100 protein-coding genes and 3 pseudogenes (2 of these 103 running past the window's edge) are annotated in these 115,343 nt (G+C 70.2%); 58 read left to right on the forward strand and 45 right to left on the reverse strand.

What is annotated here, in order from left to right; translation table 11 throughout:
• Both OG538_RS33035 and OG538_RS33040 read right to left on the reverse strand, forming a co-directional pair.
• Positions 1 to 184, reverse strand: partial view of a M56 family metallopeptidase gene (locus tag OG538_RS33035; protein ID WP_406099190.1) — the start only. Its footprint begins 752 nt before the window's first position; 184 of the gene's 936 nt are visible here — the first part of the coding sequence; the start codon lies at positions 182 to 184; its stop codon lies off the left edge, out of view.
• A gap of 86 nt (positions 185 to 270) precedes the next feature.
• Positions 271 to 891, reverse strand: coding sequence for a DUF5134 domain-containing protein (locus OG538_RS33040; RefSeq protein ID WP_406099191.1), 621 nt, complete (start codon positions 889 to 891; stop codon positions 271 to 273).
• 240 nt (positions 892 to 1,131) lie between these two features.
• Here OG538_RS33040 and OG538_RS33045 point away from each other — a divergent pair, with 240 nt between their 5' ends.
• Positions 1,132 to 1,689, forward strand: coding sequence for a GNAT family N-acetyltransferase (locus tag OG538_RS33045; RefSeq protein WP_406099192.1), 558 nt, complete (start codon positions 1,132 to 1,134; stop codon positions 1,687 to 1,689).
• A gap of 17 nt (positions 1,690 to 1,706) precedes the next feature.
• Here OG538_RS33045 and OG538_RS33050 read toward each other — a convergent pair whose 3' ends face one another.
• A complete protein-coding gene (locus tag OG538_RS33050) occupies positions 1,707 to 2,390 on the reverse strand; it encodes a glycerophosphodiester phosphodiesterase (RefSeq protein ID WP_406099193.1) in 684 nt (227 codons plus the stop codon).
• 52 nt (positions 2,391 to 2,442) lie between these two features.
• Complete coding sequence (locus OG538_RS33055; protein ID WP_406099194.1) at positions 2,443 to 2,592, reverse strand: hypothetical protein; 150 nt, start codon at positions 2,590 to 2,592, stop codon at positions 2,443 to 2,445.
• Positions 2,593 to 2,933: 341 nt separating this feature from the next.
• Here OG538_RS33055 and OG538_RS33060 point away from each other — a divergent pair, with 341 nt between their 5' ends.
• The 4 genes from OG538_RS33060 (at position 2,934) to OG538_RS33075 (ending at position 6,857) form a co-directional block, all read left to right on the forward strand.
• Positions 2,934 to 4,331: a DUF6421 family protein gene (locus OG538_RS33060; RefSeq protein WP_406099195.1), complete on the forward strand. Its 1,398-nt coding sequence runs from the start codon at positions 2,934 to 2,936 to the stop codon at positions 4,329 to 4,331.
• 26 nt (positions 4,332 to 4,357) lie between these two features.
• Positions 4,358 to 5,125: an SDR family NAD(P)-dependent oxidoreductase gene (locus tag OG538_RS33065; RefSeq protein WP_406100403.1), complete on the forward strand. Its 768-nt coding sequence runs from the start codon at positions 4,358 to 4,360 to the stop codon at positions 5,123 to 5,125.
• A complete protein-coding gene (locus OG538_RS33070; protein WP_406099196.1) occupies positions 5,104 to 6,186 on the forward strand; it encodes a threonine aldolase family protein in 1,083 nt (360 codons plus the stop codon). The genes OG538_RS33065 and OG538_RS33070 overlap by 22 nt, the downstream gene beginning before the upstream one ends.
• 71 nt (positions 6,187 to 6,257) lie before the next feature.
• Positions 6,258 to 6,857: a transglutaminase domain-containing protein gene (locus OG538_RS33075; protein WP_406099197.1), complete on the forward strand. Its 600-nt coding sequence runs from the start codon at positions 6,258 to 6,260 to the stop codon at positions 6,855 to 6,857.
• Positions 6,858 to 6,928: 71 nt separating this feature from the next.
• On the opposite strand, the gene OG538_RS33080 is transcribed toward OG538_RS33075, so the two are convergent.
• Positions 6,929 to 7,651 (reverse strand): lysophospholipid acyltransferase family protein, encoded by a 723-nt coding sequence (locus tag OG538_RS33080; protein ID WP_406099199.1) that lies wholly within the window; start codon positions 7,649 to 7,651, stop codon positions 6,929 to 6,931.
• Positions 7,652 to 7,869: 218 nt separating this feature from the next.
• Between OG538_RS33080 and OG538_RS33085 the strand changes: the two genes are divergently transcribed.
• From OG538_RS33085 to OG538_RS33105, 5 genes are all read left to right on the forward strand, one after another.
• The gene (locus OG538_RS33085; RefSeq protein WP_406099201.1) at positions 7,870 to 8,196 is read left to right on the forward strand and encodes a TlpA family protein disulfide reductase; all 327 of its coding nucleotides are present in this window, start codon (positions 7,870 to 7,872) and stop codon (positions 8,194 to 8,196) included.
• A 196-nt stretch (positions 8,197 to 8,392) separates the two neighbouring features.
• Positions 8,393 to 8,899 carry a flavin reductase family protein gene (locus tag OG538_RS33090; RefSeq protein ID WP_406099203.1) on the forward strand — a complete coding sequence of 169 codons (507 nt, stop codon included), beginning with the start codon at positions 8,393 to 8,395 and terminating at the stop codon, positions 8,897 to 8,899.
• Positions 8,900 to 9,100: 201 nt separating this feature from the next.
• Positions 9,101 to 9,886: an electron transfer flavoprotein subunit beta/FixA family protein gene (locus OG538_RS33095; protein ID WP_406091517.1), complete on the forward strand. Its 786-nt coding sequence runs from the start codon at positions 9,101 to 9,103 to the stop codon at positions 9,884 to 9,886.
• A 56-nt stretch (positions 9,887 to 9,942) separates the two neighbouring features.
• Positions 9,943 to 10,905, forward strand: coding sequence for an electron transfer flavoprotein subunit alpha/FixB family protein (locus OG538_RS33100; RefSeq protein WP_406091519.1), 963 nt, complete (start codon positions 9,943 to 9,945; stop codon positions 10,903 to 10,905).
• Positions 10,906 to 11,085: 180 nt separating this feature from the next.
• Complete coding sequence (locus OG538_RS33105; protein WP_406099204.1) at positions 11,086 to 12,384, forward strand: DUF6986 family protein; 1,299 nt, start codon at positions 11,086 to 11,088, stop codon at positions 12,382 to 12,384.
• A 31-nt stretch (positions 12,385 to 12,415) separates the two neighbouring features.
• On the opposite strand, the gene OG538_RS33110 is transcribed toward OG538_RS33105, so the two are convergent.
• Entirely contained in the window at positions 12,416 to 13,444 is a 1,029-nt protein-coding gene (locus OG538_RS33110; protein ID WP_406099205.1) for a LacI family DNA-binding transcriptional regulator, read from the reverse strand.
• 181 nt (positions 13,445 to 13,625) lie between these two features.
• On the opposite strand from OG538_RS33110, the gene OG538_RS33115 reads away from it, so the two are divergent.
• Positions 13,626 to 14,582, forward strand: a complete 957-nt coding sequence (locus OG538_RS33115; protein WP_406099207.1) for an ROK family protein — start codon at positions 13,626 to 13,628, stop codon at positions 14,580 to 14,582.
• Between the two features lie 323 nt (positions 14,583 to 14,905).
• On the opposite strand, the gene OG538_RS33120 is transcribed toward OG538_RS33115, so the two are convergent.
• Positions 14,906 to 16,948, reverse strand: a complete 2,043-nt coding sequence (locus OG538_RS33120; protein WP_406099208.1) for an NPCBM/NEW2 domain-containing protein — start codon at positions 16,946 to 16,948, stop codon at positions 14,906 to 14,908.
• Positions 16,949 to 17,212: 264 nt separating this feature from the next.
• Here OG538_RS33120 and OG538_RS33125 point away from each other — a divergent pair, with 264 nt between their 5' ends.
• From OG538_RS33125 to OG538_RS33140, 4 genes are all read left to right on the forward strand, one after another.
• Positions 17,213 to 18,502: an ABC transporter substrate-binding protein gene (locus tag OG538_RS33125; protein WP_406100405.1), complete on the forward strand. Its 1,290-nt coding sequence runs from the start codon at positions 17,213 to 17,215 to the stop codon at positions 18,500 to 18,502.
• A 16-nt stretch (positions 18,503 to 18,518) separates the two neighbouring features.
• Positions 18,519 to 19,433 (forward strand): carbohydrate ABC transporter permease, encoded by a 915-nt coding sequence (locus OG538_RS33130; protein WP_406099210.1) that lies wholly within the window; start codon positions 18,519 to 18,521, stop codon positions 19,431 to 19,433.
• Positions 19,430 to 20,350 carry a carbohydrate ABC transporter permease gene (locus OG538_RS33135; protein WP_406099211.1) on the forward strand — a complete coding sequence of 307 codons (921 nt, stop codon included), beginning with the start codon at positions 19,430 to 19,432 and terminating at the stop codon, positions 20,348 to 20,350. Before OG538_RS33130 ends, OG538_RS33135 begins: the two co-directional genes overlap by 4 nt.
• A gap of 477 nt (positions 20,351 to 20,827) precedes the next feature.
• On the forward strand, positions 20,828 to 21,895 hold the full coding sequence (locus tag OG538_RS33140; RefSeq protein ID WP_406099212.1) for a beta-propeller fold lactonase family protein: 1,068 nt from the start codon (positions 20,828 to 20,830) through the stop codon (positions 21,893 to 21,895).
• Positions 21,896 to 22,091: 196 nt separating this feature from the next.
• Here the strand turns inward: OG538_RS33140 and OG538_RS33145 are convergent, their stop codons facing one another.
• A complete protein-coding gene (locus OG538_RS33145; RefSeq protein ID WP_406099213.1) occupies positions 22,092 to 22,562 on the reverse strand; it encodes a hypothetical protein in 471 nt (156 codons plus the stop codon).
• Positions 22,563 to 22,990: 428 nt separating this feature from the next.
• Between OG538_RS33145 and OG538_RS33150 the strand changes: the two genes are divergently transcribed.
• From OG538_RS33150 to OG538_RS33165, 4 genes and pseudogenes are all read left to right on the forward strand, one after another.
• On the forward strand, positions 22,991 to 23,170 hold the full coding sequence (locus OG538_RS33150) for a hypothetical protein (RefSeq protein WP_406099214.1): 180 nt from the start codon (positions 22,991 to 22,993) through the stop codon (positions 23,168 to 23,170).
• Positions 23,171 to 23,561: 391 nt separating this feature from the next.
• A pseudogene (locus OG538_RS33155) lies at positions 23,562 to 23,720 on the forward strand (transposase); the annotation flags it as partial.
• Between the two features lie 200 nt (positions 23,721 to 23,920).
• Positions 23,921 to 24,187 (forward strand): hypothetical protein, encoded by a 267-nt coding sequence (locus tag OG538_RS33160; protein WP_406099216.1) that lies wholly within the window; start codon positions 23,921 to 23,923, stop codon positions 24,185 to 24,187.
• A gap of 186 nt (positions 24,188 to 24,373) precedes the next feature.
• The gene (locus OG538_RS33165) at positions 24,374 to 25,690 is read left to right on the forward strand and encodes an IS4 family transposase (protein WP_406089271.1); all 1,317 of its coding nucleotides are present in this window, start codon (positions 24,374 to 24,376) and stop codon (positions 25,688 to 25,690) included.
• A 477-nt stretch (positions 25,691 to 26,167) separates the two neighbouring features.
• Here OG538_RS33165 and OG538_RS33170 read toward each other — a convergent pair whose 3' ends face one another.
• The gene (locus OG538_RS33170) at positions 26,168 to 26,344 is read right to left on the reverse strand and encodes a hypothetical protein (protein ID WP_393054614.1); all 177 of its coding nucleotides are present in this window, start codon (positions 26,342 to 26,344) and stop codon (positions 26,168 to 26,170) included.
• Between the two features lie 223 nt (positions 26,345 to 26,567).
• Here OG538_RS33170 and OG538_RS33175 point away from each other — a divergent pair, with 223 nt between their 5' ends.
• Complete coding sequence (locus OG538_RS33175; protein WP_406099217.1) at positions 26,568 to 27,605, forward strand: NUDIX hydrolase; 1,038 nt, start codon at positions 26,568 to 26,570, stop codon at positions 27,603 to 27,605.
• Here OG538_RS33175 and OG538_RS33180 read toward each other — a convergent pair.
• Both OG538_RS33180 and OG538_RS33185 read right to left on the reverse strand, forming a co-directional pair.
• Complete coding sequence (locus OG538_RS33180; protein WP_406099218.1) at positions 27,564 to 28,274, reverse strand: MBL fold metallo-hydrolase; 711 nt, start codon at positions 28,272 to 28,274, stop codon at positions 27,564 to 27,566. The two genes, OG538_RS33175 and OG538_RS33180, sit on opposite strands and share 42 nt — an antisense overlap.
• 131 nt (positions 28,275 to 28,405) lie before the next feature.
• A complete protein-coding gene (locus OG538_RS33185) occupies positions 28,406 to 29,770 on the reverse strand; it encodes a dipeptidase (protein WP_406099220.1) in 1,365 nt (454 codons plus the stop codon).
• Positions 29,771 to 29,953: 183 nt separating this feature from the next.
• Between OG538_RS33185 and OG538_RS33190 the strand changes: the two genes are divergently transcribed.
• Positions 29,954 to 31,168 carry a geranylgeranyl reductase family protein gene (locus OG538_RS33190; RefSeq protein ID WP_406099222.1) on the forward strand — a complete coding sequence of 405 codons (1,215 nt, stop codon included), beginning with the start codon at positions 29,954 to 29,956 and terminating at the stop codon, positions 31,166 to 31,168.
• A 291-nt stretch (positions 31,169 to 31,459) separates the two neighbouring features.
• Here OG538_RS33190 and OG538_RS33195 read toward each other — a convergent pair whose 3' ends face one another.
• Positions 31,460 to 31,912 (reverse strand): nitroreductase family deazaflavin-dependent oxidoreductase, encoded by a 453-nt coding sequence (locus OG538_RS33195; protein ID WP_406099224.1) that lies wholly within the window; start codon positions 31,910 to 31,912, stop codon positions 31,460 to 31,462.
• A gap of 128 nt (positions 31,913 to 32,040) precedes the next feature.
• Between OG538_RS33195 and OG538_RS33200 the strand changes: the two genes are divergently transcribed.
• The 3 genes from OG538_RS33200 to OG538_RS33210 all read left to right on the forward strand — a co-directional run bounded on the left by OG538_RS33200 (position 32,041) and on the right by OG538_RS33210 (position 34,952).
• Positions 32,041 to 32,823: a TetR/AcrR family transcriptional regulator gene (locus OG538_RS33200; RefSeq protein ID WP_406099225.1), complete on the forward strand. Its 783-nt coding sequence runs from the start codon at positions 32,041 to 32,043 to the stop codon at positions 32,821 to 32,823.
• A 117-nt stretch (positions 32,824 to 32,940) separates the two neighbouring features.
• Positions 32,941 to 34,290, forward strand: a complete 1,350-nt coding sequence (locus tag OG538_RS33205; protein WP_406099226.1) for a sensor histidine kinase — start codon at positions 32,941 to 32,943, stop codon at positions 34,288 to 34,290.
• Positions 34,287 to 34,952 (forward strand): response regulator, encoded by a 666-nt coding sequence (locus OG538_RS33210; RefSeq protein WP_406099227.1) that lies wholly within the window; start codon positions 34,287 to 34,289, stop codon positions 34,950 to 34,952. The genes OG538_RS33205 and OG538_RS33210 overlap by 4 nt, the downstream gene beginning before the upstream one ends.
• Here the strand turns inward: OG538_RS33210 and OG538_RS33215 are convergent.
• The 4 genes from OG538_RS33215 to OG538_RS33230 all read right to left on the reverse strand — a co-directional run bounded on the left by OG538_RS33215 (position 34,913) and on the right by OG538_RS33230 (position 37,797).
• Entirely contained in the window at positions 34,913 to 35,227 is a 315-nt protein-coding gene (locus OG538_RS33215) for a DUF6332 family protein (RefSeq protein WP_406099228.1), read from the reverse strand. The two genes, OG538_RS33210 and OG538_RS33215, sit on opposite strands and share 40 nt — an antisense overlap.
• 79 nt (positions 35,228 to 35,306) lie before the next feature.
• Positions 35,307 to 36,059, reverse strand: a complete 753-nt coding sequence (locus OG538_RS33220) for a maleylpyruvate isomerase family mycothiol-dependent enzyme (protein WP_406099229.1) — start codon at positions 36,057 to 36,059, stop codon at positions 35,307 to 35,309.
• A 31-nt stretch (positions 36,060 to 36,090) separates the two neighbouring features.
• Entirely contained in the window at positions 36,091 to 36,462 is a 372-nt protein-coding gene (locus OG538_RS33225) for an SCO4225 family membrane protein (RefSeq protein ID WP_406099230.1), read from the reverse strand.
• 117 nt (positions 36,463 to 36,579) lie between these two features.
• The gene (locus OG538_RS33230) at positions 36,580 to 37,797 is read right to left on the reverse strand and encodes an MFS transporter (RefSeq protein WP_406099231.1); all 1,218 of its coding nucleotides are present in this window, start codon (positions 37,795 to 37,797) and stop codon (positions 36,580 to 36,582) included.
• Between the two features lie 166 nt (positions 37,798 to 37,963).
• On the opposite strand from OG538_RS33230, the gene OG538_RS33235 reads away from it, so the two are divergent.
• Positions 37,964 to 39,178, forward strand: coding sequence for an ROK family protein (locus OG538_RS33235; protein WP_406099233.1), 1,215 nt, complete (start codon positions 37,964 to 37,966; stop codon positions 39,176 to 39,178).
• A 40-nt stretch (positions 39,179 to 39,218) separates the two neighbouring features.
• Here the strand turns inward: OG538_RS33235 and OG538_RS33240 are convergent, their stop codons facing one another.
• The 4 genes from OG538_RS33240 to OG538_RS33255 all read right to left on the reverse strand — a co-directional run bounded on the left by OG538_RS33240 (position 39,219) and on the right by OG538_RS33255 (position 41,775).
• Positions 39,219 to 40,124, reverse strand: a complete 906-nt coding sequence (locus OG538_RS33240; protein WP_406099234.1) for a phosphotriesterase — start codon at positions 40,122 to 40,124, stop codon at positions 39,219 to 39,221.
• Positions 40,118 to 40,699 carry a DUF4865 family protein gene (locus OG538_RS33245; protein WP_406099235.1) on the reverse strand — a complete coding sequence of 194 codons (582 nt, stop codon included), beginning with the start codon at positions 40,697 to 40,699 and terminating at the stop codon, positions 40,118 to 40,120. Before OG538_RS33245 ends, OG538_RS33240 begins: the two co-directional genes overlap by 7 nt.
• The gene (locus tag OG538_RS33250) at positions 40,680 to 41,108 is read right to left on the reverse strand and encodes a cupin domain-containing protein (protein ID WP_406099237.1); all 429 of its coding nucleotides are present in this window, start codon (positions 41,106 to 41,108) and stop codon (positions 40,680 to 40,682) included. The genes OG538_RS33245 and OG538_RS33250 overlap by 20 nt, the downstream gene beginning before the upstream one ends.
• Before the next feature lie 97 nt (positions 41,109 to 41,205).
• Positions 41,206 to 41,775: a TetR/AcrR family transcriptional regulator gene (locus tag OG538_RS33255; RefSeq protein ID WP_406099238.1), complete on the reverse strand. Its 570-nt coding sequence runs from the start codon at positions 41,773 to 41,775 to the stop codon at positions 41,206 to 41,208.
• A gap of 203 nt (positions 41,776 to 41,978) precedes the next feature.
• Between OG538_RS33255 and OG538_RS33260 the strand changes: the two genes are divergently transcribed.
• From OG538_RS33260 to OG538_RS33270, 3 genes are read left to right on the forward strand one after another with little or no spacing between them, the layout of a single operon-like run.
• Complete coding sequence (locus OG538_RS33260; protein WP_406099239.1) at positions 41,979 to 42,269, forward strand: SHOCT domain-containing protein; 291 nt, start codon at positions 41,979 to 41,981, stop codon at positions 42,267 to 42,269.
• On the forward strand, positions 42,266 to 43,042 hold the full coding sequence (locus OG538_RS33265) for an ABC transporter ATP-binding protein (protein ID WP_406099241.1): 777 nt from the start codon (positions 42,266 to 42,268) through the stop codon (positions 43,040 to 43,042). Before OG538_RS33260 ends, OG538_RS33265 begins: the two co-directional genes overlap by 4 nt.
• Positions 43,039 to 45,609, forward strand: coding sequence for an ABC transporter permease (locus tag OG538_RS33270; RefSeq protein WP_406099243.1), 2,571 nt, complete (start codon positions 43,039 to 43,041; stop codon positions 45,607 to 45,609). The genes OG538_RS33265 and OG538_RS33270 overlap by 4 nt, the downstream gene beginning before the upstream one ends.
• Positions 45,610 to 45,667: 58 nt before the next feature.
• Here OG538_RS33270 and OG538_RS33275 read toward each other — a convergent pair whose 3' ends face one another.
• Complete coding sequence (locus OG538_RS33275; protein WP_406099245.1) at positions 45,668 to 46,189, reverse strand: ATP-binding protein; 522 nt, start codon at positions 46,187 to 46,189, stop codon at positions 45,668 to 45,670.
• Positions 46,190 to 46,376: 187 nt separating this feature from the next.
• Positions 46,377 to 46,694 carry a hypothetical protein gene (locus OG538_RS33280; protein WP_406099247.1) on the reverse strand — a complete coding sequence of 106 codons (318 nt, stop codon included), beginning with the start codon at positions 46,692 to 46,694 and terminating at the stop codon, positions 46,377 to 46,379.
• Between the two features lie 227 nt (positions 46,695 to 46,921).
• Here OG538_RS33280 and OG538_RS33285 point away from each other — a divergent pair, with 227 nt between their 5' ends.
• Entirely contained in the window at positions 46,922 to 48,073 is a 1,152-nt protein-coding gene (locus OG538_RS33285) for a PLP-dependent cysteine synthase family protein (protein WP_406099248.1), read from the forward strand.
• Positions 48,074 to 48,182: 109 nt separating this feature from the next.
• On the opposite strand, the gene OG538_RS33290 is transcribed toward OG538_RS33285, so the two are convergent.
• The 3 genes from OG538_RS33290 to OG538_RS33300 form a co-directional block, all read right to left on the reverse strand.
• A complete protein-coding gene (locus OG538_RS33290; protein WP_406099249.1) occupies positions 48,183 to 48,662 on the reverse strand; it encodes an SRPBCC family protein in 480 nt (159 codons plus the stop codon).
• A 143-nt stretch (positions 48,663 to 48,805) separates the two neighbouring features.
• Positions 48,806 to 49,258: an SRPBCC family protein gene (locus OG538_RS33295; RefSeq protein WP_406099250.1), complete on the reverse strand. Its 453-nt coding sequence runs from the start codon at positions 49,256 to 49,258 to the stop codon at positions 48,806 to 48,808.
• Positions 49,259 to 49,311: 53 nt separating this feature from the next.
• Entirely contained in the window at positions 49,312 to 50,154 is an 843-nt protein-coding gene (locus tag OG538_RS33300; protein ID WP_406099251.1) for a DeoR/GlpR family DNA-binding transcription regulator, read from the reverse strand.
• 185 nt (positions 50,155 to 50,339) lie between these two features.
• On the opposite strand from OG538_RS33300, the pseudogene OG538_RS33305 reads away from it, so the two are divergent.
• Positions 50,340 to 52,711 (forward strand): annotated as a pseudogene (locus OG538_RS33305) (hypothetical protein); the annotation flags it as partial.
• On the opposite strand, the gene OG538_RS33310 reads toward OG538_RS33305, so the two are convergent.
• The 4 genes from OG538_RS33310 to OG538_RS33325 all read right to left on the reverse strand — a co-directional run bounded on the left by OG538_RS33310 (position 52,684) and on the right by OG538_RS33325 (position 57,369).
• Complete coding sequence (locus tag OG538_RS33310; protein ID WP_406099252.1) at positions 52,684 to 55,116, reverse strand: right-handed parallel beta-helix repeat-containing protein; 2,433 nt, start codon at positions 55,114 to 55,116, stop codon at positions 52,684 to 52,686. The pseudogene OG538_RS33305 and the gene OG538_RS33310 sit on opposite strands and share 28 nt — an antisense overlap.
• A 152-nt stretch (positions 55,117 to 55,268) precedes the next feature.
• Positions 55,269 to 55,874 carry a hypothetical protein gene (locus tag OG538_RS33315; protein ID WP_406099253.1) on the reverse strand — a complete coding sequence of 202 codons (606 nt, stop codon included), beginning with the start codon at positions 55,872 to 55,874 and terminating at the stop codon, positions 55,269 to 55,271.
• Positions 55,875 to 56,005: 131 nt separating this feature from the next.
• Positions 56,006 to 56,830: an MOSC domain-containing protein gene (locus tag OG538_RS33320; protein ID WP_406099254.1), complete on the reverse strand. Its 825-nt coding sequence runs from the start codon at positions 56,828 to 56,830 to the stop codon at positions 56,006 to 56,008.
• 56 nt (positions 56,831 to 56,886) lie between these two features.
• A complete protein-coding gene (locus OG538_RS33325; protein WP_406099255.1) occupies positions 56,887 to 57,369 on the reverse strand; it encodes a DUF6643 family protein in 483 nt (160 codons plus the stop codon).
• 256 nt (positions 57,370 to 57,625) lie between these two features.
• On the opposite strand from OG538_RS33325, the gene OG538_RS33330 reads away from it, so the two are divergent.
• Positions 57,626 to 58,978: a TerD family protein gene (locus OG538_RS33330; RefSeq protein WP_406099257.1), complete on the forward strand. Its 1,353-nt coding sequence runs from the start codon at positions 57,626 to 57,628 to the stop codon at positions 58,976 to 58,978.
• 13 nt (positions 58,979 to 58,991) lie between these two features.
• On the opposite strand, the gene OG538_RS33335 is transcribed toward OG538_RS33330, so the two are convergent.
• A complete protein-coding gene (locus OG538_RS33335) occupies positions 58,992 to 60,164 on the reverse strand; it encodes a glycosyltransferase (protein WP_406099258.1) in 1,173 nt (390 codons plus the stop codon).
• 58 nt (positions 60,165 to 60,222) lie between these two features.
• Here OG538_RS33335 and OG538_RS33340 point away from each other — a divergent pair, with 58 nt between their 5' ends.
• Positions 60,223 to 61,008, forward strand: a complete 786-nt coding sequence (locus OG538_RS33340; protein ID WP_406099260.1) for a glutamate racemase — start codon at positions 60,223 to 60,225, stop codon at positions 61,006 to 61,008.
• 69 nt (positions 61,009 to 61,077) lie between these two features.
• Positions 61,078 to 61,641, forward strand: a complete 564-nt coding sequence (locus tag OG538_RS33345; protein WP_406099261.1) for a hypothetical protein — start codon at positions 61,078 to 61,080, stop codon at positions 61,639 to 61,641.
• 18 nt (positions 61,642 to 61,659) lie between these two features.
• On the opposite strand, the gene OG538_RS33350 is transcribed toward OG538_RS33345, so the two are convergent.
• Positions 61,660 to 62,769, reverse strand: a complete 1,110-nt coding sequence (locus tag OG538_RS33350) for an O-antigen ligase family protein (protein ID WP_406099262.1) — start codon at positions 62,767 to 62,769, stop codon at positions 61,660 to 61,662.
• A gap of 193 nt (positions 62,770 to 62,962) precedes the next feature.
• Between OG538_RS33350 and lnt the strand changes: the two genes are divergently transcribed.
• Both lnt and OG538_RS33360 read left to right on the forward strand, forming a co-directional pair.
• On the forward strand, positions 62,963 to 64,558 hold the full coding sequence (lnt, locus tag OG538_RS33355; RefSeq protein WP_406099264.1) for an apolipoprotein N-acyltransferase: 1,596 nt from the start codon (positions 62,963 to 62,965) through the stop codon (positions 64,556 to 64,558).
• A gap of 30 nt (positions 64,559 to 64,588) precedes the next feature.
• A complete protein-coding gene (locus OG538_RS33360; RefSeq protein WP_406099265.1) occupies positions 64,589 to 65,071 on the forward strand; it encodes an NUDIX hydrolase in 483 nt (160 codons plus the stop codon).
• Between the two features lie 64 nt (positions 65,072 to 65,135).
• Here OG538_RS33360 and OG538_RS33365 read toward each other — a convergent pair whose 3' ends face one another.
• Both OG538_RS33365 and OG538_RS33370 read right to left on the reverse strand, forming a co-directional pair.
• Entirely contained in the window at positions 65,136 to 66,521 is a 1,386-nt protein-coding gene (locus tag OG538_RS33365) for an MFS transporter (RefSeq protein WP_406099266.1), read from the reverse strand.
• A 403-nt stretch (positions 66,522 to 66,924) separates the two neighbouring features.
• Entirely contained in the window at positions 66,925 to 67,935 is a 1,011-nt protein-coding gene (locus OG538_RS33370; RefSeq protein WP_406099267.1) for a hydroxyacid dehydrogenase, read from the reverse strand.
• A gap of 390 nt (positions 67,936 to 68,325) precedes the next feature.
• Between OG538_RS33370 and OG538_RS33375 the strand changes: the two genes are divergently transcribed.
• The 8 genes from OG538_RS33375 (at position 68,326) to OG538_RS33410 (ending at position 77,601) form a co-directional block, all read left to right on the forward strand.
• Positions 68,326 to 69,654 (forward strand): extracellular solute-binding protein, encoded by a 1,329-nt coding sequence (locus OG538_RS33375; RefSeq protein WP_406099268.1) that lies wholly within the window; start codon positions 68,326 to 68,328, stop codon positions 69,652 to 69,654.
• Entirely contained in the window at positions 69,651 to 70,622 is a 972-nt protein-coding gene (locus OG538_RS33380; RefSeq protein ID WP_406099270.1) for a carbohydrate ABC transporter permease, read from the forward strand. The genes OG538_RS33375 and OG538_RS33380 overlap by 4 nt, the downstream gene beginning before the upstream one ends.
• Positions 70,619 to 71,485, forward strand: a complete 867-nt coding sequence (locus OG538_RS33385; RefSeq protein ID WP_306081104.1) for a carbohydrate ABC transporter permease — start codon at positions 70,619 to 70,621, stop codon at positions 71,483 to 71,485. The genes OG538_RS33380 and OG538_RS33385 overlap by 4 nt, the downstream gene beginning before the upstream one ends.
• 64 nt (positions 71,486 to 71,549) lie before the next feature.
• Positions 71,550 to 72,896 carry an alpha-L-fucosidase gene (locus OG538_RS33390; protein ID WP_406099271.1) on the forward strand — a complete coding sequence of 449 codons (1,347 nt, stop codon included), beginning with the start codon at positions 71,550 to 71,552 and terminating at the stop codon, positions 72,894 to 72,896.
• A 48-nt stretch (positions 72,897 to 72,944) separates the two neighbouring features.
• On the forward strand, positions 72,945 to 74,384 hold the full coding sequence (locus tag OG538_RS33395) for a polysaccharide lyase 6 family protein (RefSeq protein WP_406099273.1): 1,440 nt from the start codon (positions 72,945 to 72,947) through the stop codon (positions 74,382 to 74,384).
• 36 nt (positions 74,385 to 74,420) lie between these two features.
• Positions 74,421 to 75,848: a polysaccharide lyase 6 family protein gene (locus OG538_RS33400; RefSeq protein ID WP_406099274.1), complete on the forward strand. Its 1,428-nt coding sequence runs from the start codon at positions 74,421 to 74,423 to the stop codon at positions 75,846 to 75,848.
• A gap of 101 nt (positions 75,849 to 75,949) precedes the next feature.
• Positions 75,950 to 76,825, forward strand: a complete 876-nt coding sequence (locus OG538_RS33405; RefSeq protein WP_406099275.1) for a sugar phosphate isomerase/epimerase family protein — start codon at positions 75,950 to 75,952, stop codon at positions 76,823 to 76,825.
• 68 nt (positions 76,826 to 76,893) lie between these two features.
• Positions 76,894 to 77,601, forward strand: coding sequence for an SGNH/GDSL hydrolase family protein (locus OG538_RS33410; protein ID WP_406099277.1), 708 nt, complete (start codon positions 76,894 to 76,896; stop codon positions 77,599 to 77,601).
• Between the two features lie 27 nt (positions 77,602 to 77,628).
• Here the strand turns inward: OG538_RS33410 and OG538_RS33415 are convergent.
• Positions 77,629 to 77,959 (reverse strand): annotated as a pseudogene (locus tag OG538_RS33415) (transposase); the annotation flags it as partial.
• Positions 77,960 to 78,283: 324 nt separating this feature from the next.
• Here OG538_RS33415 and OG538_RS33420 point away from each other — a divergent pair.
• Positions 78,284 to 78,673: a hypothetical protein gene (locus tag OG538_RS33420; protein WP_406099278.1), complete on the forward strand. Its 390-nt coding sequence runs from the start codon at positions 78,284 to 78,286 to the stop codon at positions 78,671 to 78,673.
• 375 nt (positions 78,674 to 79,048) lie between these two features.
• On the opposite strand, the gene OG538_RS33425 is transcribed toward OG538_RS33420, so the two are convergent.
• Positions 79,049 to 80,551 (reverse strand): FAD-dependent monooxygenase, encoded by a 1,503-nt coding sequence (locus tag OG538_RS33425; RefSeq protein WP_406100407.1) that lies wholly within the window; start codon positions 80,549 to 80,551, stop codon positions 79,049 to 79,051.
• 283 nt (positions 80,552 to 80,834) lie between these two features.
• Positions 80,835 to 82,289, reverse strand: a complete 1,455-nt coding sequence (locus OG538_RS33430) for a glycoside hydrolase family 76 protein (RefSeq protein WP_406099280.1) — start codon at positions 82,287 to 82,289, stop codon at positions 80,835 to 80,837.
• 507 nt (positions 82,290 to 82,796) lie between these two features.
• Here OG538_RS33430 and OG538_RS33435 point away from each other — a divergent pair.
• The 6 genes from OG538_RS33435 (at position 82,797) to OG538_RS33460 (ending at position 91,370) form a co-directional block, all read left to right on the forward strand.
• Entirely contained in the window at positions 82,797 to 85,622 is a 2,826-nt protein-coding gene (locus OG538_RS33435) for a PQQ-dependent sugar dehydrogenase (protein WP_406099281.1), read from the forward strand.
• A gap of 705 nt (positions 85,623 to 86,327) precedes the next feature.
• A complete protein-coding gene (locus OG538_RS33440; RefSeq protein ID WP_406099282.1) occupies positions 86,328 to 86,747 on the forward strand; it encodes an SsgA family sporulation/cell division regulator in 420 nt (139 codons plus the stop codon).
• A 656-nt stretch (positions 86,748 to 87,403) separates the two neighbouring features.
• Positions 87,404 to 89,284, forward strand: coding sequence for an amidohydrolase (locus OG538_RS33445; protein WP_406100409.1), 1,881 nt, complete (start codon positions 87,404 to 87,406; stop codon positions 89,282 to 89,284).
• A 131-nt stretch (positions 89,285 to 89,415) separates the two neighbouring features.
• Positions 89,416 to 90,078: a hydrolase gene (locus OG538_RS33450; protein WP_406099283.1), complete on the forward strand. Its 663-nt coding sequence runs from the start codon at positions 89,416 to 89,418 to the stop codon at positions 90,076 to 90,078.
• Between the two features lie 49 nt (positions 90,079 to 90,127).
• Positions 90,128 to 90,652 (forward strand): DoxX family protein, encoded by a 525-nt coding sequence (locus OG538_RS33455; protein ID WP_406099284.1) that lies wholly within the window; start codon positions 90,128 to 90,130, stop codon positions 90,650 to 90,652.
• The gene (locus tag OG538_RS33460) at positions 90,633 to 91,370 is read left to right on the forward strand and encodes a YoaK family protein (RefSeq protein WP_406099285.1); all 738 of its coding nucleotides are present in this window, start codon (positions 90,633 to 90,635) and stop codon (positions 91,368 to 91,370) included. The genes OG538_RS33455 and OG538_RS33460 overlap by 20 nt, the downstream gene beginning before the upstream one ends.
• 251 nt (positions 91,371 to 91,621) lie before the next feature.
• Here the strand turns inward: OG538_RS33460 and OG538_RS33465 are convergent, their stop codons facing one another.
• The 7 genes from OG538_RS33465 to OG538_RS33495 all read right to left on the reverse strand — a co-directional run bounded on the left by OG538_RS33465 (position 91,622) and on the right by OG538_RS33495 (position 101,430).
• On the reverse strand, positions 91,622 to 92,482 hold the full coding sequence (locus OG538_RS33465; RefSeq protein WP_406099286.1) for an NAD-dependent epimerase/dehydratase family protein: 861 nt from the start codon (positions 92,480 to 92,482) through the stop codon (positions 91,622 to 91,624).
• 27 nt (positions 92,483 to 92,509) lie between these two features.
• Positions 92,510 to 94,732: an FAD-dependent oxidoreductase gene (locus OG538_RS33470; protein ID WP_406099287.1), complete on the reverse strand. Its 2,223-nt coding sequence runs from the start codon at positions 94,730 to 94,732 to the stop codon at positions 92,510 to 92,512.
• Between the two features lie 12 nt (positions 94,733 to 94,744).
• The gene (locus OG538_RS33475; RefSeq protein ID WP_406099288.1) at positions 94,745 to 97,036 is read right to left on the reverse strand and encodes a hypothetical protein; all 2,292 of its coding nucleotides are present in this window, start codon (positions 97,034 to 97,036) and stop codon (positions 94,745 to 94,747) included.
• Positions 97,037 to 97,138: 102 nt separating this feature from the next.
• On the reverse strand, positions 97,139 to 98,017 hold the full coding sequence (locus OG538_RS33480) for a carbohydrate ABC transporter permease (RefSeq protein WP_406099289.1): 879 nt from the start codon (positions 98,015 to 98,017) through the stop codon (positions 97,139 to 97,141).
• On the reverse strand, positions 98,014 to 98,961 hold the full coding sequence (locus OG538_RS33485) for a carbohydrate ABC transporter permease (RefSeq protein ID WP_406099290.1): 948 nt from the start codon (positions 98,959 to 98,961) through the stop codon (positions 98,014 to 98,016). The genes OG538_RS33480 and OG538_RS33485 overlap by 4 nt, the downstream gene beginning before the upstream one ends.
• Before the next feature lie 7 nt (positions 98,962 to 98,968).
• Positions 98,969 to 100,309, reverse strand: a complete 1,341-nt coding sequence (locus OG538_RS33490) for an ABC transporter substrate-binding protein (protein ID WP_406099292.1) — start codon at positions 100,307 to 100,309, stop codon at positions 98,969 to 98,971.
• Between the two features lie 119 nt (positions 100,310 to 100,428).
• On the reverse strand, positions 100,429 to 101,430 hold the full coding sequence (locus OG538_RS33495; RefSeq protein ID WP_406099294.1) for a LacI family DNA-binding transcriptional regulator: 1,002 nt from the start codon (positions 101,428 to 101,430) through the stop codon (positions 100,429 to 100,431).
• A gap of 234 nt (positions 101,431 to 101,664) precedes the next feature.
• On the opposite strand from OG538_RS33495, the gene OG538_RS33500 reads away from it, so the two are divergent.
• Positions 101,665 to 102,807 carry a mandelate racemase/muconate lactonizing enzyme family protein gene (locus tag OG538_RS33500; RefSeq protein WP_406099295.1) on the forward strand — a complete coding sequence of 381 codons (1,143 nt, stop codon included), beginning with the start codon at positions 101,665 to 101,667 and terminating at the stop codon, positions 102,805 to 102,807.
• A gap of 348 nt (positions 102,808 to 103,155) precedes the next feature.
• Positions 103,156 to 105,177, forward strand: a complete 2,022-nt coding sequence (locus OG538_RS33505) for a DUF6351 family protein (protein WP_406099296.1) — start codon at positions 103,156 to 103,158, stop codon at positions 105,175 to 105,177.
• A 202-nt stretch (positions 105,178 to 105,379) separates the two neighbouring features.
• On the opposite strand, the gene OG538_RS33510 is transcribed toward OG538_RS33505, so the two are convergent.
• Complete coding sequence (locus tag OG538_RS33510; protein WP_406099298.1) at positions 105,380 to 106,384, reverse strand: YdcF family protein; 1,005 nt, start codon at positions 106,382 to 106,384, stop codon at positions 105,380 to 105,382.
• A gap of 694 nt (positions 106,385 to 107,078) precedes the next feature.
• Between OG538_RS33510 and OG538_RS33515 the strand changes: the two genes are divergently transcribed.
• From OG538_RS33515 to OG538_RS33540, 6 genes are all read left to right on the forward strand, one after another.
• Complete coding sequence (locus OG538_RS33515) at positions 107,079 to 107,687, forward strand: DUF6328 family protein (protein ID WP_406099299.1); 609 nt, start codon at positions 107,079 to 107,081, stop codon at positions 107,685 to 107,687.
• Between the two features lie 205 nt (positions 107,688 to 107,892).
• Entirely contained in the window at positions 107,893 to 108,732 is an 840-nt protein-coding gene (locus tag OG538_RS33520) for an SDR family oxidoreductase (RefSeq protein ID WP_406099300.1), read from the forward strand.
• Between the two features lie 33 nt (positions 108,733 to 108,765).
• Entirely contained in the window at positions 108,766 to 110,232 is a 1,467-nt protein-coding gene (locus OG538_RS33525; RefSeq protein ID WP_406099302.1) for a cytochrome ubiquinol oxidase subunit I, read from the forward strand.
• Entirely contained in the window at positions 110,229 to 111,287 is a 1,059-nt protein-coding gene (locus OG538_RS33530) for a cytochrome d ubiquinol oxidase subunit II (protein ID WP_406099304.1), read from the forward strand. Before OG538_RS33525 ends, OG538_RS33530 begins: the two co-directional genes overlap by 4 nt.
• A 54-nt stretch (positions 111,288 to 111,341) precedes the next feature.
• On the forward strand, positions 111,342 to 113,108 hold the full coding sequence (locus OG538_RS33535) for a cation:proton antiporter (protein WP_406099305.1): 1,767 nt from the start codon (positions 111,342 to 111,344) through the stop codon (positions 113,106 to 113,108).
• A 374-nt stretch (positions 113,109 to 113,482) separates the two neighbouring features.
• Positions 113,483 to 114,775, forward strand: a complete 1,293-nt coding sequence (locus OG538_RS33540; protein ID WP_406099306.1) for a DUF2254 domain-containing protein — start codon at positions 113,483 to 113,485, stop codon at positions 114,773 to 114,775.
• Between the two features lie 246 nt (positions 114,776 to 115,021).
• Here OG538_RS33540 and OG538_RS33545 read toward each other — a convergent pair whose 3' ends face one another.
• Positions 115,022 to 115,343: the end of a phytanoyl-CoA dioxygenase family protein gene (locus OG538_RS33545; RefSeq protein ID WP_406099307.1), read on the reverse strand. Its footprint extends 530 nt past the window's final position; 322 of the gene's 852 nt are visible here — the last part of the coding sequence; its start codon lies off the right edge, out of view; it ends in the stop codon at positions 115,022 to 115,024.

A 115,343-nucleotide genomic window follows, 5' to 3' on the forward strand; every position in this document is an offset into this window, starting at 1 on the left:
AGGCCGCGGCAGCGCTGAACGTCATGGACAGCCCGAACGACAGCAGTACCCCGGCCACCACGCACTGCCACACCCACAGTGCCACCACCGGCTCGCGCTCCGGCCACTCGGCCCGCGCCATCAGCCGCGGGGTCACGACAGCGGCCAGTGCACCGAGCAGCAGCAGCGCGAGGGAGACCAACATGGCGTCAGCCTATGAGCGGTGCGGCACGCACGGGTATGGCTGCGCCGGGCAAGTGACGTACGACACGGCATGCGGGACCCCCTGTCTCACAGGGTGAGCAGCATGGCGAACATGGCTATCCCCATGGTCAGCCGGCAGGCCATGGCCAGCTCGGGTCGCGCCCCCCAGTCACCCCCCACCGCCCCGCCGGTCGCCGCCCCGCCGGTCACCGTCGCGACGGCCGCCGCCCCGCCGCCGTCCCCGGCCGTCGCCGCCGGTATCAGGCGGGCGCCGGAGCGCAGCACATACGCGGCGTAATAGGCGAGGAGCAGTCCGGTCAGCAGCGGCACGCCTCCTGCGACGGTCATGGCGTGGGGCGCGTGAGCGCCGTGCCCCGCTCCACCGGACCGCGCCATCACGACGGACATGTAGACCATGGCCGACGAGCCGACCAGGTGGTGCAGATGGTGACTACCGCGACGCGAGAACCAGAGAGCGCGCAACGCGGCGACACCGAAGAGCACGGTGTACGACGCCCACCCCCACGCCGGCGGTGCCACAGCGGCAGCAGGCACCGCCATCGCGGCCATCGCGAAACCCATCAGCGCCTCCGCGTGCGCCGTCCTGCGTTCCTCACCGCTCCCGCAGCGTGCCCGCAGTAGGCAGTACGCGCCCGTCACCGCGCACAGTGCCATGAGCAGCCAGCCGGACATCGCAGGTCCGTGCACAGCGGAACCTCCCCCTGAGCGAACGACTTCGCCTCGTCCAGTCGATGCCCGCCGCCGGATGCCCGTACGCGGCGCACTGGGGTAAAGGGGGAGCGCGCGACGGGGGTGAATCACGGCGGCGCGTCGCCCGCTCCCACGGTTCCGGCTGCTCAGCCGGGGTGCCGGGTCCCGCGCCCGGAGCGGCACCCGGGAGTTACGCTGCTGCGGCACGGCTACAGCAGAGAACCGGAGAGCCTCACCATGAACACCGCACCGCCCCGCACCCCGGGTCAGCTGACCTTCCGCGACGCGACCGAGGCAGACGTGCCCGTGCTCGTGGAGCTGATCCAGTCCGCGTACCGCGGTGACACCAGCCGCGCGGGGTGGACCACGGAGGCGGACATCCTGCAGGGGCAGCGCACCGACCGGAAGGGCGTGCGCGCTGTGGTGGAGGATCCCGGAAGCCGGCTGCTGGTGGTGGAACGCGACGGTGAGCCGGTCGCCTGCTGCCAGCTCGAACACCGGGGCGAGGCGGCCTACTTCGGAATGTTCGCTGTCCGTCCCTCGCTCCAGGGTGCCGGGCTCGGCAAGGTGATCATCGCCGAGGCCGAGCGCTCCGTGCGGGAGAGCTGGGGCGCGCGAGAGATGCACATGACCGTGATCTCGGTACGTGACGAGCTGATCGCCTGGTACGAGCGTCGCGGCTATCGCCGTACGGGGCAGCTGAGCCCGTTCCCGTACGGCGATGAGCGCTTCGGCATTCCGCAGCGCGACGACCTCGCCTTCGAGCTGCTGGTCAAGGACCTGCCCGAGGGCTGACCGGAACTTGCGTGGCGCTACGCGGTGAAACGGCCCGCCCGGCGGATCTCCGGAAAGTCGGTGGTCGCACCGTCGAGCCCGAGTCCACGGGCCAGCCGTAGGTGGTCCTGGGTGTTGACCACCCAGCCGACCACCGTCAGCCCCTCGGCGTGGGCCTTCTCGACCAGTTCCAGCGTGATGCGCCGGATGTTGAGCACCAGCCGGGTGGCGCCCACCGCCTTCGCGCGGTCCACCACGTCGTCGCCCCAGCGGCTGGCCACCAGAGCCGTCCGTACGCCCGGCACCAGCTGCGCGATCTCGGCGATCGCCTCGTCGTGGAACGAGATCACCTCGACCCGGTCGACGAGATCGCGTCGCCGCATCACCTCCGCCAGCGTGCGGGCCGCCGCCACGTCCTTGATCTCCGCCTGCATCGGGGACCGCACGGCGTCGAGGACCTCCTCGAAGACCGGCACCCGTTCACCCTGACCGGCGTCGAGTCCGCGCAGTTCTGCCAGGGTCTTCTCGGCGATGGGGCCCTTGCCGTCGGTCGTCCGGTCCACCTCGGCATCGTGCATGACGGCGAGGGCGCCGTCCTTGCTCAGATGAAGGTCCAACTCGATGAGGTCCATCCCGGCCTGCTCGGCGTGGACGAACGACCGCAGCGTGTTCTCCGGCTCGACACCCATCACCCCGCGATGGCCGATGGTGAGAAAAGACAAGGGACTCTCGCTTCCGTCGACGGTTTCTCCCCGAGTGCCTACCCAGGCGGCGCTACGGCATCACCGAAAATCCGGCCGACCGGTCCCGCGGGGTGTGGGGGCCGGCCGTGTGCGGGGGAGTGACTCCATGGCCCTGTACGCCGGCGGTGCCGAGCAGGAATCCGGTGATGACGGCGGCGACCAGGACGGCACGGATGCTCACGCGCGGTTTCTCCCGAGTGCGTTGAGGGGGCGGATGCGGTCCGTCCTACCGGCAGCGGCCTGCCACGCCGCGAGCCGTGTCGCTCATGCGTGGGCGTGTCCCGTCGCAGGCTTGCCGTGCGCGCGTGCGAAAGGAAGCCGGGGCGCTTGCGCTGGTCCCTGCCCGCGGCTCTGCTGCCGGAGCTCACCGTTCCACGGAAGAACTCGTCGAAACGCTGGAGCGCAGGAAAAATCGCGGTGACCATGGGGGTGGGCAGGATAATTTCCAGGCCCCCACTTGTCTCGGGGAACCGCACACGGATACGGTTGCTTGACGCGAGGTTCTCCTGTGGAGGAAGTGTTATGACGGAAATTCTTGTGCACGACGTCGCCGCCGGCGACATAGCTTCCGCCCAGCGGGTGGTGGAGCACCCGGCCTGGCCCGCGCTCAAGAATGCCGTGGAGGAGATCCGCCCCTGGCAGTCGAAGGACGGTTCCATCGACTTCGACGCCGAGCAGGCGCCCACCCCGGCGGTCGCCGAGGCGGCCCTGGAGCGGGTGGCCACCGCGGTCGAGCAGCTCTCGCCGCTCCTCCCGCACGACGCCGCGTACCACCGCGCACTGGTGAGGGACCTGCGTCGCTGGGCGGCCGGCGGATTCGGCGTCCCCGACTTCCTCGACTCGCTGATGGCGTTCCACCCCGCCAAGGACCGCGCCGACGGGCTCCAGCACCTCGTGGTCTTCGCGATGTACACGCAGAACGGCAACCCCGACCGCAATCTCGAAGCAGTGGTGCTCCGGATGGTGTGGCCCGAGTGGCTCGCCGATCTGGAGGCGACCCGCTACGACAACCCGTTGTTCTGCGGCATCACCTTCGAGGACTTCACCTCCGGGTACGACACCAACTCCGCCGTGCTCTTCCCGGAGACCATCGCCGTGCGCGAGGCCCCCGAGCGCTTCAGCTGGGGCGGCATCTTCTGCGACCGCGAGGCCGCGCGTTTCCGCCGCGTCACCGAGGCGTCCGTCGACCTCCTGGGCGTCGAGCTGCCCGAGGACATCCGCGAGATGATCGGCGACCAGCAGCGCTGCGAGCAGGCCTTCGTGCTCTGGGACATGGTCCACGACCGCACCCACAGCCACGGCGACCTGCCGTTCGACCCGTTCATGATCAAGCAGCGTCAGCCGTTCTGGATGTACGGGCTCGAGGAGCTGCGCTGTGACCTCACCGCCTTCAAGGAGGCCGTGAAGCTGGAGGCCGACGGCTTCGGGCAGGGCCGCGACGTGCAGTACGCCGTCCTGTTCGACCGGATGTTCCGCTTCCCCGTCACCGGCGAGCGCGTCCGCAACTACGACGGCCTCGGCGGTCAGCTGCTCTTCGCCTACCTCCACAAGCACGACGTCGTGCGCTGGACGGACAACACCCTGAAGATCGACTGGCAGCGGGCCCCGCAGGTCACCAACCAGCTCTGCGCCGAGATCGAGAAGCTGTACCGGGACGGTATCGACCGCCCCAAGCTCGTCCACTGGTTCGCCGCGTACGACCTGGTCTCCACGTATCTCGCCCCGCACCCGGGATCCCGCTGGGCCAAGGGTCCGGACGCGCTGGACCTCTCCCTGCCTCCCCGCAAACTCGTCGACGAGGTGCTTCCGGACGAGTTTCCCCTGAGCATGTTCTATGAGGCGCTCTCCAAGAAGCTGAAGAACGTGATCGCCTCCACCAAGGGGATCACCGCCGCGGACGCCGGGCAGGCAGCCGCGTGAGCGCACGTCGTGAGGAGGCGGTGGCCATGAACGAGAACGGCAAGGGCAGCGGGAGCGGTGCGCTCGAAGGCGCTGTTGTCGCGGTCGCGGGGGCGGCCGGTCCGGCCGGCCGTGCGACCCTGCTCCGGCTCGCCGAGGCGGGCGCGGTCGTCGTCGCCTCGGACGCGAACGCCACCCGGCTCGCCGAGGCGGTGGACGCGGCGCGGTACGCCCACGGCGGCGCCACCGTCACCGGTGACACCGTGGATCTGCTCGATCTCGGCGCCGCCCGTGAATGGGCCGACAAGACGGAGAAGGAATTCGGCAGGATCGACGGCCTGGTCCACCTCGTGGGCGGCTGGCGCGGCAGCTCGTCGTTCGCCGAGACCGACCTCGCGGACTGGACGCTGCTGGAGAAACTGCTGATCCGCACCGTCCAGAGCACCTCCCTCGCGTTCCACGACGGTCTGCAGCGCAGCGACCGCGGGCGCTACCTGCTGATCAGCGCGGCCGGCGCGAGCAACCCCACCGCGGGCAACGCCGCCTACGCGGCGTCCAAGGCGGCGGCCGAGGCCTGGACCCTCGCCCTCGCGGACGCCTTCCGCAAGGCGGGGGGCGACGAGGGCCCGCAGAGCGCTGCTGCGATCCTGGTCGTGAAGGCACTGGTGCACGACGCGATGCGCGCCGAGCGCCCGAATGCGAAGTTCGCGGGCTTCACCGACGTCAAGGACCTGGCCGATGCCATCGTCGGCGTCTGGGACCGGCCCGCCCCGGAAGTGAACGGAAAGCGCCTGTGGCTGACCCCGCAACCGTAAGGACCGACGCGCGTCGTCATCACGACCCGCAGGTTCGCGGATTCGCCAGTGACAACTACGCGGGGACCCACCCGGAGATCCTCGCGGCCCTCGCCCTCGCCAACGGCGGCCATCAGATCGCCTACGGCGAGGACGAGTACACCGGTCATCTCCAGCGCGTGATGCACAGCCACTTCGGCCCCACCGCCGAGGCCTTCCCGGTCTTCAACGGCACCGGCGCCAACGTGGTCTCGCTCCAGGCGATGACCGACCGCTGGGGCGCGGTCATCTGCGCCGAGTCCGCCCACATCAACGTGGACGAGGGCGGCGCACCGGAACGGGTCGGCGGCCTCAAGCTGCTCACCGTGCCCACCGAGGACGGCAAGCTCACGCCGGAGCTCATCGACCGGCAGGCGTACGGCTGGGACGACGAGCACCGCGCCATGCCGCAGGTCGTCTCGATCACCCAGAACACCGAGCTCGGCACGGTCTACACACCCGACGAGATCCGGGCCATCTGCGAGCACGCCCACGGGCACGGCATGAAGGTCCACCTCGACGGGGCCCGCATAGCCAATGCCGCAGCCTCGCTGGACGTTCCGATGCGTACGTTCACCAACACCGTCGGCGTGGACGTGCTCTCCTTCGGCGGGACGAAGAACGGGGCCATCTTCGGCGAGGCCGTCGTGGTGCTGAACCCGGATGCCGTACGGGCGATGAAGCACCTGCGCAAGCTGTCGATGCAGCTCGCCTCGAAGATGCGCTTCGTCTCCGTCCAGCTGGAGGCGCTGCTCGCGGGCGACCTGTGGCTGCGCAACGCCAGGCACGCCAACAACATGGCCCAGCGGCTCGCCGAGGGCGTCCGGGCGGTGGGCGGCGTGGAGATCCTCTACCCCGTCCAGGCCAATGCCGTCTTCGCGCGGCTGCCGCACGAGGTGAGTGAGCGGCTGCAGAAGCGCTTCCGGTTCTACTTCTGGGACGAGAAGGCCGGCGATGTGCGTTGGATGTGCGCCTTCGACACCACAGAGGACGATGTCGACGCGTTCGTCCTCGCCCTCAAGGAAGAGATGGCTGAACAGTAGAAACTGCATGCCTATGCGGTCGATCGGAAATGTATTGACTCCGATCGACCGCTTTCCTACGCTCGGCGGCCATGGAACTGATTCAGCAGGTCCCCGCGCTCTCCGACTACCTGGCCGCCGACGACGCCATCGACCATGAGCATCCGCTGGTCCGCTCCACCGCCGCGCGGCTGCGTTCCGAGGCGGCCGGTGCATACGCGTACGCCGAAGCGGCGTACTGCTTCGTACGCGACACCGTCGTGCACTCCGTTGATTCGGGGGATATGCGGGTCTCCTGGCGCGCCTCGGACGTCCTCGCCACCCGCAACGGCATCTGTCACGCGAAGGCGCACGCCCTGGCCGCCCTGCTGCGCGCGGAAGGGATCCCCGCGGCCCTCTGCTACCAGGGGCTCGCGGACGACGACGGGGACCCCGGGGTCCTGCACGGCCTGATCGCGCTGCGGCTTCCCGGCCGGGACCGCTGGGACCGGCAGGATCCGCGGGGTAACCGGCCCGGCGTGGACGCACAGTTCTCGCTGGATGAGGAGAAGCTGGCCTGGCCCGTCCGTCCCGGGCTCGGCGAAGTGGACTATCCGGTGCTCTACGCGGCGCCGCATCCGGCGGTCCTGAGCGCCCTGCGCGCGTCCGCGGACCGTACGGAGCTCTGGCGCATGCTGCCCTCGGCGCTCTGACAACGGAGTCCGGGGCGCGGATCGCCGTCCGCGCCCCGGAGTGACGTTTCAGCCGTCGGTCCGCGGGTCCGTCAGCCGCGCTCGCGGACCTCGGCGGCCGTGGGGGCGGTGCCCCCGAGGTGCGAGGGCACCCACCAGGTGTCGCTCGCGTCCTTCGGGCGTACCGGATAGGCGCGCTGGGCGGCTTCGAGCAGCTCCTGCACGCGCTCCCGCAGTCGTCGGGTGATCGCACCCGCGTACTGGTCGGTGGGGGCCTCCACCGGCTCGCCGACCCGGATCGTCACCGGGATGTGGCTGCGCCGGAAGTTGCGCGGGCGCCCCTTCGTCCACAGGCGCTGGGTGCCCCACAGTGCCATCGGGATCAGCGGCACGCCGGCCTCCTGGGCGAGACGTGCCGCACCCGACTTGAAGCTCTTGAGGGTGAAGGACTCGGAGATGGTCGCCTCGGGGAACACCCCGACGATCTCTCCCGAACGCAGCGAGGCCAGCGCGTGCTCGTACGCGTCCTCGCCCTGCTTGCGGTCGACGGGGATGTGCTTCATGCCGCGCATCAAGGGGCCCGAGACCTTGTGCCGGAACACGGATTCCTTGGCCATGAACCGCACCAGCCGCTTCTGCGGCAGCGCCGCGAGCCCGGTGAAGATGAAGTCCAGATAGCTGATGTGGTTGCTCACCAGGACTGCGCCACCGGTCTTCGGGATGTGCTCCGAACCCTGAGTGTCGATCTTCAGGTCGAGCGCCTTGAAAAACGTACGAGCGGCGCCGATGACCGGCCGATAGACGAGTTCTGCCATCTGGAGAAGACCCTTCTTCAGCGCCTGGGGAGGGTTCTCCCGGCGGAAGTTACGCAGCCGTAGGTTTTCGGCATTGGGCCGATCGTGCCCCATACGAGTCGTGGTGGCCAGTCTCGGCGGACGCGGGGCGCGAGATTCTCGTCACGTGGAACGGCGGGGAATGTCCTGACGGCCGTGGGTGCTGATCCTTTGCGTAGAGCTCTGGCAGGAGGCGGCAGGTGGACGGGCGGACCCGTACGGACAGGCTTGATGCGGCCCAACTCGGCGTGGAATTGGGGGAGAGGGCCACGCTCGTCCAGTTCTCCAGTGCGTTCTGCCAGCCCTGCCGGGCGACCCGGCGCACCCTCGCGGAGGTGGCGGACATGGTCGAGGGTGTCGCCCATGTCGAGATCGACGCCGAGGCGCATCTCACTCTCGTACGCGCCCTCGGCATCAGCCGCACCCCGACCGTCCTCGTTCTCGACGCCGCGGGACTGGTCGTCCGCCGGGCCGTCGGACAGCCGCGCACCGTCGATGTCGTCGCCGCCCTCGGACAGGCGATGTGACGGACCGTGATGCTTCTCCCACCTTGTGGGACGCTCTTGACTGCACCCGCCACGCATCGTCACTCTGACGCTATGCCGCCAGAACTCCTTCTCTACGGCCGGGTCCACATCGACCTCGCCCGTCACGCGAGTGCGCGCTGTCCGGATGCCTGAGTACCCAAGGCCCCGCACATCCGACGCGCAGAAGGACATCTCCATGACGGCTTCACCCGAGACCGGCGATCCCCGGACGGCATCTCCGGACCTCCTGCGTTCCGTGTTCCGGCAGCACGCCGCCGGTGTCGCCGTGATCACCGCCGCGGGCGACCGGCCGGTGGGATTCACCGCCACCTCCCTCAACTCCGTCGCCGCCGACCCGCCGCTCATCTCCTTCGGCGTGGGGACGTCCTCCTCCAGCTGGCCGGTCGTGGCGGAGGCCGACCACATCGGCGTCCACATACTCGGAGAGCACCAGCGGGAACTGGCCGCCACCTTCGCGCGCAGCGGCGCCGACAGGTTCGGCCCGTCCACCGGTTGGCGCAGTGGGCCCGAAGGTGTCCCGGTACTGGACGGCGTGCTCGCCTGGCTGGTCTGCCGGGTCGTGGCGCGGATCCCTGCGGGGGACCACCGGATCGTGATCGCGCAGGCGGTCGTCGGTGATCCGGCCGGCGGCGGCAGGCCGCTCGTCTATCACCAGGGCAGGTTCACGGCTCTGCGAGACTGAGACGCGCGCGTTGGTGCCGGGCTGACGGGCGTAGGCCAGATCACAGCGCAAAGCGCTTGCTTAATCGGCATCCCATGGGTGTACTGGCGAGTAATATTACGGTCGGAGCGTCGGTCGCCCCGACCGGAAATCGCCCCATCAGGCGCCTATGCTGCGTGCAACAAGGCAGCCCGGAAATGACGATGCAGTAGGAGAGCCGGCGTGAGCTTGAGGATCGTTGTCTGTGTGAAGTACGTGCCCGACGCGACCGGTGACCGGCATTTCGCCGATGACCTGACGTTGGATCGTGAGGATGTCGACGGTCTGCTGTCGGAGCTGGATGAGTACGCGGTCGAGCAGGCGTTGCAGATCGCGGACGCGGCGGACGATGCGGAGGTCACCGTGTTGACGGTGGGTCCGGAGGACGCCAAGGACGCGTTGCGCAAGGCGTTGTCGATGGGTGCGGACAAGGCTGTTCACGTCGAGGACGACGATCTGCACGGTACGGACGCGATCGGTACGTCGTTGGTACTGGCGAAGGCGCTCGAGAAGACGGGTTACGACCTGGTGATCTCGGGGATGGCGTCGACGGACGGCACGATGGGTGTGGTTCCGGCGCTGGTCGCGGAGCGTCTGGGTGTGCCGCAGGTGACGCTGCTGTCGGAGGTGTCGGTGGCGGGCGGTGTCGTACGGGGCCGTCGTGACGGCGACTCGGCGTCGGAGCAGCTGGAGGCGTCGTTGCCGGCGGTGGTGTCGGTGACCGACCAGTCGGGCGAGGCGCGCTACCCGTCGTTCAAGGGGATCATGGCGGCGAAGAAGAAGCCGGTCGAGTCGCTGGATCTGGATGATCTGGGGATCGACGCGGACGAGGTGGGCCTGGCCGGCGCGTGGAGCGCGGTCGAGTCCGCGGCACAGCGTCCGGCCCGCACCGCGGGCACGATCGTCAAGGACGAGGGCGAGGGCGGCAAGCAGCTGGCCGAGTTCCTGGCCGGCCAGAAGTTCATCTGAGCCCCGGCTGTTCCCTCACCCCCGCCTACCTCGCACACGCAGGAGATTGAAGTCCCATGGCTGAAGTTCTCGTCTATGTCGATCACGTGGACGGTGCCGTCCGCAAGCCCACCCTGGAGCTGCTGACGCTCGCCCGCCGCCTCGGCGAGCCCGTCGCCGTCGCTCTGGGCGCCGGTGCGGCGGACACCGCCGCGGTGCTCGCCGAGCACGGCGCGGTCAGGGTGCTGACCGCCGAGGCCTCCGAGTTCGCCGACTACCTCGTCGTGCCGAAGGTCGACGCGCTCCAGGCCGCCTATGACGCGGTGTCCCCGGCTGCCGTGCTGCTGCCCTCCTCCGCGGAGGCCAAGGAGATCGCGGCCCGTCTCGCGGTACGCATCGGCTCCGGGATCATCACCGACGCCGTCGACCTGGAGGCCGGTGATCAGGGTCCGGTCGCCACGCAGTCCGCTTTCGCCGCCTCGTACACCACCAAGTCCCGTGTCTCCAGGGGTGCCCCGGTCGTCACGGTCAAGCCGAACTCGGCCCCGGTCGAGCCGGCACCGGCCGCCGGCGCGGTCGAGGCCCTCACGGTCTCGTTCTCCGAGCAGGCCACCGGCACCAAGGTCCTCTCCCGCACTCCGCGTGAGTCGACGGGGCGTCCGGAGCTGACCGAGGCCGCGATCGTCGTGTCCGGCGGCCGTGGCGTCAACGGCGCGGAGAACTTCCACGTCATCGAGGCGCTCGCGGACTCGCTGGGTGCCGCGGTCGGCGCCTCGCGTGCGGCGGTCGACGCGGGCTGGTACCCGCACACCAACCAGGTCGGCCAGACGGGCAAGTCCGTCTCGCCGCAGCTGTACATCGCCTCGGGCATCTCGGGCGCCATCCAGCACCGGGCGGGCATGCAGACCTCGAAGACGATCGTCGCGATCAACAAGGACGCCGAGGCCCCCATCTTCGACCTCGTCGACTACGGCGTCGTCGGCGACCTCTTCAACGTCGTCCCGCAGCTCACCGGCGAGATCACCGCCCGCAAGGGCTGACCCGCCAGCCACACACGCACACGGCACGGCCAACGGCCCGGGGCCGCACGGTGGAACCCACCGCGCGGCCCCGGGCCATTTCCGGTCACCATTGACGCACGTACGGCGGCCCTTATAACTTCACTATACGGATTGCTGATTCCGGGAAGCGGAAACAGTGAGAGTGTGGAGGGTGCGGAAATGGGTCAGCAGGAGAAGGTGGCGACGAGCCTCGCCGGTGCGGTCAGCGACGGGATCAGCGCCTCCCTCAAGGCGGTGGACGCCGAACTCGCCCGCCGCTACCCGGGCGACCCCGGTACGCGCCAGCCCGTCCACACCGTCTACGTACCCGGGGACACCTTCACCGCGGGCACCATCCGCTCCTGGGGCGACCAGGCGCTCCAGGCGCTCGACGAGCACGCTCCGGACGCCGCCTCCCTCGCAGCGGTGCTGGGCATTCCGGACGAGCTCGCCGGCCCCGTCCACGACCGCGTACGGGCCAAGCTGAGCCGCGAGCCCGTCGAGGACCTGCGGATCGACTTCGAGGACGGCTACGGTCCCCGGTCCGGCGCCGAGGAGGACGAGGCCGCGGCCCGTGCGGCCCGGCTGATCTCGGAGGCGTACGCGAACGGCACGGCGGCTCCGTACATGGGCATCCGGATGAAGTGCATGGAAGCCGCGGTACGCGATCGGGGCATCCGCACCACGGACGTCTTCCTCACGGGCCTGATGGAAGCGGGCGGACTTCCCGACGGGCTCGTGCTCACCCTGCCGAAGGTCACGTACCCCGAACAGGTCACCGCCTTCGTCCAGCTCCTCGAAGCCTTCGAGAAGGCGCATGCCCTGCCCTCGGGGCGGCTCGGCTTCGAGATCCAGATCGAGACCAGCCAGTCGATCCTCGCCGCCGACGGCACCGCCGCCGTCGCCCGGATGATCGACGCCGCCCAGGGCCGGGCGACGGGTCTGCACTACGGCACGTTCGACTACAGCGCCTGCGTCGGGGTCAGCGCCGCGTACCAGGCGAGCGACCACCCGGCGGCCGACCATGCCAAGGCCGTGATGCAGGTGGCCGCCGCGGGCACCGGCGTACGCGTCTGCGACGGCTCCACCAACGTCCTGCCCGTGGGGCCCACCCGCCAGGTCCACGAAGCCTGGCGGCTCCACTACGGCCTCACCCGGCGCGCCCTGGCCCGCGCCTACTACCAGGGCTGGGACATGCACCCGGGCCATCTCCCGACCCGCTACGCGGCCGTCTACGCCTTCTACCGCGAGGGCCTGGAGCAGGCGGCGGCCCGGCTCGCCGCCTACGTGGCGAAGGCGGGCGGCGCCGTGATGGACGAACCCGCCACGGCCAAGGCGCTCAGCGGCTACCTGCTGCGGGGCATCGACTGCGGGGCCCTGGACACGGCGGAGGTGGCCCGGCTGACCGGACTGACCCGCGCGGACCTGGACGCCTTCGCCTCACCGCGGCGCGGCGGGCTGACCGTGACCACGCCGTAGGCCCAGCCCGTCCGTACGCCCCGCGCCCGGCTCAGGCCGGGCGCAGCTCGCCCGAACCACGCGGGATCAGCTTCGTCGGGAGCTCGACGCGTGCGGGGGTGTGGTCGGCACCGTCCAGCCGTCGGAAGAGGTGCTCGGCGGCGGTGCGGCCGACGGCCGCCGCGTCCTGGGAGATGACGGTGATGCCGAGCAGATCCGCGAGCTCGATGTCGTCGAAGCCGACCAGGGCGACCGGGCGTTCCCGGCCGGCCAGTACGCGTACCGCGGTCACCGTCACACGGTTGTTGCCCGCGAAGAGCGCGGTGACGGGTTCGGAGCCGGAGAGCATGGTCTCGGCGGCCACGCGGACCCGCTCGGGCTCCGTCGACCCGAGCGAGACCCAGGAGTCCTCGACCGTGATCCCGGCGTCGGTCATGGCGGTGTGGTAGCCACGCAAGCGCTCGGTGGCCGTGTGGATCCGCGGCTGGTCGCCGATGAACCCGATCCTGCGGTGGCCGTGCGCGATCAGATGGGCGACGCCCTCACGGGCACCCCCGAAGCTGTCCGAGAGCACCATGTCGGCCTCGATCCGGCCCGCCGGGCGGTCCACGAAGACCGTCGCTATGCCGGCCTTGATCTCCGGCTCCAGATAGCGGTGGTCGTCCCCGGCCGGGATCACGATGAGCCCGTCGACCCGCCGTGCGCAGAGCGCGAGCACGAGTTCCTGCTCGCGCTCCGGATCCTCGGCGCTGGAACCGTTGATGAGCAGGGCGCCGTGGGCGCGGGCCACCTCTTCCACGGCGCGGCTCAACGGGCCGTAGAAGGGGTCCGCGAGGTCCTCCAGGACCAGTCCGATCGACGCGGTACGGCCCTTGCGCAGCACGCGCGCGCTGTCGTTGCGGCGGAAGCCCAGGGCGTCGATGGCCTCCTGGACCCGGCGCTCGGTGTCGGGTGTGACACCTGGCTCGCTGTTCACCACGCGCGAGACCGTCTTGAGGCCTACTCCGGCACGGGCGGCCACGTCCTTCATGGTCGGCCGGTTGCCGTAACGGGGCTCGGGGTGACGGGCGGTCTCGGCCACGATGCGCTGTCCTGTCGTCGGGTACGGGCTGTCCGGACGCGCCGCGGAGGGTGCCGCGGAGGAGACCGGAGGCTGTGGCGTCGAGCATAGGCCCTGGACAACGTTGTCAGCGGAATGGAGACTAGGCAGACTATCTACTGAAGCCGCAGGTCCCACCCCCTCACCCACGGAGCCCACACCGATGCATACCGACCTCGTCGCCGCGCTGGACATCGGCGGCACCAAGATCGCCGGCGCGTTGGTGGACGGCGACGGCACGCTCCGCGTGCGGGTGCAGCGTCCGACGCCCGCTCGCGAGGACGGCGAGACGGTGATGAGGGCGGCGGCCGACGTGCTGGCGGAGCTGTCCGCGTCGCCGCTGTGGGGCCGGGCCAGGGCCGTCGGGATCGGCAGCGCGGGCCCGGTGGACGCCGCCGCAGGGACGGTCAGTCCCGTGAACGTGCCTGGCTGGCGGGGCTTCCCCCTCGTGGAGAGGGTGAGCTCGGCCACCGGAGGGCTCCCCGTCGAACTGGTGGGTGACGGGGTCGCGATCACGGCTGCCGAGCACTGGCTGGGCGCTGCCCGCGGCCACGACAACGCGTTGTGCATGGTCGTGTCCACCGGGGTCGGCGGTGGCCTCGTCCTGGGCGGCGCGCTCCACCCCGGCCCCAGCGGCAACGCCGGCCACATCGGGCACATCAGCGTCGACCTCGACGGCGACCTGTGCCCGTGCGGGGCGCGCGGCTGCGTCGAGCGCATCGCGAGCGGCCCCAACATCGCCCGCCGCGCACTGGAGAACGGCTGGCGGCCCGGCCCGGACGGGGACGCGACGGCGGCGGCGGTCGCGGCCGCCGCCCGGGCCGGTGACCCGGCCGCCGTGGCCTCGTTCGAACGGGCCGCACAGGCGCTCGCCGCGGGCATCGCCGCCACGGCCACCCTGGTCGAGATCGACATCGCGGTGATCGGCGGCGGTGTGGCCGGTGCGGGTGAGGTGCTGTTCGCCCCGCTGCGCAGCGCCTTGCGGCGGTACGCGACGCTGTCGTTCGTCCAGAAGCTGACCGTCGCGCCGGCGGTCATGGGCAACGACGCGGGGCTGGTCGGCGCGGCGGCAGCGGCCTTCGCCGCGCGTGTGGGCGCGGACGGGGCGGTCTCCGTCTGAGGGCTGTCCCGCAATTCCTGGCGGGCGCACGGCGACAGCTGCGGCGCCTCGCCGCGTGGTCGAAGCGCCCGAATACATCCAGGATGCGGGCGCCTCTCCGCCTTGCGATGCACCGCAGCCGACGCCGCGCGCTGATCCACCAGGAATTGCGGGACAGCCCTTCAGGGGCTTGCAGGGAAGCGACACCTTGATTCTCCGCAAGCCCGTGGAGCGGTCCGCGTCCGGACGGCACGGCGGGTCCGGTCCCGGCGGTCCCTCCGGTGGGCGGCGACGGCGTCGAACGCCGCCGCCACCCGGTCCCGCGGGCGGACGGCCTCAGCGCCTCAGCAGGTGATGCGCAGGTCCGCCCAGTCTCCGTGGTCGGAGTCGACGCCGTCGCCCCCGTCGGTGACCACCAGACGTACGACCTGCGCACCGCTGACATCCGCCGAGACGGACTGCGCCGGCATGGCGTTGGTCAGGACCCCGGTCGACGCCGCCTTCGTGCCGTCCGACCAGATCTCGAACGCCACGCTTCCCTTGGCACCCTTCTCGTCGTCGAGCCCGACGCGCGCCGTCACCGTGCTGCACGCGCCGCCGGCGTAGTACTCGACGGCACTGGCCGCATGCACGCCCAGCCCCTTCGCGTACACCTCGCCGCCGATGGTCAGCGGATGGCCGTCACCGGCAGCGCTCTCACCGTTGCTGGTGTCCTTCTCGACCGGCCCGTAGCCGTTGGACGCGGTGAGCTGGGGCAGATCGCTCAGGTAGCCGCCGCCGGCCGGCGGGGCCACCACCACATGGGCCTGGAACGGCACCGAGGACCGCACCTGCTGCCCGGTGGGTGAGCGGTACTGCGTCGTGAGCGTCAGGTCGTACGTGCCGGTGGCCGTGCCGGCCGGAGCGGTCACATTCCAGCGGGTCGTCAGCGCGCCCCCCGTGGAAAGGGCCGGCGCCGTTGTGGCGGAGTCGGATCCGATCCGCCAGCCGGACGGCCCGCTGAGCGCGGCCGACACCTTCAGGGCGGGCGTCCGGCCCAGATCGGTGACGGTCGTCGTCAGGCGTGCCGTGCGTCCCGCTTCCACCAGCGGGCTGCCGTCCAGGGCCAGTTCCACCGCGGGCGGATACCCCGCCCACTTCTGGTCGGCGGTGACGCGCAGCATCACGGTGCCATGGGCCGGGACTGTCGCGGAGAGGCCGCCCGCGGTGTTGCGTGTGGTCTGCGCCCACAGGTCGCGCACGGTGTACGCGGCGGCCTCCGGGAGACCCGCCGCCACGGCTGTCGTCGAGATCCGCTGCGCGTTCCCGGTCTCGTTGAACAGTGCCACCACCCGGCTGCCGTCCTGCATCTCCTTGGCGACGACCCAGCGCCCGCCCTCGGAGGACAGCACGACGCCCTGCTTGCCCAGCGGGTCCTGGTCGACGGCGATGACCTCGTGGTTCGAGAGGATCCGGTACGTCTCCGGCGTCGCCGTGCGCAGATCGGAGCCGATGAGCAGCGGGGCGGCCATCACCGACCACATGGAGAAGTGGGTGCGGTACTCCGTGTCCGTCATCCCGCCGTTCCCGACCTCCAGCATGTCGGGGTCGTTCCAGTGCCCGGGGCCCGCGGCCGCGGCGAGCGGCAGGTTCTGCTTCATGATCGACAGCATGCTGCTCCAGCTGTCGTTGATGTCGCCCGTGGTCCGCCAGAGGTTGCCCAGTCCGGCGGCCCATTCCCAGGGTTTGTTCTGGCCCCATTCACAAATGCTGTAGACGATCGGGCGGCCGGTGGCGGCCAGTGCGTCCCGCATGGTCGTATAGCGCTCTTTCGCATCGACGCCCTGGTTGTTGCAGTTGTCGTACTTGAGGTAGTCGACCCCCCAGTCGGCGAACTGCTGCGCGTCGCTGTACTCGTGCCCGAGCGCGCCGGGAAGTCCGACACTGTCGCAGGTCTTGGTGCCCGCGCTGGTGTAGATACCGAGCTTCAGCCCTTTCGAGTGGACGTAGTCCGCAACGGCCTTGATGCCGTTGGGGAATCGCACCGGATCGGCTTCCAGCTTGCCGTCCGCATTACGCTGCGGCTTCGCCCAGCAGTCGTCCAGATTGACGAACTCGTAGCCGGCCTCCTTGAGTCCCTTCTCGACGAAGATATCGGCGATCCCCTTGACCATCGCCTCGTCGAACTCGGCCCGGCAGTGGGTCGAGTTCCAGTTGTTGAACCCCATGGGCGGAGTGAGCGCAAGACCGTTGCCGGTTCGTGCGGCCGCGGTCGGCGAAAGGGCGGGGCCCGGGGACTGGGCCGCGGCGGGAACGATGGCTCCCGCCGCGCAGAGGAGGCCTGCGGTCAGCGCTCCGATGACTCTGGGGCGGCTGGTGCGGGTCGTACGGCCTGGAAGATGACGCATCGTTACGTTCCTCCGTACTCGTGCCGAATCCGGTGGCGCCATGTGCACGCCAAGACGAGCGATTACGTTAGAGCGTGTTGAAGTCTGTTGGAAGAGGGGCGGTACCGGTTGTTCGGCATCTCGTCAAAACCCTTGACGTGACTGCTCGTTGGAGGTGAGATCCAAGCGCACGTTCGGTTGTGTTGGGTTGCCTTCCCGGAGGAGGGGGTCATGGCGCACTCGTACGACAGGTCAGATCTGCCCGGCAGTGTCGCGGGACATCGGATGTCCCGGCGAAGCCTGCTGCGTGGCGCGGCAGTCGGAGCCGGCGCGGTCGCGCTTCCCGCGCTGCTCACCGCGTGCGGAGGGGGCCCCGGTGGTGACGGCAAGACGATCACCCTCGGTTCGAACTCGTCCGACCCCATTCCGAAGAAGGCGTTCGCCGACGCCTTCAAGGCTTACGCCGATCAGTCCGACGGCCGAAAGGTGAAGGTCAACACTGTTGACCACAACACCTTTCAGGAGAACATCAACCGCTATCTGCAGGGCAAGCCCGACGACGTCTTCATGTGGTTCGCCGGATACCGCATGCAGTTCTTCGCCAAGAAGGGGCTGCTGTACGACATCAGTGACAACTGGGAGGGCTACGAGGGATTCTCGGACGCCCTGAAGGCGCAGTCCACCGGCGAGGACGGCAAGCAGTACCTCACGCCGTACTACTACTATCCGTGGGCTGTCTTCCACCGGAAGAGCCTCTTCACCGAACGGGGTTACCAGGCGCCCAAAACGCTGGACGAGTACGTAGCCCTCGCCAAGCAGATGAAGAAGGACAAGCTGGACCCCATCGCGTTCTGCGACAAGGACGGCTGGCCCGCAATGGGCACCTTCGACTACATCAACATGCGGACCAACGGATACGAATTCCACAAGAGCCTGATGGCCGGCGAGGAAGCCTGGACGGACAAGCGGGTCAGGGAGGTCTTCGACACCTGGCGGCGCCTGCTCCCGTACTGCCAGCAGGGCGCCAACGGCCGTACCTGGCAGGAGGCGGCGACCAGCCTCCAGAAGCGCGACGCCGGTATGGCGGTCTTCGGTCTGCCGCACCCGGGGGCCCAGTTCCCCAAGGCCGAACAGGACGACCTCGACTTCTTCCCCTTCCCCGTCATCAATCCGGAGCACGGCCAGGACGCAGTCGAGGCGCCCATCGACGGGTTCCTGCTGGCGAAGAAGTCGAAGAGTCTCAAGAACAAGAAGAGCCTGGAGAGCGCCAAGGACCTGCTGAAGTGGCTCGCCACCGGCAAGGCCGAGGACATCTACCTCAAGAGCGACCCGAACAACATCGCGGTCAGCGACCAGGCGGACACCTCCCAGTACTCCACCATCCAGAAGAAGGCCGTCGAGCTGGTGTCGGGGGCGAAGCAGATCTCCCAGTTCCTGGACCGGGACACCCGCCCGGACTTCTCGTCCACGGTCATGATCCAGGCGATCCAGAAGTTCATCAGCAGTCCGAACGACGTGGACGGCCTGGTCAACGACATCGAACGGCAGAAGAAGACCATCTTCGCCTCGGAATGAACCGGGAGTACCGACCGTGTCGTTCATCTCGGGGCGGCGCACCCGACGACGGGGCTCGCGACGGTTCACCCGCCGCGACCTCGTCGTGCTCGGCGCGCTGCTCGGCATACCCGTCCTGCTCGACATCGCCATCGTGTGGGGGCCGACCCTCGCCTCCATCGCCCTCTCGTTCACCAGCTGGGACGGCATCGGCGACATCGAGTGGGTCGGCACGCGCAACTACACGAACCTCTTCACGAACTACCCGCAGTTCTGGCCGGCGGCCCGCCACAATCTGCTCTGGCTCGCCTTCCTCGGCCTGGTCGCCACACCGTTCGGGCTGCTCCTCGCCGTGCTCATCGACAAGGGTGTCCGCTTCAGCCGCTTCTACCAGTCGACCCTCTACATGCCGGTCGTGCTCTCGCTCGCCGTGGTCGGCTTCATGGCACAGTTGGTCTTCTCCCGCGACCAGGGGGCCCTCAACGCGATCGTCGGCGACACCGCCTCACCGACCGACTGGCTGGGCGATCCCGACCTCAACATCTGGATGGTCCTGCTCGCGGCTGCCTGGCGTCACACCGGCTATGTGATGATTCTCTACCTCGCGGGGCTCAAAGCCGTGGACACCTCCATCAAGGAGGCCGCCGCGATCGACGGGGCGAGCGAGTCCCAGACCTTCTTCCGCATCGTCTTTCCGACGCTGCGCCCGGTCAACATCATCGTCGGCGTGATCACCGTGATCGAGTCGCTGCGCGCCTTCGACATCGTCTACGCGGTCAACCACGGCCGCAACGGCCTGGAACTGCTCTCCGTGCTCGTCACCGACAACATCATCGGGGAGGCCAGCCGGATCGGGTTCGGCTCCGCCATCGCCGTCGTCCTGCTGGTCGTCTCCCTGGGATTCGTCGTGACGTATCTGGTGCAGGAGATCCGAGGGGAGAAGGAACGATGACCACGCAAGCAGCCACCGCCCGGCCGGCGCCGCCCGCCCCTGCCCCCGCCACCGTCCGGCGCAGGGTCCGCCCCGGCCGACTCGGTGTGCACGCCTTCCTGATGACGGTATCGCTCGCCTTCCTCGCCCCGCTGCTGCTCGCCGTGTACGCATCGCTCAGGCCCTATGACGAGACCTCGGAGCACGGCTACTTCTCGCTGCCCCGCCATCTCTCACTGGACTACTACCGGCAGGCGTTCACCGACTCGGGCATGACGAAGTACTTCGTCAACACCATGATCATCGCGGTGCCGGGGGTTCTCGTCACCCTCTTCCTCGCCTCGTTCGTGGCGTTCGCGCTCGCCCGGCTGAGGATGCGGGGCGGACTTGTCCTGCTGATGCTCTTCACCGCGGGGAACCTGCTGCCGCAACAGGTGATCGTCACACCGTTGTACGTCGTCTTCAACCGGGTCCCGCTGCCCTACTGGATGTCCGACTCGATGACGATGTTCGACTCCTACTGGGCCGTGATCCTGGTGCAGGTCGGATTCCAGCTCGGCTTCTGCGTCTTCGTCCTGGCCAACTTCATGCGGACCCTCCCGCAGGAGATCCTTGAGGCGGCCGTCGTGGACGGGGCGGGCGTCTGGACCCAGTACTGGCGGATCACCCTGCCCCTGTGCAGGCCCGCGCTCGCTGCTCTGGGCACGCTCCAGTTCACCTGGATGTACAACGACTTCCTCTGGGCACTGGTCTTCATATCCGACGGCGACAAACTCCCGGTCACCTCCGCGCTGAACAACCTGCGCGGCCAGTTCTTCACCGACTACAACCTGCTCGCCGCCGGCTCGGTGATCGTCGCGCTCCCGACGCTCGTGGTCTTCCTGCTGCTGCAGAGGCACTTCATCGCGGGACTCACGCTGGGGGCCGGCAAGGGGTAGGGGCTGAGCAGCCAAAGCAATCCCCGTCGGCGTTCCGACTGCGGCGAGGGTCGGCTGATCGGGTGGACAACCGGTCGCAAGGGGGTCCCCTGGGACGAGAGGGGTCTGCCGTCCGCCGACGGGGCAAGTGCTTCGGCCGCGTGCCGGCCGCAGTCCCGGTGGTCGCAGCAGGCCGCCGCTGCGTGCCCTGGGTGAGGGTGCGGCCGGTACGGACGGGGTCGTTGTCCGCGGCCCCGGTGGGCGGTGGGCCGTCCGGTCAGCCTGAGCGTGAGCCTCACGTGGGTTTCCGCTCCGCAGCCCTAAGGGCTGCCCCGCAATCCCCTGGCGGACGCACGACGTCAGCTACGGCACCTCACCGCGTTGCCGAAACGCCCGAATACAGCCAGGATGCGGGCGCCTCTCCGCCTTGCGATGCACCGCAGCCGACGCCGCGCGCTGATCCACCAGGAATTGCGGGACAGCCCTTAGCGTGGCCCCATGACGAGACATCAGGATATGGGGCAGCGAGCAGCCGTGATGCTCTGTGTGACCGCGGCGCTGATGGGACCGGGAAGCCTGGCCGGGGCAGCGATCGGGACGCCGGCAGCCCGGCCGTCCTCGCGGCCCGGTGCCCTCGTCTACGTCGCCGACCTCCACTCCGACACGGTCTCGGTCGTCGAGCCCGGCAGCGGCATGGTCGTGGGCACCGTTCCCGTCGGGGACGGGCCGGACAGCGTGGCCGTCAGCCCGGACGGCTTCCGCGTCTACGTCACCAATTCCGCGGCCGATACCGTATCGGTGATTGATGCCCGTACCCGGACGGTCGTCGCCACCGTCGCTGTCGGGGACGAACCGAGCAGAGTGACGGTCTCTCCTGACAACCGGAACGTCTACGTCGCCAACGTCGGATCGGACAACGTGTCGGTGATCAGTACCCGCACCCGTGCCGTGACGGACACCATCCCGGTGGGTGATGCCCCGCTGGGCGTGGCGGTGACACCCGACGGATGCACCCTGTACGTCGCCAACGCCGCGTCCGGCACCGTCTCAGTGGTCCGGACCGCCACCGGAGCGGTCACCGGCACCATCCCTGTCGGCAGCGGACCGACCGCCCTGGTGCTCACCCCCGACGGCCGGCACCTGTACGTCTCCAACCTGACCTCGGACGACGTGTCGGTGGTCGACGTCCACGACGGCGCGGAATCGGACCGCATCCCGGTCGGGGACCAGCCCGCGGGAATCGGGATGCGACCGGATGGCCGCCAGGCATACGTCGCCAACATCGGGTCCGACAACGTGTCCGTGATCAGCACCCGAGGCCGTGCCGTCACCGGCACCGTCGCAGTGGGCGACGGCCCCAACGGCCTCGCTGTCAGCCCGGGCGGCTCCCTGGTCTACGTCAGCAACTTCGACTCGGACACCCTCTCGGTCATCGACACCTCGACAGCCCGCGCAACGGACACAGTGGCCGTGGGCGACGGGCCGACCGGCGTGGCAGCGGCGGAAGGAAAGAGGGCCCGACCCGGGTCCGAACACCGCGCCGGTGCGGCTCGCCTGAGCACGTGAGGCCGCGCCGGCCGGGGCTTCCGGGACACCGGTGGCGGTCTCGCTGACGACCCGGCTCCGCCGCGGTTGAACCGCACGAAGTCCACCACAGCCGAGGTGACATGTGTGCGGCGGTAGACCCGCAGGCCGGAGAATCAGGTCGACGGCACAGCCGCTGGGACTTCCGGGTGTCCTGTCGAGATCGCTTGGCTCCCGCTCATGACCGTCCACTCGTGCTCAAGCCGGGTACGGAAGCCTGACCGACCGCGGCAAGCAGAATGAGCGGCAGTTCCTTGTCGCCCTGGCCGAGCGCCAGCGCAAGCCAACGATCGCCGTCAGGGAGCGGCCACACCCGCATGGTGACGGCTTGTTGGCTGAGGTAGTTGAGCGGCTCAGGTGCCGGCTCTCCCTCGCAGCCGGCATGGAGATACGGTCCGAGGTCCACGACGAACGCGTTGCCCCACCGAGTCGTCAGGCGCACAGACAGGTCGTCGAGGCACCCCTGTAGTTCGGCTTCGGCCTCGACCCAGGCCTGCCCGTCGTCGTCATCCCAGAAGTCCCGACTGACCTGCAGATCGCGCACATGATGCTCCGGCCCACCTCCTCCGGAAGCCTCGATATAGGCCGCCTCCGGGAACGGTCGCACGGCCAACGCGTCAATCGTCGAGAGGTGTTCCTCAGTCGTCATGAGCGCAGGCTAAGGGCTCGCGCTGACATCCACCTCCGACCATGCGCGCCAACCGGGACCGGCCGGACAGTTCCTGGATGTGAGTCGCGCAGGCGTGCCGAAGAAGGTGCGGGCAGAGGTAGGTGACCGGGCCGGCCGGGCAGTTCGCGGCCGCCCCGTGGAGCCGGCGCCCGAACGTTGACGGTGTGATCGCCGGTGCGGTCGGCAGGTTCGGCGCCGCTGTCGCCTGGGCTTCCGCTCGGACGGCCACAGGGGCGCCGACGGGTGCGTTTCGGGCGGGATCGTGTGCTCGATCCGGCCTTCTTGCTGCGCCGGCACCGACCTGCGATTCTGTGCCGGTGCCAGGACAGGGGAAGAGGCGACGGCGGCAGGACGCAGAGCGGCAGCGGCTTGCCGCTCGCACGGCGCCGGACCTGGGACGGTGGGAAGTGATCTTCGAGACCGGGGACCAGACGGAGCTTCACGCCCATCTGCGCACACTCCGGGAGGCAGGAACCGACGAGGCGACGATCCGGATCGACACGCTGTGTGGCCGCCTGGAGCAGCCGACCACGTACCGGCTGAGCAGGTTCACGGCGGACGGCCGAGGAGCCTCCGGTCTCACATGACCGGTCGTACCCCGGGCCCCTCACCTTCACTGATGGCCGCCGGGGCCCCTACGAGCTGTCCGTGCGATCACGGCACGCCTGTCCTACGGGATCTGCGCCACGAATTCTGGGGCGAGATGGTCGAGCTATAGGGTCCATCCGGGGGTGACCATGACCAATCGCGGCTGGTACGACGACACCGAGTACCGCGATGCAGTCCAACAGGCCGAACGGGCTACGCGGTTCGGCTGGGCGGCGATCGCTGGGACGGCGGGAGCACTGGGCTGCGCAGTGATCGTCGTGGTTGGGCTCTGCGTCGTCGCAGTCGTTGCGTGCCTATACGTCGTGGTGGCGATGGACCACTAGAAACCGGAATTGGATCGTGTGACTGCTCCATGTCCGGGGCGTTGTTATGGGCACGGGGCGAGGTGATCTAACTGATGCCGAGTGGGAACAACTGCGGCCGTTCCTGCCGGTCAGTAACGGGCGTTGTGGCAGGTGGCGGGATCACCGGCAGGTGATTGACGGAATTTTGCACCGGGTGCGGACCGGGGTGCCCTCGCAGCCACTCCTGAGGTGCGCGCCCTGACGGCCGGGAGCACTCGGACAGCGCGGCGCACGGGTCCCGGTCGGAAGCGGTTTCGGTCATCCGCTGATTGAACCGGCACGCGGTGCAAGGAGCAATGCAGCGACCGTCGAACGTGCCGCCGATCGAGTCACACAGGAGCATCGACCGAGGAAGTTGTCAGTGGTCGATGCGATCCTGCTGATATGGACGAGATCATGCGGCGACGCGTATACGGCGCCGATCACGACGACCCGGATCCGGGCCCCCAGCCGGGGCGGGTCTACCGGGAGCTGGTGGGCGGCCCGCTCGACGGGCTGCTGCTGGACGTGACCGGCTGGACGAAGGTGGCCTTGGCGGACGGGTCCGCCCTGATCACCGAGATCGGCGCCTACGGGGCGGGCGGCAGGGCCGAGTACGGGCCGCGGGCGGAGGATTCATACAAGTGGGATTGGCGGGGCGACACGCCCTAAGGGCCAAGGCCGTGAAGTTAGGGCTCGGGGGACGCCAACGTGTGGGGTCTGATCTGGTGCGATCCGGGACGTGAGAAGCGGAGCCCCGGTAGAACTGGCAGTCGACCAAGACAGCCGTTCACAGCACCGGAGGCTCCGCTGTCCGATCAGTGTGTCATCACGCGTGAAATCACGGTAGCCAAGGGCTTGTTCGCTCCTGGGCATCTGGGGGAACTCACCCGGATCGTCCCGTTCGAGATGGTCGATGCGGCCCTTGTCGAAACGGGTGCGGTCCAGCAGCGGCTGCGGAAGATTCCTGCCCGGGTGGTGGTCTACCTGCTGCTGGCCGCGGCCCTTTTCGACGACTGCGGCTACCTGGCAGTCTGGCGCAAGCTCACCGCCTCGCTGGAGGCGATACCGGTCGCGAAGGTCACCGGCACAGCGCTCTGGAACGCCCGGACCCGCCTGGGGGCGCGTCCCATGCAGGCCCTGTTCGACCTGTTGCGCGGGCCCGCGACAGCGATCCGTACCACCGGCGCCCATTTCAAGGGCCTGCTGACCGTCGCGATCGACGGCACCTGCCTCGACGTCCCCGACAGCCCACTGCACCGGGCCCGTCTGGGCGGGATCACCAACCAGTACGGGACCTCCGGCTACCCGCAGATCTGCCTGACCGCGCTGGTGGCCTGCGGCACCCGCGCGGTCCTGGACGCTGCCTTCGGCCCCCGCTCCAGCGGCGAGAGCGCCTACGCCAAGCAACTGGCCCGCTCCCTGCACGCGGGAATGATCGTCCTTCTCGACCGGGGCTTCTCCGGCAATCCGTTCCTGACCGCCGTCGCCGGCACCGAGGCCGCCTTCCTGGCCCGTATCTCGGCCGCCCGCAAGCCCCCGGTCCTGGCCCGCTTCGACGACGGCTCCCACCTCTCCCGCTTCGGCGGCCTCGAAGTCCGCATCATCGAGTGCGAGATCACCATCATTACCAGCCAGGGCCGCACGACCGGCCTCTACCGGCTGGCCACCAACCTCCTCGACCACCACCGATACCCGGCATCCAACCTGGTCAGCCTCTATCACGAGCGATGGGAAGTGGAATCCGCCTACTTCGCGATCAAGAAGTCGATGCTGGGCCGACGAGTCCTGCGCTCTCAGACCTGGGCAGGCATCACCCAAGAGGTCTATGCCCTCCTGAGCGCATACCAGGCCCTGCGGATCGCGATCGCCGACGCCACCGGGACCACACCCGGAGCAGACCCCGACCGGGGAAGTTTCAGCGTCGCACTACGATGCGCCCGCGATCAGATCGTCCGAGCCGCAGGCATCATCGCCGACTCCGTCATCGACCTCGCCGGAACGATCGGCCGAGCCGTCCTGGACCACCTCATGCCCGCCCGCCGCCTCCGCGTCAGCCCCCGAGCGGTGAAACGACCCCTATCCCGATACGCATACAAAAGCCTCAGAGTCGACCGGCGCACCTACACAGCCACCCTCAACATCAAGATCTTGACGCCAACGACCAAGCCTTAACTTCACGGCCTTGCCCTAAGGGCTGTCCGCAGCGAGAAGAAGTCCCGCCGCCTCGTCGTCGTCGACTGAACCACCTTCCTCTGGAAGGCCGGTCACCGGCGCTAGAGGGGCAACGGGCCTGCTCAGAGCTGCCGCGAAGTGCTGGCCGTGCGCGCTGGACGGCCGGGGGCAGCTGGAGATCACCTTCCGAGCGGCGCCTGGCCGGCTGCTGCGTTTCGGCGCGGCGGGTAGGGCAGGCGCCTGCCTCAACCTGCACGAGCCCGGCACCGTCCGTGCGCTGCTCGACGAGGCGGTGTCCATCCACGGGCTGGGACACCGATGACCCCGCGCCTCGGACGGTCGACGGCTGGTCCTCCTCCGCCGCGGCACCGGCTCGCAGGCCCGAATCCGCCGCGCACCCGGAACAGGACAGCACCCGCCCGACAGGGCCCGGCTGACCCGGCTGTCCGTGCCGCTCACCCGGCCTGCTCCCGGACGTCAGCGACCCCGGTCCGCGGACTGCTGCGGTACGACCACCAGGAATGCGTCCTGTTCCAGGTCCATCACGACCTCCGCGGCCACGCCCTCGCCGCGACGAGCCGCGGCGAACTCCTCCGCGGGCCAACTGCCCCGCGGGCCCCCGGCGGGAAACTGCTCAAGTACGGTGCGACGCACGGTCCACCCCCTGTCGTTCGTTCTGCTGTCCGCTCCAACGACGGCCCCACCGTCGCCGTTACGGCCGGATACCGCCCTGGCGGGAGCGACGGGCCGTCCTGTACGGGAAGACGCCCGCCGGCTGCCGTGCACTGTTGCGTTCGCGCATCGCCATCGCCACAGTCGTGTTTTCACGGCAGGGTGTTGCGGGCAAGCCACTGGGGGCTACGGAAGAGGGGGAACCGTGATCGTCTGGATCAACGGTGCGTTCGGCGCGGGCAAAACCAGCGCCGCGCGTGAACTGATCGATCTGATCCCGAACAGCACCTTCTATGATCCGGAACAGACCGGCACGGGGCTGAGATCCCTGCTGCCGCAGAAGAAGTTCGCCGAGGTGACCGACTTCCAGGATCTGCCGATATGGCGGCGTCTGGTGGTGGACACCGCGGCCGCGTTGCTCGCCGAGGTCGGTGGGGTGCTGGTGGTGCCGATGACGCTGCTGCGACAGGAGTACCGCGACGAGATATTCGGAGGGCTCGCCTCCAGGCGCATTGCGGTGCGCCATGTACTGCTCTCACCTGAGGAAACGATCCTGCGCCAACGGATAGCCCACCGCGCGCTGTTCCCCGAGGATCCGGAGAAGGTCGACGGGACCGGGCAGTGGGCGTACGACCGCATCGAGTCCTACCGTTCGGCGCTCGGCTGGATCAGCCGGGACGCGTACACCATCGACAACAGCGCACTCTCACCTCGCGGAACGGCCGAGCTCATCGCCGAGGCCGTGCGCACCGGGAGCGCCCCGGCCTGCGAAATCGTCCAGACACCCGACCCCACGGCGGAGACCGTCGCGGCCGGGGTGCTGCTCTTCGACGAACACGACCGGGTGCTGCTCGTCGACCCGACGTACAAGCCGGGCTGGGAGTTTCCCGGCGGTGTCGTGGAAGCGGGCGAAGCACCGGCACAGGCCGGTATCAGGGAGGTGGCCGAAGAGATAGGAATCCAGCTCGAACGGGTGCCCAAACTCCTCGTCGTCGACTGGGAGGCGCCACAGCCGCCCGGGTACGGAGGGCTGCGGCTGATCTTCGACGGCGGGATGCTGCCGGGAGCGGACGCCGAACGGCTGGTGCTTCCCGGTTCCGAACTCCGGGGTTGGCGGTTCGTCACGGAGGACGAGGCGGCCACGATGCTGCCCCCCACTCGGTACGAACGGCTGCGCTGGGCGCTGCGCGCCCGCGAGCGCTCAGCCGTGCTCAATCTGGAAGCCGGAGTCCCGGTCGGCTGAGGCACGCATGACCGCGACCGCGTCCATGGTCAGGGGATCGCCGTGACCGAAGCAGACCGTGGCCGCCTCCAGCGCGGCCAGCCGCCGGAACGAGGCCACGGCCTGCTCACGGTCGATGTTGAAGACACCCAGCATCACCCGCCCCGCACCGGCCACGCAGTCACCCGTGAACAGCACCCGGTGCAGAGGCAGATGGAGGCCGATGGACCCAGGGGTGTGACCGGGGGAGTGGACCACCCGCGCCCCGCCGCCGAACGGAAGCACCGCGCCGTCGGCCAGTTCCGTATCGACCCGGGTCGGCGGGGCCACGGGCACGGTCAGTCCGTGCGCGTACAGCGGGCGCTCCCAGTCGAGAAGCTCCGGATCGCCGATCTGCACCTCGCCGCGGATCACCGGCGCGTCGAGCCGGTGCGCCAGGATCTGCGCACCGTGGCGGTCGGCGAGCTCCTGGGCCGCGCCGTAGTGGTCCCGGTGCCCGTGAGTGATGACGATCCGGGTGATGCGGGCGGGGTCGAGACCGAGCCCGCGCACCGCGTCCTCGATCGCGGGCGCCGCGTTCACGTCGCCCGCGTCGATCAGGGTCAGCTCCGTCCCGTCGCGCCAGAGGTAGGCCTGGCCGATCGGGAACCGGAACATGTGCAGCTGGGGAAGCACTTCGACGAGATCCATGCACCGAACGTACGCAGTCGCGGGCGCCCGCCGCACGGGTCTACGCTCAGGGCGAGCTTCGCTCAGCGCGGAACGGGCGGGCGCGGAACCGGCCCCTGTCCCACCTGTTCCGCACCCGCCCGTCGGGCCGCTCAGGCGGTTCTCGAGGCGGCGTAGTTCTGCAGGAAGAGCGCCTCGGCGACCGAGAGCCGCTCCAGTTCCTCGGGGGACACGCTTTCGTTCACCGCGTGGATCTGCGCCTCGGGCTCGCTCAGCCCGATCAGCAGGATCTCCGCCTCCGGGTACAGCTCGGACAGGGCGTTGCAGAGCGGGATCGAGCCGCCCATGCCCGAGGACTGCATCTCCTGACCGGGGTACGCGATCCGCATGGCCTCCGCCATCGCGGTGTACGCCGGGCTCGTGACGTCCGCGCGGAACGGCTGTCCCTGGCCGACCTGCTCGACCGACACCCGGGCGCCCCACGGGGCGTGCGCCCGCAGGTGTGCGGTCAGCAGCTTCGTCGCCGCCGCGGCATCCTCGCCCGGGGGCACCCGCAGGCTGATCTGTGCCCGTGCACTCGCCTGCACCGAGGGCGTCGCGCCCACCACCGCGGGGCAGTCGATTCCGATGACCGTGACCGCGGGCCGCGCCCAGATACGGTCGGCGACCGTACCCGTGCTGATCAGTTCGACCCCGTCCAGGACCTTGGCATCCTTGCGGAATTCCGCCTCCGCGTACTGCAGGCCGTCCCACTTCGCGTCCGTCGTGAGGCCGTCGACGGTCGTCGTGCCGTCCTCTGCGCGCAGCGACGCCAGGAGCTGGATCATCGCGGCCAGGGCGTCGGGTGCGGCGCCGCCGAACTGGCCGGAGTGCAGGTTTCCTTCGAGCGTGTCGAGCTGCACCCGCAGCATCGTCATCCCGCGCAGCGTCGACGTGACGGTCGGCAGACCGACCCGGAAGTTTCCGGTGTCGCCGATCACCACGGTGTCCGCCGCGAGCAGCTCCGGGTGCGCCTGCGCGTACTGCTCCAGGCCGCCGGTGCCCTGCTCCTCCGAACCCTCCGCGATCACCTTCACGGAGACCGGGACCCCGCCGTTCGCCTTGAGTGCGCGCAGCGCCAGGAGGTGCATGATGAAGCCGCCCTTGCAGTCGGCCGAGCCCCGGCCGAACCACCGGCCGTCACGCTCTGTCAGCTCGAACGGCGGGGAGAGCCAGGCGGACTCGTCGAGCGGCGGCTGCACGTCGTAGTGCGCGTAGAGCAGAACCGTGGGCGATCCGGCCGGGCCGGGCAGGAAGCCGTAGACGGACTGGGTGCCGTCCGGGGTGTCGAGCAGGGCGACATCCTGGAATCCTTCGGTGCGAAGCGCGTCGGCGACCCATGCGGCGGCCGCCTCGCACTCGCTCTTCGGGAACACCGCGGGATCCGCCACCGACTGGAAGGCCACCAGCTCGGTCAGCTCCGCCTTGGCGCGGGGCATCAGCGAGGCGACGGTCTCGGAAATCGGATGGGCGGTCATGGGCACGCTCCTCGTAGGTGCGACGTTATGTGTACGTATCCGGGTACATGAACGCCAGGAGTGCGGCGTTGCAGGTACGACGGAAGTCCGGCCGATCCTCCCACAGCAGGGTCCGGCCGCAACGCGCCGTAGGATGCCGGGAGCAGCTTGGGCCACTGGTCGGATCGGGAGCAGAAGCACATCGTGAGCAGCGAGAACGCAGACGTCGGACATGAGCACGAAGAGTCGTCCGTGTGGGACGTCGTCGTAGTCGGCGCCGGACCGGCGGGAGCCTCCGCGGCATACGCGGCGGCGGTCGCCGGCCGTCGGGTACTGCTCCTGGAGAAGGCGGAGCTGCCCCGTTACAAGACGTGCGGCGGCGGCATCATCGGGTATTCGCGTGATTCGCTGCCGCCCGGTTTCGAACTGCCCCTGCAGGACCGGATCCACGCGGTCACGTTCTCGTTGAACGGCAGGCTGGCACGTACCCGCCGCTCCAGGCGCATGCTCTTCGGACTCATCAACCGCCCGGAGTTCGACGCGGGGCTGGTCGAGGAGGCGCAGATGGCCGGTGCCGAACTCCGCACCGGGGCGACGGTCTCCCGGGTGGAGCAGCACGGTGCCGCGGTGCCCGACCGGCGCACGGTCGCGGTGGTGTTGTCCGGAGGCGAGACGGTCCTGGCCCGTGCGGTCGTGGGCGCCGACGGCAGCGCCGGCCGTATAGGAGCACATGTCGGGGTCAAGCTCGACCAGGTGGATCTCGGTCTGGAGGCCGAGATTCCCGTGCCGGAGACGGTCGCGGAGGACTGGGCGGGCCGGGTGCTGATCGACTGGGGCCCCATGCCCGGCAGTTACGGCTGGGTGTTCCCCAAGGGGGACACCCTGACGGTCGGTGTGATCTCGGCGCGCGGTGACGGCGGCGGCACCAAGCGGTATCTGGAGGACTTCATCGCCCGGCTAGGCCTGGCCGGCTTCGAGCCGAAGATCTCCTCCGGCCATCTGACGCGCTGCCGCAGCGACGACTCGCCGCTCTCGCGCGGCCGGGTGCTCGTATGCGGGGACGCGGCCGGTCTGCTGGAGCCGTGGACCCGTGAGGGCATCTCCTTCGCGCTGCGTTCGGGACGGCTCGCCGGTGAGTGGGCGGTGCGTGTGGCGGAGTCTCACGATGCGGTGGACGCCCGCCGCCAGGCGCTCAACTACGCGTTCGCCATCAAGGCGGGGCTCGGCGTCGAAATGAGCGTGGGACGGCGCATGCTGAAACTCTTCGAGCGTCGTCCGGGCATGCTGCACGCGGTGCTGACGGGCTTCCGCCCCGCGTGGAACGCGTTCGCAGGCATCACGCGGGGGACGACCTCGCTGGCCGAACTGGTCCGGTCGCACCCGCTGGCGCAGCGCGCGCTGTCGGCGATGGACCGGTAGGGGCTGTCCCGCAATTCCTGGTGGATCGGCGTGCGGCGTCGGCTGCGGTGCATCGCAAGGCGGAGAGGCGACCGCATCCTGGATGTATTCGGGCGTTTCGACAACGCGGAGAGGTGCCGTGGCTGGGGTCGTGCGCCTGCCAGGATTGCGGCAAGCCCCTAAGGGCTGCTGGCGACGCACCACGGGGCCGGCCGGGCCGGGTACGGCGATCCGGCCGCGGACCGTGCTCGCCTGTGCGGCCGCGGCCCACAGCCTGCCGCGCGCACACCTCGGATACTGCGCAGCACGGGGTCAGCTCTCGATGGTGATCCGGAAGACGGGGTGGTCGGGGCAGGCCGCCAGGAGTTCGGCGTCCGTCGACTTGGCCGTGACGCCCTGGAAGTACTGGTTGACCTCCCAGCCCCAGCGCTCCAGGTAGGCGCGGACGATGGTCATCTTCTGTTCGTCGTCCGCGATCTCCACGGCCGTGAAGGCCCGGGTCCTGCGGCCCACCCGCAGCTCGCCGCCGCCCGCGGCCCGCATGTTGCGCACCCATTGCGAGTGCCCCCGGGCGGAGACGAGGTACTGCACGCCCTCGTAGGTGTGGAGGTTCACAGGGATGCGCTGCAGCTGTCCACTCTTGCGGCCCCGCACCGACAGTTCCTGCGAACCGAGCAGGCTGACCCCGTGCCGAGCCAGCCAGCCGATGGCGCTGTTCATCCGGATGGCGAACGGGCTTCCCTGAAGGTAGTAAGGCTGCGACATGGGGACCCCCACGGTTTGGGAGAGCGGTGCTCTCGCTTGAGATCAGTGTGCACGGGACTCGTGCTCAAAAGCAAGAGCACTGCTCTCGTTATTGGTCGGCGCTCTCACTTCATGGCAGACTGGCCGTCATGAGCGCTATCCGGGGAGCCAGGGAACGGGCCCGTATCGAGGTCACCGCCGCCATCAAGGACGAGGCAAGAGAGCAACTCGCGGCGGAAGGTGCGGCAAAGCTCTCCCTGCGCGCCGTGGCACGCGAGCTCGGCATGGCGTCGTCGGCGCTCTACCGCTACTTCCCCAGCCGCGACGAACTGCTCACCGCCTTGATCGTCGATGCGTACAACGCCGTCGGCGAAGCCGCCGAGCACGCCCACCGGGTGGCGGTGGAAGGGGCAACGGAGGCCGCATCCCCCGCCCGGCCGCCTGCCGAGGCCCCCGCATCCCCCGCCCGGCGGCCTGCCAAGGCCCCCGCATCCGCGGCTCATCTGGCCCGCTGGGTCGCGGTCGCGTGCGCCGTACGGGAGTGGGCTCTGGCGCACCCCCACGAGTACGCCCTCATCTATGGGTCGCCCGTGCCCGGCTACACCGCACCGCAGGCCACCATCGGCCCCGCGTCCAGGGTGGCCCTCGTCCTGCTCGCCGTCGTGGAGGACGCGCAACGCGAAGAGGGGCTCGCACTGCCGCCGCTCGCCGAGGAGCTGCGTCCGGAGGCCGAGCGGCTGGCCGCCGACCTCGCCCCAGGTCTGCCGCCGGCCGTGGCTGCGCCTTTCGTCGCCGCGTGGTCCCAACTCTTCGGTTTGCTGTCGTTCGAGATCTTCGGCCAGTTCCACCGCGTCGTGGAGGCCCGTGAGGTCTTCTTCCGGCAGGCCGTGACGGAGCTGGGCCGTACGGTGGGCCTGCTCGGCGGCCGCTGAGGCGAACGGGGCCCGTCAGCGGGCGCTCGCCCCGTTCGCCGTACTCCCCGGGGAGTACGGGTGATCACCACGCCCGGCGGACGCCGGGGCGCAGGTGCGCGGTCTAGCGTGGCCGGCATGGAAGAGCAGCGCGCGCAGACTGGCGGCGATCCCCCCGGGAACGAAGGCGGACCGCCGCGGCGAGCGCCCTGGGCGCGTGGCGGGCCGGGCGGGAAGAAGACCGGCACGCGGAGCTCGTGGGGCTTCTGGAGCAACGGGGAGCCGCCGCGCTGGCTGACGGGCACCCAGGGGAGGTCCACCGGCCGGCTGCCCTGGGCGTCAACGATCCTGCTCGGTGTCGTCGTCATGGTCGGCTCCACGCTCGCGGCCCGCGGACAAACGGACGACAAGGCCCCGCTCGACCTCTTCGCCAGGCTGCTCCTCCTCGGCGCCGTGGCGGTACTGCTGGTGCGCCACCGTCACCCCGTCGTTTCCGTCTTCGGGACCTCGGCCGCGGCGATGGTCTATCTCGGCGCCGGTTACCCGTACGGCCCGGTCTTCCTGGCTGTGGCCGTGGGCTGTTTCAGTGCGGTCGTCGCCGGACACCGACGGGCCGCGTGGTCGGCGGTCGCGATGGTGTGGGCGGGCCACCTCGTGGTGGCGCACTGGCTCTACCGCCGACTGCCTCCCGACGGCGATACCGCGCCACCCTGGGGGCAGGAACTGGGCGTCGCCGCCTGGGTGGTGGCCATCATCGCGGCCGCCGAGTTCGTCCGCGTACGCCGCGAGCAGTGGGCAGCGCAGCGGGCCGAGCGGGAACGTGCGGAGAGACGGCGGGCCGACGAGGAACGGCTGCGGATGGCCCGGGAGCTCCACGACGTCCTCGCGCACAGCATCTCCGTCATCAACGTCCAGGCAGGTGTCGGACTCGCCCTGCTCGACACGGACCCCGAGCAGGCCCGCACAGCGCTCACCACCATCAAGGACGCCAGCAAGGAGGCGCTCGGCGAGGTACGGCAGGTCCTGGACACCCTTCGTACGCCCGGCGACGCGCCGAGGGCGCCGGCCCCCGGACTCGACCGGCTTCCCGAACTGGTCGAACAGGCCGCGAGCGCCGGACTGACCGTCACCGTCGGCACGGACGGTTCACGCGGTGCCGTACCACCCGGCGCGGACCTGGCGGCCTTCCGGATCGTTCAGGAGGCCCTGACCAACGTGGTGCGGCACTCCGGTTCACGTACCGCGGAGGTCCGGGTCGGCTACGGGCCGGGCCGCATCATGCTCCGCATCGACGACGAGGGGCCCGCCACCGGCACGGACGCCGGGGGCAGCGGCAACGGACTGGCCGGGATGCGGGAACGGGCGGCGGCCCTGGGTGGCACGATCGAGGCGGGGACCCGGCCCGGCGGCGGTTTCCGGGTACGGGCCGAACTCCCGCTGCCGGCCGGCGGTTCGGGCCGGGCGGCCCACCCGAAGGAGGCACCGTGATTCGCGTACTGCTCGCCGATGACCAACTGCTGGTCCGGGCGGGATTCCGGGCTCTGCTGGACGCCCAGCCGGACATCGAGGTCACGGGCGAGGCCGCGGACGGCGAGGAAGCCGTCCGTCTGGTGCGTGAACTGCGGCCGGACGCCGTGCTGATGGACATCCGGATGCCCCGGCTCGACGGTCTCGCCGCGACCCGCGCCATCACTCAGGACTCGGCGCTCGACGGAGTGAAGGTGGTGATGCTCACCACCTTCGAGCTCGATGAGTACGTCTTCGAGGCGATCCGCTCCGGAGCCTCCGGTTTCCTCGTCAAGGACACCGAGCCGGAGGAACTGCTGCGGGCCGTCCGGGCGGTGGTCGGCGGGGACGCGCTGCTCTCGCCGGGCGTCACACGACGCCTGATCGCCGAGTTCGCCGCCCGGTCCAAGGAGCCGGTCGCAGCGCCCGCACTGAGCGAACTGACCGACCGGGAAAGGGAGGTGATGGCCCTGGTCGGCATCGGCCTGTCCAACGACGAGATCGCCCGCCGCCTCATCGTCAGCCCGCTCACCGCGAAGACCCACGTCAGTCGGGCGATGGTGAAGCTCGGCGCCCGGGACCGGGCCCAGCTGGTCGTGCTGGCCTACGAGTCGGGGCTGGTACGCCCGGGCTGGCTCGGCTGATCCGGCAGTATCGGGGCGCGCCCGCCGACCTCGCGCTCCGTGGCGCGGCGGCCGAATCGCCACAGCACGTCGACGACGCGACCGACGAAGACCAGTGCGGCCACGACGGTCGCGGCCACGAGCAGTCCCGGGCCGACACCGCCGCCCGGGCCCGGCAGGAGGGCGGGGGCGCACACCGTGACGAACGCGACCCCCGCCAGCAGGGATCCGGTCAGCACGGCGAAGCCGATCTCGACGGTCACGGCGTCACGGTCCGCCTGGCTTCGGTGTTCCATGTCCGAAGTGTCACAGGCGCGCTGCTGGGCGGACAAGCCCGCCCGCCGCGTGTCCCAGCCGCCCGGGGACCTCTCAGGATCAGATGACCGAGGACCTCTCGCGCCACAGCCGGGCGAGATCCGGGTCACCGGTCACCGTGAGAGCCGTGAGCGGCCGCCGGTTCCAGAGCGTGAGGTAGAGCTCCTGGGCGGTGGCACTCAACTCACAGTCCACGGGCGGCATTACGGAGGAATCATCATCCTCGCGCACGGCTGCCGGCGGCTCGGTGGAGAGCCGTACGGTCCACACGCTTGCGGTGTCCGTCGCCCGCACGCGCAGCGTGCGCGGCACATCGGTGCGCACCCTGCTCTTCGGGCGGGCGTGGAATCCGCGCAACAACTCGTCGATGCCGTCCGCCGCGTGAGCGGACGTCACGGGGGAGAGGGCCCCGCCCCGCGCGGACTCCGCGTCCACCCGGTGGATCGCCGTCTCGTGCGCCTGCCGCCGCGCCCAGAAGGCCAGGGGCGACGGCGCCGCGAAGAAGGTCCAGCACTCCAGGTCCTCAGGTGCGCGCTCCAGCGCCTCCACCAGGAGCCGGTGCCCCGTGCGGAAGCGGTCGAGGAGCGCGGGCCCGTCCAGGTCCGGCTCGCCGGCGTCGGGGACGTACGAGGTGTGGCCCTCGGTGACGAACGCGGCCGCCCAGGTGTGCACCATCGCGGTGTGTCTGAGCAGGTCGCGCACCTGCCAGCCAGGACAGGTCGGCACGGGCGCTCCGGTCCCGGCCTCCTGGGCCGCGTCCGCCAGCAACCGGCCCTCGGAGGCCAGGGATTGTATGTACTGCGTGATCTTCATGGCAGGGATTGTGCCAGGGGAGGCCGGCGGATCAGGCGCCCTGGGGGCGGGCCCGGCGGGTCCTGCCGCGGCTGCCGCGCATCAGTCGCGCGAACCAGCCGAGTGCGAGCGACTGCGCGAGTACGGACACCACCAGCGCGAGGTAGACGAACCAGGCCGGCCCGGCCGTCTCCGCGCCCAGCATCGAGCTCCCGATGAGGAAGACGAAGACGGTCGGCGCAGCCAGGACGAAGAGCCACACCCCGGCGAAAGAGGCGTCCTCGTGGGCGACGAACAGCGTGTCCACGGCGACGAACACGGTGGTCGCCACCACCACACCCAGGTAGACCAGCGAAACGGCGTTGCCGAACGTCAGGCGGGCGAGCGCGTGGATGTGCTGCTTGGTCAGGACCGGCTTCTTCATGGCGTGCTCCCCGTCGACGTCTGACCCCTCCCGCGCGGACAGCCGGCGGGAGGGGTCGTTACGTCCCCATCCTGCGACGGGAGAACCGTTCCTGCCTGAGTACGGCTACTCACTCGCTCATGCGTGCGCCGCGTTGCGAGCGCCGTAACCCAGTGCCGCCGCGGCCATCGCCAGCAGTGCCACCGTCGTCAGAGCCACGGGCAGGGAGAACCAGTCGGCCAGGAAGCCGATCGCAGGGGGGCCGAGCAGCATGCCGCCGTAGCCGAGCGTCGAGGCCGCGGCCACTCCGCCGGGACCGGCCAGCTCCCCGGCCCTGCCCACCGCCACCGGGAAGATGTTCGCCAGGCCGAGCCCGGTGACGGCGAACCCGAGCAGGGCGAGCCAGGTGGTCGGGGCGAGCGAGCCGAGCAGCATCCCGGCGGCCGCGGTGCCGCCGCCCGCGACCAGGGTGCGGGTCTGCCCGAGCCGTTCGAGCAGTACCGTGCCGGAGAGCCGCCCCGCCGTCATCGCGAGCGCGAACAGGGAGTAGCCGGCTGCCGCCACCCCGGGGTGGGCGTGCAGGTCCTGCTCCAGGTGGAGGGCGCCCCAGTCGGCCAGGGCGCCTTCGCCGTACGCGGTGCAGAGCGCGATCACGCCGAACAGGATCACCACACGGCGCGCCCGTCCGTCCGGGCGCCGCTCGCGCGCCCCGCCGTCGGCGGCCGTCGGCGCGGCCTTCAGTGACGGGTACCGCAGCAGGACCGGGCCCGCGAAGGCGGTGACGAGCAGTCCGATTCCGGTCAGGCAGAGCAGGTGCGCGGAGGGTGAGAGGCCGCCGGCGACCAGACCCCCCAGTCCGGCGCCGATCATGCCGCCGAGGCTGAACGCGGCGTGGAAGCTGGGCATCACCGGGCGCCGCAGAGCGGCGACCAGATCCACCGCGGCGCTGTTCATCGCCACGTTCATGCCGCCGTACGCGGCGCCGAACACCAGCAGCACCAGTCCGAGGGAGAGTGCCGAATGGGTCCGGGCGGGCAGCGCGATGCTGAGCGACAGCAGGATGCCGCAGACCACGGCCACCGGATGGCTGCCGAAACGGCGGCAGAGCCGGCCGGTGAGCATCATGGTGATCACGGCGCCGGCGGATACGCCGAGAAGTGCGAGGCCGAGGGTGGAGGCCGAGGCGCCGGTCTGCTGCTTGATGGCCGGGATGCGGACCACCCAGCCGGCGAAGAGGAACCCGTCGAGGGCGAAGAACACGGTCAGCGCGGTACGGAGGCGTGTCGATGAAGGTGGGGCGGTGTTTCCGCCCGGTCCCCCCGGCAGGGCCGTCCGCAGTTTGTTTAGTTGCGGCACAAACTCAGCATAGGGGCCCGCGGACGAGGGGCGCAAGACGGCCGCCCACCTGGCACGCGCGACGTGTCATGGCTGACCGCCCCATGCGGTGGAGCCGGGCAGTGCGGGGGAGAAGACGGGCGCTGCGGCGTCCGCGCCACCTCCGGATCATGGGAGACTCGCCCCCATGAACGGCAAGGTGACCACCACCCGGACGAAGTTGGAGAGGGGCCGCAGCGCGCTCGGACCCGCGCTGGAGCTCGTCCACACAGGACGCGCGCCCACCCGCGCCGTCCTCACCTCCGAGCTGGGCGTCACCCGTGCCACCGCCGGCGCGGTCGCCGCGGAGCTGGAGGCGCTCGGCCTGATCCAGGTCGACTCGAGCCCCGGCTCCGCCGCCGGTTCGCAGGGCCGGCCCTCGCACCGGCTGGCCGTGCGTGAGTCCGGCCCGGTGGCCCTCGCCGCTCAGGTGCACGCGGACGGATTCCGGGCCGCGCTGGTGGGGCTCGGAGGCCGGCTCGTCGCGACCGCCCCCGGCTGTGTCACCATCACGGCCGACCCCGCCCAGGTCATCGGTGAAGTCGTGGACGACTGTGCGCGATTGCTGCGCGACAGTGGCCTGCGATGCGTCGGGGCGGGCCTCGCGGTGCCGTCCGCCGTCGCCGAGCCGGAGGGCACCGCCCTCAACCCGCTCCACATCGCCTGGCCCGCAGGCGCCCCGGTACGCGAGATCTTCGCCACATGCGTCCGCGAAGCGGGCATCACCGGCCCGGCGTTCACCGGCAACGACGTCAACCTCGCCGCGCTCGCCGAGCACCGCCACGGGGCCGGTCGCGGAGCCCAGCATCTCCTGTGCGTCGCCACCGGCCACCGCGGTGTCGGCGGCGCGCTCGTCCTGGACGGCCGTCTGCACACCGGGAGTTCGGGCCTGGCCCTGGAGGTCGGCCATCTCACGGTCAACCCCGAGGGCCGCCCCTGCCACTGCGGCGGCCGTGGCTGCCTCGACGTCGAGACCGACCCGCTCGCCTTCCTCGTCGCGGCCGGGCGGGCACCCGGCCCCGAGGAGTCGCTGCTCAAACAGTCCGGGGACCTGCTGCGCAACGAGTACGACGACGCGGCGGTGCGCAACGCCGCCGAGGAACTGATCGACCGACTCGGCCTCGGGCTCGCCGGACTCGTCAACATCCTCAACCCGGACCGCATCATCCTCGGCGGCCTGCACCGCGCCCTGCTGGACGCCGACCCCGAACGGCTGCGCGCGGTGGTCGCCGACCGCAGTCTGTGGGGGCGCAGCGGCAGCGTGCCGATCCTGCCGTGCACCCTCGACCACAACAGCCTGGTCGGGGCGGCGGAGCTGGCCTGGCAGCCCGTGCTGGACGACCCGCTGGGGGCGCTCGCCTGAGGGCGCGGCGGCGTGTTGCGCCGGCCCCGCCCCACCCCGGTCAAGCGGTCCGTGGCGGCGCCTCGAACGCGAACGCCCGTGCAGGGTTGGCGATCAGCACGTCCGCCATGGTCTGCGCCCCCAGCACCTCGGTCAGCCGGGGGCGCAGCCGGTTCAGCAGATGGGGCATGCCCGGGGTCTCCGGCACAGTGGTGTCACCGCCCAGCAGCAACTGCCCGCCGAATCCGGCCCCGGCCAGGTCCGCGAGCTCCTCGGGCAGCCGCCAGTCCGTCGCGTGATGGGCCCGCGACGGACCGTCGAACGCGAGGAACGCACCGGTCCGCGCCACCTCCCGCTGGGCTGCGCCGTCGGGCGACCGGCCGAGGTGGCCGAGGATCACGCGGTGGGGCGGGACGTCCAACGTGCCGCACAGCAGGTCGAGTACCTCCTGCGCTGCCGTGCCCAGCTCCAGGTGGACGGCGATCGGCGCCCCCGTGCGGTGATGTGCCTCGGCGGCCGCTGTCATGGTGAGCCGGGCATGGGCGTCGACCGTGTGGAAGGCACCGGCCACCTTGATCAGCCCCGCTCGCACCGACGTCGAGCCGATTCCGTCGGTCAGCTCCGCGACGAACAGCGAGGCGAGGTCGTCCCGAATCCGGTCGAGCAGCGCCGCCGGGTAGTGCACGGCTTGGTGCAGGCCCGTCGCCGCCACCACGTGCGTCCCCGTCGCACGGGACAGCTCCACCAGCACATCGGCTCGGCGCCCCATGCCGTACGGCGTCCACTGCACCACGGACCGGCCGCCGAACCCTCCGAAGGCCCGCAGCCGTTCGGCCGCCGCGCCGGTGTCGTCGAGCTCCTGGCCCGGCAGCACGGGACTGCGCAGGAACAGATGGTCGTGCGCGTCGCACACGCCGAGCTCGGCCGCGGGGATGTCCCCGAGGACGGTGCGGACCGCGGCTACCACTGGCGGCCCTCCCCGAGCTGGTCGCGCTCCGGCCTGCTCAGGTGGAGCACCTCGTAGCGGTCGCCGGCCTCCTGGGGCGCGGGGTGGTCCCAGAGCGTGAAGTGGAGCAGTTCCCAGTGGCGGGGGTCGACGGCCAGCGCCGTGGCGACCGCACCGGACGTCTTCGCGAGTCGCCGGCTCTCCTCCAGGGCGGCGTCGATCGCTTCCGCCGGAGGGGCCGAGGGGGGTACGGGTGAGCGGAGGCGGGTGGCCGAGTGGGGGAGCGCGGCCGACGCGGGACCCTCCCCGTACGACAGACCGGCCCAGTGCTGCACGTCGGGACGCCCGAAGTCCTGCACGATGCCCTGGAATCCGGACCCCCGGAGGAAGGTGTTCATGCCTTCGGGCGCCGTCCACAGGTAGAGCGGCGCGTACTGGTTGACCGGGGAGTCCTCGCCGCGCTCCCGCATCAGGTACGCCTTGATGCCGAGCCCCGGGAAGGCGTCCATGAGGTGGCCCCTCGCCGCCACCCGTTCACGGATGATCCCCATGTCGTAGTCGGCGGGCAGAGTGATCTCATACTGCATCGCGTGCATGCTGCGCTCCTCGGACTGCCGGGTACTCGGGGACGCCGGGGTCGGTGTGCCAGTGAATGGTGGTGCCGTCCTCGGCCGCCTCGACGACGGCGAGATGGGTCATGAAGGCGTGCGGGGCGGCGCCGTGCCAGTGCCACTCGTCCGGCTCGATCCACACGGTGTCGCCCGCGCGGATCAACTCCACCGGTCCGCCCCGGCGCTGCACCAGGCCTTCGCCCTCGGTGACGTGGAGGATCTGGCCGTGCGGGTGGGTGTGCCATGCGGTGTGGCCGCCCGGTGCGAAGTGCACGCTGAACACGCGCAGCCCGGACGGTGGTCCGGGGGCCGCGACCTCGTCGAGCCAGACGGTGCCGTTGAAGTGCTCAGCCGGCCCGGACCGCGTGTCGGGCCGGTTCCTGGTGATGCGCATGCGCGAGGAGCTCCTCGGAATGGGTGGCGTACGACAGGTCGTCAGGGGATGTCCGTACGAGGGCGAGCGATGCCGCCGGTCCGCCTTCGACGGGGTGTCAGGCGGGGGCCGTACGAGGCGCGAGCAGCGCCAGCAGTCCGCGGGCGGCTGCGTCGAAGGCATCCGTCGAACCCGAGGCGCGTGCCAGCACGTAGCCGCCCTGCACGGTCGCGACGATCGACGCCGCGACGTCTTCGGGGACCAGGGACGGGTCGAACTCGCCGCCTTCCAGGCCCTCCTGGACGATCGCGGCGAGCCGGTCGCGGAGCCAGGCGATCGTCTCGTCCACGGGTGCCCGCAGATCGTCGCTCGCGATGACCTCCGGGTCCATCGTCAGCCGCCCCACCGGGCAGCCACGCAGCACGTCGCGCTCCCGCAGCAGATAGCCCGAGATCCGCTCGTACGCCGACCCGGGTGCGTCCAGAACCCGGCCCGCCGTCCCGCGCAGCTCCTCGGCCGTACGGCGGATCGCCGCCAGTGCCAGATCCGGCTTGCCGGTGAAGTGGTGGTACATGCTGCCCTGGCCCGCACCGGCGTGCTGCTGGATGGCCTTGGGGCTGGTGCCCACGTAGCCGCGCTCCCACAGGAGCTCCCGGGTGGCTTCGACGAGACGGTCCGAAGTGCTCATGATTCACTGTACATACCAGTAGGTACAGCGTCCACCTCTTCTGGTGCCCGAGGGTCGGGAGCAGTCGCAGGACCGCCGTCTACTCCCCGTGGGGTACGTCCACTGCCGCTGGCCGTACGACGACGCGGACCCCCCTGCGGAGACAGGCTCGATGGTGACGCAGAAGCGTGCATCCCGAAGCGTGAACCGAGGAGCTGACCGAGATGAACACCCTGGCCTTCGACGGCGGACCCGGACCGTGGGTCCTCCTCTTCCCGCTCGTCTGGGCAGCCGTCGTCCTCACCGTCGTCACCGTCCTGCGGCGCACCGTCCGGCACGGTCGGCGCGGCCCCTGGCAGCCCCGCGCGACGCAGAACGGTACCGCCGAACCCTCGCCGATCACCCTGCTCGGACGGCGCTTCGCCGCCGGGGAGATCGACGAGGACGAGTACTGGCGCCGACTCTCCGTCCTCGACGAGCAGTTCGGCATCCACGGCAAGGGCGGTGCGGCATGACCACCACCGTTCCCGCCACCGGTACCACGAGCGCCGCCCGCGTCGTCGACGCGGTGAAGGTCTACGGCACGGGCGACACCGAGGTCAGGGCCCTGGACGGGGTGAGCGTCGGCTTCCCGGCCGGCCGCTTCACCGCGATCATGGGGCCCTCGGGCTCCGGCAAGTCCACGCTGATGCACTGCGCCGCAGGACTCGACACCCTCACCTCGGGCACGGCGTTCATCGGCGAAACCGAACTCGGGGCACTCGACGACCGCCGGCTCACCCTGCTGCGTCGCCGGCGCATCGGATTCGTCTTCCAGGCCTTCAACCTCCTGCCGACGCTCACCGTCGCCGAGAACATCACGCTCCCCATGGACCTGGCGGGGGAGCGCCCCGACCGGACCCGGCTGGACGTCCTCATCGACACCGTCGGACTGCGCGACCGGCTGCATCACCGGCCCAGCGAACTCTCCGGCGGCCAGCAGCAACGGGTCGCCGTCGCCCGGGCCTTCGCAGGGAATCCGGACGTCGTCTTCGCCGACGAACCCACCGGCAACCTCGATTCGCGCGCGGGCCAGGAGGTGCTCCGGCTCCTCGGCCGCACCGTCCGGCAGACCGGGCGAACCGTCGTCATGGTCACTCATGACCCGGTCGCCGCCGCGCACGCCGACGAAGTCGTCTTCCTCGCCGACGGCCGGCTCGTCGACCGGATGCCGGATCCCACCGCCGAACGCGTACTCGACCGCCTCAAGGCCTTCGATCCCGCACCGAGCACCCAGGGGACGGCATGACCGGCTCCCGCGCCTCCGTGCGCATCGGCTTCTCCTCGCTCCGCACCCACCGGCGCCGCTTCCTGGGGACCCTGACCGCGGTCGTGCTCGGGGTCGCCTTCCTCGCCGGCACGCTCGTCATGGGGGACACCCTGCGCGCGAGCTTCGACACGATGTTCGGCAATGCGGCGAGCGGCACCGACGCGCTCGTCCGCAGCACCAACGTCGTCACCGTCTCCGGCGAGTCCCAAGGTGCCCGGCAGCCGGTCAGCTCCGGCTTCGCCCAGCGCGTGCGACAACTGCCCCAGGTCGCCGCTGCCGTCCCCGACATCCAGGGTGCCGGCCAGCTGATCGGCGCCGACGGGAAGCCCATCGGTGGCCAGGGGCCGCCCACCCTGGCCGGAAACTGGATCGACGACCCTGAGCTCAACCCCTACCGGCTGGCCGAGGGCCGCGCCCCGGTGGCACCCGGGGAAGTCGTCGTCAACCGCGGCACCGCCGCGAAGGGCGGCCTGAAGATCGGCGACAGGACCGTCCTGCGCACTCCCGACCCGGTCAGCGTCACCGTCGTCGGTCTGGCCACCTTCGGCGGCGAGGACGGGATGGCGCAGGTGACGTACACCGCGATGACGCTCGCCGACGCCGAGAAGCACCTCACCCCGAAGCCCGGGCAGGCGTCGAGCATCCTGGTCCGGGCCGGCCCCGGCACAAGCCAGCAGGAACTCGTGGACGCACTGCGACCCGTGCTGCCCCCGGGCACCGAGGCCATAACGGGGCAGGCCTCGGCCGCCGAGAACCAGGACATGATCTCGGGCGCCTTCCTCGGCCTCTTCACCACGCTGCTGCTGGTGTTCTCCGGCATCGTGCTGCTGGTCGCGACGTTCTCCATCCACAACACCTTCGCCATCGTCGTTGCCCAGCGCACCAGGGAGAACGCCCTGCTGCGCGCGCTCGGCGCCTCTCGCCGGCAGATCCTCTGCTCGACCCTCGTGGAGGCCGCCGTGGTCGGCGTGATCGCCTCCGCTGCCGGGCTGGCCGGTGGCATCGGCATCGCCGCCGGACTCCAGGCTCTCTTCCCGGCGATCGGATTCCCGTTCCCCGAGGGATCCCTCGTCATCAGCGGTGTGTCCATGCTGCTCCCGCTCGGCGTCGGTGTCGTCGTCTGCGTCGGCTCCGCCCTGGTGCCCGCCGTCCACGCCGGACGCACCGCGCCGCTCGCGGCCCTGCGGGAGACCGTCGTCGACGACTCGGCCGCGTCCCGGACCCGTGCCGTCACCGGACTCGCGCTCCTGCTTGCCGCGGTGGGGGTGATCTTGACCGGGTTGCCGTCCGGCCCGTCCGTCTGGCTGTCGGCCGTCGGAGCGGTGCTGGCACTGGCCGCCTTCGTCGTACTCGGCCCGGTGGCCTCCTCCTACGCCGTGCGGATTCTCGGCGCGCCGTTCGGCCCGCTGCGCGGCGTCACCGGGCACCTGGCCCGGCGCAACGCGCTGCGCAACCCGCAGCGCACCGCGTCGACCGCGACCGCCCTGATGATCGGCGTCGCGGTGGTCTCGCTCTTCACGGTGTTCGGCGCCTCGCTGAAGGCCACCATGAACCAGACCGTCGACCGTTCGTTCGCCGGTGACGTGGCCATCAGCGCACCCGCCTTCGGCGCCGGCGGCAGTGGGCTCAGCCCCCGGCTCGCCCCCGCCGTCGACCGGCTGCCCGACGTCGCCACCGCCGTCGGCCTGGGCAAGGGCGTCGCCGAGGTCAACGGCTCCGGACGCGCCCTGACCGTCACCGACCCGGCCGCTCTCGCCGTGGTCCTCGACCTGGGCAAGGTCGACGGGTCGATGAAGGCGCTGGGTGCGGACGGCATCGCCGTATCGGACACGGAGGCGGGCAGGCGAGGGCTGCACACCGGATCCACCGCACGGCTCACCTTCACCGACGGCAGGGAACGGACCTTCACCGTCCGGGCCGTGTACGGACAGCCGGAGCTCGCCGGCGACTACGTCATCACCCGCCAGGCCTGGGCCCCCCACCGCGGCCAGGACGCCGACTCGCTGGTCGCCGTGTCCTTCAAGGACGGGGTGTCCACCGCATCCGGAAAGGCCGCGGTCGCCAAGGCCGCCGCCGCGTACGGCAGCCCGGACGTGCAGACCCGCGGCGAGTACGCGCGGTCCTCGGCCGGCGGCATCGACATGATGCTCACCCTGGTCTACGCCCTGCTCGCGCTGGCGGTCCTGATCGCCCTGCTCGGCATCGCGAACACCCTCACCCTGGCCATCCACGAACGCACCAGGGAACTGGGCCTGTTGCGGGCCGTCGGGCAGACCAGAACGCAGTTGCGGGCCATGGTCCGATGGGAGTCCGTCCTGGTCGCCGCGTTCGGCACGGCCGGCGGACTGCTGCTGGGCGGCTTCCTCGGCTGGGTCCTGGTCAAGGCGTCCGAAGGCGCGGGCGACACCGCGTTCGCCTTCGCCCTCCCACTGGCGCGGCTGCTCGTGGTCGCGCTGGTGGGTGTCATGGCCGGTGCTGCGGCAGGCCGGCGCCCGGCCCGGCGCGCGGCGCGGCTGGATGTGCTCCGCGCCATCGCCACCGACTGAGGGCTGTGCGGGCACGACAGGAGCGGGGCGCCCCGGGAGGCGCCCCGCTCCTGCGGTGTCAGCCGACGACGACGGACCTGGCGACCGAGGGCGTTACGCCTTCCGGTGCCGTGCTGCCGCTCAGTTCGAACGGCCCGTCGGTCGTCGCCCCGTACAGCGCGTGCGGTGGCTGCGTGGCGAACAGGGAGGGGGTGGGAAGGGTGAACCAGACCACCTTTCCCGCACCGCCCCGGGGGCGGACGCCCCAGCTCTCACTGACCGCGGCAATGAGTGCGAGTCCGCGCCCCGACGTGCTGGAGTCGCTGGCCTCGCGCACGGTCGGTAGGCGTGGGTCGTGGTCGTGGACGGACACCGTCAGCCGGTCGAGCAGCAACTCGACCTCGACGGTGCATGATTTGTCCGGCTGTGCGTGCCGGTGGACATTGGTCAGCAGTTCCGTGACGCCGAGCGCTGCCTGGTCGATCAGAGGATCGAGATGCCAGTAGCGCAGCTGCGCCGAGATGATTCTGCGGACCTGACCGATCCGCGACGGCAGGGCCTGGAGCTCCACCGTGCAGTGCCTGCTTGGCTCGCTGATCACGGCTGCGACTCCCCGAAGTAGGTCCGGAAGAAGACGAAGGAACGGATCCAGCAGATGGCTGGCTGCTGATTCTGCGCCGGCGGCCTGGATCGCATTGTCACCGCCGGTGAACCATGAGTGACGTGACTCCAATGTCGCCCAGCCGCCACGGCTCCGCAACTCGCGGTATTCCGATGACGCCGCTCCGTCAGCCCCGACGGCCACCCGCTCTGAATACGGCTTCGAGGAAGCGCCGGGCGGGAGCGGCGTCATCGGGCTTGCCCCGGCCCCGCGGCATGGTCAGCCGGTACCGCGTTCCGTTCACCCGCGCCACCGTCGCGTTCTCGCCCGCGAACCATGGTCTGCCCGCGCTCACCGTCCCCGCCGGCGCACTGTCGATCTCCCGGCCGTAACTGGTGAGCAGGACCACCCGGCCGTCCTTGATGGTGACCTGCCCAGCCCGGGTGAGCGAGCGCGCCCACCGGTCGATTCGTACGCCCGTCTCACTGAACTCCGTCTCGTACACGGCCCCTTCGCCCCCTTCATCGCACCCCTGAGAGGAAGTGTGCACACCCGGGGGCCTGTGCACCAGGGGCAGAACGGGACGCAGCGGCCCATTTCTGACGCCGTGGGCCGTCGGGGCCACTCCGAAGCACAAAGGCAGTGCTATGGAGTACCAAAGGCAGTGTTTGTGCAGGTAGGGGGCATATCGTGGGGCCCGCCGAGACCGGTCCTACGAGGAGAAGCGCGCTGATGGGCACGAGTGAGCACAGGCACGACGGCGTCGCTGCGGCGACCGTCGACATCGACCGCACCGACCTGGCGTACCGCGCCTGGCTCAAGGAGGCGGTCCGCAAGGTGCAGGCCGACGCCAACCGCTCCGCCGACACCCACCTGCTGCGCTTCCCGCTCCCCGAGAGCTGGGGCATCGACCTCTACCTCAAGGACGAGTCGACCCACCCGACGGGCAGCCTCAAGCACCGGCTGGCACGGTCGCTGTTCCTCTACGGGCTCTGCAACGGCTGGATCCGGCCCGGCAAGCCCGTGATCGAGGCGTCGAGCGGGTCGACCGCCGTCTCGGAGGCGTACTTCGCCAAGCTGATCGGCGTCCCGTTCATCGCCGTGATGCCCCGCACCACCAGCCCCGAGAAGTGCCGGCTCATCGAATTCCACGGCGGCCGCTGCCACTTCGTGGACGACTCGCGCAAGCTCTACGAGGAGTCCGCCGGGCTCGCCGCGGAGACCGGCGGCCACTACATGGACCAGTTCACCTACGCGGAGCGGGCCACGGACTGGCGGGGCAACAACAACATCGCGGAGTCCATCTACCAGCAGTTGAGGATGGAGCGGTACCCCGAGCCCGCCTGGATCGTCGCCACGGCGGGCACGGGCGGCACCTCGGCCACCATCGCGCGGTACGTGCACTACATGCAGCACGACACCCGCATCTGTGTCCCCGACCCGGAGAACTCCTGCTTCTTCGACGGCTGGACCCACCAGGACCCGCACGCCACCAGCGACTGCGGCTCCCGCATCGAGGGCATCGGCAGGCCCCGAATGGAACCGAGCTTCGTCCCGGGCGCCATCGACCGGATGATGAAGGTCCCGGACGCGGCCACCGTCGCGGCGGTGCGCGCCCTGGAGCGGTCCATCGGCCGCAAGGCGGGCGGCTCCACCGGCACCGGGCTCTGGAGCGCCTTCAAGCTGGTGGCCGAGATGGTCGCGCAGGGGCGCACCGGCAGCATCGTCACCCTGATCTGCGACCCGGGCGACCGCTACCTCGACAAGTACTACTCGGACGACTGGCTGGCCGCCCAGGGCATCGACATCGCGCCCTACGCGCGGACGATCGACCGGTTCCTGGCGACCGGCAACTGGCCGGGCCAGGAGGAGTGTTCCGCCTGACCCGCTTCGCTTGCCTGACCCGCCTGACCTGCCTGACCCGCCTGACCCGCCTGACCCGCCTGACCCGCCTGACCCGCCTGGCCCGGCGCGATATGGCGCGGTCCGGCCCTCAGGCGGCAGCCGCCGAGAGGCGCCGGTCCAGATTGCGCACCGCCTCGCGGAACGACCTGCCCACCGCCCCGCGCGCCCGCCGCAACATGAACCGGAACGGCGGTGAGCCGTCGGCGGCGAAGGTCCACTGCACCCGGGTTCCGGTGCCGGCCGGGGTCAGCCGCCACTCCTCCAACAGGGCCTGCACACCGGGAGCGTTGGTCCGGTCGACCCGGTAGGCGTACCGCTCACCGGGTTCGGTGGCGACGACTGCCTCCCGGAACGCGATGCCGCCCCGCAGCCGCACCTCGCGGCCCGCGCCGCCGTCGAGCGGCAGAGCCGACGTAACCGCCGTGAACCAGCCGGGCCAGCCCTCGACATCGTCGGCCAGGGCGCGGTACACGGTATCGGGCGGCGCCGAGACCTCTGCGGCGAAGACCAGTCGCAGCGGGGCGGACTCGACGAAATCGAGGCCCACGGCTCGGAGTCGGCGTGCCATGAACGCACCTCCCGGGCGGTCGACGGCGGTCGGGTTCGCGCACACCATAGCTGACATGCCGTCAGATGTCCTCGGATCCGACGGTCCCGGATCGCGGAGCGTGGCGTGGACGGGCCGGTGTGCCGTCGCCCGGGCCGGGGCCCTCAGGGATACGGCTGCGCCGGCCGGTCCAGCATGGAGTCCAGTACCCGGCCGAAGATCCGCCGGCCCGCACCGGCGATCAGGGGGTCGCCCCACCGCGGCAGCAGCCGCACGCCGAGCTCCTCCACCCACACCACATGGGAGCCGGCGTGGGTGGGGTATACATCGATCGAGGCCCGGCCCCGCACCACCCGGCCGCGCTTCTCCAGGCGGCACAGCCCCGCCCGGCTGCCGGCAGGCGGTGACCACCGCACCACTTCCATGGGATCGTCGAACGCCAGCGGCCCGATCCCCGTCCGGGCCACGAAGACCGTCCCGATACGGGTCGGCAGGCCGGTGGGCACCGTGATCGTCGTCAGCGGGACCTGCGAGGCGTGCCGCTCCCAGTCCGTCACCCGGCGCCAGGACTCGGCTGCGGGCAGAGGGGTGAAGCGCTCGATCCGGAAGACGGCCACAGGTCGATCCTAGGACGTCACGGTCCCGGCGCGAGCTGAGCGGAATCCGCGGCTCAGTCCTGCGCCGGCCCGTCGCCCGTGTCCCGGCCCGCCACCACAAGACCCGGAAGGTGCTCCTGGATCTCCTCTCGGGCGCCGTCCGAGAGACCCGCGTCCGTGACGAACGTGTGCACCTGTTCCAGTGTTGCGAACGAACTCAGGCCCACCGTGCCCCACTTGGTGTGGTCCGCGACCACCACCACGCGCCGGGCCGACTTCACGAAACGGCGGTTGGTCTCGGCCTCCGCCAGATTCGGCGTGGACAGTCCGCCTTCCACCGAGATCCCGTGCACGCCGAGGAAGAGCACATCGAAGTGGAGTGAGGCGATCGCCCGGTCGGCGACGGGTCCGACCAGCGAGTCGGACGGGGTCCGGACCCCGCCGGTGAGCACCACCGTCGCGGCACCGGGGCGCGAGCCCGCCGAGCCCGGACGCTGCGCGGCATGGAACACGTCGGCAACCCGTACCGAGTTGGTCACCACCGTCAAGTCCGGTACGTCCAGCAGATGCTGGGCGAGGGCGTAGGTGGTGGTGCCGCCCGAGAGCGCGATGGCGCTGCCGGGCACGGCCATCGTGGCGGCGACCCGCGCGATGTCCTCCTTGGCGGTCAGCTCCAGTGCCGACTTCGCCTCGAAACCGGGCTCGTGCGTACTCGCCTCGACCACGGGCACCGCGCCGCCGTGCACCTTCTCGATGACCCCCTGGCGGGCCAGCGCGTCCAGGTCCCGGCGGATGGTCATGTCGGAGACGCTCAGCTTCCGGGTCAGTTCGTTGACCCTGACCCCGCCGCGCCTGCGCACCTCGTCGAGGATCAGCGCACGCCGCTGCTCCGCGAGCAGATTCTGATTCTCGCTCAACGCAGTGCCCGGTCCTTCCTTCTGGCCGTGCGGCAGTCCATGTCGACGGCTCATCCTGCCACGCGGTGTCGCGGGCCGCCGCACTGGGGAGATTCCACAAGAGCGATGCGGACACCCGGGCTCATCCACCACTCTGGTGACCGGGCATCAGCCGCGTACTCCCACCTCCGAGAGCGAGTCACCCCGTGCCACCTGCCACCCAGCCCCCACAGAGCGAGGGGCCCGCACTGGAACTGCTGGTCCACGGCGTGGGCGGAACCACCCCCCAGGAGATGCTGGTCGATCCGCGCACCGTCCGCGTCACGGGCGACCCCACCGCCGCCATCTACCGGCGCTCGGGGGACGTCGACGCGGAGGCGCACCCGGAGCGCTACCGGGACCGGCCCATCCCCGAGGCGTACTGCTGGTCGAATCTGACCTCCGGCAACGGCTCCCGCGCGCTGTGGCTCCTGCTGCTCCCGTTCATGGTGATCAACATCGCCCACTGGATGCGCCCGGCAGCCACGCGCCGTCGCCGGGCGATCCGGCTGTACGGCGTGCTCGTGCGGCTCCTCGCGCTGAGCCTCACCGTCCTGCTGACCGCTGCCGTCTGCGAGGTCGCGCTCGACCTGACCGCCTGGCAGTGCGCGGGCGTGCAGGACTGTTCCGACCAGCGGTCGTGGCTGGGTTTCCTGTCGGCCTCGCAGGGCGGCTGGTGGTCCCAGCCGGGCCGCCGTCTCGCCCTCGCCGCCCTGGCGCCGACCGCACTCGTGGGCCTGCTCTGGTACCTGTCCAACAGGACCTGGAGCGCCTACGAGTCCCAGCGTCCGCTCACCGGTACCGACCCGGAGGACGACACACCGCCGTCGGCCCCCGGCGCGGATGGGGCCGCTGTGGTGCGCCCCGCGCTCGGGCGGCCGGGATTCTGGTACGGGCGCCGGCTCGTCGCGCGCCTTCGCGCCGCACACACGGCCGCCGGGTTCCTCACCGTCACGGCCTTCGTCGCGGGCGCGGCGGCCCGCAGGGACCGTTCCGTCACCGGACCGGTGCCCGAGGTGTTCGGACGGATGATCGAGGCACTGCTCGTGGTGGGGGCACTCGTCGTGGTCTGGGTGGTGTGCCGGCGCGGCCGGAGCGAACGACGCCTGGACAACCGGATCGACCGCGCCGTCGTCACGTACCTGCCTTCGGCCGCCCTCGTCCTGCTCGTCGTCGCGGCCCTTCACGCCGCGTGGTCACGCCCCGGCTGGGTCTCCGCCGGAGCGCTCCCGGGTGATGTCATGTTCCGCGTCGTCACCCTCGCCCAGGGCGCGCTCGTCGTCGTGCTCGCCGCCGTGTCCCTGCATCTGTACCGGCGCAGTCCCGAGCCGCGCACCGTACTGCACGGACTCGGCGGGCCCGCCGTCGCGATGCTGGCCTGCGCGCTGGGCGGTGTGATGACCGGCGGTGTGGCCCAGCGCGTCGCGGACTGGCTCGACGGTCCCGGCAGCCCCGGGATGGGCCGCAGCGCCTTCATAGAGGGGCCACCGGTGCTCCTCAGCTGGCAGGCCTCCGTCATCCCGGTGCTCCTGCTCCTGCTCCTGCTGCCGGGCCTCGTGCTCGGCCTGCGGACGTATCGTGCGGCCCGTCGGCTGGAGTCGCTGGTCGATGCCGAGTACGACGAGGAGCGTCCGGACCCCGTGCGGACCAGGCAGATCGCCCGGATCCGCGCCATGGCCGGGCTCACCGACTCCGCACCCGGCATGCTGGGCCTGGTCTCCGGCGCCACGCTGCTGCTCGGTGCGGCGGCGGTCGGCGGGGCGTGGGCGAGCGGTCAGGTGCCCGGCCTCGCGATGGACGGCAGCAGCCCCTTCGTCGAATCGGTGGCGGAGGCGGCGCAGTCCACCGGTTCCTGGCTCATCGGTTTCGGCTTCCTGGTGTTCGTCGCCTGCGGGCGGCGCGCCTACCGGGACGCCTCGGCCCGGCGCACCATCGGCATCCTCTGGGACGTGGGGACGTTCTGGCCGCGTGCCGCGCACCCCTTCGCCCCGCCGTGCTACGCGGAGCGGGCCGTCCCCGACCTCGCCTCACGCATGTCCGGCTGGACCGCTCGCACCCGCGGCCGGCTCGTCATCTCGGGCCACTCCCAGGGCAGCGTCCTGGCCGCCGCGGCCGTCTGGCAGTTGCCGGCCCGGACCCGCGGCCGGGTCGCTCTGCTCACGTACGGCTCGCCGATCGAACGCCTCTACGGACGCTGGTTCCCGGCCTACTTCGGCCCGGTACAACTGCACGGGCTGCACCGGTCCGTCCACTGCTGGCGCAACCTCTGGCGGGCCACCGATCCGATCGGCGGCGAGGTGCGCCTCGGCGAGGAGTCCGGGCCGGAGGTGGACCGGGGCCCGCTGAAGGACCCGCTGGTCTACGGGCGGACCCCCGAGCACCCGCTCCCCGAGCCGGTGCTGGGGCACTCCGACTACCAGGCGGACCCCGTCTTCGCCGAGGAGCGTGCCGCGCTCCTGGAGCGGCTCGTCCCCGTTCTGCCCCACCAGGCGGACGTATCGGGGAGAGGGCTCAGGGGAGTTCCGGAAGGTCTTCCGGGAACAGCAGAGTGAGGTCGTCCGTGCTCGTCTCGGCGAGCTGGGCGACCCGGCCCGCATGCCGTTCGACCATCGACTCGAAGGTCTGGCGGGCCGTACGGCCGTTACCGAAGGCGGGCCCCTTGGGCAGTTCGGTGAAGTACTTCAGCAGCGCCTCCCCGGTCCCGGACGCCAGGCTGTACTCCTGCTCCTCGGTCTGCTGCTCGACGATACGAAGAAGCTCGTCGGGCTGGTAGTCACTGAAGGTGATGGTCCGTGAGAACCGGGACGCCACTCCGGGGTTGACGGTCAGGAACCGCTCCATCTCGTGGGTGTACCCGGCGACGATGACGACCACCGCGTCCCGGTGGTCCTCCATCAGCTTCACCAGTGTGTCGATCGCCTCCCGGCCGAAGTCCCGGCCGGAGTCCTCGGGGGACAGGGCGTACGCCTCGTCGACGAACAGAACCCCGCCGCGCGCCCGGTCGAAGGCCTCCTGGGTACGGATGGCGGTCGAGCCGATGTGCTCGCCGACCAGGTCGACCCGGGACACCTCGACCAGATGGCCCCGCTCCAGCACCCCGAGGGAGGCCAGGATCTCCCCGTACAGCCGGGCCACGGTGGTCTTTCCGGTACCGGGAGAGCCGGTGAAGACGAGATGGCGGCGGACCGAAGCCGCTTTCAGACCGGCCTGCTGACGCCGGCGCCCCACCTCGATCATGTCGGTGAGTGCCCGCACCTCGCGCTTGACGCTGTCGAGGCCCACCAGCGCGTCCAGTTCGCCGAGCACCGCTCCCGACGTACGCGCGGGCTCGGCCGGCGCCTCCGCCGTCACGGGCTCCGCGGCGCGCGGCGCGGGGACCGCACCCAGCAGCCCGGGGGCCGACTGGGTGGCCGTCAGGACGGTGGGGGCCGGGGGAGTGGCGGTACGCAGACCGCTCTCGTCGCTGGTGCAGTCCTCCACGACCGGCCCGGTGGACGAGGCATCACCGTGGGCGGCCCCCTCGGCGAACTCGTAGCCGCCCCGTGCGCACCGCTCGGTGCGGCAGCGCGTCAGAGTCGTGCGGCAGCCGTCCATCACATGGAAGCCGTATCCCTCGCTGCCGGTGACCCGGCAGCTGTGGAAGGTGCCGCGCCCCTCGGCCGACACGTAGAAACCGGCTTCGGCGGGGGAGGTGACGGTGCAGCGCTCGATCGTCGGATCGGCGCCCTTGGTGACGATCACTCCGGTCTGCACCGCGTCGATGGTGCAGTTGTTCAGGGTCCCGCCGCTGCCGTGGTCGCGGAACCAGGCCCCGGTGGACGCCTCCCTGATCCGGCAGTCGTCGAGCTGCGCGGTCGCCCCGTCGCTGACCGACACCGCCGTGTTGCGGACCTGGGAGAGATCGCTGTCCACGACATCGGCGCGCGAGCCCCGGTCGAGGACGAAGAGGGCGTCGGGCACGTCGTGCACGCGACACGAATCCAGTATCACGGTGGCCCCGTCGCTGACCCAGACCGCGGGGTAGTCGCCGGTGCTGTCGTGGATCTCGCACTGGTTGGCGTCGACCCGGGTGCCCGGGTCCCACACCGAGAGCCCGTTGCGGCCGAACCGGCGCACCGTCGAACGGGTCAGTGTGAGGACGGAGCGCGACCGCAGGTCCACCGCGTTCTCGGGAATGTCGTGGATGTCGCAGTCCGCCAGCGTGAGGACCGCGTCGGTGTCCAGCGTGACGCCGTCCGCGGAGGTGCGGTGCACCGTGCAGTCGGTGAGATGGGCGGCTGCACGGCCCGAGACCTGTATCCCGCTGCCCTTGATCTCGTAGATCTCGCAGCCGACCGCCTCCAGACCGCTGCCCTCACCCGTGACGGACAGACCCGAGCCCGAGGCGTGATGGATACGGCAGCGCTCCAGCCGGGGATGCGCCCCGTCGCGCACCGATACGCCGGACTGCCCGGCCGCTACGATCTCGCACTCGTCGAACACCCCGCCCGCGCCGTCGAGGACGGCGATGCCGACGCCGGCCGGATTGTCGACGGTGCAGCGGCGCACGGTGGGCCGGGCCGCCCCGCGTACCTCGATGCCGGCGGCCGAGCGGGTCACGATCCGCAGGTCCGCGAGGTCCGGTGCGCCCTCCTCGACCAGCAGGGCCGGAGAGGCGGAGTCCTGGCCCTCCACATGCAGGTCCTGGACGACGGCGGAGGCACGCAAGGTCAGCGGGACGCCGTCGACGGGGGCGATCCGCACGGAACCGACGGAGCCCTCGGGCCCACGCAGGGTCACCGCACGGCTGATGACGAGATTCTCCCGGTAGGTGCCCGGCGCGACGGTGAGCACATCACCGTCCGCCGCAGCCTCCAGAGCCGCGGTGAGGGAGGCGTATTCGCCTGTGCGGCGCCGCCACCGCGATGTGCCGGTGTGCGTCACCTGGACCGTGCCCTGTGCCATGGCGCTGTTGTGCCCCCACCTCGTGCGTGTGTGATGCCCGTGTCACCGGCCTCGCGGCAGCGATCGCCCCGGGGCCTGCCTGCAGGAGTGACGGGCGGGCCGGTCCACCGTAGCGCGCGCGGAGGGCGGGAGTTGACCCGATCAGCAGCTCTTCAGCTGCCGGTGCCCGTCCTGCCCCAGTCCGGACCGGCCTTGGCCCATGCCCGGTCGAGCCGCTCGTACCGCCGTTGCACCATGCGCCATACGACCAGACGCCGCCCGCCCTCGATCAGCAGGACCGACAGCATCGTCGCGCCGAACCCGGCCAGCGCCGCATGCGTGTGCGCCGTCGGCGCGTCCAGAGGCCGTGGTGCGAGGTCGCCCGCCAGGTCCGTCCAGATCCGCACCCGGGCGCCGGGCGCGGTGTCGCGCGAGGTGGTCGTCACCGTGGCGCTGCGCGCCGTACCGTCCGGGGCATGCCAGCGGGCCACCACCGTGGTCTGCCTCATACGGTCCGTGGAGACCTCCGGGTCGGACACATGGCGCCGGTCGGCCACTCGACGCACCACGACGGCGGTGGTGTAGCGACGGTCCGCCTGCTGCGCCCGCACCGATTCCTGCAGCCGGTGGTCGGTACGCGCTCCGCAGTACCAGCCGAGGGCCGGCGCCGCCACCACGAGCAGAAGAAACGCGACCAGAGCCACCCACGCCTCGCGCCTGTCCGTGGCGCGGCGCAGGGAATTGTGCCGCCAACGCCAGACTCCCGTGAGTGCTCGCACAGTCCTGCACCCCCTTCCGTATCCGTCATAACCCGATACGGCGTGGCCCGCGCGGCGGAGCGGCGAAGAGAGAGCAACCTCACCCCGTCAACCCGCCGTGCGTACCCGCGAGTTCCCGCTTCTACGGCACTTCAACCCAGGATGCGCACGGGGTCCCCGACGCGGATGACGCCCGTCGTGTCCGGGATCAGATTCTGGCCGAAGAGCAGTTCCTGGCCGGACCGGCGGTGGCGGGCGAGCGTGCGCAGGGGCTCGGTGCCGCGGAGGGCGGTGTGCTGATCGGTCGTGGTGATGACGCAGCGGGCGCTGGGTTTGACCACGCGGAACGTCACGTCGCCGATCGCGAGCCGGGTCCAGCCGTCCTCGGCCCAGGCATCCGTGCCGGCCACGACGGCGTTGGGCCGGAAACGGTTCATCGGCAGCGGTCCCTCGCCGGGGCGGTCGCCCCGGGCGATGAGCGAGTTCAACGCGTCGAGCGAGGCCAGCGTGGTGAGCAGCAGCGGGAAGCCGTCGGCCAGGCTGACTGTCTCACCCGGGCGCGCGTAGGCGGGGTCTATGAGTCTGCGCCGGTCCGGCGCGTCGAGATGGACCAGCCTGACCTCCGCGCCGAGGAACTCTCCGAGCCAGGCGTGGGCGCCCGGCGCCGCCTCGACCACGTCGAGCCGGCTGCGGTGCAGCACCACGCCGATCGTCCCTCGCGGCGCCGGGACCTCCACGCCGAGTGCCGCGCTCCCTGGCGCGGCCAGCACGATTCCACCATCCGGTACGGGCGTGGCGGAGATCAGTGCCATGCGGGGCAGCTGTCGTTGCGTGACCACTTTGCCCGTGGCATCGACCAGCATCCAGCGACGGTCGCCGTCGAGTCCCCATGGCTCGACGGCGACCTCGCCGACTGTGCACGCGGCCAGCGATTTGACCGGGTGGATGTGGACGGCAACCAGTTCGGGGGAGGGCATGCCTCCATCCTGCCAGCCGCTCCCCGGTGGTCCTTCGCCGCGTGCGGGGCGTGGTCCTAGTAGCCCCGGCCCTGGTACGGGCGGTTGTACGGGTCCTCGTACGGCGACTGCTGCGCGGGAGCCGGCCGCGGTGACGCCGGGCGCATCGACTCGTAGCCGGTGCTCGGCGCGGGGCGCTGCGGCTGCTGGTACTGCGGGGGCGACTGGTAACCGCCGCGACCCGCGGAAGGCTGCTGCGGGATGTACGGCGCCGGGGCGTGCTGCAACTGCGCCGGCTGCATCGGCGCGTAGCCCTGCTGCGCCATCGGCTGCTGGTAGCCGTACGACGGATTCGGCTGGGAGGGCGCCGCGGGAAGAGCCGGCAGGGCCGACGGGAGCGCCGGCAGATAGCTGTTGCCGGTGTCATAGGCGGCGGGCACTCGGATCGGCGCGATCTGAGGCGTGCCCCGCTCCGCGACCAGGGAGTCGTAGATCGGAGTGTCGGGGAACGACGGTGCGGCGTAGTAGCCGCCGCCGTAGGTGGAGCGGGGGGAGGTCATGGCACCTAAGTTAAGCCCACGATGTGCTGATTGGGGAGCCCGATAAGAGGGTTGTTTTACGGGTTGTGAGTGAACAGCTATCCCCAATGCGAGCGAACTTGGGAAAAAAGGGCGCCCAGGACCGTCTTGATCGTGTAAAAGGCGAGTTCACAGGGGGTTACCAGCGGGTCCGCGGACCCGTCCGGGCATCTCTGTGGGCCTCGTGGCGGGACGGGCATTAGGTTGACCGGGAAAGGTCTCGGCAGCCGGACTCGCGATGGGGGCGAGCATGACCATGCTAAAAGGAACCAACGTTCCAGTGGCGGCCCAGGCCGTGCGCGTCGAATTGGGGTGGCGCGCCGCCCCCGGGACGCCGGACGTGGACGCCTCGGCGCTCCTTCTCCTCGGGTCCGGAAAGGTGCGCAGCGACGCGGACTTCGTCTTTTACAACCAGCCGGCTCACGCATCGGGAGCGGTACGCCACGAGGGCAAGCGGACCGGCACCGGCGCGGCCACCGACACACTCGCCGTCGACCTTGCCCGGGTGGAGCCCGCCATCGACCGCGTGGTGCTGGCGGCCTCGGCGGACGGCGGCTCGTTCGGACGGGTGACCGGGCTCTACGTACGGATCACGGACGCGGCGGACGGCTCGGAGCTGGCACGCTTCGACAGCACCGACGCCACGGTGGAGACCGCCTTCATCCTCGGTGAGCTCTACCGGCGCCAGGGAGCCTGGAAGTTCCGGGCGGTCGGCCAGGGCTACGGGACCGGCCTCGAAGGGCTGGCCACCGACTTCGGGATCTCCGTCGACGAACCTCAGCAGGCCGCAGCGGCTCCCCGGCCCCAGACACCCCCGCAGCCCCAACCACCCCACCCCGCCACGCGGGTTGCCGCCACACCGCCTCCCGCGCAGTACCCCCAGCCGACGCTCGCCGCCCCGATGGCCCCACCGGTCCCTCCCGCGCCCCCGGCGCCACCCGTCACCCAGCCCGTCCGTCTGACCAAGGTCACGCTCACCAAGGACGCGCCGTCCGTATCGCTCGCGAAACAGGGCGGAACTTCGGGAGCCATGCGTGTCAATCTCAACTGGGAAGTGCGCAAGCAGTTCAAGGGGTGGGGTAGCAAACTCGGCAGGGCCGTCGCACACCACGCGGATCTCGATCTTGATCTCTGCGCCCTCTACGAACTGACCGACGGCCGCAAGGGAGTGGTGCAGGCACTCGGAAACGCCTTCGGCGCCCTCCAGCAACCGCCGTATATCCAGCTCGACGGTGACGACCGGACGGGCGCCGTCGCCTCCGGTGAGAACCTGACGATCAACCTCGACCAGAAGGCCAGGATCCGCCGGGTCCTGATCTTCGTCACCATCTATGAAGGGGCCCGGAGTTTCGCGGATCTGCACGCGACCGTCACCCTCCAGCCGCAGCACGGTGCGGCGATCGACTTCTCGCTCGACGAATGCACCGTCCCCTCCACGGTCTGTGCGCTCGCGCTCATCACGACCAACGGGAACGACCTCACCGTGCAGCGTGAGGCCCGCTACCTCGTGCCGCAACGCGGAGTGAGTCCGCAGCGCACCATCGACCAGGCATACGGCTGGGGCATGAACTGGACACCCGGCCGCAAGTGAGACCGCGGAGCCGTCACTGATCCGGTGCGGCCTCGGGACGGGCGTACGTGCGCCCCTTCCAGGCCGCACCGCGGCCGCGATAGTGCTGTATCGCGGAATCGACCGTCATCAGCAGGTACAGCAGCGCGGTGAACGGCAGCAGCGGAGCGAGCCACAGCGACTGCCGGTAGTACCCCAGCATCGGCATGTACGTCCCTGCCATCACGGCCCAGGCCACGCCCCCGGCCCAGGCGGCCGGCGGATCGCCGCCGAGCAGCCCCGCGGCGAGCGTCGCGGGTGGCGCCAGGTAGATGACCGCGAGGCCCAGCACCGTGCCCAGCAGCACCAGCGGATTGTGCCGCAGCTGGGCGTACGCGCTGCGCGAGACCATGCGCCACAGATCGTTCAGACGCGGATACGGCCGCACGCTGTCCACCCGCTCCGCGAGCCCCAGCCAGATCCGCCCGCCGCCGCGCTGCACCGCCCGTGCCAGGGAGACATCGTCGATCACCGCCTGCCGGATCGACTCCGGCACGCGTGCCCGTACCGCGGCCTCGGTCCGCAGCAGCACACATCCGCCCGCCGCGGCCGCCGTCCGCGTCCCCGCCCGGTTCACCCACCGGAACGGATAGAGCTGCGAGAAGAAGTAGACGAAGGCCGGCACGACCAGCCGCTCCCACACGCTCTCGACCCGCAGCCGCGCCATCTGGGAGACCAGATCGAAGCCGCCCGAACCGGCGGCCGCCACCAGCTTGCGCAGGCTGTCCGGCTCGTGCGCGATGTCGGCGTCCGTGAGCAGCAGGTACTCGGGATCCCGCGACCGGGCCAGCGCGATCCCGTGCCGGAGCGCCCAGAGCTTGCCCGTCCAGCCGGGCTCGGGCTCCCCGGGGGACACCACGGTGACCGGAAGCCCCCCGCACCGCACGGACAGCTCACGGGCGAGATCACCCGTGCCGTCCTTGCTGCAGTCGTCCACCAGGAAGATCTCGGCGTGGCCCGCGTAGTCCTGCGCCAGCAGCGACGGCAGGCTCACGGGCAGCATGTCGGCCTCGTCACGCGCGGGCACGACGATGGCGACCGAGGGCCAGCGCGCCGGGGCGGCGCGGCGGGGCAGCCGCTGGTCGGTGCGCCAGAAGAATCCCTGCCCCAGCAGCAGCCACACCCACGCGACAAGCGAACCCACGGCGATCCAGGCAACGGCGCTCATTGGCCGAAGTCTGCCCCACTGAGCCGGGACCGCAAGGGTGGTCGACTATGGTGACCGGGTGAAGATCGCCCTCATGGACTCCGGAATCGGCCTGCTCGCCGCCGCCGCCGCAGTACGCCGGCTGAGGCCGGACGCCGATCTGGTGCTCTCGTCGGACCCCGCCGGCATGCCGTGGGGCCCCCGCACGCCCGAGGACGTCACGGCACGCGCCCTCGCGGTCGCCCGGGCCGCCGCGGACCACCGGCCGGACGCGCTGATCGTCGCCTGCAACACCGCCTCCGTACACGCACTGGCCGCGCTCCGGGCCGAGCTGGAGCCTGAGCTGCCGGTCATCGGCACAGTTCCCGCGATCAAGCCGGCCGCCGCCACCGGCGGCCCTGTCGCGATCTGGGCCACCCCCCTCACCACCGGCAGCCCGTACCAGCGCGGACTGATCCGCGACTTCGCCGGGGCCACGGCCGTCACCGAGGTGCCCTGCCCCGGCCTGGCCGACGCCGTGGAGTACGCGGACGAGGAAGGCATCGAGAAGGCCCTGGCCGCCGCCGCCGCGCTCACCCCGCCCGATGTGCAGGCCGTCGTGCTGGGCTGCACCCACTACGAACTGGTCGCCGAGCGCATCCGCAGCGCCGTTCAGCTGCCCGGCCGCCCGCCCCTCGTCCTGTACGGCTCCGCCGGCGCCGTCGCCGCCCAGGCCCTGCGCCGGATCGGGGCCGAGGCCGCTCTGTCGGCCGAACCCTCGACCGGTGTCACCGTGCTCCTCGGCGGGCACCTGTCCGAACTGCCGGAAGCCGCCCTGGCCTACCAGGAAGGGCGCGGGCTCGCCGCCGTCGGCTCCGCCCGCTGACCGTCCTACGACCCGGCGGGCGCCGTCCGACCCGTCCCCTTGCTCGCATTCTTCAGTACGCTGCTTGGCATGGAGGACCACCCCCGAAAACCGACGCGTACCGGTGCCGAAACCCACACCGCGGTCTGGACCGGCAGGGCCACCAACCGGACCCAGTGGGTACTCGCGGCCGCCGGTGCCGCCTGCCTGGCGCTCGGCATCCAGCTTGCCGTCAGCTCCAACTGGACCTCGGGCATCGCCCCGCTGCTGATGTCGGTGATCGGCTGCGTGGCGGCCGGACTGCTCATGCTGTTCGGCACCCTCGCCTTCGTGAACGTGGCGGTCCGCGTCGACGGCGACGCCCTCGAAGTGCGCTGCGGCCACATGGGGCTGCCGCGCCGCCGGATCCTGCTCACCCACGTGGTGGGCGCGGAGTTCGCTCCCCAGGTCACCCCGCGACAATGGGGCGGATGGGGCTATCGCTGGCGCCCCGAGCAGGGCACGGCCGTGATCGTGCGGCGGGGCGAGGGCCTGGTGCTCAGGCTCGGCGACGGCAGGACCTTCACGGTCACGGTCGACGACGCGGAGGCGGGCGTACGGTTCATCCGCGACCGCCTGCACCTGCCGTCCACCGGGGCACCGGCCGGGGCCTGATCCAGCCTCCGCCCCCTTTCACAGCCCGGCCCGGGCAGACTTCGGACCATCTCCGGGCACGCCGTCGCCGCCGGGCGGAGCCTGCTCCGCCCCGTCGCCGCCGACGGGCCCGTTCGCTCCGATCGGCCGCCTGGCCGACGCCAGCCCGGCGAGCAGCCCCGCCCCCGCCGTCACCGGAGTGAAGCTCAGCGCGTTGCCCACACTCGCCAGCACCGCCAGAGCGGTGAGCGCCGCCCCCGCGGTCAGGGCGATCGCGGTGCTGCGCGGCGAGCGCCACAGTACGTACAGGAGCCAGCCGAACGCCGCTCCGAGCAGCGCCACACCGACCACTCCCTGCTCCGCCGCCTGCTGCAGTGCGGCCGAGTGCGGTTTGCCGTCCGAGCCCAGGGCCTGCTGGGCGGTGGGGCTCAGCTCGGCGAAACGGTCGGGTCCGATACCGAGAACCGGGTGCTCCCCGGCCAGTCGTGCCGCGTCCTGCCACAGCCGCACGCGGTTGCCGGTCAGCTGCCCCTCCAAGGAGACCGCCAGCCCGTCGGGCAGCATGTCCTCGGCCACCGCCCACGAGACGCCCACTGCCAGGCCGGCAGCCAGTGCCAAGCCGACGAGTCCGAGCAGCCGGCGCCGCATCCTGGCCGCCGCCAGGGAACACAGCAGCACGCCGATCGCCGCCGCGAACCCGGCGGCGGAGCCGAGCCCGAGCGAGGCGCAGGCCGCGCCGAGCGCCAGCAGCCGCAGGGCGAACCGCAGCGATTCGCGCCGGGCCGCGGCCGCCGCACAACAGGCCGCCCCGGCTGCCAGGACCAGCAGCGCGGCGGCGGCGCCGGTGTGTCCGGGCGATGTGTCCACAGCGGCCGTCGCGCCGGGCATGCCGTGACGCCAGACGAGGGCCATGACCAGGGCGGCCAGGGCGGCGACGGACGCGGTGGCCACCGGCAGCAGCGTTCCGCAGATGCGGCCGCAGGCGAATCCCGCCGCGACGGCGAGCAGAGCGAGCAGCACCCCTTCGGGACGGGTCTCGCGTCCGGCCGCGCTGATCAGCGACCAGATGGCGCAGGCGGCGAGTATCACTGCCCCGGCGACGTCCGACGCGTTGCCCCCGTCGGAGCCCCGCTCTGCTGGTGCAGCCATCACGCGCGCCCCCGGCCTGTGGTCGTCCTGTCCGCGATGGCCGGATCCGGCCCGTCGGCGGGGGACTGGCGCACAGGTTAACGGCCATGGCGGCCATATGTGCAGAAGATGCGGAGAAACGATCCGGCGGTAGGTATTCCGCCACCGGGACGGGGCTCCCCGGTACCCGTCCCGCCACCGTAGACTCCGCCGGGTGAGCACCACCATCGCCCAGGTCGGCGACCCGCAGATGCCTGAATCCGCCCCCCGGGCCCGCCGCCTGCTGCCGCGCCTGGCACGCCCCGCCGCCGCGGTTCTCTCCGGCGTGATGCTGTACGCGAGCTTCCCGCCCCGGCCGCTGTGGTGGCTGGTCCTGCCAGGGTTCGCCCTGCTCGGCTGGGTGCTGTTCGAGCGCCGGTTCCGCGCCGCGTTCGGCCTCGGCCTGCTCGCCGGACTCGGTTTCATGCTGCCGCTGCTGCACTGGACGGGCGAGGAAGTCGGACCGGTGCCGTGGCTGGCCCTCGCCGCCGCGGAGGCGCTGTTCATCGCCGTCGGCTGCATCGGCATCTCCGCCGTGTCCCGGCTCGCCGGCTGGCCTCTCTGGGCCGCCGCGGTCTGGACGCTCGACGAGGCACTCCGGGCCCGGGTGCCGTTCGGCGGCTTCCCCTGGGGCAAGATCGCCTTCGGGCAGGCGGACAGCGTGTTCCTCCCGCTCGCGGCGCTGGGCGGCACCCCTCTCCTTTCCTTCGCCGTGGTGCTGTGCGGCTTCGGCCTCTTCGAGGTGGTCCGGCGGTTCCGAATCCACCGCACCACGGGCGAACTGCCCCGGCTCGCTGCCGCCGCGACGGCTGCCGCCGTTCTGGTACCCGTCGCCGCGGCCCTCGCGTCGCTGCCCCTGGTGGACGACTCCGCGGAGGACGGCACCGCCACCGTCGCCGCCATCCAGGGCAACGTGCCGCGGCTCGGACTCGACTTCAACTCCCAGCGCCGCGCGGTTCTGGACAACCACGCGAACCGTACGGAGCAGCTCGCCCGGGACGTGAAGGCGGGCAAGGTCCCGCAGCCGGACTTCGTCCTGTGGCCGGAGAACTCCTCCGACCTCGACCCCTACCGCAATGCCGACGCGAGGATCGTCATCGACGACGCGGTGAAGGCGATCGGTGTGCCGACGGTGGTAGGCGCGGTGGTCGAACCCGACACCGGGAACCTCCGCAACACCCTCATCCAGTGGGACCCGGACAAGGGGCCCGTGGCCACCTACGACAAGCGGCACATCCAGCCGTTCGGCGAGTACATGCCGATGCGTTCCTTCGTACGCATCTTCAGTTCGGACGTCGACCGGGTGCAGCGCGACTTCGGACCGGGCAAGAAGGTCGGTGTCTTCGACCTGGCGGGCACCGACGTCGGGCTGGTCACCTGCTACGAGGCCGCGTTCGACGACGCCGTGCGCGACACGGTCGAGCACGGCGCCCAGCTGATCGCCGTCCCCAGCAACAACGCCACGTTCGGGCGCAGCGAGATGACCTACCAGCAGCTCGCCATGTCCCGGGTACGCGCGGTCGAGCACAGCCGCTCCGTGGTCGTCCCGGTCACCAGCGGCGTCAGCGCGGTGATCCGCCCGGACGGCACGGTCGTCCAGAAGACGAAGATGTTCACGCCGGACGCCCTGGTGGACGAGGTGCCGCTGCGCTCCTCGCTCACCCCGGCGACCAGGATGGGCCCGCTGCCCGAGGGCCTGCTGGCCCTGCTCGCGGTGACCGGCCTCGGCTGGGTGACGACGCGGGCGGTGCGCGCACGGCGCGCCCGCTGAACCGGCCGGCGCGCCACGTAGGGTCGTCGCATGGCCACTCCTGACTTCATCCGCGAGATCCGCGCCACCGCGGGGCACCAGTTGCTCCTGCTTCCCGGCGTCAGTGCCGTCGTCTTCGACGACGACGGCAGAGTCCTCCTCGGACGGCGCGCCGACACCGGCAAGTGGTCGGTGATCGGAGGCATCCCCGAGCCCGGGGAACAGCCCGCGGCGACGGCGGAGCGCGAGGTGTACGAGGAGACGGCCGTGCAGTGCGTGGCGGAGCGGGTGGTGCTCACCCAGGCCCTGGCGGCCATGCAGTACGAGAACGGTGACCGCTGCCAGTACATGGACATCACCTTCCGCTGCCGCGCCACCGGGGGCACGGCCCGGGTCAATGACGACGAGTCGCTGGATGTGGGCTGGTTCCACGTCGACGCGCTGCCGCCGCTGGACGAGTTCGCGCTCTTCCGGATCAAGCAGTCGATGACCGACGGGCCCACCTGGTTCGAGGCCACCGACCCGCAGACGTGACGAGGAGGGGGGGTGGGCGGACCTGACAGGTCTGCCCACCCCCCCCTCCCGGAACCGCTTCGGGTCACACGCTGTGTGCCGTCTCTGCGGGCTTGGCCTCGGACGGGTTCTGCCCGGCATCCGGGTCGACGTCCGCCAGGTCCCGGTGCCGGGTCTCCTTGGCGCAGACGACGGCCAGCACGGTGATGAGCGCAGCGGCGATCACGTACAGCGCGATCGGCGTCGAGCTGTCGTAGTCGGCGAGCAGCGCGGTGGCGATGAGCGGTGCCGGGGCACCGGCCGCGACGGACGAGAACTGGGCGCCGATCGACGCACCCGAGTACCGCATCCGGGTCGCGAACAGCTCCGAGAAGAACGCCGCCTGCGGTGCGTACATCGCCCCGTGGAAGAACAGTCCGACGGTGACGGCGATCAGCAGGCTCCAGAAGCTCCGGCTGTCGATCAGCGCGAAGAACGGGAACATCCAGAGCCCCACCCCGACCGCGCCGACCAGGTAGACCGGCCTGCGCCCGACCCGGTCCGACAGCGCGCCCCACAGGGGGATGACGGCGAAGTGGATCGCCGACGCGATGAGGACGGCGTTGAGCGCCGTCTGCTTGCTCAGATCGGCCGCCGTCGTCGCGTAGACGAGGATGAACGCCGTGATGACGTAGTAGCTGATGTTCTCCGCCATCCTGGCGCCCATGGCGATCAGCACGTCGCGCCAGTGGTGCCGCAGCACGGCCACGACCGGCATCTTCTCCGTCGCGCCGGAGGCGGCCCTGCGCTCTTCGGCCTGGACCAGCGCGGCCTTGAACAACGGCGATTCATCGACAGACAGACGAATCCACAAACCGATGATCACCAGCACACCGGAGAGCAGGAACGGGATACGCCAGCCCCAGGACTCGAATGCCGCGTCGGACATGAGCGCGGTGAGTGCGGAGAGCACCCCGGTGGCGAGCAACTGCCCGGCCGGCGCACCGGTCTGCGGCCACGAGGCCCAGAAGCCGCGGCGCTTCGCGTCTCCGTGCTCCGACACCAGCAGCACGGCCCCGCCCCATTCACCGCCGAGGGCGAAGCCCTGCACCAGTCGCAGCACGGTGAGCAGGACCGGAGCCGCGACCCCGACCGTGGCATGCGTCGGCAGGAGCCCGATCGCGAACGTGGCTCCGCCCATCATCAGCAGACTGAGCACCAGCAGCTTCTTGCGCCCGAGACGGTCGCCGTAGTGCCCGAAGACAAGGGCCCCGATCGGCCGCGCGGCGAAGCCGACCGCGTACGTGAGGAAGGACAGGAGTGTTCCGACCAGGGGCTCGGAGTCGGGGAAGAAGAGCTTGTTGAAGACCAGGGCGGCGGCTGATCCGTACAGAAAGAAGTCGTACCACTCGATGGTCGTGCCGATGAGGCTGGCGGCGACGATGCGGCGGAGGTTGGAGGCAGGCGGGGGAGCGGATGCTGGGGCGGCCATGGGTACCACTTCCGGGACGGTCGGCGGGGACGGGGACGTGTCGCCACACCGTAGGAAGGGGCAGGTCAGGGGCGTATGTGGTGGGGCACCATAGTTCTCGGGCGGGGTGTGCGCGGGGCCACTACGACCGGCACAACGAGACTGGAGAAATGCGCCGAGTGAACGGGAGGCCGAGCGCGTCGGCTGCGGTCGATCATTACGTTCTCCGCTTACGTCCGACTGACGTCCTGCTCACGTTTCGCTGACGTTTCGCTGACGTGACGCACCTGGACCGCATGCCCGCGAAAAGGCCCCCGATCGGGCTTGCCCGGACCTCGTCCTTCGGTACAGCATGGCCGCCTTGCAGGACGTCCGTACACCGGAAGTCCCTGGTCGAAGGGAGCCGCGGCAGTGTCGGGTCAGGTCAGGCCAGTGATGCGGCGCTTGCGGGGTCGATGGCGTGCTGCAGTGGCTCGGCCCTGGTGAAGCGGCGGAGTTCGTCGAGCACGAGCTGTCCGAGGCGGTGGCGTTCGGCGCCCAGTGCGCCGCCCAGGTGCGGCGTCAGGATGACGTTGGGGAGGGTGAAGAGCGGCGAATCGTGGGCCGGGGGCTCGGGATGCGTGACGTCGAGTACGGCCGTGAGGTCCGGCCTGGCGCGCAGGACACGCACGGCGGCCGGCTCGTCGATCAGCGCGCCCCGCGCGGTGTTGATCAGAGTCGCGCCCGGCCCCATCGAGTTCAGCAGCCGTGCCCCGATGGTGCCGCGGGTCTCGGGCAGGAGTGGTGCGTGGAGGCTGACGACGTGGCAGGTGGCGAAGAGTTCCTCGGCGGAGACCAGTTGGACGCCCGTCTGCCGGGAGGTCTCCGGGGACGCGACGGGGTCGGTGGCGAGGACCTGGACGTCGAAGCGGGCGAGGTGGCTGGCGACCAGCCGGCCGATGTGGCCGAGCCCCAGCAGTCCCACCCGTGACCGGTAGGCGCCCGGGACGTCGGGATCGCGGTGGAAGCGGCGGCTGCTCGCCACCTCACGCGCGATGCGATGGGTCTGCTTCAGTCCGAGGAGGACGTGGGCGAGGGTGAACTCCGCCACCGGGACGGCATTGGCCGCGGCGGCGGAAACGATCGGGATGTTGCGCGCCCAGAAGGCGGGAGTGGTCAGGTGCCGGACCGAACCCGCCGCGACGAGGACGGCCTGGAGCCCGGCGGCATGCGACAGGAAGGCGGTGTCGAGGACGGGAGCGCCCCAGCCCGTGAGCAGGATGTCGACCCCGCTGAGCACCTCGGGGCGCTCGGCGAGTTCCTGCAGTGTGAGGGCCGGTTCCTTCCGGCGCACGAGCCGGTCGATCCCGGCCAGCACCTCGGGCGGATAGACGTCCGCCCGGCGTTCTTCCTCCATGACCAGCAGGGCGGTCGGTGCGGCGGTCGGTTCGTTCATGTCGGGTCGGTCTCCTGCCTGTCCGGAGGCGGACCGGCAGCCGGATGACTGCCGCGACCCCTGCTCGGGCGTGGGGATAAATGTCTGACTGGATGGCGCGGATTGGTGTGGCCTGTTCGCTACGAGACTCAGAGGCCCGCACGACCATACATCGGATCATTGGGAGGGGCTGCGCGAAGTTCGGATGTTCAATTTTGGTGGTTCCAGAGACTTTTGTCGCTCATGTGTGGCGGGTTCAGGGGGAGATGAGTGCACGCTTAGGGGCGTCTGACTCGGTGGCGGCATGAAGCGTTTCGTATTCATCGGACTATTGACCGTCGCTTCAGGCCCCGTTACGGTCCGTGCAAGCGCTTTCCCGGCCGACTGTGATGCGGCGAAACAGGAGTTGTCATGAAGAGATCACGATGGGTCGGTGCCGGTGTCCTCGCCTCGGCACTGGTTCTCACCAGCTGTTCGTCCGGGCCTGCCGGAGTGGACGCCAAGCAGAACTCCAAGGCTTCGCTGGAGCTCTGGACCAGGACGACACCCGGCGGACCGGGGGAGCAGGGCGCGCTCAAGCTCGCCGCCGCCTTCGAGAAGGCCACGGGCTACAAGGTCGAGGTCACCGCCATCTTCGATGACTTCGAGACCAAGCTGCAGCAGCGGGCGGCCCAGAAGAAGCTCCCCGACATCGTCATGAACGACGTGACGCAGCTCGGAGCCATGCACAGCCAGGGACTGCTCCGGGAGATCGATCTCGACAAGATCAAGGACAGCGGGCAGATAATCGGCCAGGGGCTGGACTCCGGGAAGAGCGTCGACGGCAAGCAGTACGGGCTGCCGTACTCGGCGCAGGCATCCGCGCTGCTCATCCGTAAGGACTGGCGGCAGAAGCTGAAGCTCGACGTCCCGCAGAACTGGGACGACTTCGCCGCGATGGCCAAGGCCTTCACCACCCAGGACCCCGACGGCGACGGCAAGAAGAACACCGCCGGCCTCGCCGCCCCGCTGTCCACCAAGCGCGGGTACGCCTCCTGGTACTTCTCCAACTTCCTCTGGGCCGCGGGCGGCGACTTCATCACCGAGGCCGGCAAGGGCACGTACAAGCCGGCGATGACCAGCGAGGCGTCGGTCAAGGCCATGCAGTGGTTCCGTGACCTGGGTTGCAAGGACAAGGCCATCCAGCCCGGCGCCGTGACCATGGACACCCCGCCGACGAACGAGACGTTCGAGGCGGGCAGGACCGGCATGTTCGTCGTCGGCCCCTACCTGCTGCCCCGGTTCGACGAGACCCTCGGCAAGGACAAGTACGAGGTCGTGCCGATGCCCAAGGGGCCCAAGGACGCCACCGTCCTCGCCGAGGGCGGCTCGGTCTACCTGATGGCCGGATCCGACAACCAGGCGGGCCAGGACGCCTTCGCCGGCTTCGCGGTCTCCGCCGAGGGCCAGAAAACGGGAATGGCGGGCGCCACCGGTTACACCGTGCAGCTTCCCGTCAACAAGACCGTCGACGTCTCCCAGGTGCGGACAGACCCCCGCTGGAAGACCTACGCCCAGGCGTACGAGGACTCCGGACGCTACGCGCCCTCCATCCCGAACTGGACCCCGGTGCGGCAGGCGACGGCGGACACCGTGAACGCGCTCATGGCCGACTGCGGCCTGAACACCGAGGCCAAGCTGGGCGAGCTCGACAAGCAGCTCGCCGACATCCTCAAGGAGCAGGGGATCGCCGCGTCATGAGTCTCGACCAGGCGGAACAGGCTGCCCTGCCGGCGGCCGGCTCCGCCCCCCGGAAACCGGGGCGCAAGGGGAGCGCGGTCACCGGACGTCCGGGACGCAGCCGCAGATCGGGCCGGTGGTGGACGCCCTGGCTGTTCCTCGCTCCCGCTCTGCTCCTCTTCCTGTACTTCAAGTTCATCCCCATGGCCAGCGCACTGACCATGTCCTTCCAGGAGGTTCAGCCCTACCTGGGGAACAAGTGGGTCGGCACCGAGAACTACGCCACGGTGCTCCAGTCCCACGGATTCCGCGAAGCCGCGTGGCACACCGTCGTCCTCGCCGCCGGTCAGACGGCCGGCTCGATGGCGGTGGGCCTCGCCCTCGCCCTGCTGATGGAGGGACAGAGCCGCCGGCTCGGATTCGTGCGTTCCGCGGCGTTCCTCCCGGTCGTGGTGCCCATAGCGGTCGTCGCCGAACTGTGGCGGATCATGTACCACCCGACCGAGGACGGCATGCTCAACTCCCTCCTCGGCGTGCTGGGGCTGGGCCCGTCGGGGTTCATCAACGACCCGGACACCTCGATGGCCTCCATCATGCTCACCGGCATCTGGCGGGGCGCCCCTTACGACATGATGATCATTCTCGCCGGTCTGACGAGCGTGGACCGCGGTCTGTACGAAGCGGCGAAGGTCGACGGCGCGAACAGGCGGCAACGGGTGTGGCACGTGACCGTGCCCGGACTGCGGTCGGTCTTCTCGATCCTGTTCATCCTCGCCGCGATCCGCGGACTGCGGGTGTTCACCGAGGTGTTCCTGCTCACCAACGGCGGGCCCGACGGCTCCACCGAGGTCGTCATGACCCTCATCTACAAACTCGGACTCGAGCAGAACCGGCTCGGCGTCGGAGCGGCGGGAGCGGTCCTGCTGTTCGTCGCGACCCTGATCCTGACCGTCGTCGTCCAACTGCTGCGGCGGAGGGAGAGCAAGTGAGTACGCAGACCGAGACCGCGCTGGGCCTGACCGAGAGCCGGAGCGTCGGCGGCCGGATCCTGAAGGCCGTGACCTATCTGCTGGTCCTGATCGTGTTCGCGGGGCCCCTGCTGGCCCTGCTCGTCAGCGCCTTCGGCCACGTCAAGGACCCGACCCAGCTCAGCGTCATCCCCTCGGGCGTCACACTGGACAACTTCAGGATCGCCTTCGACCAGGGGGTGCTCACGTACCTGCTGAACTCGTTCTTCGTGGTCGGTTTCGGGTTGCTGCTCCAGGTGGCCGTCTCCGTCCTGGCCGGCTACGCGCTGGCTCGGAAGGTCTTCCCCGGCATGGCGCTGGTGCTCGTCGCCATTCTGGCCACGCTGATGCTGCCCGAGGAGATCCTGGCCCTGCCACTGTCCCTGATCCTCGCCGACCTGCCGGTCGTCCACTTCAACCTGATCGGCACCCTGGCCGGCATGATCGTCCCCCTGGGCGCCTGGGGATTCTCCATCCTGGTGATGACCGAGTTCATGAAGGACGTGCCCCGCGAACTCGAAGAGGCCGCACGCATCGACGGCGCCGGAGACCTGCGGATCTTCGCCCAGATCATCCTGCCGATGTGCAAGCCCGCCCTCGGCGTCATCGGGGTGTTCGGCTTCACCATGATCTGGGACCAGTACCTGCTGCCCCTCCTCGTCTCCACCGACTCCTCCTCGTACACGCTCCCGTTGGCGCTGCGGACCCTGCGGATCGATCCCGCCGTCACCCCCGGAGTGGTGATGGCCGCCTCCCTGCTGGCGCTGCTGCCCTCCGTGATCGTCTTCCTGTTCTTCCAGCGGTCCTTCGTGAGCGGCCTGTCCTCCGGCGCGCTGAAGGGCTGAGCCCTCCCGGCCGCGTGCACGAGACCTGAGTGCGACACCCCCGTACGAGAAAGAGCGATGCCCCATGACCCCGAGCGCCGGTACCACCCCGCACGCGACCCCGGTTCCCGAAGAAGCACCGGAGACGGCATGGTTCACCGCCGCCCGGTTCGGCATGTTCGTCCACTGGGGCCTGTACTCCCTCGCCGCGCGGCACGAGTGGGTCAAGAACCGGGAGAAGCTCACCGACGAGCAGTACCAGGTCTACTTCGACCACTTCGATCCCGACCGGTACGACCCCGTCCAGTGGGCCAGGGCGGCCAAGGCCGCCGGCATGCGCTACGTCGTCCTCACCGCCAAGCACCACGACGGCTTCTGCCTGTGGGACAGCGCCCTCACCTCGTACAAGGTCACCAACACCCCGTACGGCCGCGACCTCGTCGGCCCGTTCGTGGACGCGTGCCGGGCCGAAGGGCTCAAGGTCGGCCTCTACTACTCGCTGATCGACTGGCACCACCCGTCCTTCCCGGTCGACGGCACCCATCCGCAGCGCGACGACGAGGAGTTCAAGGCCGCCCACGCCGGCCGGGACATCCGCGACTACCAGCGCTATCTCCACGGCCAGGTCCGGGAACTGCTGACGTCGTTCGGACGCGTCGACTACCTGTTCTTCGACTTCTCCTACGCCGGGCGCACCTGGTGGGGCGGCAAGGGACCCGACGACTGGGACTCCCCGAAGCTCCTGGAGATGATCCGCGCACTCCAGCCGCACGTCCTCATCAACGACCGGACCGGGCTCCCCGGGGACTTCATCACCCCCGAGCAGTACCAGCCCTCCGGCCCCATGACCGAGAACGGGCGCCCCGTCGTCTGGGAGGCCTGCCAGACGCTCAACGGCAGCTGGGGCTACGACCGCGACAACCTCGACCGCAAGAGCGCCGACCTGCTGATCCGGATGCTCGTCGACGGGGTGTCCAAAGGCGGGAACCTGCTGCTCAACGTGGGCCCCACCGGCCGGGGCGACCTCGACTCGCGCGACACCGAGGTCCTCGGCGAGATCGGCCGGTGGACGGAGCTGCACGAGCGGTCGATCCGCGGCTGCGGCCCGTCCCCGTACACCGCACCCGCCGAATGCCGCTACACCCAGCGCGGCGACCGGCTCTACGTCCACCTGTTCGCGTGGCCGCTGCGTCACCTGCACCTGCCGGGCCTCGCAGGGCGGGTGCGGTACGCCCAACTGCTCAACGACGCCTCGGAGATCATCCCGGTCCACATCGAACCGGGCCGGCCCGCGGTCAACACCGAGATGGGAGGGCAGCCCGCCGGCACGCTCACGCTCCAGATCCCGGTCCGGCGCCCCGACACCCCCGTCCCCGTCATCGAACTGTTCCTGGAGACCGCGGCAGACCCGGCCGACCCGGCCGACCGCTGACCCGCGGCCGCGCAGGGCCCGCCCGTCCACCCCACTCACGGAGGCACCATGCAACGCCGCACGTTCCTCATGGGCACCGCAACAGGGGCGGCGCTGGCCGCCGTCCCCGTCGGCGGACCGCTGACCGCAAGCGCGGCCCCGGCCCCGGTCCCAGCGGCCGTCCGCACCCTGGACGAGCTCCAGGCGGCGATCGACCGGGCCCGGCCCGGTGACCGGATCGTCGTCGCCGACGGCACGTACACAGTCCCGCCGGACCGCCCCCTCACGATTCGCGACAAGCAGGGCACCGAGCGCACACCCGTGACCATCGCCGCCCGGACCCGCGGCGGCGTCGTCCTGGACGGCCCCCACAGCTTCGTCATCGAAGCGTCCAGCCACATCACCCTCAGCGGCTTCTCGTTTCGCCAGAGCAGCACCCTGGACATCCCCCCGGACTGCTCGCACATCAGGCTCACCCGCAACGACTTCCAGCTGGCCGACATCGAGGGCATGCACTACGTGATGGTGCGCGCCGACGACAGCACGGTCGACCACAACCACTTCCACGGCAAGAGCACGCTCGGCATCTACCTCGGCATCGAGGGAGCCGGCACGGAGGACATGGCCCAGCGCGTCCACGTGTACCGCAACTACTTCTCCGACCACACCTTCGCCGGGTCCAACGGCGGCGAGCCGATCCGGCTCGGCGTCAGCCCCCGGGCGCTGTCCAGTGCCCACGCGGTCGTGGAGTACAACCTCTTCGAACGCGCGAACGGGGACCCCGAGGCGATCTCGGTGAAGAGCTCTGACAACGTCATCCGGCACAACACCATCCGTCACAGCACCGGCGGCATCGTCCTGCGGCACGGCAACGGCAACCGGGTGGAGGCCAACCACCTCATCGACGGCACGGAAGGGGTGCGCATCTACGGCAACGACCATGTGATCGTCAACAACCACCTCGCCGGCCTGTCCGGGCGCGCCCTGGTGATCGGCAGCGGTTCGGAACGCGACCACCTGCCCGGCGAGCCGGCCGGGACGCGCCGCGGCAACGACGCCCCCGACCGTGTCCTCATCGCCTACAACACCCTGGTGAACAACGACGGCACCCTCTCCGGCGAGAGCCATCGCCCGCACGAGCCACGGGACGTCACTGTCGCCGACAACCTGTTCGTCGCGGACACGGGCCGACTGGTCGACATGGCCGACACCGTGCGCTTCACCTGGTCGGGCAACCTCCTGTGGGGCGCCGCCGACGACGGCAACATACCCGCGGGCGGCGGCACCCGGACCGACCCGCGGCTGGTGACGGACGCACACGGCATCGCCCGGCCGGCCGCCGACAGCCCGGCCATCGACGCGGGCACGCTGCGGTGGCCGCCCATCACCCACGACATCGACGGTCAGCCGCGCGGCCGGACCCGGGACGTGGGCGCGGACGAACACTCCCGCCGTACTCCGAGGCGCGGACCCCTTACCCCGGCCGACGTTGGCCCCGAGGCCGCCTGACACCCCGTTCCGTTTCCCCCCGACTTAGGAGGCACCATGCAACGACGCACGTTCCTCAGAAGCACCGCCGTGGCCGCACTCGCCGCCGTCCCCCTCACCACCTCGCTGACGGGGAGCGCGTCGGCGGCCGACATCCCGGTCTCCTCCCTGGCCGCCCTCCAGAGCGCGATCAACGCGGCCGCACCGGGCGACCGGATCGTCGTCGCCGACGGCACCTACACGGTCCCCTCGGGCAGCGCCCTCACCATCACCGGCAAGAACGGCACCGAGGCCGCGCCCATCACCATCGTCTCCAAGAGCCGTGGCGGAGCCGTGCTGCGCGGCGAACGCGGCTTCGTGCTCAGCGGTTCGAGCCACATCACCGTCAGCGGATTCTCCTTCCGGCAGAGCACCACGCTGGAGATCCCGGCGGACTGCTCGGCGATCCGGCTGACGCGCAACGACTTCCAGTTCGCGGACAGCGGCGATCCGTACTGGGTCGTCGTACGGGCGGACGACACGAAGATCGACCGCAACCACTTCCACGACAAGACCACGGCCGGCATCTTCATCGTTGTCGACGGCCCCGGCTCGACCGACATGGCCCAGAACCTCCACATCCTCCGGAACCACTTCTCCGACCACAGCTTCACCGGGTCCAACGGTGGCGAGCCCATCCGTCTCGGCGTCAGCGGCCGGGCCCTGTCCGGCGCCCACGCGGTCGTCGAGTACAACCTGTTCGAGCGCTGCGACGGCGACCCCGAGGCCATCTCCGTGAAGTCCTCGGACAACACGATCCGGTACAACACCGTCCGCGACAGCCGCGGCGGCATCGTGCTGCGGCACGGCAACCGGTCCACGGTCGAGGGCAACCATCTGATCGGCGGCACCGACGGGGTGCGGATCTACGGCAACGACCACAGGATCGTCAACAACTACCTCAGCGGGCTGTCCGGCCGGGCCCTGGTGGTCGGCAGCGGCACCACCCGGGACCACCACGAGGGCGAGACGGAGGACGAGCGGCGGGGCAATGACGCCTGCGACCGCGCCGTGATCGCGCACAACTCCCTGATCGGCAACTCCGGCACGATCGAAGGCGAGACCCGGACGTACGAGCCGCAGGGCGTCGTCGTCGCCGACAACCTGCTGGTCGGCGATGCGGGAAGCCTCGTGGCGATGGGAGCCACCTCCGGCTTCACCTGGCAGAGCAATCTGCTGTGGGGCGCGGCCGCGAACGGCAACATCCCCGCCGGGGGCTTCACCCGGGCCGATCCCCGCCTCGCCGCGGGAGCGGACGGTGTGATGCGGCTGTCGTCGACGAGTCCGGCGATCGGGGCCGCCACGCTCGCCGGCGCCGCCGTCGCCGACGACATCGACGGGGACCTGCGCGGCAGTACCCGGGACATCGGCGCCGACGAGTATGCGACGGGGACTCCGCTCCGACGCCCCCTCACGGCCGCGGACGTGGGCCCGAACGCCGCCTGAGCGGTCCCCGGGGACCGTACGACACCGCCGGCACCGGCCCGCCCGCTCCGTCCGGGCGGGCCGCACGGGACCACCGCAGGCCACCACAGGAAGGCAGCGCCATGAACGAGCAGCGTGGCCCGAGCACGGCGGGCCCCGCCCCGGTCCGTCCGGCCCGGAGTGCGGCGGGCCCCGCACCGGCCCCTCCGCCGGCCGGGCGGGACGCCGGCAGGACCGCGCTCGGCCTCTGCTCGGTCACCTACCGTCGGCTGCCCGCGATCGAGGTCGCACGATGCGCCGCCCACGCGGGCCTGGAGGTGATCGAGTGGGGAGCGGATGTACACGCGCCCGCTGAGGAGCCCGGCACTGTCCGTGCGGTCCGGGAGGCCTCCGACCGCTATGGGCTGGCCTGCTGTTCCTACGGTTCGTACTTCCGCGCCACCCCGGACGAACTTGCTGGATTCCCCGCCGTCGCCCGGGCCGCGGTGCTGCTCGGGGCGGAGAGGGTTCGGGTCTGGGCGGGCGCCACCGGCTCGCAGTACGCGCTGCCCGAGCAGCGGCACGCCACCGTGCGCTGTCTGCGGGCTGCGGCCCGGATCGCCGCGGACCACGGGCTCGGACTCGCAACGGAGTTCCACGGCGGGACCCTCACCGACAGCGTCGCCTCGACCGTGCGGCTGCTGGACGAAGTGGACGCGGACAACGTCCGTACGTACTGGCAGCCGCCGCTCGACACCCCCGACGAGGAGGCGCTTTCGGGGCTCGCTGAACTGGGCGACCGGGTCGCCGCCGTGCACGCCTTCTCGTGGTGGCCGGGCAACACCCGGCTGCCGATGGAGGACCGCGAGGACCTCTGGACCGCCGCCCTCGGGATGCTGGACGGCCGGGGCATCGAGGCGCTCCTGGAGTTCGTGCCCGGCGACGATCCCGCGGTGCTGACACGCGAGGCCGCGACCTTGAGGCGGGCGGCGGGCCAAACCGGCTCCGGCCGGACGTAGTTGACTGTACGGGCGCGGGCCCGACGCAAAGCCCGGCCCCGCCCCACCCAGACGCCAGGACGGCAGACATGCGTATCAACGACGACGACACCCTCCTGTTCATCGGTGACTCGATCACCGACGCCGGCCGCGACCGTGTGGATGCCACGTCCCTCGGCAACGGCTACGTGAACGAGATCGCGCAGACCCTGCGCGAACGGACCCACGACGGACCGGCCCCCCGCGTCATCAACCGGGGGATCAACGGCAATCGCGTCTACGACCTGGAATCCCGCTGGGCCGCCGACGTCATCGCCCACCGGCCCACCGTGGTCACCGTCAAGATCGGCATCAACGACACCTGGCGGCTCCACGACAGCGGACTCGCCAGCCCGGCCGACGAGTTCGAGGCCTGCCTCGACCGGCTGCTCGCGGACACGGCCCGGCAGCTCTCCGTACGGCTGGTCGTCATCACGCCCTTCCTGCTCCCGGTCACCCCGGATCAGGAGAGCTGGTTCGAGGACCTGGCGCCCAGGACCGACGCCGTCCTGCGGGCCGCCACGGGCAACGGCGCCCAGATCGTCCGTGCCGACCTCGTCCTGCCCCGCGCGGCGCAGGACCGGCCGGCCAGGGAGCTGGCCGGGGACGGCGTTCACCCGACCCCTCTGGGCCACCGGCTGATCGCCGAGGCATGGCTCGCCGTGGTCGGTGCCGGCGCCCCGGAGCCGCAGCGCTCAGGGCCGTCCCGCAACTTTTGGCGGGCGCACCACGACAGCTACGGCACTTCCTCCTCGTAGCCTGAACGGCTCGGTGGGACCCCTCCGCGCCTTGACCAGGTCATCGACGCTGCGGGGTGGAGGCCCCGCGGACGTTGGCCCCCATGGCGACCGCGTAGAGGGCCTGATCGATGCGGCGCCGGCGCTCCAGCGGGCTCGGGAAGAAGCTGCCGGCCCGCAGTCTCGGGATCGCCGGCTCCAGGTCACCGGCCTGCGTGGTCACCGTCTTGTCCCGGTGTCCGTTGCGGTAGCCGGTCCGCGTGGTCGTCTGCTCGTTCCGTTCCGCACCGATCTGCGCGGTGGCCTCGGCCTCGATCAGCTCCTGCAACAGCCGCTCGACGACTTTCCGCACAAGTTCAGGAGCATCTGTCGAACGCAGTGACTCCAGCGGGCGAAGTAGGTCATGCCGGGACAAGGTCCCGGTGTACTCCCTTGGGTCGCGCTGCCCGTTCACCAAGGTCAGTTACACGGTGGCCGGCCTCGTTCTCAGGGAGCAGTCACAGGCAGTCGACGCACATGACGGCTCAGAACAGGACCACAGCCCCGCCAAGATCGGCTACACCACTCCTCGGGACGCCATCCGGTGTGCCGGCGCCTCCACCTGGACAGTGGTCGTAGCCGGCCCGGCTCCTGCCTCGGATACCGTGTTCCTCTACGGGGTGCCATAACGGATGTGACGCCCCCCACCGGAGGTAGTCAGCGTATGAGTTCAAAGCGCAGCAAGAATCCAGCCCTGCCCGTACTTGACGACGCGTTCCGACTCGCGTCGGTCAAGGACGCCGAAGAGTCCACCCGTGACTTGGCCGCGCGGCTGGCCACCACCGAGCTGCGCCGCGTTTCCCACCCGGGCCGGGTCACCTGGGAGCCCATCGATCAGGCCGATCCCGTACCGGTCCCGCCGACTGTGGTCGACGGTGACGGGGACCTGTGGCTGCGGGACCGGGGCACTGGCACCTGGACCATGCCCGAGTTCAACCCGAAGGAGTTCCCGGCCCGCTGTGGCGAGGTTCTGACGTGGAACGAGCTTGCCCGCGAGTTCGGCCCGCTTACCGGACTGGCTGACGACCGCCGCATCGGCGGCGGCCGGCGCTGACCGCGCAGGCTTTCGGGGATGACCGCGCCCCTGAAGCGCCCGTTACGGGTAGCTGCAAGCTCCAGCTCACCGCCGAGCTCGACGATGGCGGCGAGCAGGTGAGCGTGGTGGTCGGTCACGATGTCTCCATGTTGCAGCCGGATACGTCGTTGCTGTCCGTGGGGTCGGGGTGCAGCGGAGTCCGGTCTCCGGAGTGATGTTGAACACCGCTGCGGGTCAGCGCCGGCGACGGCGGCCTCTGCGGGGATTCGGTCCTCGCGAAGTTGCTGGGCGGTGATGGGAGGCCGCGCAGCAGAGGCTGCAGGTGAGGGCGACATACGGTGAGCGATGATGTGCCCTGCCATGGTCGAGTTCATGGGCCGGTGCTGTCTCGGGTCACTTTCGAAACACGCCCTGGTTCTGCGGGCTGCCGAACCAGACGGCGGCGGCCTGCTCGAACGTGTCGAGGTCCGGCGTCCCTCCGCTCGCCCAGGCCACGACGCCGTCGGGGCGCACGAGCACGGCCGTGAATCCGAGGTCGTTGTGCGCCGGCCCCGATGCGTAGTGGATGCGCTCCTCCCAGCTCCCGGCCGCACGTCGCAGTGCGAGGTCGCCGCGGAAGTCGAGCAGCACCCCTCGGCCCTGGCGCGACAGTTCGCCGAGGCGGGTGCCGTCCTCGAAGTGGAAGTCGGGGGCGGAACCGCCGACGAGCGGGTGCGCGCTGCGCAGGTCGTAGCGGTTGAACAGCCCCGCGGTCCTCCGGTACGCGAGAGTCGTTCCGTCCGAGGTGCTGAGCAGCTCGTGGACCAGCTTGCGCAGCGCGGCGGCGTTGGGGCCCGGCGCCATGGCGGCCACCTGGGCGCGTGACCAGTCGAGGACCGCCGCGCCGACGGGGTGGCGCTCGCTCGTATAGGTGTCGAGCAGGCCCTCCGGCGCGGTGCCGCGCACGGCTGAGGCGAGCTTCCATCCGAGGTTTGCGGCATCTGCGATGCCGAGGTTGAGCCCCTGGCCGCCGAGCGGGGAGTGAATGTGCGCGGCGTCACCGGCGAGCAGGACGCGCCCCTTGCGGTAGGCCGTCGCCTGCATCGCACGGTCGGTGAAGCTCGATGCCAGATGCACATCGGTCAGCGTCACGTCGGTACCGGAGACCCGGCGCAGGACATCCTGGAGGTGTTCACGGGTCAGCGGCTCGGACCGGTCGTACGAGCCGCCGTCGAAGTCCATCATGCCCAGGTGCCCCTCGAAGGGGGTGCGCAGGTACATGCCGTTCGGCGTCGGATTGAAGCCGAGCGAGAGCTGTCCCGGGTCGGCGAGGACGACCTTGGCGACGTAGCCGGTGAACAGCGGTTCCGTGCCGACGAAGTCGAAGCCCGCGAGGCCGCGCACCGTACTTCGCCCGCCGTCGCAGCCCACCAGGTACCGCGCCCGGTACTCCTGGCCTCCGGCCGTGACCGCGACGGACGCGTCATCCTGCGTGACGTCCGTGACGGGCGTGCCGCGCAGGATGTCCACGCCGAGCGCGGTGGCCCGCTCGTCCATGACCGTGGTGACTGCTTCCAGGCTGGTCATGAAGCCTTCCATCGCGGGGCTGGGCAGCCGGAAAGGGAGAGCGGACACGTCGATGTCGGCCGCGTCCAGACCCATACCCGCGAAGTGGCTCACGTCGCGGGGGGCTGGCGCCTCGACTGCGTCGGGGGCCGCGCCGACCTTCGCCGCCGCGGCGCCGGAGGCGTTGATCACGGCTCCGAGCAGGCCGCGGCGGTAGAGAGCCTCGGCCGATCCGGCGCTCAGGCCGCGCAATCCGAGCGGAAGCGCGCATCGAGCGGGTTCGCATGCCCTTCCTCGCCCGGGTGTTCTCGGACCAGCCGGAGCCCCTGCCGGTCCGGCCCCCGGCCGGATGGCTTGCCAGGGATGCCCTCGGCACCCGGGACTGCATTCTCCGGTGCCCGATCGGTCTCTGCCCGGACGTGCCCAGTGCGGCCGCTCGTGCGGGCGCGCACCTGGAGCGTGCGTGAGTGCCGCAACGGGCCCGGGCGACCGCGCGAGTGGCGTCCGAGGTGGAGCGTGCTCTTCGCGGGTGCCGGTACATCCTGGGAGACGTCGTCATCACGCGGTCCGGTCCGTCGGCGTGGGCGCGTGCCCACGCCGACGGACCGCGGGCTCGCGGCCCGGTCCGGCTCCCTCAGCCCGCGGCGGCGTTGAGGAGGTCGAGGACGCTCTGCTGGCAGCCGTAGCCGGTGGTGCCGTTGCTGCCGCTCCAGTGCGGGCCGTACTGGTCGAGCGGATTGCGGTCGTGGTCGTAGGCGCTGTTCGCCCAGCGGGTGAGGGCGGGGGTGTAAGGGTGGTCGGACAACTGGTGGTTGAGCGTGCCGAGGCCGCGGACGTAGGCGCCCTTGAAGCTGGGGCCGTCGCCCGTGCAGCTGTCGCCCTCGCCCGGTTCGCGCAGAACGCCGTCCGTTTCGAGTCGCCTGGTGGAGGCGTCGGCCAGTTCGCGTGCGGTTGTCAGGAGGCCGGCGTCACCGGTGGCCCTGTAGAGCTCTGTCAGCGCGCCCAGGACGACGCCTTGGTTGTAGGTCCAGGTGGGCTGGCCGTTGTTGGCGCAGGCATCGGTGAGACCGTCGTTGATCATGCGGTCACCGTTGATCATGCCGCTGCCCCGGAACCAGTTCCACTCGCTCTTCGCCCGGTCCAGATACGTGGTGTCACCGGGGATGCGGTTGTGCAGGGCCGAAGTGAGCCGGAGGTACAGCTCGTTGGTGATGGCGTTCTTGTAGTTTCCGTTCGTGTTCCAGCGGACCCCGCCACCACAGGTGTCGTTCCAGTTCGCATGCATGTGGTCCGCGTCGGCCCGCGCGGTGTTCAGGTAGCGGCTGTCGCCGGTCACGTCGTAGGCCGCGACCCAGGCGAGGCCCCACCACCCCGTGTCGTCGAGATACTCGTTGCGGAACTGCCCTCCCTGCGCGTTGATGTTCTTGTCGTACGTCTCGGCGATGGCGTAGGTGTAGCTGCCCATGCCGCTGATCCGGCTGTTGTCGATGACCGCGGTCAGGGCGTTGGCCGCGGTCCACCAGCCGTTGCCGCCGAAGAGCTTGCTGCTCCGGTCGAACGACATCATGAGCGCGGTGGCTGCCGCGGTGCTCCGGCTGCCCGCGTTCCAGGTGGTCCGGGCCCAGGGCGTGCACGCGATGGGGCCACCGGCCGGCTGCCCGCAGGCCCGGAGGGCTCCGACCCCCTTCGTGTTCCAGTCGTCGACGTTGTACATCTGGGTGCGCCAGCCTGTGCCTCCGGACGGAACGGCGGTGTCGCCGAGGCGGCTGCCTCCGTCCCAGGACCGGCCACCGTCCATGGACCGGTCCAGCCACACGCGGTCGGCCGACCCGCCCCTGTCGATGGATGCCCAGCCCATGGCGGCGCCGTCGTCGAAGTGCAGTGCGACCGATCTCCCGGAAACCGAGGCGGTGACGGGGATGCGGTCCTGGGTGCTCGACGCCGGGTCACGCGCATCGCAGTACGTGTTGCACACGACAGCGGATGCCGCGGCGGCGGCGGAGGGCGTCGACATTCCGCAGACAAGGAAGGAGGACAACGTTGTCAGAGTGGCGAGCAGGGCGGTGGGAACGGACCTGAGTGGCTTCATGGGGGGAGACTCCCGAAACGTTTGGTCACGGTGGGGGATGCTCTGCCGACTGAGGGAGAGCGATTCCTGAAACTAGCCAGGCGCCATGGTCACGTCAACGTGTCGGCCGTACCTGCTCGACGCCCACCGTGGCGGGGCCCGGCATCTTTCTGCGCCGCCGGGTCGTCCACAACCGCTCGGTCCCGGGTCGTGCGGCGGCGCCCGGAGGGTGGTCGGTGAGGTCTCCTCCGGTTCGGGTGCGGGCGCGGCTTGCTGACAACCTCACGCTCTGGAAAAGGAGTTGGGTGCGGGCGGGCCGGGCGTCGGCACTTTGTCCCCCCACAGATAAAAGTTCGAGTCTGACGTGTCAAAGGGGTTTCTGGTTGCTGCGAGAGCCATTACCTTCCTGGTCTGTACCGGATAACAAGGATGCGTTCGCCCAACTCCCTCCCAGGGCGCCCGTGTCCCCGGCGCGACGGCGCGCGCCTGTGCGAGACCCCCAGCCCCGTTGACTCACGGAGGATGCGCGTGCACAGGAGACTTGCCCGGCCCCTCGCGGCGCTCGCCGGCACCCTGCTCGCTGCCGCGGGAGCCCTCACGGCCCAGCAGAGCCCGGCCGAAGCGGCACCGGCAGAACCCGAGTTCCAGCAGGTCACCCTTGCCAAGGGGGTGGCCGAGACCGGTGAGCCGATGACGCTCACGGTCCTGCCCGACCGGTCCGTCCTGCACACCTCGCGGGACGGCACCCTGCGCCTGACCGACGCGGCCGGTACCACCAAGGTCGCCGGAAAGCTGGACGTCTACTCGCACGACGAGGAGGGCCTCCAGGGCGTCGGCGTCGACCCCGCCTTCGCCACCAACCGCTTCGTCTACCTCTACTACGCCCCGAAGCTCTCCACTCCCACCGGAGACGCCCCGGCGGACGGCGCCGCCGCCGACTTCGCCCCCTTCGACGGCGTCAACCGGCTCTCCCGCTTCGTCCTGAAGGCCGACGGCACGCTGGACACCGCCGGCGAGAAGAAGATCCTGGACGTTCCCGCGAGCCGGGGGCTGTGCTGCCATGTCGGCGGCGACATCGACTTCGACGCCCAGGGCAACCTGTACCTCTCCACCGGCGACGACAGCAATCCCTTCGCCTCCGACGGCTACACCCCCATCGACGAGCGGCCCACCCGCAACCCCGCCTACGACGCCCAACGCTCGGCGGGCAACAGCAACGACCTGCGCGGCAAGGTCCTTCGGATCAAGGTCAACTCCGACGGAACCTACTCCGTGCCGGCGGGCAACCTCTTCGCCCCCGGCACCGCCAGGACCCGGCCCGAGATCTACGCCATGGGATTCCGCAACCCCTTCAGGATGACCGTCGACAAGCCCACCGGCACGGTCTACCTGGGTGACTACGGCCCCGACGCGGGCACCGCGAGCGCCACGCGCGGGCCGGCGGGGCAGGTCGAGTTCAACCGGATCACCAAGGCAGGCAACTACGGCTGGCCGTACTGCACCGGTAACAACAACGCCTACATCGACTACAACTTCGCCACCTCTGCGTCCGGCGCCGCGTTCTCCTGCTCGGCGCCCAAGAACACCTCGCCGAACAACACCGGCCTGACCGACCTCCCCCCGGTCCAGCCCGCCTGGATCCCGTACGACGGCGGCTCGGTCCCGGAGTTCGGCAGCGGCTCCGAGTCACCCATGGGCGGTCCGGTCTACCACTACGACGCGGCCTCGACCTCCGAGGTCAAGTTCCCCGAGAGCTTCGACGGCGACTTCTTCGCGGGCGAGTTCGGCCGTAAGTGGATCAAGCGCATCGAGCAGGCCGGCGACGGCACCGTACAGTCCATCAACGCCTTCCCCTGGCAGGGCACCCAGGTCATGGACATGGCCTTCGGCCCGGACGGTGCGCTGTACGTGCTCGACTACGGCACCGGCTACTTCAACGGGGACGAGAACAGCGCGGTCTACCGCATCGAGAACGTCAGCGGCGGGCGCTCCCCGCTCGCCCAGGCATCGGCCGACCGCACGTCGGGCACGTCCCCGCTCGCCGTGCAGTTCTCCTCGTCGGGAACCACCGACCCCGACGGCGATCCACTGTCCTACGCCTGGAAGTTCGGTGACGGCGGTACCTCTACCTCGGCCAGTCCCGCCCACACGTACACCGCCAACGGGCAGTACACCGCGGAGCTGACCGTCTCCGACGGCACCGGCCGGACGGCGACCGCCTCCGTCACCGTCACGGTGGGCAACACCGCGCCCACCGTGAAGCTCGAACTGCCGGTCGACGGCCGGATCGTCGACCCGGGCGCCGCGGTGCCGTTCAAGGTGACCGTCACCGACCCGGAGGACGGCACCATCGACTGCTCGAAGGTCAAGGTCACCTTCATCATCGGACACGACAGCCATGGCCACCCGCAGACCTCGGCGACCGGCTGCTCCGGCACCGTACAGACCATCGCCGACGGCGAGCACGACCCCAACGCCAACATCTTCGGCGTCTGGGACGCCGAGTACACCGACAAGGGAGCGAACGGGCAGCCCGCCCTGACCACGCACGACGAGCACATCAGCCAGCCCAGCCACCGCCAGGCCGAGCACTACGGCGGCTCCGCCGGGGTGTCGGTCATCAGCCACGCCGCCGCGCAGGGCGGCAAGACCGTGGGCAACATCGAGAACGGCGACTGGATCTCCTTCAAGCCCTACGCTCTCGACAACGCCACCAAGCTGACCGCCCGCGTCTCCTCCGCCGGCGCCGGCGGCACCCTCGAAGTACGCGCAGGCTCGCCCACCGGCACCCTGCTCGGTTCCGTGGCCGTCCCCGTCACCGGAAGCTGGGAGACGTTCGCAGACGTCTCCACGAACCTGACCGACCGGCCGGCCGGCACCACCACCCTCCACCTCGTCTTCAAGGGCGGCAGCGGCTCCCTCTTCGACGTGGACGAGTTCACCGTCACCACCTCGGGCACGTCCGGTCCTCGGGAGGGTGCCATCACGGGTATCGGTGGCAAGTGTGTGGATGTGGACGGGGCGGTGTCGGCGGACGGGACGCAGATCCAGTTGTACACGTGCAATCGGACGGCTGCGCAGAAGTGGGTGGTGGGTGTGGACGGCACGTTGCGGGCGCTGGGCAAGTGCATGGATGTCAGTGGTGGTGGTTCGGCGGACGGTACGAAGGTCCAGTTGTACGGGTGCAATGGTTCGGGGGCGCAGAAGTGGGCCCCGGGGGCTGACGGGACGCTGCGGAATCCGCAGTCCGGCAAGTGTCTGGACGCGGAGGGCGTTTCCTCGGCCGATCGCACCAGGCTGCACCTGTGGACCTGCGGCACCGGCGCCAACCAGAAATGGGTCCTCCCCAGCTGAGTGACCCGCTCGACACCGTCATCGGCGCGGAGGGCGCCGGTGGCGGGACCGGCCGCTCCGCTGGGCCGGTGACGGCGGCAGGGCGCGACGCCGAAGCGCCCTGCCGCCGTCCCTCATGGACGCGGCAGCCTGCTTCTCCCGGGAGGCGGCGTCCAACGGCCAGCCGTCTACCAGCACCACCGGCCGGCCCGAGCCGTGGCCCTCGTGAGAGAGCCGGACAGGCGCTGCTTTCTCCTGGCCCACGCTGATGAAGGGCATGACGTTCCCCGTTCCAGGACTACGGGCCAAGGCTGTGCCGTCATCCCCGGCGGGCGCACGACGCCAAGGGCTTTCTCGCGTGGCGCTCTGATCAGCCAGGAGTTGCGGGACAGCCCCAGCACACTGATCTCGGCAGGACGACAGGGTCCTCGTCGGTGCCGGCCACGTCAACGTAGGAGCCCGGGGGCGGGTTTGTGGCCCGACAGCGCACGCGGGCTTGTCGCCGAGGGCACGGGCCGCGGGAGACGGCGTGAATCGGGGGTGTGGGACGTGACCCACCGCGCACAGCGCTGTCCCGGTGACGCAGCGAGCCCCGGACCGGCGGAGATTGCGAAAGTCGTTCTTTCTCAGGGCATGTTCCGTGCCTTCTTCGGACAGATGCGCCCTGTGCGAGCTTCTAGCTTCGGTCGCAGTAAATCCGTTCCGACGAGCGTTGTGAGGGATCAGATGAGGCAGCCTCTTACCTCGACCATGTGCGGGGTGATGGCGTACGTCAGCGTCTCGGAGGGGTTTCCGGTGCCGCTACCCGCGGAGTTGCACTACGACGTGGCCGACCCCTACGCCGTGCGGCTTTCCCTCGGCGCAGGGGAGGCGAGGCCCGTGAACTGGGTTTTCGCTCGCTCCCTGCTCGAAGAGGGCCTGAGCCGGTCCACCGGCACGGGTGACGTGCTCGTCTCTCCCGGTTCCCGTCCGGACTTCCTGCGCATCGTGCTGAGACCCGCCGCGGGTGCGGCACTGGTCGAGATGGCGGTCGCCGAAGTCGCCGCGTTCCTGAGGCGCACCTTCCTGCTGGTCCCCCCAGGTGAAGAGACTTTGCACGTCGACCTCGACCGCGCGGTGGCCGAGCTCATGATCAGGGACGAATGACGGTTCCGCGGCCGATCGGCGGGAGTGGTGTGCCACCGGTCGGTGCGGACTGCGGACTGCGGACTGCGGACTGCGGACACGGCCTGCGCTCACCGCCTTCTGCACATTGCCCACCCTCAAGGGACGAACTGCGCACTGGTCTCACCGCGGAGCCGACTCGGGACAGCCCTTGAGGACCGGTCTTCGCCGCCGACAGCTCCAGCGCCGGTACGACCGGCTGCACGACATCGGAGATGTGAGCCCCCTGGGATTCACGTGACACACCAGGCTTTCCGACCAACCACTCCGGGACACATACGGAGATCTTCGGGCCCTCGGGCATCGCACCTCATCCCTGAAGACGCCGGGAATTGACCGCCCATGCGCAGGTGCTGCCCCCGTAGAGGGGGGAACGGGCCCAGTGCACTGCCGGCAGCCATGCAGTGCACTGTCGGGACACAACGCTTCTCCTGCTCGAAATAGCCTGGCGGCGAAGCAGCTGCGCATTGCCCGCTCCGGGCCTGTGCGGCGAAACGAACGGCTCATTGGAAACGCACCCCGAATGCGCGGGGAAGGGCGATCCGATGCTCTCCGGCTCCGTCGCCTGTTGCTGTTGCTGTTGCTCCAGTCCCTCTCGAAGTTCTCGTTCCGCAGGAGGTTGTCGAAAGGTGTCCACGATGCCGGCCGGGGGGCTGATACCCAGCGCCACCGGTCATGCTGCGGATCTGATCGTCCGCAACGCGAAGATCCATACGGGGGACCCCCGCCGCCCGCAGGCCGAGGCGATGGCCGTCCGCGACGGCGTCATCACGGTCGTCGGTGACGACAAGGACGTGGCCGGCCATGTCAGCGCGACCACGAAGGTGGTCGACGCCCTTGGCCGCCGAGTGATACCCGGCCTCAATGATTCCCACCTGCACGTGATCCGTGGTGGTCTGAACTACGTGCTGGAGCTGCGCTGGGACGGCGTCCGCACGCTGCGCCACGGCCTGGCGATGCTGCGGGAGCAGGCGGCCCGTACTCCGAAGGGCCAGTGGGTTCGGGTGGTAGGGGGCTGGTCGGCCGATCAGTTCGTCGAACGGCGGCTACCGACCGTCGCCGAGTTGAACGCCGCCGCGCCGGACACCCCGGTGTTCGTGCTGCACCTCTACCAGTCGGCGGTACTCAACCGCGCCGCGCTCAAAGCCGCCGGCTACGGCAAGGAGACCCCGGACCCGAAGGGCGGCCAGATCGTGAGGGGCAGGGACGGCGAGCCCACGGGCATGCTGCTCGCCTCCCCGAGTGCTCTGATCCTCTACTCGACCCTGGCCGGCGCCCCGGTACTCCAGGACGAGGACAAGAAGACCTCCACCCGCCATTTCCTGCGGGAGTTGAACAGGTTCGGGCTCACGTCGGCAATCGATGCCGCGGGCGGATTCCAGAATTTCCCCGACAACTACAGCACGGTCGCCGAACTCGCCAAGGCCGGTCAACTGTCGCTGCGCATCGCCTATCACCTGTTCCCGCAGACCGCCGGTCAGGAGGTCGAGGATCTCACCCGCTGGATCGAAATGGCCCGGCCCGAGGACGGGGACGAATGGCTGCGCCTCAACGGGGCGGGGGAGAATCTCACCTGGGCGGCGGCAGACTTCGAGAACTTCGCCCAGCCCCGCCCGGAACTCGCGCACGGCTATGAGTCAGAATTCGAGAAGGCCGTACGTCTGCTGATGGAGAACGGCTGGGGATTCCGGCTGCACGCCACCTACGACGACACCATCCGCCGCGATCTGGCGGTATTCGAGAAGCTGGCGGCGGAAGGACTCTTCCCGGCCGGAAACCGGTGGCTCTTCGACCACGCGGAAACCGTCTCCGCGGACAGCCTGGACCGCATCGCCGCCCTGGGTGGCGCCATGTCCGTGCAGAACCGGCTGTCCTTCCAGGGCGAGGCGTTCGTGCGCCGCTACGGCCCAGGCGCCGCGGCGGACGCTCCTCCGATCCGGGCCATGCTGGAGCGTGGCCTGACCGTCGGCGCCGGCACCGACGCCACCCGGGTCTCTTCCTACAACCCGTGGATCGCCCTGCACTGGCTGATCACCGGCCGCACGATCGGCGACCTGATCGTCCGCCCGCCGCACAACCGCGTCGACCGGCAGACGGCGCTGTCCATGTTTACCGAAGCCGGAGCCGCGCTGACCGGCGAGGCAGAGGTCAAGGGCGTGCTGCGCCCGGGTCACTTCGGCGACCTCGCCGTCCTGTCGGAGGACTACTTCGCGGTGCCTGAGGCGGACATCGTGCACATCGAGTCCCTGCTGACCGTCGTGGGCGGCCGGATCGTCTATGCCGCCGCCGAGTACGAGGGCCTCGACGAGGAACTGCCACCGGTCAGCCCCCACTGGAGCCCGGTCGCGCGCTTCGGCGGCTACCAGGCCACAGCCGCCGGCGGTTCGTCGGGCGCTCGCCAGGCCGAACTGCTCGGCGAGGCCGCGGCGGAGTCCGAGCAGCACCGCCAGTGGCGCGCCCGACGCGGTCTGGCTCCGCATACCGAGAGCACGGTCTTCGACCCCTGCTTCTCGCTCTGATCTCCCGGGGGAGGCCCGGTCACGAGCCGCCTCCCCCGGGACACCACTCTCGCGCCGCGCCGTCCGGCGGACGGCCGCGCTCATCAGCGGACGCGAGTCCGCGCCCCCTTCACGCATGGAAAGGCACTCTCATGGTCAACATCTCCGAGGTCACCGCGGCCCCCGGCCCCGACCTGCTGACCCCCGCGAACTGCGCCGTGCTGTTCGTGGACCACCAGCCGCAGATGTTCTTCGGCACCGGGAGCGGCGACCGGACCGCCATCATCAACTCGACGTTGGGCCTGGCGAAGTCGGCCAGGGTGTTCGACGTCCCGGTGGTTCTGAGCACCGTTGCCGCCGAGTCCTTCTCGGGCCCGATCATGCCTCAGCTGGCCGATGTCTTCCCCGGTCAGAACATCATCGACCGCAGCACCATGAACGCCTGGGAGGACGTCGACTTCGTCGAGGCCGTCAAGGCCACCGGCCGCAAGAAGCTCGTCATCGCCGGGCTGTGGACCGAGGTCTGCGTCGTACTCCCCGCGCTGTCCGCCATCTCCCAGGGGTACGAGGTCTACGTCGTCACGGACGCGTCCGGCGGCGTCAGCCCGCAGGCGCACGAACACGCCATCCAGCGCATGGTGCAGGGCGGCGCCGTTCCCGTCACCTGGGTGCAGGTGCTCCTTGAGCTCCAGCGTGACTGGGCGCGGACGGAGACGTACGTCCCCGTGACCGAAGTGGTGAAGGAGCACGGCGGTGCCTACGGCCTGGGCCTCGTCTACGCGCAGGCTGTCATCGGCGCCCACGCGGCCGGCTGATCCCTTCACCTGAGTACCGACGAAACGCCAGGAACAGGCAGGAATCACGATGGACACCGGACTGTTGGTCCTTCGGCTGGTGGCGGGACTCCTCATCGCCGGCCACGGAATCCAGAAAGTCAGCTTCCGGCTCGGAGGCAACGGCTTGGCGGGTGGAACCGAAGAGTTCCGCCACGACGGCTTCCGCGGTGGCAGAGTCACCGCGCTCGCGGCAGGCAGCAGTCAGATCGGTGCCGGCCTGTTCCTGGCGGCGGGCCTGCTCACGCCCATGGCGGCCATGGCCGCCATGGGCGTGATGACAGTGGCCGGCACCGTCAAATGGCAGCAGGGGCTCTGGGTCCAGGACGACGGCTACGAGTACCCGATGGTCCTCGTCACCATCTCGGCGGCGCTGGCACTCGCCGGCCCCGGCCACTGGTCGCTCGACCAAGCGCTCGGACTGCCCTCCTGGCCCCTGTGGGTCTCCGTCACGGTCATCGTGCTCGGCCCGGCCAGCGGACTGCTCACCCGCGTCGTGCTTCATCGTCCCCCGGTTTCGGAAGGAACAACCCCGTATGCACAAGCTGCTGACTGACGCCGCTCGCACGCTGGCCCCGCCCAAGGGGGACAGACACGGCCCGCTGCCACCGCTCATGCTGGTGCTGACGGTGGCGACCGGTCTGGTCGACGCCGTCAGCTATCTGGGCCTCGGGCACGTCTTCGTCGCCAACATGACCGGCAACGTGGTCTTTCTGGGGTTCGCTCTGGCGGGCGCCGAAGGCCTGTCCGTGCTCGCTTCCCTCGTGTCGATGGCCGCGTTCCTGGCCGGCGCGCTGGTGGGAGGCCGGTTCACCCACCGGTTCGCGGCACACCGTGGGCACCTCCTGGCCGCCACCGTGGCATTGGAGGCGGTGCTCGTCACCGCGGCCGCCGTCACGGCAGCGGCCACGCACAGCGAGGTGAACACGGGAGTCCGGTACACCCTGATCGTGCTCCTCGGCCTCGCGATGGGTCTGCAGAACGCAGCCGCCAGACGCCTGGGTGTCCCGGACCTGACCACGACCGTACTCACCCTGACGTTGACGGGACTGGCGGCGGACTCCACCGCGGCCGGCGGCGCGGCACCCCGGCCGGGGCGGCGGATCCTTTCCGTACTGGCCATATTTTTCGGAGCCCTGATCGGTGCCGAGCTCGTGCTGGGCAGCCGGCTCGCGCTCACCCTGGGGCTGGTGGTGGTGCTGCTCGCGGCTACGTCGCTGGCCGCGTACCGTCTGTCGGCGCCGAACGCGGACTGGACCAAGCCCCAGTCATGAGCGGGGACCGCGACCCTGCGTCCGAGCGCGGGACGCCGCTCCTCACCTTCGTGCCGGGGCGCGGCGCCCTCGTCGACGCCTCCAGCCGACTCCCGTAGTACAGCGGCTCCAGCGCCAGGGCCGTCGTGTCGGCGTTCCGCCGAACCCACCGCGCAGCGTGGCACACGACGCCGGTTACGTGCCGAGAGCCCTGGGCAGCATCCAGGGCTCTCGCTTCCCGCCCGTCCGGCGCTTCGGCGAACGCCATGACGTCACTGCGGAGGGACAGCCCTCAGGAGATTGTGCGCCGTGAACCCGAGCAGCCTGCGCGCGGCCGAGGTGTCGACCGGCGCGGTGCGACCCGGCAGCCGGCTCCGCAGCACGGTGGTGGGGTGGTAGCGGCGCAGCAGTTCCTCCGTCGGATAGGGAACGATGATTTCGGGGGCGCAGAGGTGTACCGCGTGTGCCGCACGGCCGGGCACCTCCAGTGCCAGCAGCGCGGCCCTCGCCGCGTCATGGACCTCGAGGTATGTCCACAGGTCCCTCGCCCCCGCGGCCGGGTCGGCCGTGAGCCGGGTCGCGTGTGCGTGCAGGCGCTCCTCGAATCCGCCCACGTACGGATAGCGCAGGCACACCACGCTCATCCCGTGCCGGCGTGCCACCATCTGCGCTGTCAGCTCGTCGACCTGCTTGGAGAGGCCGTAGGGGTCGGCCACCTGCGAGGTCATCGCCTCATCGACCGGCGCGTACGGTGGGTGAGGATCCGCGGCGCCCGTCCAGGGCAGGCCGGTGACACCCCAGGAGCTCGCCACCGCCGCATGCCGGACCCCGGCCCGGCCGGCCTCCTCCAGGACGGTGAAGGTGGCGAGGGTGTTGCCCGCGAAGACCTCAAGCGCGGTGTTGCGCTCGGGAGTCGGGATCGCCGCCAGGTGGATGACCGCGTCGGCGCCTTCCAGAGCCGCCTGCACGGTCTTCGCATCGGCGGCGTCACCGGTCACGACCAGGCGCGCCGCGAGATCGCCGGGATCATCGAGGACCAGGGCATTCGCCTCGATCTCGCGCTCGTCGAGCAGCGCGAGGACCGCTCGACCGATCCGCCCGGCGGCCCCGGTGACCATCACTCTTGCGACCATCCGGTCACTCTCCCTGCGTCGGTGCTTCTACTGGTAGGCGCGTACGGCGACGACGTGTGCCGATGCCGCCCCGTTGGTGGCTTCGACCACGACCCGGATCGCCGAGGTGGTGACCGGTTTCGCCGGCGTGTGTGTCCCGCGGCGCCGCCGGTTCCGGGCCGCACGGGCGATGACGCGCCAGCTGCCATCGGCATCCAGTGCCTCGACGCGGTAGTCGCGAAGGAGGGTGGGAAGGGTGTCGAAAGGAGTGCGGTGGTGGTGCAGGTTGATCAGGTCCTCGTTGACGTCGTCGTCGGCGATGACCTCGATCCGGCCCAGGACGACCGGTTCGGGCCAGGCCAACTCGAGCCAGGGGGAAGGTGCGTCCGCCAGTGGTGCCGAGACCCACATGTGCGGTCCCGCATACGGGCGGGCATAGCCGTCCGTGGCCTTGGCCGGGGAGTAGGCCGCGGTCTCCCCCGTGCGGAGGCAGAAGGTGCTGCGCAGCAGACCCGTGTCCGTCCACTCGCGCAGCGGCTGCGGCGATTCGTCCGACGGGCGCAGCGGGACGCGCGTGAAGCACAGGACGCCGGGGGTCGGGCGGTCGGAGCGGTGCAGAGTGAGGGCGTCGTTGGCGCGGACGACCAGGAACGCGTTGCGTGGGGTCTCGGGAGACCAGTCCAGGCCCGTCTTGAGCCACTGCCGGGCCCCGGCGGCGACGTGCACAGTGGTGGAGGCGACGAGGCGGCGCGGGACGTAGTTCTGTCCGAGTTCGGGATCGTAGAGATCGATCACGAGCTCGGTGTCCTGGTCGGCGTCGACGAGCAGCTCCACTCCGGAGAGGTCCGGGTCCGCGGCGAGGACGAGTCCGACGTCCGCCGCGAGCGGCCACAGCGCGTCGGACTCCTCGACTGCCAAGCCGGTCAGGGTGGTTGAGGCCGAAGCGGTCGCCCGCAGGGCCAGGTCCTCCTGGTCCGACGAGGCGAGGCCGATGAGCGAGGCATCCTCGCGCAGCAGCACCCGGTGGAGCTCGGATACGGGCAGTTCGCGCGGGGTGACATCCCCGGCGGCGCAGAGGGCCGCCGCCGTGCCGGCCGCCTGGCCGATCGTGGCGCACGTCGCCATGACGCGCGTCGAGCCGAACGCGACATGGCTGGCGGAGATGTTGCGCCCGGCGAAGAGCAGGTTCTCGGTGTTCACCGAGTAGAGGCTGCGGTAGGGGATGTGGTAGACGCCGTCCGCGTAGCGCTGCTTGGCACCGGCCTCGGTGGCGTACATGCCCTGCGGCGGGTGCAGGTCGATCGACCAGCCGCCGAAGGCGATCCGGTCGGCGAACTCGGTCTGGCCGAGGATGTCGCCCTGGTGCAGGACATAGTCGCCGAGGAAGCGCCGGTACTCCCGCTTGCCGGGGATCGAGCCCACCCACTCCAGGCTCATGTTCGCCGCGTCGAACTCACCGGAGTTCTTGATGTGGTCCCAGATGCCGTGGATCACCGACCACAGCTCGTCGCGGATCCGTTCGTTGTCGTGGACGGTGTCGAGCTCGCCGCCGAACTCGATCCACCAGTACGCGCAGCCGTTGTCGCCCGCCTTGATGATGCGGCGATGCGGAATGGAGGTCCGGGTGATGTCCTTGGCGAAGTCCGGCGGGACGAACTTGACGGGGTGACCGACATCCTTCGTATAGAAGAGGAGGGTTGAGCCCAGGGTGATGTCGTCGGCCGTCTCCGGCGCCCATGCCTCGTCGTACTCGGCGCGCGACTCCCGGCCGATGCGGTGGCGGGCGCCCGCCAGGTGCCCGATCAGGCCGTCTCCCGTGCAGTCGAGGAACAGCGCGCTCTCGAAGCGGATCCTCCGCTCCGAGCCCATCATCCAGCCGGTGACCGAGGTGATCCGCCGGGCCTCGTCCGGTCCCTCTGCTTCGACCTCGCGCACGTCGGTGTTCAGGTAGAGCGTGATGCCGGGCTCGGCCCGCACGGCGTCCAGGACCACGGCATCCCAGTAGTAGGGGTTCCCGTCCGGGTTGCGGAACTGGTTCTCCACGAGCAACTCGCCCATGATGCCGCCCTCACGGGCGTGGTGATTCCTGCCGTGGCCGGTGGCGCCGCACACCCAGACCCGGACTTCGCTGCTCGCGTTGCCGCCGAGCACCGGCCTGTTGTTGATCAGCGCGACGGTCCGGCCGAGCCGGGCCGCGGCGATGGCCGCGCAGACGCCGGCCAGGCCGCCGCCGACGACGGTGATGTCGTGCCGTGCGGTTTCATTCCTCATGTCGTACGTCACCTACTTCCGGTCGGGATCGGCGGCGAGACCGTAGTAGATGCGCGGGGCACCGTCGACGACGAGGGTGATCTTGCCGCCGGAGGCCTTCAGGGAGCGTTCCTGGCCGATGCAGTTGAGCTCCCGCACCGTGCCGTCGGCCGTCCCGGAGTGGGCGACGACCGCGGTCCTGGTCGTCCAGGTATCCGTCCAGGGCTCCGGTGACGCGTACCAAGGGTCTTCACCGTGATCGGAGTTGAGGACATAGCCGTCCTTGCGGCTCCAGATGATCGATACAGGTCCGCCGGGAGTGGTGAAGAGGAGCCCCTTGATGTCCGGGTCCGTGAAGGCGAGATGCCGGACGAACTCGGCCTCGTCCAGGACCCGGGCGGCAGTCGCGAAGGCGAGGAGCGAGGGCTTGGCGCTGGTGTCGCGGTTCATCAGGCCGTAGTGGTACTCGGGGTTGGCCGGGTCGGCCTCCTGGGGGTGGTAGAGCGTCGAGTCGTGCAGCTGGTACCAGTTGACGGCGCGCACGTTCTCGGCCTTGGCGAGAGCGAGGGTGAGCAGCGTGTTCTCGGCGGCGTGCCGGTAGGTGTCGCTCCACCACGCGTTGGGCCGGGTCGGTGCGTAGGCCTCGGTGAGCCAGAGTTCCTTGTCGCCGCCGTACTCCTCCAGGACCTGGTTCGCCTTGCGCAGCGCACCGAGGAAGTTCCAGTACGAGCCGGACGACCCCTGCGTCCATTCCTCGGGCGGTGGCGCGAAGTCCGGTGTGAAGTTGCCGCGCCCGGGATGAAAGGCGAAGGCGTCGATGAGATCCCATCCGCCCGCGGCATGGAAGTTCTCGGTCCACACGTAGTCCATGCCGCCGAGGCCGGCGTTCATGACCTTCATCTGCGAGCCCGCCGCGTCGAGGCGCGTGGTGACCTGGCGCAGACCGTCCCGGACATAGGCGTCGGCACCGCGCCCCGACATCCAGGGCTGGTTGACCTCGTTGCTCACCTCGAAGTAAGCGGCCTCGGCGTCCAGGGCCTTGGCGACGTTCGTGTCGGCCCACGCCGCGATCTGCTCCGCACTGCCGCCCACGGGGATGCCGCTCAGCTCCACGTTGTGCCCGATGCCGTTCGCGTCCAGAGTCGCGGTGTCGATGCCCGGAGCGCCCGCGTAGGCGATGCGGATCCACTTGATTCCGAGCGTCCTGACCAGCCCGAGTACGGCTTCCTTGCCGGGCTTGAGCAGCCAGGGGTAGTTGGCGAGACCGAACATCGACTCCTTGCCGGCCTTGTACGTGAACTCCGGGAGCACGCACAGATTCGTGCGGGCCAGCGCCTTGTCACTGCCGCTGACGGCTTCCACCTCGGTGAACACGATGTTCTGCGAGGGCGAGGTCACGGGGAAGGAGGCGTTCCAGACGGCGCCGGCCGCGAGGCTCCTGCAGAGCGTTCCACCGGCGACCTTCTTGCCGCCGAAGTCCCGCGCCCACCAGATGAGCCTCACCTTCCTGGCGGCGGCGGATCCGTTGACGACCTGCGCCTTGAGCGTCATCGTCCGGCCGGCCGACGTGTAGAGGTTGAACGGCTGGTCGGTCCACACCTCGACGCCGAGTGGCCGGTCGGCCGCGAGCGCCCCCGCCCCGCGCGGCCGCAGTTCGCCGAGGACCAGATCGGCCTCGGTGACCGCGGTGCCGGCTCCGGTCGCGGTGCCCGGCGAATGGACCCATGTGGCGTTCGTGTTCGCTGGGTTGGTGGACGAGAGGCAGAAGAAGCCCTGCGAACCCGGCCACGTCTCGACGTACGCGCCGCCCGCGTTCACCTCGTACGGAATGCCACCCCGGACGTCCCGCTCCCAGACGGTCAGTGCTTCGTACGACTCCGGCACGCTCGCCCCGTACACCGTGCGGGAGAACATGAAGCCGGCCGGTGTGAGCGTGGAGGAGCCGCTGACCTTCCACTTCAGGTGTGCCTTGCGCGCAGTGACGTCGAAGGTGCCGCGCACGGTGACTCCGGATGTGCCGCTCGCCATCGTGTACGTGACCTGAACAGCGGGCCGCCCGTCGGGGAGCGTGATCCGGGCGGGCGTACCGCCGAAGGTGCGCTGCTGGCCCAGCGCGGTGTCCTTGATCATGAAGTGGCTGAGCAGGATGCGGTCGGTGCCCGCACCGTCCTGTACGAGGACGCTCCCGTCGCTGCGGCCGACCAGGGTGATGCCGTCGGCCTGGATGGTGACGGGGTCTGCCGCGTACGCGGGAACGGTCGGCAGCAGCGCGGCGCCGGTGGCGACGGCCGTGCCCTGGATGAATCTGCGGCGGGCGACTGACATGGAGGTGCCCTTCTCTTGGTCGGGGTGTTCCGGATGCTCCGAAGGCTCCGAAGCGGAAGGTGCGGAGGGCGGCAGATGGACCGGTCGTCGGTTCCGGGGGACTCAGCCCTTGACTCCGGTGAAGCCGAGCCCGGCGACGATGTACTTCTGGCATACGACGAAGACGAGCACCGGCGGGGCGACGGCGAGCACCATCGCGGCGATCAGCTGGTCCTGCGGAGCCTGCGTGGCGAGCTGGGCGAGGGCAACGCTGATCGGCTGCTTCTCGGGGTCGGTGATGGCCACCAGCGGCCAGATGAAGTCCTTCCAGGAGTGCATCACCGCGAGCAGACTGATCACGGCGAGCACCGGCTTGCTCATCGGCAGCACGATCTTGGTGAGCAGCTGCCGAGTGCTCGCCCCGTCAACCCGGGCCGCGTCGAACAGCTCCTTCGGCAGGGCGTCGAAGAACTGTTTGGCGAGCAGCACCGTGAAGGCGTTGGTGCCGGCGGGCAGCCAGATCGCCCAATAGGTGTCGCCGAGGTTGAGATGGAGGAACGGCACATCGATCACCGTCATGAAGAGGCTGACCATGTTCACCGTGTACGGCACGAACATCGTGGCGAGGATCGCTCCGTAGACCGCCTTGCCGAACCTCGGCCTCAGCACCGAGAGCGCGAAGCCCGCCGTGGCCGAGACGAAGAGCTGGACGAACCACGAGCCTCCGACCACCAGGAAGGTGTTCATCAGATAGCGGCCGACGCTCAGGTCGGTGTAAGCCGTGCCGAAGTTGCCCAGGGCCGGCCGGTCCGGCCAGAGGGCGAGGGGCTGAGTCGTGAGCTCTGTGGGCGGTGAGACCGCACCCTTGACCATCCAGTACAGCGGTCCGATGCCTATGAGCAGCAGCAGGATCAGGGTGAACACCTGGATGGAGCGCACCGCGGCGCGAACGCCGGGACGCTGACGGTCGTTGGTGGATACGAAGGTGGTGAGCGTGGTCATGATGTGCTCCAGCTACGCGTGGCCCGCAGATAGACCGCGGAGAGCAGGGCGAGGGCGAGCACCATCAGGAAGGAGAGCGCGGCGGCCTGGCCGTACTCGCCGTCCTGGAAGGCGTACCGGAAGATCAACAGCAGGACCGTGAGGGTGGAGTTCTCGGGCCCGCCGCCGGTGAAGACGTACGGCTCGGTGAAGACCTGCACCGTGTTGATCAGCTGAATGAGCAGCAACAGACCGATGACGGACCTGAGCTGAGGCAGCATCACATGCCAGATCCGCCGCCAGATCCCGGCGCCGTCCACCTCGGCGGCCTCATAGAGTTCGCCGGGGATGCCGACCATCGCCGCGAGGTAGATCAGCACGGCGCCGCCCATCCCCGCCCACGTGGCCTCCAGGACCAGCGAGAGCATGGCGCTGTCGGACGACTCGAGCCACGAGTACGGGCCGAGCCCGGCCTTGCCGAGGACGTTGTTGAAGAGCCCGCTCCCGGGATCGTAGAACCACTTCCAGAGCAGGATCGCCACGACCGGCGGGATGACCACCGGCAGATACACCAGGAAGCGGTAGACACCCGCGCCGCGCCGTACCGTCGACATGATCGCGGCCAGGACCAGTGGCGCCGGGAAGCCGATCAGCAGGCCGAGGACCACGAAGAACAGGGTGTTCCCCACGGCGGTGCCGAGCAGCGGGTCGTCGAAGAGCGTACGGAAGTTGTCCAGGCCGACCCAGACCGCGGGCTCGACGAGGTTGGTCCGCTGGAAGCTGAGCAGCAGGCTGCGCACGATCGGCCACCAGGCGAAGAGCCCGAAGACCAGCAGTGCGGGGACGAGGAACAGCCAGGCCGTGAACTGTTTGCGGGCGCCGGTGCCACGCCGCTGCGGCAGGGAGCGCGGCGCGGGCTCCTTGGACACGGCGGCCGGGCGACGGGACGGAGTGAGCAGGGCCATGGGCCGGCTACTTCTGGTCCGCGGCGAGCTTGGCATTGACGTCCTTCTCGGCCGAGGCCAGCAGGGAGTCGATGTCCGCGTCGCGCTTGGTGAGCACAGCCTGGACGACCGGATCGAGCGCGGTGTACAGCTTCTGCGCCTGGTACGGCGGCTCCGGCTTCAGCTTCAGCGTGGAGAGGCCGTCGATGTACGGCCTGAAGTTCTGCAGCTTCACATTGATGTACGGCTTGATCGCGGCGTCGATCTCGGTCTGCCGCTTCCTGTCGAAGACCGGCAGCGTCGGCACGCCCACCGCGGACTTCGCATCGGCGGAGAGCGCCTTGGCCTGCTCGGCGGCGATTTCGGTGCTGTACTGCGGCTTGGCGTAGGCGAAGGTCAGCCATTCCACGGCCGCTGCCGCGTGCTTCTCGTCGGCGGACTTCGGGACCATGTAGACGTCGCCGCCGGTGAGGGTCGCGTCGCCGCCCGACTGGGGCATCGGGGCCGCACCGAAGGCGTCGGTCTTCTCCATGCCGAACTGCATCTTCGCGAGCCGGTACGTCCCTGGGCTGCCCATGAACATGCCGACCTGGCCGGCCGCGAACTGCTTGATCACGTCGTTCTGATTGTTGAGGAGGGTTCTGCCGAGCGAATCGTCCTTCCAGCGCATGTCCTGGAGGAGTCGCAGGCCCTTCTTCGTCGGCTCCCCGGTAAGCGTGGCGGTGTACCTGCCCCCCTCCTCCTTCTCCAGCTCGCCACCGAAGGCGTACGACAGCATGGTCAGCTGCCAGCCGCCCTGGTTGTCCTTGGACTCGTGGACGAAGCCCGCCTTGCCGGTACTGTCGCTGATCCTCTTGGCGGCGGTGCGGACGTCCGCCCAGGTGGCCGGCGGCCGGTCGGGGTCGAGGCCCGCCTTCTCGAAGAGATCGCGGTTGTAGACCAGGCCCTGGGCGTACGGATTCTGCGGTACGCCGTACACGTCGCCGGCGGTGTCGGTGAGCGGCTGGAGGACCTGCGGGTTGAACTCCTTGAAGTGCTTCCACTCCCTGAGCTGCCCGGTGATCGGCTGCACCTGCTTCTGCTGGATGAGCCGCTGCGGTTCGGTCAGCGGCACCTTGATGACGTCCTCGACATTGCCGCCGGACAGCTTCGCGGAGAACGTCAGCGGGTCGAAGACCGTAGTGGAACCCTTGACCTCGATGCCCGGGTTGGCCCGCTCGAAGTCCGCCACCTGCTTCTTGAACAGGGCGAGCCCCGGCTTGTCGGTGGCCGGCGGCATGCCCTGGACCCGCAGCACGAGATCGCCGTCCCCGCCGGCGCTGCTCGGGGTGAGGGAGGAACAGCCCGCGAGGGTCGCGGTCAGCGCCATGCAGCCAAGTATGGCCGCACAGCGGGAGTTTCTGGGCATAACGGCTCCAAGAAGGGCAGGGGTGGGCTCGGTGCGGAGGAGTGCGGTGCTTTTCTCGCTCTGGTGGTGTGTGCCGTGGATCAGCGGACGGGTGCGGGACCCGTCGAGGCGCGGGGGATCAGGCGGGAGCCGATCTCAACGAAGGGTGCGGCGACTTCGAGCCCGCGTCCGCTCCCCGCCGCAGTCTTCGCGATCGTCTCGATCAGGAGGTCACCGGCACGTGTGGCGATCTCTTCGGGGTCGATCCTGATCGTGGTGAGGCTGGGGGTCGAGACGGAGGCGAGCAGCGTGTCGTCGATGCCGATGACGCTGACATCGCGCGGCACGCTCATGCCGAGGTTGGCCATCTGGTGCAGCACGCCGAGGGCGACCAGATCGTTGTGGGCGATCACGGCCGTCGCCTCGTGGGCGGCGACGAGGGTGGCGGCGTGCACCCCCGTCTCGAACCGCGGTTCGTACGGCCCGAGCTCGGACAGGGACAGGTCGAGCGCCTCGAAGGACTCCTGGATGGACTTGCCGCGGCTCAGCTCGGCGCGCGACGCGTTGATGAAGACGCAGCGCCGATGGCCGTACGCCTTCAACTGCTCGGCGGCCTGCGCGATGCCGGCGGACAGTGAGATGCGGACCTCGGGGATGCCCGGCACGTGACGGTTCACCACCACCAGTGGCATGCGGGCGGCGAGTTCGTGGAGCCGGTCCTCGGTGAGGGTCGAAGCCCACAGGATCAGGCCGTCGACCCGCTTCGACACGGCCGCGATGGCGGCCATTTCGTCCGCTTCACGCTCGTCGCTGTCGACGACCAGGACCGTGTAGCCCAGGTGCCGGGCGCGGGCCTGCATCGCCTTGATGACCGGCGGGAAGAACGGGTTGGCGATGTCCGGGACGATCAGGCCGAGCGTTCCGGTGCCGCCGCCGCGCAGTGAACGGGCTGCCGGGTTGGGGGAGTAGCCGAGCTCGGCCGCGGCGTCGAGAATGCGCTGCCGCGTCGCGGGCTGCACCTGGTCGGGTGCGGTGAACGCACGGGACACCGTCGACACCGAGACTCCCGCGGCGCTCGCCACTTCCCGGATCGTGACTGCCACGAACGGCCTCCTCGTCGTCCTGAACCGGGGGACCCCGGTCGTCCCACATCTGGATCCTGTGAATGCGGTGATGTTTGCGAACGTTCCCATGCCGTGTCAAGTCATGCGGCAGGAGTATTTCCACGAGGAAAACCCCCTGCATGCACGGGTCTTGCGCTCCGCTCGAACTGCTGCCGATGATGTGTCCTCAAGAACGGCCCTGAAATTGCGGGAACGTTTTCATAGAGGAGTGGAATGAAGATCACCGGCCTGGAAGTGCTGACGCTCCCCGACCACGGCGACAGCATGATGCTGGTCGTGGTCGACACCGACGAGGGCATCCACGGCCTGGGCGAGGTAGGCATCAGGTCGCGCCAGCGGGCCGTGGCGGGCGGCCTGGAGCACCTCGCGGAGCTGATCGTCGGCGAGGACCCACGGCGGACGGAACACCTGTGGCAGGTGATGTTCCGGCGCGGTTTCTTCCCCGCCGACCGCATACTCGGTGCCGCCGTCGCAGCAGTGGACGTCGCCCTCTGGGACATCCGCGGCAAGGCGCTCGGCGTGCCGGTGCACGAGCTCCTCGGCGGCCGGGTTCGTGATCACGTACCCGCCTACGTGCATGTCGGCGACGGCTACCACGACCGCACGGCTTTCCTGGACCGCTGCCGCGACCTGGTTGCCGAGGGCTGGCACCATCTGCGGTTCGCCTCGCCGCACGACGCCGACGGAACCCTCGACGCCCGCCGCTGCCTTCGCGACTCGGTCGACCTCTTCCATCAGGTGCGGGACGTGGTCGGCGACGAGGTGGAGCTGATCCTCGACGTCCATACGCGCCTGGATCCGCCGGAGGCCCTGACCCTGTGCAGGGAGATCGAGGCGGCCCGCCCGTACTTCGTCGAGGACCCGCTGCGCTGTGAGAACCCGGACAGCTACCGCATGCTGCGGGCCCGCACCGGCGTACCACTGGCCGCAGGTGAGCAGTACGGCTCCAAATGGGAGTTCAGGACACTCATCGAGGGCGACCTGATCGACTACGCGCGCGTGGATGTCGGGGTGTCCGCGGGCCTGACCGAGGCGAAGAAGATCGCGGCGATGGCTGAGACCCACCACATCAAGCTCGCCACGCACAACCCGCTCGGCCCTGTCACCGCCGCCTCCTCGCTGCAACTCAATCTCGCCTGTCCCAACGTGGCGGTCCAGGAGCACCAGACGGACCCCGATCCGGCCATCGCCGCCCTCTTCACCGCGCGGCCGACGATCCTGCCGGGGCGGGTGGAGCTGAGCGGACTGCCCGGGATCGGCGTCGACATCGACCGGGAAGCGGCGCGCCGGTACCGGGCCTCGGCGGCCGAGCGCCCGCACCTGCGTACGGCGGACGGGGCGTTCACCAACTGGTAGCCGCTCAGAGCCGGCCCTGCGGGACCCAAGGACACGCACCACCCCTGCGCCCGTCCCGTGGAGAACAGGTCACCGGACGGGGAGCGGCCCCTCGCCGGTCACCGGCCGGGAAGCCGCACACGACCACGCGCCATGCGCGTCACCGTCCCGGCGGGTCAAAAGCCCGCCGCTCCACACTCATCACGAACCCCGACTCCAGGAAGTGAGGCGAGTTCCGTCGTGTCGTTCGAAGGAGCCGCGCGCCCGGTCGAACTGGGCCTTGTAGGCATAGCGTTCATGGGCGTGCTGATAGGCACGTCGGCGGCGCCGGCCCGTAGCCAAGAAATCGAGAAGCTGCAGGTGACGGCCGTGTCATCGCGGCCCGGCACAGTGTCGGGAGACGACGCCCTGATCCGCGTCGAGGTGCCCGCCTCCGTAGCCGCCGGCAAGGTCCGGGTCGAGGTCGAGGGCCGGGACGTGACAGCGAGCTTCCGGCCCTTCGGCAGCGACGCGCTGATGGGCGTGGTGAAGGAGCTGTCCAAGGGCAGCAACACGCTCACGGCCAGGGCCGAGGGCGCGGGCGCCGGACAACTGACCCTGAACAACCACCCCATCACGGGTCCGGTGTTCGCAGGGCCGCACGAGCAGCCGTTCGTCTGCGACACCGCGGCGTTCAAGACCGTCACCGGCGACACTCTCGGGCAGCCGGTCGACAAGGACTGCTCGGTCGATACCCGCGTCGACTACATGTATCGCACCACGGCCGGCACGTTCGTTCCGTTGCCCGGCCAGGACGACCGTCCCGCCGATCTGGCCACCACCACGACGAGCGTGGGCAAGAAGGTGCCGTACATCGTCCGCGTCGAGACCGGCACCATCAACCGAGGCATCTACGAGACGGCCGTGCTGTACGACCCCGCGTCGGGCACGCCCGACCCGCTGCAGCGGGAGCAGGGCTGGAACGGGCGCCTCGTGTACGGCTTCGGTGGGGGCTGCAACGGCGGCTGGTACGTCCAGGGGCGCAACACCGTCGGCATCATGAACGACACATATCTGAGCAAGGGCTACGGCGTCGCGTCGTCCACGCTGAACGTCTTCGGCAACAACTGCAACGACCTGCTGGCCGCCGAGACCATGAGCATGGTCAAGGAACGCTTCGTGGAGACCTATGGCGACCCGGCCTTCACCATCGGAAACGGCTGCTCGGGCGGCTCGTACCAGACCCACCAGATCGCCGACAACTACCCAGGTCTGCTGGACGGCATCCTCTCCGGGTGCAGTTTCCCCGACGTGGGCTTCGGGACGATCCAGACGCTCAGCGACGCCCAGCTCCTGAACCACTACTTCACGCAGGTCGCACCGGACGCGTTCACCAAGGACCAGCAGCGGGCGGTCTCCGGGTTCGGCAAGTGGGAGAGCATCGGCAGCCTGGCCAGGGCGAGCGGCCGTATCGACCCCACGGTGTTCTGCCCGGCCCAGCTGCCCGTGGCACAGCGCTACGACCCCGGCACCAACCCGGGCGGTGCCCGCTGTGACGTCTACAGCCACTCGGTGAACGTCTACGGCGAGGTTCCCGAGTCCGGGAAGGCGCGCAGACCGCTCGACAACACGGGTATCCAGTACGGACTCGATGCCCTGAACAAGGGGACCATCGACATGGACCAGTTCATCGACCTGAACCGGCGTATCGGCGGCCTCGACGACGATGCCAAGCCCGCCGCGGCGCGCACGGTCGCCGATCTCAAGGCGGTACGGACGGCCTACCGCACCGGTCGCATGCTGAACGGCGGAGGCGGCCTCGCCGACGTTCCGATCATCGACTACCGCGACTACACGGACGACGCGGCGGCCGGCGACATGCACATGCGCTTCCACTCCTTCTCGACCCGGGCGCGCTTGGACAAGGCCAACGGCACCCACGCCAACCAGGTCATGCTCACCCGCTCCAGCGGGCACGGATTCACGCTGGCCGGGATGCTGTCCGACATGGACCAGTGGCTCACCGGCATCAAGGGGGACGCCGGAGACGACGCCCCCATCGAGAAGATCGTCCGTTACCAGCCGCAGGGTCTCACGGACGCCTGCTGGACCCGTGGCATCGGGGCGAAGAAGATCGCGGAGCCCCAGGTCGAGGGCATCGACAACACCGCGTGCAACACCCTCTACCCGGTGTGGACATCCCCGCGGATGGTCGCCGGAGCCGATGTGGCCAACGACATCGTCAAGTGCCGCAAGCGTCCTGTGGTCCGCTCCGACTACCGAGTGCCCCCGACCGAGAACCAGTTCGCGGATCTGCAGTCGGTCTTCCGGGACGGTGTCTGCGACTGGCTCACGCCCGGGGCGGGTCAGCAGGGCCTCGCCGGTACCTGGCTCTCCTTCGACCAGGAGTGACCAGGGCGCGGCAGGCGATCGATGGCCCGGGTGAACACGGCGGCGGAGCCGTCCTGGACAGCCCCACCGCACGTCCCGGCGTGAGGTCGGCGGCGCCGAGCACGTCCTCGCGCGGATGAGGACCTTGAGGTCCTTCAAGACCGTCGCATGAAGGGCGACGGCATGCACACCGCGATGCTCGCATCAGGCCCGACGGGCCTGATCAGCCCAGGAGCCATATGCAAGCTCCGCCCAGGACGAGCAGCAGGCAGATGGCCAGGTTGGTGCGCCAGTACGTCAGGAAGATCGCGACGAACTCGCGGATCATCGCGCTGGGCCAGAAGTACGCGGCAGTGGGTGAACCGACGACCTGGCCTCTGACTCCCGTCCGGCGGGCGGTCACTGCGGCGCGGAAGACGTGGTAGTTGTTCGTGACGACCACGCAACGGTAGTCCGGATTCGCCTTCTCCATGATCGATCTGCTGAACCGCAGGTTCTCCTCGGTCGTCGTGGAGCGATCCTCACGTTCGATCAGGGCGGCCGGGAACCCGCGCTCGACGAGGTAGTCGGCCATGGCGTGCGACTCCGGCAGTGTTTCGTCCGGGCCCTGCCCGCCGGAGGCGAGGAGCACGGGCTGCCGGCCGCGCGTCGTCAGCCGCGTGTGCACGGTTCGGGCCCGTTCGAGCCGGCCGGCCAGGAGCGGCGACACCGTGGCTCCGTTTATGAGACCTGCGCCGAGCACCACCACGTAGTCGGCCTTGCGGTGGATGTGGAGACGTCCGTAGAGGAACGCGTAGACGATGAAACAGAGGAACAGGAAGGCGATGTAACCGGCCAGGGCCAGGACGGTGCCCGTGACCACCACCAGGAGTTCGTTCTCCAGGATCATCGCGGTGGTCATCAGTGCCAGAAGGGCCACCAGAGCAAGCCCGGCCAGAAGGGACAGGAGGTTGGCTGGGCTTCTGCCCTCCTTGCGCACCATCGTCACACCGTTGGAGACGAGGAACCAGGACAGGGTAATGATGCCCACGGCCACGAGAAGGAACAGGACGACGCCGATCTCCCTGCCCGTGGCCGGCTGCGACCGGGCGAGTTCTGTGAGCCAGGCGGCCACGGCGAAGGTGAACGACATTCCCAGGAGGACGGCGTTGCTGAAACGCCGGCGCTCACGGAGCGTGCCGATGCAGAAGGCGAGGAAGGTCAAGACCGCGGGTACGTAGGCCGGCATGCGCACATGTTAGGCGCAGGACCGGGCGCCCCGGCGCGGACGGATCGGCTACGCGGATCGGCTTCGCGGAGGGGCTGGAACGGATGCGGAGCCGAGCCTCACCGGGGAAGGCGTGCTGTCGTCCGGACGGGGACGGGCAGGGAGCAGCCCGTGACATCGCAGCAGGTCAGCCACTGCGAGGTTGCGCCTCCGTCGATACATCGATACGCCGATACGTCGGCCACGGGACGGCGTGCCGGCGCTCGGGCCAGCCGCGTCACCGAGGAGGGCACGGCTCCCGGCGCGACGAGTTCGGCGGGCGCGGGGATCAGGCTTTCGCGCTCGGTCCGGTGCACCACGACGAAGCGCCGCGGACGAGGCCGAACCAGCCGGCGGTGAACCCGGGCTGGAGCTGTCGGCCTCCACCAGGTCGGGCCCGGGTGCCGGCCGCTCGCGGTGGACGCCGCAATCGCCTGCGGCGTCAGGCTCGCACCGAACTCACCCGGAGCGGCGAGCATCAGGGTGCCTGCCCTGCTCCTGATCGGCGGCCCGTCGCAGGACCCGGCTGCTGTCCCGTCCCGGCACCCCCTCGCCACCACCGCCGCTCCGGGATGTTCACCCCGAGCGTCGCAGGTGCCCGGGCGTAAGCACGTTCAGGAAGGGCACATGAAGCGCAATTCAAGAAGGCACATGAAGTGCAAGGGGAGGAAGCGCCATGAAGCCATTGGACTCCGGGCCCTTGGACACGAAGAGCGGCAGGCCCGTCGAGCCCGGCGCGACCGTGTCCGAGGCGGAGGGTGGGGGCCGGGGCGGGACGTGCCCGACGGCCGGTGAGAGCGGGGAGAGCCCGAGGGCGGTGTCGGAGGAAGATCCCAGGGAGCGGGTCAACCGCCGCTGGAACGAGATCCTGCAGGAGACGAGGGTCGCCCAGACGGGGATCCAGATCCTCTTCGGATTCCTGCTCAGCGTCGCCTTCACGCAGAGATTCGAACGACTGGGCGACTTCGACCACCGCGTCTACGTCATCACTGTCGTTCTCGGCGCCTCCGCGATCGGAGCTCTCATAGCGCCCGTCGCGCTGCACCGCTTCCTGTCCGGCTCCCGGATGAAGGACGAAGTGGTGGTCGTCGCAGCCCGGTTCATGGTGTGCGGCATGGTCCTGCTCGCCCTGACCGTCGGCTGCACGCTGCTGCTCCTGCTGCACACCGTACTCACCGACCTTCTGGCGGAGATACTCGTCGGCGCCGTCATGGCGTGGTTCGCCGGGGCCTGGTTCGTACTCCCCTTGGTTCTCAAGATGCGCTCGGGCCGCCGCGTCGGCTGACGCGGCGGGGCGCGGCGGAGCGCGGCGGAGCGCGGCGGGGCGCGGCCGGCGCCGGGGCTGAGCCGAGCGGGGGAAGCCGGTCCACCCGATGGCGCAACCGCGCCCGCCGCGCCTGCCGACGGCGGCCATCCGGTGATTGCCTGATCCCCGCCCGCCGGGCAGCGGCCCGTCGGACCGTAGTCGCGCAGCAAGGAGACAGGGCATCATGGATTCCCCTGCCGTGGCATCGAGGCCTGCTCTGCCGGCCGACTTGCTGAAAGGCCAGACGGCACTCGTGACCGGTGCCAATTCCGGCATCGGCAAGGCCACGGCCATCGGACTGGGCCGGGCGGGCGCCGACGTGGTGGTCAACTACGTGAGCGGTCGTGAGGCCGCCGAGCAAGTCGTTGCGGAAGTCACTTCGTTCGGGGTACGGGCACTGGCCTGCGAAGCCGACGTGTCGCAGGAGTCCCAGGTGACCGCGATGGTGGATCGGACGGTGCAGGAGTTCGGAACCCTCGACATCCTGGTCGCCAATGCAGGGATGCAGCGTGACGCCGGCTTCACCGAAATGACTCTGGCCCAGTGGCAGAAGGTGCTCGACGTCAACCTCACGGGCCAGTTCCTGTGCGCACGTGAGGCAGCCAGGGAGTTCCGCCGGCGCGGCGTGGTCCCCGAGGTGTCCCGGGCAGCCGGGAAGATCATCTGCATGAGTTCGGTGCACCAGATCATTCCCTGGGCAGGGCACGTGAACTACGCCTCCTCCAAGGGCGGCGTTCAGATGATGATGCAGACGCTGGCCCAAGAGCTCGCACCGGAGAAGATCCGGGTGAACGCCGTGGCCCCGGGAGCGATCAGGACCCCCATCAACCGCAGTGCCTGGGAGACGCAGGAGGCCCGCGAGGACCTCCTGCGCCTGATCCCGTACGACCGGATCGGTGACCCCGAGGACATCGCCCACGCAGTTGTCCTTCTCGCCTCCGACCTCATGGACTACGTCGTGGGGACGACGCTCTACGTGGACGGCGGGATGACGCTCTTCCCCGGGTTCGCAACCGGCGGCTGACCCTTTCGCAAGACCCGATCGGCGAAGGCGGATATGAACACCTCGGTCCACCTGCTGGCGAGTGCGCCGGATCAGCTTCTGCCGGCCCGAGAACTCATGGCCTTCACTCTGGCCTCACACATCATCCTGGTCCCCTTGGGCGTGGCCCTGCCCCTGATCACCCTGGTCATGCACTATCGCGGACTGCGGCACAAGGACGCGACAGCACTTCTGCTGGCGCGGCGGTGGTCGGCGGTGATGGCTGTTCAGTTCGCCGTCGGTGTCGTCACCGGCACGGTGCTCTCCTTTGAGTTCGGTCTGCTCTGGCCGGGGCTGATGGGCAGGTGGGGTGACGTCTTCGGGATCGGCTTCGGGGTCGAGGCCTGGGCCTTCTTCCTCGAAGCGGTCCTCATCGCCATCTATCTCTACGGATGGCGTCGTTTGAAGCCCCGGACGCACTTCCTGCTCGGGCTGCCGCTTCCGGCTGCGGCGCTGCTGGGGGCGTTCGGCATCCTGGCGGCCAATTCCTGGATGAACACCCCTCGGGGCTTCTCCCTCGACTCCGCCGGCCATCCTGCGGACGTGAACATCTGGAAGGCGATCTTCACGCCGATGTTCGGGCCGCAGTACTGGCATTTCGTGGTGGCCATGCTGATCACCGCCGGCTACACGGTGGCCGGCGTCTACGCGGTCGGATGGCTCAGGGGCCGTCATGACCGGTACCACCGGCTCGGATTCGCCGTTCCCTTCACCATCGCCGCGGTGGCGACTCCCGTCCAGTTCGTCCTGGGAGACTCCATCGCCCGTTCGGTCTTCCACAAGCAGCCGGTGAAGTTCGCGGCCATGGAGGTCGTCTGGAAGACCGACACCCGCGTTCCGGAGTACCTGTTCGGCCGCCTGCGCTCCGACGGCTCCGTCTCGGGCGGCATCAGGGTTCCGCTGCTGGACTCCCTCCTCGCCGGCTTCAGCCCGGACACCCGGGTCGTCGGACTGACCTCCGTCCCGCCCGACCAAAGGCCGACAGTGCTTCAGGCGACGATCGCACACTGGGCCTTCGACATCATGGTCCTCATCGGCTCCGCCCTGGTGCTCCTGGCGCTGTGGTACGGCCTGGTGTGGCTGCGGCACCGCAGGCTTCCCGCCTCGAAGTGGTTCTACCGCAGCGCGGCCTTTGCGGGTCTGTTCTCCGTGGTGGCTGTCGAGTGCGGCTGGATCGCGACCGAGGTCGGACGCCAGCCCTGGATCGTCTACCAGAACATGCGGGTCGCCGAGGCAGTCACGGCGACCCGCTCGTCCACGCTGTGGATCATGTTCGGGCTGGTGGTCGTCGTCTACCTGTTCATCTTCGGGTCGCTCCTCGTCGTCCTGCTCAAGCTGCGCACGCGGTGGCGCGACGCCGATGCGGAGACCGCTGCGGGACGTTCGGCGGACCCGCCCGAGACGGACGGCCCGTACGGCCCGCGGACGTCGGTCCCCGCCGGAGAAGGCGGCGGCGCCCCGCCCGCGGGTGACCGGACGTGACGGCCGACCTGATGGCAGTGGTCCTGCTGCTCGCCATCGCTGCGTACACCTGCGCCGGAGGTACCGACTACGGCGCAGGCTTCTGGGACCTGACCGCGGGAGGCACCGAACGCGGCAGGCGTCCGCGGTGGCTCATCGATCACGCGATGGCCCCCGTGTGGGAGGTCAACAACGTCTGGCTGATCTTCGTCTTCGTCATCATGTGGACCGGATTTCCCACCCTCTTCCAAACCGTCTTCTCCGCAATGTGGCTGCCCCTGGCGCTGGCGGCCGTGGGCCTGGTCCTGCGCGGCGCCGGCTTCGCGTTCCGCAAGGTCGTCCGCCGGCTCACGGACCGGCGCCTCTACGGCGCCGTGTTCGCCCTGGCTTCGCTCGTCACGCCGTTCTTCCTCGGCACCGCCGTAGGAGGGGTGGCCTCAGGCCGCGTGAAGCCCGGCACGGAAGCCTCGGCGGATGCCTGGTCCAACCCCACTTCGATCATGTTCGGCCTGCTCGCCGTCGCCGCGACGGCCTTTCTGGGCGCTGTGTTCCTGGCAGCGGACGCCCGCCGCTTCGACGCACCGGACCTGATCGCCTACTTCCGGCGGCGTGGGCTGGTGAGCCTCGTCGTGCTCGTGGTGCTGGGGGCGATCACCCTGTTCGTCACGAGCGAGGACGCCCCTCACGTGTGGCGCGGGCTCACCCACGGGGCGGGGCTGGCCTTCGGCATCGCCGCCACAGCTGCGTGCCTCATCACGGCGTGGCTGCTCACGCGGAGGCCGGGCGGCTGGGCCCGCGCCTCGGCCGTCGGCGTCATCGCCTGCGCGGTCATCGCCTGGGGACTGGCTCAGCGTCCCTACCTCCTTCCGCCGTCGATGACCGTCGCCGAAGGCGCCGGTGCGTCGACCACGCTGACCTGGCTGGCGTTCGTCACCCTCGTCGCGCTGGTGATCGTGGTGCCGGCCGTCGTCTTCCTGTACTGGCTCGACACCAGGGGTGAGCTCGAAGAACTCACCGAGGCCGACCTGCGACGAGGCGGCGATCCCGAGGGCGGTGCCGGGACGGGCGCGAGCTGACGCTCAGGACGGCTCCCTCCCGACCGCACCAGGACTCTGCCGAAAGGAGTCGCTGTGACAGACGACGAGATCTACCTCGGCATCACACTGACCCTGCTCCTCGCCGCCGGCTCACAGATCCTGGCGAGCAGACTGCGCGTTCCCGCCCTCATCATCCTGCTGCCCGCGGGGTTCACCGCCGGCGCGCTCACGGACGTCATCCACCCCGACAAGCTGATGGGACAGAACTTCGACGTCCTCGTGTCGATGTCCGTGGCGGTGATCCTCTACGACGCAGGCCTCGGGCTCAACCTCCGCAAGCTCACCGGCCGCACACGGTGGATCGTGGGACGACTGCTGCTGCTCGGTGTGCTCGTCACCTTCCTGGTCACCTCAGCCGTGGCACCGGCGATGTTCGGCATGCCACTCAAGGTCGCCTCGATGCTCGGCGTGATCCTGGTTGTCTCCGGCCCGACGGTCGTCGGCCCCCTTCTCGACTTCGTGCGGCCCACGGACAAGGTGCGCCGCATCCTCATCTGGGAAGGGACCCTGACCGACCCGATCGGCGGCATCCTGGGGGCACTTGTCTTCCACGCGATCGCCACCACACAACGGGTGGACATCGGCCGTGGCTACCAGCTCGGCCAGTTCGCCCTCAGCATGGCGGTGGGGCTCATCGGCGGAGCGGTGGGGACAGCCTTGCTCTGGTTGACGCTTCGCACACTGCGGCTCGGCGAGACGCTCGGGACGCTGGCCCAGCTGACCACCGTGATCGTCGTGTCCGCGGGCGCCGACGTCGTCAGGGACGACACGGGGCTCATCGCCGCCATCGTCACCGGCCTCGCCGTCACCAACATCGAGGGCTTCGACATGCCCGCGCGGCGTCCGTTCTTCGAGACCCTGGCCCAGCTGATCATCGGCCTGCTGTTCGTCTCGATCTCCTCCACCGTCACGCCGGCTTCCCTCGTGCCCGTACTCCTGCCGGCACTCGGCCTCATCGCCCTCCTGGTCCTCGTGGTACGACCCCTCGTGGCCTACGGGTCGACCGCGGGCTCCGCCCTGTCCATGGGCGAGAGGACCTTCATCGGATGGATGGCTCCGCGCGGCATCGTTGCCGCGGCCACGGCTACGGCGTTCTCGGGGAACCTGGTCGACAGGGGGGTCGAAGGCGCCGCCGAAATCCTTCCCGTCACCTTCCTGGTGATCGTCGGGACGGTCCTGTTGTACGCACTGTCCGCGGCGCCGGTCGCCCGGTTCCTGGGCATCGTCAAGCCCGTGGGCACACGCATCCTCCTGGTGGGCGGTGAACCGTGGGTGGTGGACCTGGGCAGGACCCTGCGGTCCGCCGGGCTGGACGTTCTGATGTGGGCGGGCCTCGCCGAGGAACGGCAACGGATCACCGGAGCGGGTATCGAACTCGCCGGCGGCGATCTGCTCGCCACCGCCACCAATCCGGGGGCCCGGCTGGAGGGCGTGACGGCCGTGTTCCTGGCCACCGACGACGACGACTTCAACGCCCTCGCCTCGGTGGTGATGCAGGACAGCGTCGAGGGGCCCGTCTACCGGGTCGGCCCTCCCGAGGACAGCCACGGTGTGGTTGCCCCCTACACCGGCGGAGACATCCTCTTCGGCAGACCCCTCGTGCGTCACGCACTGGCCGCGCGATACGGGACGGGTGCACGCTTCCTCGTCCAGGAGGCCTCGGCTCCGATGCCGCCGGGCAGTGAGACCCTTTTCGTGGTGCGTGAGGATCTGCGGCTGGAACCCGTGACAGAGAATCGGCGGATCATTCCCGGGAAGGGCGACAGCGTTGTACTGATCACCCCCGGCACGGAACTGTGACAGCCCACGTGACAGCTCTGTACCGCCCATGCGCGCTCACTCCGGGCCGCGAACAGTGAGGGTCATTCGCCGAAGTGGTGCGTCGTTCACCGTCAGCACGTCCACGCGGACCCCGAATTGCTTCAGTGGGAGCGCCGTGCAAGGTCAGGGCCTACGCGTGAAGAGGGGCGCTTTCCGAACGGCGGAGCGACTTCAAGGGTCTCAGCGCAGGCTGTGAAGACGTGCTGCGACCCGGGTGGTGAAGCCACTGTGTCGGCCCCTGTGCACCATCGGGGCTGACATACCGTGGAGCCGGACCGCTCCCGGCCGCAGCGCAGTGCCCGCACGGCGCCGCGCCGCCGGAGTACCGGCCGTCGCGAAGGGACGAATGCCAGATGCGCATCATCATGACCTGGGCCTCCGCGTTCCGGCTTCGGCAATACGTGGTGGCGAACCTGTGGATCATGCCGCTGTTCGGCCTCGTCCTGGGATTCGTCCTGGCTGAATTGGCCATCAACGCCGACAGTTCGGACTGGCCCCCGAGCGGATGGCACTATTCGGCGACAACGGCCAGCGGCGTGCTGAGTGCCATTGTGGGCGCAATGATCGCACTTCTGGGGTTCGTTGTGACCATCGGCGTTCTCGTCATTCAGCAGGCCACGGGAACGCTGTCGCCACGATATATGCGGCTCTGGTACAGGGACCGGCTCCAGAAGGCCGTACTGGCCACCTTCACCGGCACTTTCGCTTTCGCCTTCTCCTTGCTGCGCAGCGTCGAGTCGCAGTCCGTACCGGATTTCGGAGTCACCCTGGCCGGTGGCGCCGTGGCTGTCAGCCTCCTGTTGCTGCTCATCTACCTCAACCGCTTCACGCACAACCTCAGACCGGTCGCCATCGCCGACCTCGTCGGCCGCATGGGGGAGGACGTCTTCGAGCGCGGCACCAGGGCGGTCACGTCCGCGGCGCCGCACCGCGGTGAAGCCGTGAGGCGGCTGGGCCAGGTGACCGTCGTCCGTGCGACGAGAGGCGGGGCGATCCAGGCCCTCCACACGGCCGGCCTGGCGGCGATTGCCGCACGCCACGACTGTCTCTTCGAAGTGCCCCACGTGATCGGTGACTACGTTCCCCGAGGCGCGGTCCTCCTCGAAATTCACGGAGGAACGTCGACCCCTGACAGCCGACAGGTCAGGGGTCTCATCGCGCTCGGCCCTGAGCGGACGATCGAACAGGACCCGGCATTCGCGGTCCGGGTGCTCGTCGATATCGCGATCCGGGCCCTCTCGCCCGCTGTCAACGACCCCACCACCGCCGTGCAGATCATGAATCACATCGAGTCGCTCCTCCACGTGATCGGTCGGTCGCCACTGCCCGGCCGATATGTGCTGTCCGGCGACGACGGAAGGCCACGGCTCGTCCTGAGAGGGAGGGCGTGGGAGGACTACCTCCAGCTCGCCGTAGGCGAGATCCGCGACTACGGAGCGACGTCGATCCAGGTCTGCCGGCGCCTGCGCGCGCTGCTCGACGGGCTGCTCGACAGCCTGCCGCCCACCCATCATCCGGCACTCCGGACAGAGATGGATCTCCTCAGTGCGTCCGTGGAGCGGGCGTTTCCCGATGTGGCTCGCCGTGCCGTCGCCCGGACGGCCGACAGTCAGGGCGTGGGCGGCCGGTCCCTCTCCGGCGCATAGCGGGGTGGCTGCTTCTCCAAGGGCTGTCCCGCACTTCCTGGTGGATCAGCGCGCGGCCGTCGGATGCGGTGCGTCGCAAGGCGGAGGGACAACCGCATGCTGGATGCATACGGGCGTTCCGACTACGAGGCGAGGTGCCGCAGCCGGCGTCGTGCGCCCGCCGGGGGATGACGGCGCAGCCCTTGGCCGTGGCAAGCGTGCCGCTGGACGGAGCGCCGATGTGCCTGCCGTGCCCGGGCGGTCAGTTCAGGCATCGCCCATGACGAGGCCCTCGATGGTGTGCTTCTGCGTCACCGGCTCCAGCACGTCGACGACCGCGCAGTCCAGGTGACGCCGCACGCGCTCCGGAAGCGCTTCCCAGTAGGCCCGGGTGACGGCAGTGTCGTGCCGGTCACCGTTGGCTGCTTCGGGACCGTCCACTCCCAGGACGAGCACCGGACGGGACTTGGAGGAGTTGTTCCTGGTGCCGCGGTGGATGGTGAGCGCCGTGCGAGCGGAGATGTCACCCCGCTGCGGGAACTTGCGTACGGCCCGCTCCTCGTAACGCGCGTAGTGCGAGCGCGGCGGG

Origin of the sequence: Streptomyces sp. NBC_01013, from assembly GCF_045162765.1 — a bacterium.
Lineage (GTDB): Bacteria > Actinomycetota > Actinomycetes > Streptomycetales > Streptomycetaceae > Streptomyces.

Bases quoted from the DNA above. Each gene is read 5' to 3' on its own strand.
- OG538_RS33265 (WP_406099241.1), top strand. From the start codon at position 42,266: ATGACCACCACCGTTCCCGCCACCGGTACCACGAGCGCCGCCCGCGTC.
- OG538_RS33285 (WP_406099248.1), top strand. From the start codon at position 46,922: ATGGGCACGAGTGAGCACAGGCACGACGGCGTCGCTGCGGCGACCGTC.
- OG538_RS33075 (WP_406099197.1), top strand. From the start codon at position 6,258: ATGGAACTGATTCAGCAGGTCCCCGCGCTCTCCGACTACCTGGCCGCC.
- OG538_RS33225 (WP_406099230.1), bottom strand. From the start codon at position 36,462: ATGAAGAAGCCGGTCCTGACCAAGCAGCACATCCACGCGCTCGCCCGC.
- OG538_RS33135 (WP_406099211.1), top strand. From the start codon at position 19,430: ATGACCACGCAAGCAGCCACCGCCCGGCCGGCGCCGCCCGCCCCTGCC.
- OG538_RS33375 (WP_406099268.1), top strand. From the start codon at position 68,326: ATGAAGAGATCACGATGGGTCGGTGCCGGTGTCCTCGCCTCGGCACTG.
- OG538_RS33470 (WP_406099287.1), bottom strand. From the start codon at position 94,732: ATGAGGAATGAAACCGCACGGCACGACATCACCGTCGTCGGCGGCGGC.
- OG538_RS33540 (WP_406099306.1), top strand. From the start codon at position 113,483: ATGCGCATCATCATGACCTGGGCCTCCGCGTTCCGGCTTCGGCAATAC.
- OG538_RS33235 (WP_406099233.1), top strand. From the start codon at position 37,964: ATGAACGGCAAGGTGACCACCACCCGGACGAAGTTGGAGAGGGGCCGC.
- OG538_RS33525 (WP_406099302.1), top strand. From the start codon at position 108,766: ATGAACACCTCGGTCCACCTGCTGGCGAGTGCGCCGGATCAGCTTCTG.
- OG538_RS33195 (WP_406099224.1), bottom strand. From the start codon at position 31,912: ATGTCGCAGCCTTACTACCTTCAGGGAAGCCCGTTCGCCATCCGGATG.
- OG538_RS33490 (WP_406099292.1), bottom strand. From the start codon at position 100,309: ATGGCGCTGACCGCGACCCTCGCGGGCTGTTCCTCCCTCACCCCGAGC.
- OG538_RS33390 (WP_406099271.1), top strand. From the start codon at position 71,550: ATGACCCCGAGCGCCGGTACCACCCCGCACGCGACCCCGGTTCCCGAA.
- OG538_RS33440 (WP_406099282.1), top strand. From the start codon at position 86,328: ATGAGGCAGCCTCTTACCTCGACCATGTGCGGGGTGATGGCGTACGTC.
- OG538_RS33500 (WP_406099295.1), top strand. From the start codon at position 101,665: ATGAAGATCACCGGCCTGGAAGTGCTGACGCTCCCCGACCACGGCGAC.
- OG538_RS33255 (WP_406099238.1), bottom strand. From the start codon at position 41,775: ATGAGCACTTCGGACCGTCTCGTCGAAGCCACCCGGGAGCTCCTGTGG.
- OG538_RS33430 (WP_406099280.1), bottom strand. From the start codon at position 82,289: ATGAAGCCACTCAGGTCCGTTCCCACCGCCCTGCTCGCCACTCTGACA.
- OG538_RS33045 (WP_406099192.1), top strand. From the start codon at position 1,132: ATGAACACCGCACCGCCCCGCACCCCGGGTCAGCTGACCTTCCGCGAC.
- OG538_RS33330 (WP_406099257.1), top strand. From the start codon at position 57,626: ATGGGGGCGAGCATGACCATGCTAAAAGGAACCAACGTTCCAGTGGCG.
- OG538_RS33140 (WP_406099212.1), top strand. From the start codon at position 20,828: ATGACGAGACATCAGGATATGGGGCAGCGAGCAGCCGTGATGCTCTGT.
- OG538_RS33160 (WP_406099216.1), top strand. From the start codon at position 23,921: ATGGACGAGATCATGCGGCGACGCGTATACGGCGCCGATCACGACGAC.
- OG538_RS33250 (WP_406099237.1), bottom strand. From the start codon at position 41,108: ATGCGCATCACCAGGAACCGGCCCGACACGCGGTCCGGGCCGGCTGAG.
- OG538_RS33105 (WP_406099204.1), top strand. From the start codon at position 11,086: ATGGGTCAGCAGGAGAAGGTGGCGACGAGCCTCGCCGGTGCGGTCAGC.
- OG538_RS33100 (WP_406091519.1), top strand. From the start codon at position 9,943: ATGGCTGAAGTTCTCGTCTATGTCGATCACGTGGACGGTGCCGTCCGC.
- OG538_RS33335 (WP_406099258.1), bottom strand. From the start codon at position 60,164: ATGAGCGCCGTTGCCTGGATCGCCGTGGGTTCGCTTGTCGCGTGGGTG.
- OG538_RS33450 (WP_406099283.1), top strand. From the start codon at position 89,416: ATGGTCAACATCTCCGAGGTCACCGCGGCCCCCGGCCCCGACCTGCTG.
- OG538_RS33090 (WP_406099203.1), top strand. From the start codon at position 8,393: ATGACGGCTTCACCCGAGACCGGCGATCCCCGGACGGCATCTCCGGAC.
- OG538_RS33220 (WP_406099229.1), bottom strand. From the start codon at position 36,059: ATGAAGATCACGCAGTACATACAATCCCTGGCCTCCGAGGGCCGGTTG.
- OG538_RS33395 (WP_406099273.1), top strand. From the start codon at position 72,945: ATGCAACGCCGCACGTTCCTCATGGGCACCGCAACAGGGGCGGCGCTG.
- OG538_RS33080 (WP_406099199.1), bottom strand. From the start codon at position 7,651: ATGGCAGAACTCGTCTATCGGCCGGTCATCGGCGCCGCTCGTACGTTT.
- OG538_RS33410 (WP_406099277.1), top strand. From the start codon at position 76,894: ATGCGTATCAACGACGACGACACCCTCCTGTTCATCGGTGACTCGATC.
- OG538_RS33455 (WP_406099284.1), top strand. From the start codon at position 90,128: ATGGACACCGGACTGTTGGTCCTTCGGCTGGTGGCGGGACTCCTCATC.
- OG538_RS33310 (WP_406099252.1), bottom strand. From the start codon at position 55,116: ATGGCACAGGGCACGGTCCAGGTGACGCACACCGGCACATCGCGGTGG.
- OG538_RS33290 (WP_406099249.1), bottom strand. From the start codon at position 48,662: ATGGCACGCCGACTCCGAGCCGTGGGCCTCGATTTCGTCGAGTCCGCC.
- OG538_RS33400 (WP_406099274.1), top strand. From the start codon at position 74,421: ATGCAACGACGCACGTTCCTCAGAAGCACCGCCGTGGCCGCACTCGCC.
- OG538_RS33245 (WP_406099235.1), bottom strand. From the start codon at position 40,699: ATGCACGCGATGCAGTATGAGATCACTCTGCCCGCCGACTACGACATG.
- OG538_RS33120 (WP_406099208.1), bottom strand. From the start codon at position 16,948: ATGCGTCATCTTCCAGGCCGTACGACCCGCACCAGCCGCCCCAGAGTC.
- OG538_RS33180 (WP_406099218.1), bottom strand. From the start codon at position 28,274: ATGGATCTCGTCGAAGTGCTTCCCCAGCTGCACATGTTCCGGTTCCCG.
- OG538_RS33380 (WP_406099270.1), top strand. From the start codon at position 69,651: ATGAGTCTCGACCAGGCGGAACAGGCTGCCCTGCCGGCGGCCGGCTCC.
- OG538_RS33370 (WP_406099267.1), bottom strand. From the start codon at position 67,935: ATGAACGAACCGACCGCCGCACCGACCGCCCTGCTGGTCATGGAGGAA.
- OG538_RS33205 (WP_406099226.1), top strand. From the start codon at position 32,941: ATGGAAGAGCAGCGCGCGCAGACTGGCGGCGATCCCCCCGGGAACGAA.
- OG538_RS33115 (WP_406099207.1), top strand. From the start codon at position 13,626: ATGCATACCGACCTCGTCGCCGCGCTGGACATCGGCGGCACCAAGATC.
- OG538_RS33515 (WP_406099299.1), top strand. From the start codon at position 107,079: ATGAAGCCATTGGACTCCGGGCCCTTGGACACGAAGAGCGGCAGGCCC.
- OG538_RS33270 (WP_406099243.1), top strand. From the start codon at position 43,039: ATGACCGGCTCCCGCGCCTCCGTGCGCATCGGCTTCTCCTCGCTCCGC.
- OG538_RS33360 (WP_406099265.1), top strand. From the start codon at position 64,589: ATGGCCACTCCTGACTTCATCCGCGAGATCCGCGCCACCGCGGGGCAC.
- OG538_RS33460 (WP_406099285.1), top strand. From the start codon at position 90,633: ATGCACAAGCTGCTGACTGACGCCGCTCGCACGCTGGCCCCGCCCAAG.
- OG538_RS33365 (WP_406099266.1), bottom strand. From the start codon at position 66,521: ATGGCCGCCCCAGCATCCGCTCCCCCGCCTGCCTCCAACCTCCGCCGC.
- OG538_RS33125 (WP_406100405.1), top strand. From the start codon at position 17,213: ATGTCCCGGCGAAGCCTGCTGCGTGGCGCGGCAGTCGGAGCCGGCGCG.
- OG538_RS33065 (WP_406100403.1), top strand. From the start codon at position 4,358: ATGAACGAGAACGGCAAGGGCAGCGGGAGCGGTGCGCTCGAAGGCGCT.
- OG538_RS33200 (WP_406099225.1), top strand. From the start codon at position 32,041: ATGAGCGCTATCCGGGGAGCCAGGGAACGGGCCCGTATCGAGGTCACC.
- OG538_RS33060 (WP_406099195.1), top strand. From the start codon at position 2,934: ATGACGGAAATTCTTGTGCACGACGTCGCCGCCGGCGACATAGCTTCC.
- OG538_RS33325 (WP_406099255.1), bottom strand. From the start codon at position 57,369: ATGACCTCCCCCCGCTCCACCTACGGCGGCGGCTACTACGCCGCACCG.
- OG538_RS33465 (WP_406099286.1), bottom strand. From the start codon at position 92,482: ATGGTCGCAAGAGTGATGGTCACCGGGGCCGCCGGGCGGATCGGTCGA.
- OG538_RS33215 (WP_406099228.1), bottom strand. From the start codon at position 35,227: ATGGAACACCGAAGCCAGGCGGACCGTGACGCCGTGACCGTCGAGATC.
- OG538_RS33405 (WP_406099275.1), top strand. From the start codon at position 75,950: ATGAACGAGCAGCGTGGCCCGAGCACGGCGGGCCCCGCCCCGGTCCGT.
- OG538_RS33350 (WP_406099262.1), bottom strand. From the start codon at position 62,769: ATGGCTGCACCAGCAGAGCGGGGCTCCGACGGGGGCAACGCGTCGGAC.
- OG538_RS33480 (WP_406099289.1), bottom strand. From the start codon at position 98,017: ATGACCACGCTCACCACCTTCGTATCCACCAACGACCGTCAGCGTCCC.
- OG538_RS33145 (WP_406099213.1), bottom strand. From the start codon at position 22,562: ATGACGACTGAGGAACACCTCTCGACGATTGACGCGTTGGCCGTGCGA.
- OG538_RS33485 (WP_406099290.1), bottom strand. From the start codon at position 98,961: ATGGCCCTGCTCACTCCGTCCCGTCGCCCGGCCGCCGTGTCCAAGGAG.
- OG538_RS33445 (WP_406100409.1), top strand. From the start codon at position 87,404: ATGCCGGCCGGGGGGCTGATACCCAGCGCCACCGGTCATGCTGCGGAT.
- OG538_RS33185 (WP_406099220.1), bottom strand. From the start codon at position 29,770: ATGACCGCCCATCCGATTTCCGAGACCGTCGCCTCGCTGATGCCCCGC.
- OG538_RS33510 (WP_406099298.1), bottom strand. From the start codon at position 106,384: ATGCCGGCCTACGTACCCGCGGTCTTGACCTTCCTCGCCTTCTGCATC.
- OG538_RS33260 (WP_406099239.1), top strand. From the start codon at position 41,979: ATGAACACCCTGGCCTTCGACGGCGGACCCGGACCGTGGGTCCTCCTC.
- OG538_RS33420 (WP_406099278.1), top strand. From the start codon at position 78,284: ATGAGTTCAAAGCGCAGCAAGAATCCAGCCCTGCCCGTACTTGACGAC.
- OG538_RS33520 (WP_406099300.1), top strand. From the start codon at position 107,893: ATGGATTCCCCTGCCGTGGCATCGAGGCCTGCTCTGCCGGCCGACTTG.
- OG538_RS33475 (WP_406099288.1), bottom strand. From the start codon at position 97,036: ATGTCAGTCGCCCGCCGCAGATTCATCCAGGGCACGGCCGTCGCCACC.
- OG538_RS33345 (WP_406099261.1), top strand. From the start codon at position 61,078: ATGGAGGACCACCCCCGAAAACCGACGCGTACCGGTGCCGAAACCCAC.
- OG538_RS33320 (WP_406099254.1), bottom strand. From the start codon at position 56,830: ATGCCCTCCCCCGAACTGGTTGCCGTCCACATCCACCCGGTCAAATCG.